We start from the raw sequence: 114790 nt of genomic DNA, 5'->3' as shown, positions 1-114790 counted from the left end.
CGTCCCGACCTTGATCAGCGGGTGGTCGCCGTGCGGCCACACCTTGGTCAGGTCGAAGGGGTTGAACCGGTAGCCGGGCGCCGCGTCGAACGGCATCACCTGGACGAACAGCGTCCAGGACGGGTGGTTGCCGCCCTCGACCGCCTGCCAGAGGTCCTGGCGGTGCAGGTCCGGGTCGGAGCCGGCGAGGCGGTCGGCGTCCTCCTGGGTGAGGAAGTCGACGCCCTGGTCGGTCTTGAAGTGGTACTTGACCCAGAACCGCTCGCCGGACGCGTTGATCCACATGTAGGTGTGCGAGCCGTACCCGTTCATGTGCCGGTACGACTTCGGGATGCCGCGGTCGCCCATCAGCCAGGTGACCATGTGGGCGGACTCCGGCGAGAGCGTCCAGAAGTCCCACTGCATGTCGTGGTCGCGCAGGCCGTTGTCCGGGCGCCGCTTCTGCGAGCGGATGAAGTCCTGGAACTTGATGGTGTCGCGGACGAAGAAGACCGGCGTGTTGTTGCCGACCAGGTCGTAATTGCCGTCCTCGGTGTAGAACTTCAGCGCGAATCCGCGCGGGTCGCGCCAGGTGTCCGGGCTGCCCTGCTCCCCCGCCACGGTCGAGAAGCGGGCCAGCATCTCGGTCCGCTTGCCCGGCTGGAACAGGATCGCCTTCGTGTACCGGCTGACGTCCTCCGTCGTCTCGAAGACGCCGTACGCCCCGGCTCCCTTGGCGTGCACCACCCGCTCGGGCACCCGTTCGCGGTTGAACTGGGCCATCTTCTCGATCAGGTGGTGGTCGTGGAGCAGGATCGGGCCGTCGCGGCCCACCGTGAGCGAGTGCTCGTCGCTCGGCACCGGGATGCCGGCGTTGCTGGTGGTGTGCGGCACCGCTGACCCGGACATGGTGTCCTCCGTTGCGTGCTGAGGCCCCCGGACGACGCTAACCCCGTCCACCGGGGCCCGCACCCCAGGGCCGGGCAGCCCCCGCGCCCCGGCCGGGCCGGCCCGCACACCCTGGTCAGGAGCCTGTCGCGGACCGCCAGGTAGGCTTCCCCGACCACGCCTGCGGACCACTGCCGACCAACGAGGAGCCTCCCGGTGCCCGAGCTGCCACCCCCGATCACCGTCGTCGGGATCGGGGCCGACGGCTGGCCCGGCCTGGCCGGCACCTCCCGGGCGGCGCTGCGCGAGGCCGAGGTGGTGATCGGCGGCCCGCGCCAGCTCGCCCTGCTCCCCACCGACGAGGTCGCCGCCGCGCGCGTGCCGTGGCCGTCCCCGCTGCGCCCGGCCGTCCCCGGGCTGCTCACCGAGCACGCCGACCGCCGGATCGCGGTGCTGGCCAGCGGCGACCCGATGTTCCACGGCATCGGCCGCACCCTCACCGAGATCCTCGCCGGGACGCCCGGTGCCGAGCGGCTGCGCGTGCTCCCGCACCCCTCCTCCGTCTCCTACGCCTGTGCCCGGCTCGGCTGGCCGCTGGAGGCCACCGAGGTGGTCAGCCTGGTCGGCCGCCCCCTCGACACCCTCGCCCCGGCCCTGCACCCTGGCCGCCGGCTGCTCGTCCTCAGCTCCGACGCCACCACCCCCGCCGCCGTCGCCGCCCTGCTCACCGCGCGCGGCTTCGGCGCCGCCCGGCTGCGGGTACTGGAACAGCTCGGCGGCCCGGGCGAGCGGCAGCTGGACGGGCCCGCGGACGGCTGGCCGCACCCGGCCGGCGACCCGCTCAACGTCATCGCGGTCGAACTCGGCCCCGGCCCGCGGACCTCGCTCGTCCCCGGCCTGCCCGACGACGCGTACGAGAGCGACGGCCAGCTGACCAAGCGCCACGTCCGCGCCGCCACCCTCGCCACTCTCGCCCCCGCGCCCGGCGAACTGCTCTGGGACGTCGGCGGCGGCTCCGGCTCGATCGCCATCGAGTGGCTGCGCGCCCACCGCGACAACCGGGCGGTCACGGTCGAGCGCGACCCCGTCCGGGCCGCTCGCATCGCCCGCAACGCCGCCGCGCTCGGCGTGCCCCGGCTGCAGGTGGTCACCGGCGCGGCGCCCGCCGCCCTGGCCGGCCTGGCCGCCCCGGACGCCGTGTTCATCGGCGGCGGCCTCACCGCACCCGGCCTGCTGGACGCCTGCTGGACGGCGCTGCCGCCGGGCGGCCGGCTGGTCGCCAACACCGTGACCCTGGAGTCCGAGGCCCTGCTCACCGAGTGGTACCGGCGGTACGGCGGCGAGCTGCTGCGGCTGGCCGTCGCGCACGCCGTCCCGGTGGGCGGCTTCACCGGCTGGCGCCAGGCGATGCCGGTCACCCAGTGGTCCGCCGTCAAGCCCGACACCCCCCAGGAGAACGCCTCGTGACCGTCCACTTCATCGGAGCCGGCCCGGGCGCCGCCGACCTGATCACCCTGCGCGGCGCGCGCATCCTGGCGCGCGCCGAGGTCTGTCTCTACGCCGGCAGCCTGGTGCCGCGCGAACTACTGGACGAGTGCCCGCCCGGCGCCCGCCTGGTCGACACCGCGCAGCTCAACCTGGACCAGATCGTCGCCGAGCTGGTCGCCGCCCACGAGGCCGGCCAGGACGTGGCCCGGCTGCACTCCGGCGACCCGTCCGTGTTCAGCGCCGTCGCCGAGCAGATGCGCCAGCTGGACGCGGCCGGCGTGCCGTACGAGGTGGTGCCGGGCGTGCCCGCCTTCGCCGCCGCCGCGGCCGCGCTGAAGCGGGAACTGACCGTGCCGACCGTCGGCCAGACCGTCATCCTCACCCGGATCGCCAAGCGCGCCACGCCGATGCCCGAGGGCGAGGACCTCGCCACCCTCGGCCGCAGCGGCGCCCTGCTGGTGCTGCACCTGGCCGCCGGGTACGTGGACGACGTGGTCGAGCAGCTGCTCCCGCACTACGGAGCCGACTGTCCGGCCGCGGTGGTCGCGATGGCCAGCCGCCCGGACGAGCTGGTGCTGCGCGGCACCGTCGGCACCATCGCCGGGCAGCTGAAGGAGGCGGGCGTGGTCCGCACCGCGGTGATCATCGTGGGCCGCACGCTGGCCGCCGAGCAGTTCCGCGACAGCCACCTCTACTCGGCGGACCGCGAGCGCCCGCACGAGCCCTGCGGGGCGTGATGGCACCCGTCCCGCAGCCCTCGGCCTCCCCGGACCGGCACGATCAGGCCCGGCACGTCCCGGCCCGGCACGTCCTGGTCCTCGGCGGGACGACGGAAGCGCGGACCCTGGCCGGCGCCCTGGCCGGCCGGCCCGGCCTGCGGGTCACCAGCTCGCTCGCCGGCCGGGTCGCCGAACCGCGGCTTCCGGCGGGCGAGGTGCGGATCGGCGGCTTCGGCGGGCCCGACGGGCTCGCCGCCTGGCTGCGCGACGAGGCGGTGGACGCGTTCGTGGACGCCACCCACCCGTTCGCGGCCGCCATGTCGCAGAACGCCGCCCTCGCCGCCGCGGCGACCGGTGTGCCGCTGCTGGCGCTGCGCCGCCCCGGCTGGGCGCCGGTCGACGGGGACCACTGGCACCGGGTGGGCTCCCTGGACGAGGCCGCCGCCCTGCTGCCCGCCCTCGGCCGCCGGGTCTTCCTCACCACCGGCCGGCAGGGCATCGGCACCTTCGCCCACCTCGACGGCCTGCACTTCCTCGCGCGCTCGGTCGACCCGCCCGCGCCCCCGGTGCCCGCCGCCCTGGACGTCCTGCTGGACCGGGGCCCGTTCACCCTGGACGGCGAGCGGGCGCTGCTGCGCGACCACCGGATCGACGTCCTGGTCACCAAGGACAGCGGCGGCGCCGCCACCGCCCCCAAACTCACCGCCGCCCGCGAACTGGGCCTGCCAGTGGTGGTCGTGGAGCGCCCGCCGCTCCCGGCCGGCGTTCCGGCGGCCGATTCGGTGCCGGCGGCGCTGGACTGGCTGGCCGGGCGCGGTCTCCCCTCCCGATAGCCCCCGCGGCTTCCGGAACTGCGCCCGCCGCGCCCCGACGCTGCCATCATGGGCGCGATGGACGACGATCAGCGCACCCGGACCTTGCAGACCGCCGACGAACGCGCCACCCTGGCCAGTTTCCTGGACTTCCAGCGCGACACGCTCGCGATGAAGTGCGCCGGTCTGCGCCCCGAACAGCTCCGCGAGCGCGTCCTGCAACCCTCCGGGCTCTCCCTGCTCGGCCTGGTCCGCCACCTCGCCGAGGTCGAGCGCGGCTGGTTCCGCAACACCTTCAACAACGAGGCGCAGCCCGGCATCTGGACGCACCCCGACGGTGGCTTCGCCGAGTTCGACGTCCAGACCGCCGACCCGGAGGAGGCCTTCGCCGCCTGGCGCGGCGAGTGCGACCGCTCCCGGGAACTCGTCGCCGCCGCCGAGTCGTTGGACGTCCTCGGATACCGCGGCGAGGAGGCGTTCTCGCTCCGCTGGATCATCACCCACATGATCGAGGAGTACGCCCGCCACAACGGCCACGCCGACCTGCTCCGCGAACACCTCGACGGCGAGACCGGCGAGTAGCCGCGGGCCGACACCCGGAGAACAGAGGAGAGCCGATGCCGGCCCGCCACAAGGAACGCGACACCCCCGGATCACCGGGGGCGTGGAACGAGATCGTGCCCGGGCTCTGGATGGGCGGGCACTTCACCACCCCGCCCGGACGGGCACTGGAACCAGTCGTCGTGGAGCGGGAGTTCGACCTGGTGGTCAGCCTCTTCACCCGGCCCGGGCACGGCCCGGAGCCGGGGGTGGAGCATCTGGTCAGGGAGGTGCCCGACGGGCCGCTCTCCCCCGGGCAGCTCGGCGCCGTGAGGGAGGCGGCGACGCACGCGGCCGAGGCCGTCCGGCAGGGGCGCACCACCCTGGTCCGCTGCCACTCCGGCTACAACCGCTCCGGTCTGGTGGTGGCCCAGGCCCTGGTCGAACTCGGCCACGAGGCCGACCGCGCCGTGGAGTTGATCCGCGAGCGGCGCTCGCCGTGGGCGCTGAACAACTCGCTGTTCGTGCAGTACCTGACCACCGGGCTAGACACCGCACAGCTGCTGACCGGCCTCAACGAGTGAGGCCGGTCGGCGGGGTGACGTCCGGTCAGATGTCGCGGAAGGTCTCGATCTGGGCGCCGATCGAGTTGAGGCGCTCGGCGAGGTCCTCGTAACCGCGGTTGATGACGTAGACGTTGCGCAGCACCGAGGTGCCCTTGGCGGCGAGCATCGCCAGCAGGATGACGACCGCCGGGCGCAGTGCGGGCGGGCAGACCATCTCGGCGGCGCGCCAGCGGGTCGGGCCCTGGACGAGCACGCGGTGCGGGTCGAGGAGCTTGATGTCCGCGCCGAGCCGGGTGAGTTCGGTGAGGTAGATGGCGCGGTTGTCGTACACCCAGTCGTGGATCATCGTGGTGCCGTGGGCGGCCGCGGCGATCGCGGCGAAGAACGGCACGTTGTCGATGTTGATGCCGGGGAACGGCATCGGGTGGATGGTGTCGACCGGCGCGGTCAGCTTCGAGGGGCGGACGGTGAGGTCGACCAGGCGGGTGTGGCCGTTGTGGGCCCGGTACTCGGGGGTGCGGTCGTAGTCGAGGCCCATGCCCTCCAGCACCGCGAGCTCGATCTCCAGGAACTCGATCGGCACCCGGCGGATCGTCAGCTCGGAGGAGGTGACGACGGCGGCCGCCAGCAGGCTCATCGCCTCGACCGGGTCCTCGGCGGGGGTGTAGTCGACGTCGCAGGTGATCTCGGGCACGCCGTGCACGGTGAGGGTGGTGGTGCCGATGCCCTCGATCTTCACGCCCAGCCGCTCCAGGAAGAAGCAGAGGTCCTGGACCATGTAGTTGGGCGAGGCGTTGCGGATGACGCTGACGCCGTCGTGCCGGGCGGCGGCGAGCAGGGCGTTCTCGGTGACGGTGTCGCCGCGCTCGGTCAGCACGATCGGGCGGTCCATCGGCGCGCCGGGCTGGACGGAGGCGTGGTAGGCGCCGGACGTGGTGGCGACCTCCAGGCCGAAGCGGCGCAGCGCGGTCAGGTGCGGCTGGACGGTGCGGGTGCCGAGGTCGCAGCCGCCGGCGTACGGGATGGCGAAGCGGTCGGCGCGGTGCATCAGCGGGCCGAGGAACATCAGCACGCTGCGGGTGCGGCGGGCGGCCTCGACGTCCATGGCGGCGAGGTCGAGCTCGGCGGGCGGGGTGAGTTCGAGGTCCCGGCCGTCGTTGGTCCAGCGGCTCTTGACGCCGATGCTGGTGAGCACCTCAAGGATGCGGTAGACCTCTTCGATCCGGGCGACCTGGCGGATCGTGGTGCGGCCGGTGGTCAGCAGCGAGGCGCAGAGGATCGCCACGCAGGCGTTCTTGCTGCTGCGGACGTCGATCGCGCCGGAGAGGCGGGTGCCGCCGGCGACCCGCAGGTGCATCGGGCCGGCGTAGCCGAGGGAGACGATCTCGCTGTCGAGGGCTTCGCCGATGCGGGCGATCATCTCAAGGCTGACGTTCTGCTTGCCCTGCTCGATGCGGTTGACCGCGCTCTGGCTGGTGCCGAGGGCCTCGCCGAGCTGAGCCTGGGACCAACCACGGTGCTGACGCGCGGTACGGATGAGGGTGCCGATACGGGTGAGGTAGTCGCCTGTCACCCGGCAGACCATATCTCATGCTTGAGATAGCACCAGAATCGATCCTGCGTGTGGCGCTACTTTTGTCCGTTTCTCACCCCGTATGAGCGTCAGATCTTCACATCATGGCAACGGTTCAGGGGGTCGATGAGGTATCCAGAGGAGCGGGCACCGGCCCAGGGCTCAACGGCCCAGCGGGCTCAAGGGCCCAGCGGGCTCAAGGGCCCAGCGGGCTCAAGGGCCCAGCGGGCTCCGCGCGGCCGACGATGGTGCCGGCCCGGTCGATGCAGATGACGTCCACCGCGACGGGCGAGCCGACCAGCACGCCCAGTGCGGTGGCGCGGGCCGCCTCGGCGACCAGGTCGCCCAGCGGGACACCGGCCGCGCGGCAGAGCTGGATCGCCTCCAGCGCGGTGTTGGCGGCCGCGACCGCGTCGGCCAGCTCCGGGCCCGCGCCGCCCGCGCGCGCCAGCCCGGCAAGGTACCCCTTGTCCACCTGGGAACGCGCCGAGTGCAGGTCGAGGTGGCCGGCGGCGAGCTTGGAGAGCTTGGCGAAGCCGCCCGCGATGGTCAGGCGCGGTACCGGGTGGCGCTTGAGGTACTTGAGCACGGCCCCGGCGAAGTCGCCCATGTCGAGCAGCGCGTCCTCGGGCAGCCCGTGCACGGCGACGGCGACCTTCTCGGACGTCGAGCCGGTGCAGCCCGCGACGTGGGTCCGCCCGGCGGCCCGGGCCACGTCGACCCCGCGCCGGATGGAGTCGATCCAGGCGGAACAGGAGTAGGGGACGACGATCCCGGTCGTCCCGAGGATGGACAGGCCGCCGAGGATGCCCAGCCTGGGGTTCCAGGTGGAGCGGGCGATCTCCTCCCCGTGGTCGACGGAGATCTCCACCACGACGTCCCCGTCGCCGCCGAACCCGGCGGCCACCTCGGCGACCGCGTCGCGGATCATCTGCCGGGGCACCGGGTTGATGGCCGGCTCGCCGACACCGAGCGGCAGCCCGGCCTTGGTGACCGTCCCGACCCCGGGGCCGGCCCGGAACACCACCCCGCTGCCGGGCTCGCCCGCCCACACCGTCGAGCGGATCAGCGCGCCGTGCGTGACGTCCGGATCGTCCCCGGCGTCCTTGACCACCCCGGCCATGGCCCGCCGCCCGCGCGACCCGTCCGGCCCGGCCGGCGCAACCGCGGCCCCGTCGGCCGGCGACCCCCCGACCGGCGACGCCCCGACCGGCACGCCATCGGCCGGCGACTCCCCGGCCACCAACTCCTCCGCCGCCAGAGCGAATCCGGGCTGCTGCCCCTTCGGCAGCGTGATCACCACAGGGTCCGGGAACGCCCCCGTCAGCAGCGCCTGGTACGCCGCCTTGGTCGCCGCCGTGGCGCAGGCGCCGGTCGTCCACCCGTGCCGCAGGCCACTGCTCCTCAGCTGCCCGGCCCGACCACCGACACCGACCTCACCCACGACCGCTCCCTGCTCCGCACACCGGCTCTTGGACGCCCCCATCCTCCCCCGCCCGGCGGCCGGCGGCGCACCCGCCCGGCCGGAGCAGGAAGTCGGCCGGGCCGACTTCCCCCTCCGGGCGCTCACGCCTCCGGGTAGCGGCGGGGGGTCCAGACGACCTCGGCGGCGTTTCCGCGTTCGACGGCCTGGGTCTGGGAGGAGCCGATGAGCAGGATGGTGCGCATGTCGACCTGGGCCGGGTCCAGGTCCGCGAGGCGGACGGTGCGGACGCGCTCGGTCGGGCCGCCGACGTCGCGGGCCATCACCACCGGGGTCTCCGGTGCGCGGTACTCCAGCAGGAGGTCTCGGGCCAGGCCGACCTGGGTGGTTCGGGACTGCGAGCCCGGGTTGTAGAGGGCGAGCACGAGGTCGGCCTCGGCGGCGAGGCGCAGGCGCTTGGCGACCACGTCCCAGGGCTTGAGCCGGTCGGAGAGCGAGACCACGGCGTAGTCGTGGCCGAGCGGGGCGCCGGCGCGGGAGGCGGCCGCGTGCGCGGCGGTCATCCCGGGGACGATCCGCACCGGCACGTCCCGGTAGGCCTCCTCGCAGGCGACCTCCAGCACGGCGGTGGCCATCGCGAAGACGCCCGGGTCGCCGGAGGAGACGACCGCGACCCGGTGGCCGCGACGGGCCAGGTCGAGGGCGAACTCGGCGCGCTCGGACTCCACCTTGTTGTCGGAGCCGTGCCGCTGCTGGCCGGGGCGGGCGGGCACCCGGTCCAGGTAGGTGGTGTAGCCGACCAGGTCGGTGGCGGCGGCGAGGGCGCCGCGCGCCTCGGGGGTGAGCCAGAGCGGACCGGCCGGGCCGGTACCGATCACCGTGACGCTGCCGAGCCCCTCGGAGGGCTTCGCCTCGGGCTCCAGCGGCGCGACCTTGCTCGGCAGCACCGCGACGGAGAAGTACGGGACGGTCTCCGCGTCCACGTCGGCCAGCGGCGCGGTGCGCTCGCCGTCCATGAAGGCGCGCTCGACGTACTGGGCGTCGTCCAGCCGGCCGGCCCGCTCCAGGGCGCGGCGGACGGCCGGGAAGGTGCGGCCCAGCTTCATGATCACGGCGGAGTCGGCGGAGGCGATCCGCGCGGTGAGCTCCTCCTCGGGCAGCGTGCCGGGGATGACGGTGAGCGTCTCCTCGGCCTCGGTGAGCGGCTGCCCGAGCCGGGCGGCGGCGGCACTGACCGAGGTCACGCCGGGGACGACCTCGGCCGGGTAGCGGTGCGCGAGGCGCTTGTGCATGTGCTGGTAGGAGCCGTAGAAGAACGGGTCACCCTCGGCGAGGACGACGACGTCGCGGCCGGCGTCCAGGTGGGCGGCCAGCCGGGCGGCGGCCTCCTCGTAGAAGTCGTCGAGCGCGCCCCGGTAGCCGCCGGGGTGGTCGGTGGTCTCGACCGTGATCGGGTAGACCAGCTTCTCCTCGATCTGACCACCCGTCAGGTACCGCTCGGCGATGGACCGGGCGATCGAGCGGCCGTGCCGGGCGCTGTGGTACGCCACCACGTCGGCCTTGCCGATGAGTTCGGCGGCGCGGACGGTCACCAGGGACGGGTCGCCGGGGCCGAGCCCGACCCCGTAGAGCCGACCGGTCGGAGCCTGGTGCGCCGTCACTCTTCTTCACTCGCAATCGCGTTGATGGCGGCGGCGGCCATCGCACTGCCGCCGCGCCGGCCGCGCACCACCAGGTGCTCCAGGCCGGACGGGTGGACGGCCAGGGCCTCCTTGGACTCGGCCGCGCCGATGAAGCCGACCGGGACGCCGATGACCGCGGCCGGGCGCGGCGCGCCCGCCTCGATCAGCTCCAGCAGGCGGAACAGCGAGGTCGGCGCGTTACCGACGGCGACCACCGCACCCTCCAGCCGGGGCAGCCACAGCTCCATGGCGGCGGCGCTGCGGGTGTTGCCCATCTTCCGGGCCAACTCGGGCACCGAGGGGTCGGTGAGGGTGCAGAGCACCTCGTTGTCGGCGGGCAGCCGCTTGCGGGTGACGCCGCTGGCGACCATGTTGACGTCGCAGAGGATCGGCGCACCGGCGTGCAGCGCAGCGCGTGCGGAGGCGACCACGCCGGGCGAGTACACCAGGTCCTCGACCAGGTCGGTCATCCCGCAGGCGTGGATCATCCGCACCGCGACCTGGGCCACGTCGGCGGGCAGGGCGGCGAGGTCGGCCTCGGCCCGGATGGTGGCAAAGGACTGGCGGTAGATGGACGCGCCGTCCTTCTCGTACTCGATCACTTCGTGGTCCTCCGGGCCTCGGCGACCGCCTCGGCCATCTCCTCGTTCGTCACGTCCACGGTGGCGGCGTCCACCGCCACCCGGTAGCCCTGCCCGGTGGCGAGCACGTCCACCCATGCTCCGGCCGGGTGGCCGCAGCGCCGCTCACACCCGGACCAGTGCACGCGCAGCCCGCCGCCCGGCACCGCCGCGAGATCCAACGCCCGGGCCGCGTCCGTGCGGACGTCGGCCAGGGACTTGGCGCAGCCGGGCAGTCCGGTGCAGGCGCTCGCGCCGTCCCAGGCGGTGCCGGGCTCGGTGCGGAACCCGGCGGCCGCCAGCGCGGGCAGCCGGTCGGCGGACGCCCCGGGCAGGACGGCGCCGCGCCAGGGGGTCAGCCGCAGTTCTCCGGCCGACGCCCCGGCCAGCTCGCGCCACTGGGCGGCGGTGGCCCGGCCGAAGCGCAGGCCGACGGAGAGCCCGCCGGGCAGCGCGCCGAGCGGCGGGGGCGTGCCTGGCAGGGCGGGGAGCGGGACGGTACCGGGCGGCAGCAGGTCGGGCACCTCGCGCAGGTGCCAGGCCTTCCGCCCGCTCTCCCGCAGCGCGTCCAGGAACTCCCGGGCGGCGGCCAGCGCGGCGTCCACCGCGCCGGCCAGGGGGACGGCGCGCGCGGTGGCGGCCCGGCCGAGGCGCAGCAGCGCCGTGCCGTCCGGCCCGTCGTCCGAGCCTGCGATCAATGTCACATCGGCGTCGAGTGCGGCGACGTCGCCCCGCCCGTCGTCCAGTGCGAAGAGGAACTTGCCGGAGAGCCCGGTGGCCCAGCCGCTCGCGCAGAGCCCGGCGTCCAGCTCCCGCGCCCAGGCCCGCACGTCCGCGCGGCCACCCGAGGGGCCGGGTGAGGCGACGATGTTCCGGACCCGCTCGTGGGTCTCGGAGGGCAGCAGCCCGGCGGCGCGCAGCCGCTCGGCCAGCTCCTGCCCGCAGCCCGAAGCCAGGCCGCGCAGCTGGACGTTGCCGCGCGAGGTGGTCTCCACCCCGCCGTCGCCCAGCGCCTCGGCGGCCTCGGCCAGCGCCAGAGCCTGACGGGTCGTCAGCAGACCGCCGGGCAGGCGGACCCGGGCCAGGGCGCCGTCGTCGGCGGTGTGCAGACGAAGGGCCCCCGGACAGGCGTCCGCGCGCCCCCGGTCGGGCGCGGCGGCGCCCGGCGTGGTGGCGTCGGGTGTCGGTGGCATGGCCGCGAGCATACAGATGATCCGATCGGTTGCCTCCGTCCGTTGGGTCACACGTTCGGACGTACTCCCCCAGGTCAGCCGCACCCCGTACGATGCTGCCGGGCGGCCCCCGCGGGCCGCCCACACGCCAGCGACGGCGCAGGGGAGGAAACCGGTGCAAGCCCGGTGCGGTCCCGCCACTGTGACCACGGTTCACCGGAGTTCCGGGAGGCCGTGGGAGCCAGGAACTCCTGCCGTTCTCCACCGGCCCGGGGCGCGGACCCCGAGGAAGGCTTGAAAGCCATGCGCCGCCGCACACCTGTGCCCATGCCCGCCATCGAGGCCGGGAGGGCCTTCGCATGATTCTGCTGCTGTCGACGTCCGACACCGACCTGCTCAGTGCCCGTGCCTCCGAGGGGCCGGTCCGCTACCGCCTCGGCAACCCCGCCCGGCTCTCGCCCGGGGAACTGCCCGCCCTGGTGGAGGGCACCGACCTGGTGGTGGTCCGCCTGCTCGGCGGGCGCCGTGCCTGGCAGGAGGGCCTGGACGCGCTGCTGGCCGGCCCCCGCCCGGTGATCGTGCTGACCGGCGAGCAGGCGCCCGACGCCCAGCTGATGGAGCTGTCCACCGTGCCCGCCGGCATCGCCGCCGAGGCGCACGCCTACCTCGCCCACGGCGGCGCGGCCAACCTGGCCGAGCTGGGCGCCTTCCTCTCCGACACCGTGCTGCTCACCGGCCACGGCTTCGCCCCGCCGGCCTCCGCCCCCGCCTGGGGCCCGCTGGTCCGCGAGGCCCGTACGACCGACGGCCCGACCGTCGCCGTGCTGTACTACCGCGCCCACCACATGAGCGGGAACACCGCCTTCGTCGAGACGCTCTGCCGGGCGATCGAGGACCAGGGCGCGCAGGCCCGGGCCTACTACTGCGCCTCGCTGCGCGGTGCCGAGGCCGACCTGCTGGCCGCGCTCGGCGAGGCCGACGCGATCGTCACCACCGTGCTCGCCGCCGGCGGCACCCGCCCGGCCGACGCGCAGGCCGGCGGCGACGAGGAGGCCTGGGACGCGGGCGCGCTCGCCGCCCTGGACCGGCCGATCCTTCAGGCCCTCTGCCTGACCTGGTCGCGCGCCCAGTGGGAGGCCAGCGACGACGGCCTCTCCCCGCTGGACACCGCCACCCAGATCGCCGTCCCCGAGTTCGACGGCCGGCTGATCTCCGTCCCGTTCTCCTTCAAGGAGCTGGACGAGGACGGCCTCACCGTCTACGCCGCCGACCCCGAGCGCGCCGCCCGGGTGGCCGGCACCGCCGTCCGGCACGCCCGGCTGCGGCACATCCCGGCCGCCGAGCGCCGGCTCGCGCTCGTCCTCTCCGCCTACCCGACCAAGCACGCCCGGGTGGGCAACGCCGTCGGCCTGGACACCCCGGCCAGCGCCATGCGCCTGCTGGAGCGCCTGCGCGCCGAGGGCATGGACCTCGGCACCGACCTGCCCGGCCTGGACACCGTGGCGGAGGACCAGCACGAGGGCGACGCGCTCATCCACGCACTGATCGCGGCCGGCGGCTACGACCAGGACTGGCTCACCGAGGACCAGCTGGCCCGCAACCCGGTCCGCATCCCCGCCGCCGACTACCGCCGCTGGTACGCCACGCTGCCCGAGGCGCTGCGCACGCACGTCGAGGAGCACTGGGGCCCGGCCCCCGGCGAGCTGTACGTCGACCGTTCGCAGAACCCGGACGGCGACATCGTGCTGGCCGCGATCCGTTCCGGGAACCTGCTCGTCCTCATCCAGCCGCCGCGCGGCTTCGGCGAGAACCCGGTCGCGATCTACCACGACCCCGACCTCCCGCCGTCCCACCACTACCTGGCCGCCTACCGCTGGATCGCGGCCGCGCAGGCCGACGGCGGCTTCGGCGCCGACGCGGTGATCCACCTCGGCAAGCACGGCAACCTGGAGTGGCTGCCCGGCAAGACGGCCGCGCTCTCCGCCGAGTGCGGCCCGGACGCCGTCCTCGGGGACCTGCCGCTGGTCTACCCGTTCCTGGTCAACGACCCGGGCGAGGGCACCCAGGCCAAGCGCCGCGCCCACGCCACCCTGGTCGACCACCTGGTGCCGCCGATGGCCCGCGCCGACTCCTACGGCGACATCGCGCGCCTGGAGCAGCTGCTGGACGAGCACTCCAACATCGCCGCGATGGACCCGGCCAAGCTGCCCGCGATCCGCGCCCAGATCTGGACGCTGATCCAGGCCGCCAAGCTGGACCACGACCTCGGCCTGGACGAGCGCCCCGAGGACGACGGCTTCGACGACTTCCTGCTGCACGTCGACGGCTGGCTCTGCGAGATCAAGGACGCGCAGATCCGCGACGGCCTGCACGTCCTCGGCCAGGCGCCGGCCGGCACCGACCGGGTCAACATCGTGCTGGCCATCCTGCGCGCCCGGCAGATCTGGGGCGGCGTCAGCGCCCTGCCCGGCCTGCGCGAGGCGCTCGGCCTGGACGAGGCCGCGCTGACCCTGGGCGCCACCGACGCCGCCGAGGCACAGGCGCGCGCCCTGGTCGAGGCGATGGAGGCCGAGGACTGGGCGGCCGGGGCGGTCGAGAAGGTCGCCGCCGGGCTGCCGGAGGCCGTCCACGAGGTGCTCACCTTCGCCGCGACCCAGGTCGTCCCGCGCCTGGCCGCCACCACCGACGAGCTGGACGCGGTGCTGCACGCCCTCCAGGGCGGCTTCGTCCCCGCCGGGCCGTCCGGCTCGCCGCTGCGCGGCCTGGTCAACGTGCTGCCGACCGGCCGCAACTTCTACTCCGTCGACCCGAAGGCCGTGCCCAGCAAGCTCGCCTGGGAGACCGGCCAGGCGCTCGCCGCCTCGCTGGTCGAGCGCTACACGGCCGACAACGACGGCGCCTTCCCGCCCTCGGTCGGACTGTCGCTCTGGGGCACCAGCGCGATGCGCACCGCCGGCGACGACATCGCCGAGGCCTTCGCCCTGCTCGGCGTCCGCCCCGTCTGGGACGACGCCTCGCGCCGGGTCACCGGCCTGGAGCCGATCTCCCTCGAGGAGCTGGGCCGCCCGCGCATCGACGTCACCCTGCGCATCTCCGGCTTCTTCCGGGACGCCTTCCCCCACGTGGTCGCCCTGCTGGACGACGCGGTGCGCCTGGCCGCCGCCCAGGAGGAGCCCGCCGAGCAGAACCACGTCCGCGCCCACGTCCAGGCCGACCTGGCCGTCCACGGCGACGAGCGCAAGGCCACCGTCCGCGTCTTCGGCTCCCGCCCCGGCACGTACGGCGCCGGCCTGCTCCAGCTGATCGACAGCCGCGACTGGCGCACCGACGCCGACCTCGCCGAGGTGTACACCGTCTGGGGCGGCTACGCGTACGGGCGCGGCCTCGACGGGCGGCCGGCCCGCGAGGAGATGGAGACCGCGTACAAGCGGATCACCGTCGCCGCGAAGAACACCGACACCCGCGAGCACGACATCGCCGACTCGGACGACTACTTCCAGTACCACGGCGGCATGGTCGCCACCGTCCGCGCCCTCACCGGCAAGGCCCCGACCGCCTACATCGGCGACTCGACCCGCCCGGAGACGGTCCGCACCCGCACCCTCACCGAGGAAGCGGCCCGCGTCTTCCGCGCCCGCGTGGTCAACCCGCGCTGGATCGAGGCGATGCGCCGCCACGGCTACAAGGGCGCCTTCGAGATGGCGGCGACCGTCGACTACCTCTTCGGCTACGACGCCACCACCGGGGTCGTCGCCGACTGGATGTACGAGAAGCTCACCCAGGAGTACGTCCTCGACCCGGTCAACCGCGAGTTCCTGGCCGGCGCCAACCCCTGGGCCCTGCACGGCATCAGCGAGCGCCTGCTGGAGGCGGCGAGCCGCGGCCTCTGGGAGCAGCCCGACCCGGAGCTGATCGAGCAGCTCCAGGCCGCCTTCCTGGAGACCGAGGGCGACCTCGAGGGCGACGAGGGCTGACACCCGTCCGCTGCGGCCGCCGCCCCCCGGCCCCGGGGGGCGGCGGCCGCGCGCGTCACCGACGTCAACATCGCGTGCCGAAGCCTGGCAGCAACGGCCTCCCGAGCGGACAATACGGGGCATGTCGCGCCGCCTCACGCTCACCCCGCCCGCCCTGGGGGCGTCCGCCGCCCGGGACCGTGGCCTCCCCGCCCACCGCTACCGCGCCCGGGTGGGGGCGCTGGCGGCCGGGGCGGTGCCGGTACTCGCCTTCCCCGCGCCCGGGCTGGCGTCACTCGCCTGGGTGGCGCTGGTGCCCGGGTTGCTGGTGATGCAGCGGGCACCCGGGGCGCGCGAGGCGGCGGTGCGCGGGTGGTGGTTCGGCGCGGGGTTCATCCTCACCGCGATGTACTGGCTGATCCCCTCCGTCGGGCCGGCCCTGCCGGTGCTCGCGGTGCTGTTCGGGGCGCTGCAGGCGGGGGTGGGGTACGCCGTGTGGCGGCTGCTGCACCCGCCGCTGACCGCACGGCGGGCCCTGCTCGCCCTGGTCGTCGTCCCCTCGGTCTGGCTGACCACCGAGTACGCGCGCTCCTGGCACGCCCTCGGCGGGCCGTGGGCGCTGCTCGGCGCGACCCAGTGGCAGCACCCGGCCGTCCTGGCGCTGGCCTCGGCCGGCGGGATCTGGCTGGTCAGCGCCGCCGTGGTGGCCGTCAACACCGGGGTGCTGATCATGCTGACCGCCACCGGCCGGCGCCCGCGCGCCGTGGCGGCGCTGGCCGCCGTACTGGTGCTGGCGGCCGGTCCCGCGCTGTTCTCGCTGCGCGCCGCGCCCGCCCGGGACGGGGCACTGACCGTCGCACTGGTCCAGCCCGGCATCGTCGAGGACCCGCAGGCCCGGTTCGAGGCCAGTGCCGCCGCCACCACCGCGCTCGACGGGCGGCCGGTGGACCTGGTCGTCTGGGGCGAGTCCAGCACCACCGCCGACCTCGACCGCGACCCGGCGGCGCTGGACCGGCTGCGCCGGCTCGCCGCGGCCGCCGGCGCCGAGATCCTGGCCGGCGAGGACGCCCGCAAGGCGGACGGACGGATCTCCAAGGACGCGGTGCTGGTCTCGCCGGCCGGCACCGTCGACCGCTACCGCAAGATCCGGCTGGTGCCGTTCGGCGAGTACATCCCGCTGCGCCCAGTGCTCGGCTGGATCGCGGGCGTCAGCCGGGCGGCAGGCGAGAACCGGGCGCCGGGGACGGCGTTCCACGTCCTCCCGGCCACCGACCGCGGCGGCGCGCCGCTGCCCGTCGGGGCGCTGATCTGCTTCGAGTCGGCCTTCCCCGACATGTCCCGGACGGCGGCCCGGGACGGCGCCCGGGTGCTGGTCTACCAGTCCTCCACCTCGACGTTCCAGCGCACCTGGGCGCCCGAACAGCACGTCTCGCTGGCCGCGATCCGGGCCGCCGAGACCGGCCGCCCGGCCGTCCAGGCCTCGCTCACCGGGGTCTCGGCCGCCTTCGACGCGCAGGGCCGCGAACTGGCCCGGCTCGGCACCGAGCGCACCGGCGCTCTGACGGTCCGGCTGCCGCTGACCGGGCCGACCGAGCTGACCTGGTACGACCGGGTCGGCGACGTGGTGCCGACGGCGGCCCTGCTGGTCACGGCGGGTGCGGCGACCGTCGTGCTGTGGCGCAGGCGGACCGGCTGATCCGGCGGCCCGGCGCGGCGGGCCAGGCGGTCGTCCGTCCTCGCCGAGCCGGTCGCTCGGCACTCGGCGCCGGGCGAAGCCGGTCAGCCCTCCGGGCCGGGCGAAGCCGCTCGGTACCCGGCGAAGCCGGTCAGCCCTCCTCGCCGGCCAGGTAGACGCCGAACGCCGCTCCCAGAGGGTCGCGCAGCACCGCGATCCGCGGGCCGTCCGGCACGGTGGTCGGCGCCATCAGGACGTCCGCACCGAGGTTCCCGGCCCGGAACGCGCTCACGTCCACGTCCGCGACCGCGAAGTACGGCAGCCAGTGCGGCGGCACCTGCGGCGGGAAGCGGTCGTCCATCGTCAGCATGCCGCCGAAGTCCTCCCCGGCCAGGCCCCACTGGGTGTACCGCTCGGACGGGTGTACCGTCCAGCCGAACACCGCCGGGTAGAACGCCCGGGCGCCCTCCGGGTCCCGGGTCAGCAGCTCCACCCATCCGAGCGCGCCGGGCTCGTTGAGCACCTCGGCACCGGTCAGCCGGCGTGCCTGCCAGAGCCCGAACACCGCGCCGGACGGGTCCGCCGCGATCACGAACCGTCCGAAGTCCAGCGCCTCCATCGGTGCGACGACGATGCTCCCGCCCGCCGCGGTGATCCTTGCCGTGGCGGCGTCGGCGTCCTCGACGGCGAAGGAGACGCTCCAGGCCGTCGGCTGGCCCTCCCCGTAGAGCGGGGTGATGGAGGCGGCGACCGCGCCGTCCAGCTTCATGAAGGTGTAGCCGCCGGCCTCCGGCCGGTCGTCGCGCTCCGGCTGCCAGCCGAACAGTTCGCCGTAGAACCGTTTGGCCGCCTCCGGGTCCGCGCTGCCGTGCTCCACCCAGCAGGGCCCGCCGGTGGTCACCTTGTTCTGCTTCATCTCGCCCTGCTCTCAGCCGATTTCGAGGATCAGTTTGCCGCGCGCGTGCCCCGACTCGACCAGCGCCAGCGCCTCCGCGGCGTGGGCCAGCGGGTGGCGGGCGGTGATGTGCACGTCCAGTTCGCCGGCGGCCACGAGGTCGGCCAGCGCGGCGAGCGTCGCCGGGGTGGTGGAGCGGGTGATGAAGCGGCCTCCCAGCTCCGCCGCGGTGGCCGGGTCGACGGTCGAGACCAGCTTCGACCGGTCGGCCAGCGTCTCGGCCGCGGCCCGCACGTCGTCCCCGCCGACCAGGTCGAGAATGCCGTCCACCCCGTCCGGCACGGCTGCCTTGATCCGCTCGGCCACCCCGTCGCCGTAGCGCACCTGCACCGCGCCCAGCGACTCCACGTAGCCGCGGTTGGCGTCGCTCGCCGTGCCGACCACCCGGATCCCCCGGCTGCGGGCGATCTGCGCGGCCGCGCTGCCCACGCCGCCGGCGATGCCGAGGATCAGCAGTGTCCGGCCCGAGCCCACCCCGACGTCCCGGACCCCGTCGTCGGCCGTCGCCGCGGCCACCGGCAGCGTCGCGGCCTCGGCGAAGCCGAGCCCCTTGGGCTTGACCGCGCTCATCGCCGCCAGCAGCAGCGTCTGCTCGGCGAACGCCCCGGCCGCGGCGACCCCGAACACCTCGTCCCCAGGTGTGAAGCCCGTGACGCCCGGCCCGATCCGCTCGACCACCCCCGCGGCCTCCTGCCCCATGACGGCCGGCAGCTCGCGGTCCTTGCCGAGCCACCCGCGCCGGACCTTCCAGTCCACCGGGTTCACCCCGGCCGCCCGTACCGTGATCCCCAGCTGCCCCGGGCCCGGCTCCAGTACCGGCCGGTCCAGGAACTCCTGATTCTCCGGCCCGCCGTACCCGACGAACCCGAACGCATTGGCCATCCTCGATCCACTCCTCGGTAGGACCCCCTCCCCCCGCCCCAGCATGCGGTCCGGCCGGGGCCGCGGCCCCGGCTGCTGCGCCGAACGGGCGGGTGGCGGGCGGCGGCGGGTGGATGACGGCCGACGGCTGACAGATGTCACCGGCTGTCATCTGTCAGCCGTCGGCCGTCACCCCTCACCCCCGGCTGTGGTCGCCCGTCCGGCCGTCGAGCAGTTCGCGGAGGATGTCCATGTGCCCGGCGTGGCGGGCGGTTTCGGTGGCCATGTGGATGAGGACCCAGCGCAGCGAGACCTCGTCGCCGAACCAGGCCCGGCCGAGGCCGTCCAGCTCCAGCTCCTCCACCACCTGGTTGGCGGCGGCGCGGGCGCGGGCGTAGAAGGTGAGGACGTCGGCGGTGGACTCGTCCGGCCGGATCCGCATGTCGGACTCCGCGTCCTCGTCCAGATCGAAGGGCAGCGGACCGGTCTCACGGCCGAACGCCTCGCAGAACCAGCCGAGTTCGGCGCCCCCGAGGTGCTTCACCAGCCCCAGCAGGCTCGTCCCGGACGGGGTCATCGGCCGCCGGAGCTGCTCGTCGTCGAGCCCTTCGAGCTTCCACAGCACCGCGTCGCGGTGCCTGTCGAGAGCCACGAACAGGCTTTCCTTCTCCGCCCCTTGGTAGGGCACGCGCTTCATCATGCGCGGACCCTAACAGGCCACCGGGCCGGCGGGGGGCTGCCGATGCGGCCAACTCCCCGCCGGCCCAGGCTGGTTCACCGCACCGACCGCTCCACCTGGATCCAGAGCTGCGCCTCGGCCTCGCCCCCCGGCAGGAAGCGGGTGCGCAGGATCTCCGGGCCGGGACGGGTCTCGTACGGGTTGGAGGGGAACCACTGGGTGTAGACGTCCCGCCACATCTCCTGGAGGGCCTTCGGGAAGGTCCCGGTGTTGGAGAAGACGGCCCAGGTGCCGGCCGGCACCTCGCGCACGTCCAGGTCGTCCGGGACGACCGCGTCCGCACCCGCCACCACCGCGTGGTAGTAGTCGAGTTCGACCCCCTCCTCACGGCTGTCCGAGAAGAACTCGGTGACCGAGAGGATGCCGTCCGGCTCCTGGCCCGAGAGGGCGGAGATCCGGTCGATGGTCTCCCGGCCGATCCCCCCGATGAATTCGGCGATGGCCGGGTTCACCCCCTCGTGCACCAACGGGACCCGGGCCCGCCGGCCGACCAGCCGGAAGTCGGGCTTCTCCACGATGCGGTATTCCATGCTGCTGTTCCCTTCGATGACGAGTCGGAAGGACATCCGGGGCTGGGACTGCAGCGCCGCACCCTCGCGCCGGGCCTCCCCCGGCCCGACGCCGTGCATCGCCCGGAACGCCCGGGCGAACGCCTCCCCCGAGGTGTAGCCGTACCGGACCGCCACATCGAGCAACGTCCGTTCCCCGGAGAGCACTTCGGCCCCGGCCAGGGTGAGCCGCCGGCGCCGCACGTACTCCGACAGCGGCAACCCGGCCAGCGCGGAGAACATCCGCCGGAAGTGGTACTCCGACGTCATCGCGATCCGCGCCAGCTCGGCCACGTCGACGGACGCACCCGGGCGCTCCTCGATGTGCCCCTCGATCCGCTCCATCGCCCGGTTCAGGTGTTCCAGCATCCCGGCCCCGTCCTTCCTCTTACTGATCACCACCGTAGGAAGGACCCACCCTGCCGCACCCGACATCCTGTGCCCGCTCCGGTCGGGTACGGCAGGGACTGCTTGGGGAGAGTCAGCTCGTTCTCCCGCAAGCCAGTGAGCCAACGCAGCGGCGGGCGGCGGGAACGGCGAAGTGACCTACCGTCCGGTGCGGCTGCGGAGCCGGCGGGCCGGCCACCCGCAGCGCGTGGCCGGACGGACGGGAGGACCCGGGTGAACCGCACCCGGGGTGCGTCACGGTTCCGTCATGGCCCCCGCCCCGGGGGGCCGGACCATGACGGAACCGGCGACGGCTGTCAGTACGAGGCGCTGGTGGCGCACCGGCCGAGGTCCAGGTTGCACACCACGACGTACGAGGTGATTCCGGCGTCCAGGAGTTCTTGGGTCCTGACCGTGCCGCTGCTGGTCCAGTTGCTGGAGCTTCCGCCGTTCGACTGCGAGAGGGCCACGGAGCAGGAATTGCCCATGGTGGAGGTCACGTAGCCCTGCACGTGGTCGTGCCCGCTGTAGAACCTGACCTGCATGCCCCCGGCACAACCGGGCACGTTGGCCGGGAAGGTGGTATCGGCTGACGCCATCCCGGCGCTGAGGCCCGAGCCGACCGTGGCGACGGCGGCGAGGCGGACGGCGGTGCGCTTCCTGATCATCAGTGTCTCATGGTGTTCGGTGGCTGACTGCCTCGACCCGCTGTGCCCTCGGAGCCCTACGGGATGCCCGTTTCCCGGGCGAGTCCGCACACCGGCTCGGGGGCTCTTGGAGCCGAGATCACTCTTCGGGGACCGGGGGGCGTCGTGGGTGAACCCCCGGAGGTGTCAGACGTTGCCGTTGGACACCGCAGCACGCTTGAGCGAAGTCATGGCTGTTCCCCGTCGAACGGCTCCGGGCACTCGCCGCGGAGCATCCATCCCCATCCGTGCAGATCCGGGTGTGCGCCCATCCCTGACGACCGGTGGGAGGGAGGACGGTCGACGCGATCGGCGTCGTGCCGTCCGTTCCCGAATGAAGAGAACCGGATGACGGGTCTGCCCCTCGAGTGGTTCGATCAGGTTCGAACACTCATGACGCCGGACGCTCGGGCGGCCGGCAGCTCACTTCGGGGGGTTCCGTGCTCTACCTCGACATGGACCGCACCGTCCTCGCGAACACCCGGTTCGCGATCTCGCCGCTCAGCACCGCGATCGGCGCGCTCTGCCTCCTGCGTGACACCAAGCGGCCGGGCGGCGGCAGTTGGCGGGGCAGGATCCAGGAGACAGTCCGCGACCGGAAGCTCGTTCTGCTGGGCTCGCTGTTCAGCGGGTCGTGGGACTACGTGCCGGACTTCCTGACACCGCAGCCTCAGACCCCGGCGACCGGACTGCAGGAGGAACTGCACACGGTCGCAACCACGGATTCCGCCCGTCTGCGCTGGGAGCTGCAGGTCATGGCCCAGGGTGTCAGCGAGGAGCGCCTGGCGGGCCGGGTGGTTCCCGTGGTCCTGCGCGAGGCCCTGGAGCGGGGCGAGCAGGACTTCGCCGAGCGGGTGGCGGCCGAGCTGCACCAGCTGTGGGAGTGGGCCGTCGCCCCGCAGTGGTCGGCCCTGCGTACGCGCACGGAGGTGGACATCGGCCACCGGGCACAGACGATCGCCCGCCACGGCCTGTCCGGCATGCTGGCCACCCTGCATCCCAGAGTGCTCTGGAGCGACGATCAACTGAGTCTGGTCAGCCGCTTCCGAGGCCGGACCTCCGGCAGCACCGGGCTGGTTCTGACTCCCTCCCTGTTCACCACAGACTTACGTGTGGTCATCGACTCGATACCGGGACCCGCCACGCGGCAGCCGATGTTCGCCTACCCCTGCCGGCCCGGGCCGGAGACCCGCACCGGGCCGACGGTCCACGCCCTGCTCGGGGCGACCCGGGCACGCCTGCTGTCCGACCTGCACGCCCCCCGCACCACCGCGGAGCTGAGCGAACGCCACTTCCTCGCCACCAGCACGGTCTCCTACCACCTCGGCATCCTGCACCGCACCGGCCTGATCACCCGCACCCGCACCGGACAACACGTCCTGTACCAGCAGCCCCCTCGCGCCACGGACCTGCTGGCCGTCCCCCGCCCCCGCTGACACCACAGTGGTGAGGCAGTAGCACCGCGCATCCGTGAGATCACCCCTGAACTCCACCACCGGAACAACGACCACACCGTCGGCGCGGACTCCCCTCCCGCGCCCTGTCGCCGGTCCCGGGCGGAGGTGGACGCGGCGCCGCGCTCCCCGACCCGGGGCCGGCCGGCAGCCCTGGGCCGCACCGCCCACACCGTGAGACGGGCGGGCCGGGCGGGAACACCCGCGCATTCCGTGGTGTTGCGAGCCTCCGCCGCCACGACGCCACCGTCGCAGCTCCACCGCCACTGCCAACGCCGCGGCCACCCGAAAGCCAGTTGTTCAAATTGGAACGACCTAGTACGGTCAGGAACGACCACCACACCGCCCACGGAGGCCCCGTCCATGCCGCAGCACGTCACGCCGCAGCCCGGCACCGCCACGGTGCGCTCCCGGGTGCGCATCCCGCTGACCTTCCCGGACGGCTACCGCGCCGAGGCCGAGGTCTTCACCTTCCACGGCCTGGCCGACGGCGCCGAACACCTGGCGCTCGCCTTCGGCAGCACCGCGCAGAGCCGGACCACGAACGGGGAGACCACGAACGGCGGGACGCCGCTGGTGCGGCTGCACTCGGAGTGCCTGACCGGCGACGTCTTCGGCTCGGACCGGTGCGACTGCGGCCCGCAGCTGCGCGAGTCGGTCGAGCGGATCGCCGAGGCCGGCGGCTACCTGCTCTACCTGCGTCAGGAGGGTCGGGGCATCGGCCTCTACAACAAGCTGGACGCCTACGCCCTCCAGGACTCCGGGCTCGACACCTACGACGCCAACACCGCGCTCGGCCTGCCCGAGGACGGCCGCGACTACACCGCCGCCGCCCAGATGCTCGGCGCCCTCGGCGTCACCGGCATCGACCTGCTGAGCAACAACCCGGACAAGGCGGCGCAGCTGACCGCCCTCGGCATCACCGTCGAGCAGCGGGTGCCGACCGGCGTGCACCTGAACGACAGCAACGTGCACTACCTGCGGGCGAAGGTGGAGCGGACCGGACACTCGATCGAGCTCTCCCGGCTCGTGGGCTGAGCCGGCGACGCCCGTCCGGCACACCCGGACACCACCGTCCCGGCACCCACCACGGCCCATCGGCACGTCGGGCGGACACGTCGGCCGGATACGTCGGTCCGGCACCGCGGAGTGGCTCTGCGGTGCCGGACGGACGGTGCCGGACCGGTCGGGTCAGTGCTGCCAGACCCGCACGTAGTCGACCTGCATGTCGGCCGGGGTGGCGGTCGGGCCAGAGGCGTAGACCGCGTTGTTGAGGATCAGGTACATCGGCGAGGAGGTGATTCCGCTGGTGATCTGACCGACCTTCACCCCGTCGTAGTAGTAGGTCACCGAGCCCGGCTGCCAGTCGGCGCCGAAGGTGTGCCAGCCGCTGTAGTTGCCCGAAGCGCAGCCGCCGGGGCCACCGGACGGGGAGTGGAAGTGGTAGCAGGCCTGACCGCTCAGGCCCTCCATCACGTCCAGCTCACCGTCGGCCGGCCAGTTCTGGCCGTCGGTCCAGAAGGCCGGCCAGTTGGCGACCTGCGAACCGGCCGCGGGCAGGTAGATCCGGGACTCGAAGGCGCCGTAGGTGAACTGGGCCTTGCCGTTGGTGTTGACCAGCCCCGAGGTGTACGCGAAGTTCTTGCCGTTCACCGTGGCCGGCTTCTGGGCGGCCGTCAGGTGCAGGCTCCCGCCGCTCTCGGACACCTGGGACGGGGCGTAGGCGGCGGACTCGTCGCCGTTCACCGGAGGCGTCGTGCAGGTGGCGCAGCCGAACCAGTTGGGGTTCCACTTCGAGCTGTCGAGCGAGCTGCCGTTGAACTCGTCGGCGAAGACCGGACGCCAGCTGCCGGGGATGCCGAGCGGAGCGGCCGAGGAACCGGACGGCTGAGAGGGCGACGCGGTGGCCGACGGCGAAGACGGCGAAGCGCTGGCCGACGGGGATGACGGCGAAGCAGTGGCGGACGGCGAGGACGGCGACGCGGTGGCCGACGGCGACGCGGTCGGCGTCGAGGACGGGCTCGGCGCCGGAGTCGGGGCGGTGCCCGAGGTGAAGGCACCGACCGGAGCCAGGTTGTGCCAGCGGTTGTCGATCTTGTACGCCACGAAGTACGTGTACTTGCCCGCCGGGAAGGCCCGGCTCTGCGGCGTGAACGTCCGCTGCGCCGTGGTCAGGGTCGCCGGAGCCGCCCCGCCGAAGTCGTAGTTCGCGCCGTCGGCCGAGCGGACGGCGATGGTCAGGGCCTGCACCGAGGTCCGCTTGGTGGCGTGCAGCTTGGCGGTGGCGGTGACCGGGGCGCCGGCACCGGGAGCGGCCGGCGTGACCGACAGCGAGTCGACCACCACCGGCTCGGCCGGGGCGGCCGGCGCGGCCCATGCGGCCACTCCGGTCCCGCTGGCGGCGAGCGCGAGTGCGAGGACGGCGATCCGGCGTCTGCCGGTGAACGTGCTGCGGCGGTGCTTCGAATGCTTGGGCATGCGTGGGAGGACCTTTCGTTCCCCCCCGGCTGTGGACCCGCAGCAGCCTGAACGAGGACTCGGTCCGTACGCAAGCCCGATGCCGCGGCCGGAACCGCGGCATCGATCGTGCACAATCCTAAAACTCCTGGTGGGACGGCCCCTGGAGGTGTCGGGACCGGCCGTCTGTGATAAGGGGCACAGGGGCCGGTACGGCGGCCGGTCACGGCCGTACGGCCGTGGCGACCGACCGGCTGATCGCCCGGGCCGCGAAGCCGGTGCCGCAGACGAAACGCATCATCGGCCCGAAGGTGTCGGCGGCGGACAGACCGGTGAAGTAGAGCCCGGGTACGGAGGACTCGAAGCCCGGGGACAGCCGGGGAGCGCCCGCGTTCCGGCAGGTCACCGCCCGGCGCAGTCCCGGCGCCAGCAGGTCGAGCCGCTCGACGTCCACCCGGTAGCCGGTGGCCACCAGGACCTGGTCGGCCTCCAGGGTGTCGGTCGGGCCCCGCAGACGGAGCCGCGCCCGGCCGCGGACCTCCTCGGCCGAGACCACCTCGTGCCCGGTGAGCTGCGGGAACCGGCCGAGCGCCCGCTCGCGCAGCCACCACGCTCCGGACGGTCCGAGTATCGTCCGGACCAGGTCGGCCCTGGTGCGGTCCGGCAGGTAACGGAAGGCCTGGGGCGCCCGGCAGAACGCGGTGAACGACCAGCCCGGCCCCAGCGGCGAGGCCGGCTTCGCCACCCGCTGCGGCCACGGCCGGTCGCCCGGCCGGTCGGAGTCGGGCGGGTCGCCGAAGACCAGGTGCGCGGTCCTCGCGACCAGGACGGGTTCGGAGCCCGCCTCGCGCATCAGCGTGGCGCTCTCCAGCGCCGACTGTCCGGCTCCGATCACCGCCACCCGCTGGCCGGCGAACTTCGCCAGGTCCGCGTGCTCCGAGGTGTGCGAGGCGAGGCCGGCCCCGGCCAGCGGCCGAAGTTCGGCGGGAATCCTCGCGTAGGGCGGGAAGCCGTGGGCCAGGACCACCGTCCGGGCGGTGAACGCCTCCCCGGTGTCCAGGGAGAGCCGGAAGCCGCTCGGGGCGGCCTCGACCAGGGTCACGGCGGCACGCTCCACCTCGGGCACGCACCGCTGCTGGAACCAGTCCCCGTAGCGGACGAACTCGTCGAGCGGCACCGCGTACCGGTCGCCCACCCACGCACGGCCTTCGGCTGCGCGGAAGTCGTTCAGAGCGTGGCGGCCCTCGGGGTCGGAGATCGAGGAGGCCCGGGGGGTGGACTTGAGGAACATCCCCACCGGCATCCGCGCGCGCCAGCTGCCCATCGGCACGCCGAGGACGCGCACGGCCACGCCCCTTGCCTTCAGGTGGGCCGCGACGGACAGCCCGTACGGGCCGGCCCCCACGATCGCGACGGGTACCGGACTGGGAGAGATCATGTCGAGCCTCCAGAAGTGAGACGCGCGGCGATCCCGTGCCACACGTAATCGGCCACGCGCTGAGTCCCCTGGCCGCCGAAGCGGACCGCCATGGCGGCGGCGGGTGCGAGGTCGTCGCCGCAGAGCCAGGCGCGCTCGGTCGACCGGCGGGGCCGGAGATCGGGCAACGGCTGCCGTTCGCGCCAGAGCGTGACCGCGGCCGAGAGCACGTCCAAATGCCCGACCCCGTAGAAGCGGTTCAGCTGCGGCCCGGGCGGGACCGGGCGGCCGGTGAGGGACAGGTGCAGGGCGCGGACGACGTCCAGGCCGTTCTCGGTCTCGAACAGCCGGAACTGGGCGCCGGTACGGGGGTTGAAGTCGAGGAGCTTGTACCGTCCGTCACGCAGGTCCAGGCGCCAGTCCAGATCGGCGATGCCGCCGTAACCGATCGCCCGGCACAGGCCGGTGGCCAGCTCTGCCAGCTCGGGGTTGGGCAGTGCGACGGCCCGGGTGGTGAATCCGCCCGCGGGCGGGTAGGAGCGCAGCTTGCGCCCGGTGAAGACGGCGAGTGGTTCGCCTCCGGGGCCGCAGCACAGGTGCGTGATCCAGTCCTCGGAGCGTTCCGGCGGCAGGTACTCCTGGGCCAGGACCGAGAACCGGCCCTCCGGCGGGCAACTGGCCAGCAGTTCCCGCTCGTCGTGCACGATCGTGGTGTTCGGGACGACGGGGCGGCTGAGCCGGGTGAAGGGCTCCAGGTTCTTCAGCACCAGCGGGTAGCCACAGGTCCAGGCGGCCTTCAGCAGCTCGTCGTGGTCGCCCGGGGCGACGGTGACGGGTGCCGGGATGCCGTGCTCCTCGCAGATCGCGTGCATGGCGGCCTTGTTGGCCAGTCGCCGTGGGAGCCCGGCGGGCACCGGGGGCAGGACGAAGTACGGGGCGAGCTCCTCGGCGTGCTCGGCGAGCAGGACGGCGGCCTCGTCGTCGGTGGGCAGGGCGATGCACCGGCGGCCGATCGCCCGGCCGACGCCCCGGACGGCCGAGAGCAGGTGGTCGGTGCTCTCGCACCCGTTGGTGGGCCGGACGAAAGCGCGCGTCAGGTAGCGGGAGAGCGCCGTCGGTGTCAGCCGGTCCTCGACCATCGCGTGGACGGCCACCCCGGCGCGGCCCAGCGACCGCACCACGCCGACCGGGCCGTGCGCCAGCGGATACCTCCCCACCTTGACGAGCAGGACCGCGGTATTCCGGTCCAGGTCCAGCCTGGCCGGGTTGGTGTGATCGTCCCGGTTCATGTGTCGCACCTCCTCTTGATCGTGCGTTCAGTGCTGCCACACGCCGACCCAGTCGACCTGCACCTGCGTCTTGTCGACGCCGGGCGGGGGCGACTGCTGGTAGCCCACGGCAAGGTTGAGGATCAGTTCCATCGGGGTGGTGGGGATCGCGGCCGGGTCGGTGACCTGGAAGACCTGTACACCGTCGACGTACCAGGTGACGGCGTCCGGCTCCCAGTCGAGGCCGAAGACGTGGTAGCCGAGGGAGTAGTCCTGCGGCCCGTGGGCGTAGTGGGCGTCGATGTTGCTGCCGTCGGGGCCCTCGGCGTGCAGGTTGAGGTCGGCGTACTGGTTGCTGTTGATGAACTCGACGGTGTCCAGCTCCGGCAGCCCGCCCCGGGTGTTGGCGGAGAGCAGCCAGAACGCCGGGAACATGCCGACCGGCTGGTCGGTGGTCCTGATCGCGGCCGCGACGTACCCGTAGGTGAAGGTGTGCCGCGGGGTGCCGTCCCAGTGGTCGCGGCCGGTGGAGATCATCCCGGAGGTCCAGGGGTAGGTCTTCCCGTCGCTGCCGGGCGTCGGTTGGCGTTGGGCGGTGAGCGTGAGCGCGCCGTCCGCCACCGCGACCTGGCCCGGGAGGTACCACTCGTCCTCGTGGTTGCCGGTGTTGGTGCAGCCGCGGACGTTCCAGTCGTAGCAGGTGGTCCACTTGGAGCCGTCCAGCACGGTGCCGTTGAAGTCGTCCCGGAATACCTGGTGCCACGGGCCGGGCCCGGGCGGCTGGTCCGCCCCGACCGGCGGCAGGATGGCGGTCGGGCTCGTGGGCGCCGCGATCCCGGGGTGGAGCGCCGCCGCGCCGACGCCCGCGCCGTTGGACGCGCCGCAGGCGGCGGCCAGGAGCAGCACTCCGGTCACCAGCAGCAGCCGCCACCGGGCCTTGGGCCGGGAGGACGGACGGCGCGGGCTCCGGAAACGGCGGACGGGCCCGCCGGACACGGATGCGGGGGCGGCGGGGAGACGGCGCGGGAGCAGCGTCAGGAGGGTGGTGAGCAGGGCGAGCGCCAGGACCGTCCGGCCGACCGTGAAGGCGTGCCTGAAGAACAGCGCCTCCGCCACCAGCATCGTCAGCGCCAGGCTCAGCGTCACGGTCAGCGCGGCGACGCTCAGCCGGCCCGGTCCCCGCTCGCGCCAGGACGGGCCCGGCCGGGCCCAGGCCACGGCCGCAGCTCCCGGACCGACGAGCAGGAAGATGCCGGCGGCGACGGCCCGCAGCGGGTTCCCGGCCGGGAGCAGCAGGGCGGCGAGGGCGATCCAGCCCGACAGTGCGGGCAGGACGCGCGGCAGGGTCCACGGTCGGACGGTCACGGTGTCCTCCCTCCGGCCGGGGCGGTTCCGACGTGTCCGCCACCGGGCGGGACGTACTGGTAGACGACCGCGTCCTCGTTGGAGAACACCAGCCGCAGCTCGGACGAGGTGGCCGCGGCGGCCGCGAAGGCCTTGGTGGCGGTGACCGGCAGCAGCCCGGTCAGCTCGCACTCGGCGATCTGGGCCCGGGTCAGGATCACGTAGCTCGGTCCGCCGGCCACGTTCGGGCGTTCCAGCGCCGTTCTCAGGACGTCGCCGGGGTTGTCCGCCAGACGCTTGAGGTCCTCGCCGGCGGCGTCGCCGAGGACGAGCCGGTCGTGGTCGTCGTAGCGCATCTCGCCTCCCGGCTCGTTGGAGGTCAGCGAGATGACCCGGGAGCCTGGCGGGGTGGTGGCGACGTACCGGAGCGCGGCGGCCTCCTGCGGGGTGAAGTAGTTCATGCTCTCCTTGCCGAAGTAGCCGAACAGCAGGCCGGCGAGCAGGCCGAGCAGGACGACGGCGGTGGCACCGGTCCGCAGCGGGCCGATGGGCCGGGCGACCGGGGGAACGGACGAGGTGTCGGTCGGCGGACCTGACTGCGGATCGGACGGCGCGTCGGGCGACGGGCCGGACGGCCGGACGGCGCGCGGGCTCCAGAGCAGGGTCGCGGCGAGGAAGGCGGCGGCGGGGAGGGCGAACAGGTAGGCCCGGAAGAGCATCTCCCCGTCGTAGGCGTTGGCCAGCAGCAGCACTAGTGGCGCCACCAGCAGGGGCAGCAGGCCGACCCGGCGCACCCAGCGGTGGCGGACCAGGGCGGCCAGGGCGAGCAGGAAGACGGCGAGGGTCAGGGACCGGTCCGCCCAGGAGGTCAGGATCTGGCCGGGGGCGGCCTGCCCCAGGTGGGCGAGGCCGGCCACCGCGTTGTGGTCCGGCGAGCCCAGGGCGGTGACCAGGCTGGTCAGGTGCTCCGACACGAACGGCCGGGCCACGGTGGCGTCCCAGAGCACGGTCAGCCCGACCACGGCGGCCAGTACCGGCAGGACGGTGCGGCGGTTGCGGCGGCCCAGGGCCAGCAGGGCCATGCCCACGGCCAGCATGATCGGGGTCAGCTGGTGCGAGGAGACGATCGCGGCGATCAGCACCAGGACCAGGGCGAACGGCGCCGCCCGCCAACCACCGCGGGCCGATGCCTCGTCGGCCGCCGACAGGGCCCGGGCTCCGGGTGGTCCCGCCCTTCGCTCCCGGGGTTCGCGTGAGTCCGCCGCGAGCGAGCGCGCCACCGCCAGGCGGCGCATGACCAGCGCGATCACGGTGAGGGACAGCACGTAGGCGAAGGCCTGCGGGGAGAAGTAGTCCTGGCCGACCCAGGCGGTCGTGTAGTAGAGCCAGACCCCGCCCCAGACCAGTCGGTGGTCGGTGGTGATGCTCCGGTACAGCATCAGCAGCGGGCCGATCAGCAGGAGGTTGGTGATCACCGGGTACCAGGAGGCGTAGCCCAGAACGGAGTCCAGGCCGGTGGCGCGCAGGATCACCGCATGGAGGTCGAAGAAGCCGGGCCACTGGTTGTAGACGTCGAGCTTGCCCGCTCCCGGCACCGACCCGTCATGGCGCAGCATGGCGTCGACGATCGCGACGTGCTTCCAGGCCCAGGCGTACCGCAGGGTCGGGTAGAGCAGGCTGGGCGTCGCGTGGATCACCAGGATCAGCGCCAGGACGTAGGCGGCGGGCCAGCGGTGACGGATCTGCGGAGCGCGCAGCGCGGTGACGAAGCCGAGGGTGAGCAGGCCAAGTGCGGCGAAGTAGGCCGGCGGCAGGGCCTGGAGCAGGCCGAGGTCGCCCATCCGGGAGAGCTCCACCCGGGAGAGGGCCAGCAGCCAGAGCACCAGCGCGGCCGGCAGCGCGCACCGGACCACCCAGCCGGACCAGCCGGCTCCGGAGAGGGCTGCGTGGAGCCGGCGGGTCCGCCGGCCCTTGTTGCGGGGGGAGGTCGAGCGGTGGGCCGGTGGCCGCGGGTCGGGTCGGACGTCTTCACGTTCCAGGGCGTCGGTCACTGTGATCTCTCCTGACCGCGAGGCCTCGGCGGTCCGCCGACCGGGGTGCGGAGGGCCGCGCGCAGGCGGCGGTAGGCCCGCCACGCCCGGGTGGCGGTGCTCTCGTGGATGGGCGCGGTCGGGGCGCCCCTGCGCTTCGTCCAGTCGTCGAACACCTGCGGCGGTGTGTCGGCGCGGACCATCAGCCGGGCGATCCGCAGCGGGTCGTCGGCCGGGGAGCTGAAGGCGTTGCCGACGGCGGCCGCGGAGGTGTAGCCGGCCTGTGCGACCTTGCGGCGGACCTCCACGCCGGAGTACCCGTGCGGGTAGGAGAAGGAGGCGACCTCGTGGCCGAGGACGTCCTCCAGGACCGTCTTGCAGCCGGCGACCTCGTCGGTCAGCCGCCCGCCGTAGATGGTGTCCATGGGGACGTGGGTCCGGGAGTGGGCGCCGATCTCGACGCCCAGCGCGTCGAGGTTGCCGATCTGGCGCCAGTTCAGCATGGATGCCGGCGGCAGCAGACTTCCGGTGCCCCGCGCGCCGGGCGGGTGGACGGCACCGGTGGTGATGTAGAGGGTGGCGGGAAGGCCCTCGTCCGAGAGGATCGGGGCGACCGTCCAGTAGAAGTCGGCGTAACCGTCGTCGAAGGTCAGGACGGCGGCGCCGGGCGTCAGCGGCGGACCGCCGCGCAGGGCGGCGACCAGCCGGCGCAGCGGCACCAGCGACAGGCCGCTGTCCTTGATCCGGTCCAGCTGCTCGCGGAACACGCGGGGCGTGACGGTGTACGGCGCGAGCCAGGACGGCGGGTCGTCCGAGACCGAGTGGTAGAGGAAGACGGGTATCGCGCTCATGGCCCGTCCCTGGTCGGCCGGACCCCTGCGGGCCGGGCTGTGGTGGGCTCGGCACCGGCGGTCCGGTCACGGGCGGCCGGACGGACCGCGCCGGTCCGACGGGACGCGGTCCGTTCGGCCCAGCCGCCGGCCAACCCGGTGAGGTAGCCGGCGGCGGTCAGGGTGACGCCGGCGCAGAGCGCCGCCGCCGTGGCGGGCCGGCGCCGCCGCAGGCTGTCCAGCAGCGCGGCGGGCACGGTGTGCCGCAGGTAGGCGCGTTCGCTGGCGAGGCCGGCGGCGGCGCCGTCGTAGCGCACCACCGCGGCCTTGGAACGGCCTTCGGCGAAGCAGCGTGCGGCGAAGTAGGAGAGGGTGGTGCGGGCCGGCGGCACCCGGTGGAGGACCGCCGCGGCCGGCTCGTAGCGCAGCACGGCGCCGGGGTGGCGGGCGGCGAGGCGGATGCAGAGCTCCGTCTCCTCGCAGCCGAGCGGACGCCGGCCGACCCGGCCGAGGTCGGTCCGGAAGCCGCCGGCGGCCAGCGCCTCGGCACGCCGGAAGGACATGTTGGCGCCGATGAGGTTACGCACCCCGGCCGGCCGGCTCGGCAGTCCCCGGTAGGAACAGCCGACCACCCAGTCGAACTCGGGCGGGAACCAGTCCGGGCGGCCGCTCTGCCACCAGGGCCGGACGTGGCCGCCGACGCCGAGCACTCCGGGTGTCCGGTAGCCGGCCAGGAGCCGCGCGGTCCAGGCGGGGTCGGCGGTGGCGTCGTCGTCCAGGAAGGCGATCAGCTCGCCGTGGGCCGCGGCCAGGGCGGTGTTGCGGGCGCCCGAGAGACCGCGCCGCTGCCGGTTGGGGAGGATCCGCGCGTCGGCCGACAGGTGTTCCCGGGCGAGGTGCAGCAGCTCGGGGCAGTGGTCGATGACGAGCAGCACCTCGGCGGGCGGGTGGTGCTGGCCGCGCACGGAGGCGACGGCGGCGCACAGATCGTCCCAGCGCTCGACGGTGTAGGCGCAGATCACGACGGTCAGGCTCGGTGCACGGCCGTCGGCGGCGCGCTCGGGAGTCCGGTCGTCGTTCCGGCCGGAGGACTGGTCAGTGGTCATGGTCCTGGTCTCCTTCCATCGCACGCAGCCAGCGCCGGAGGACGAGCAGCAGTGCCGCCGCCATCGTGTACTCGGAGATCACCCAGGCGAGGCCGACGCCGATCAGTCCGTGGCGCGGCAGCAGCAGGACGACCAGGGTGACGATCATCGTGGCGGAGGCCATCCGCACCCCGATCATCCAGGGCAGCGCGCGGCGGACCCGGGCCACCTGGATGACCACGTTGGTCACCGCGATCGGCAGCGCGCACAGGGCGAGCAGACGCAGCACCGCCGTGCCGTGCTCGGCGTACGCGGGGCCGAAGACGCTCAGGATCTGGCGCGCACCGATCTCGATCACGAGTACGGCGCCGACCAGCAGCAGACCGGTGTGGCGCAGCATGCGCCGGGCGTACTCGGCCAGCCGCTTCGGGTCGCGGGCGCCCTCGACCACCAGCGAGTGGCCCATGCTGAACGTCGCGACGAAGAGGGTGGAGGCGATGACGAAGGAGAGCGAGTAGTAGGCGCTGCCCTCCGGTCCGAGCTGGGCTAGCACGATCAGGGGGACTGCGCTGTAGCTCGCGAAGCTGAAGAGGTTGCCGATGTAGTCGGCGCCGGCCCAGTGCAGGACCCGCTGGGGCGGTTCGGCGTCGGCGTCGCCGGCCGCCTCGTGGGCCGGCACGGCCCGGCGGAACAGCACCACGTTGGCCAGCGCGATCGAGACGACCATGGCCACCGCCCAGGCGACCAGGATGCCGGTGCCGACGGCCAGGGCCGCGCATCCGGCGAGCAGCAGTGACTTGGCGACGGCGAAGACGGCGTTCTCGCCGAGGACCCAGCCGGTCCTGCGGGTGCCGGTGAGCGCACCGTCCTGGAGCACGAAGACCGCGTAGCCGGCGGTGGCCGCGACGAACGCGACCGCGAGCACCGGCGAGTCCAGGAAGCCGAGGTTGGGGGCGACCAACGGGACCAGCAGCAGGAAGCCGACCGCGACCGCGGCGCTGAAACCGACGCTGATCGCGTAGCACCGCAGCACCAGGTGCCGGGTGTGCCGGCCCGCGGCCGGGACGAAGCGCACCAGCGCGTCCCCGAGGTTGAGGCTGCCGAGCGTGGCCAGGAACATCGCGGCCGACAGGGCCGCGTAGCTGCGCCCCACGGCCTCGACGCTGTAGTAGCGGGTGGCGAGTATCCAGAAGAACGCGCCGAGTCCGGCTGCGACGATCGAACTCGCCGCCAGTACATGGCCGTTGTGCATCAGGGAGTCCGCGCGCAGGCTCTGGGTGCCCGCCCTGATCCGGGCCCACAGCAGTGCCGGGTAGGAGCACTCGCAGGGCAGCGCCACCGGGCAGGAGCACGGCCGTGCGGCCGCCGTCCGCCGCCTGGAGCGCGTGTGGTCGAGGATGGACATCACGGCCTCGCCGAGGTGTCGGCCCGGCGTTGCAACCGGACGCTGCGCAGGTAGCAGACCGGCCCGTAGAGCAGGCCGAGGAGTTCGAGCCGCCCGAGGTGGACCATCAGCGGGTCGCGGCGGGCGGCGGGCGGGTCACCGCGGTGCAGGGTCTGCCGGACCCCGTGCGGCACCCGGGCGAGCAGGGCTGCGAGCAGGCGCGGCTGCCGGCGGGTGGCTGCGGCCAGATAGGCGCCGAAGCCGACGCCGAAGCCGAAGACCTGGGTGGTCAGCGCCTCCATGGAGCGGCGGTGCGGGTGCCACACCAGTGCGTCCGGCCGGTAGACGACCGTGTGACCGGAGGTCAGGACCTGGAGGAAGGAGAGCAGGTCCTCTCCTCCGCGCGCCGGTGTGCCGGTGCTGGTCGCGGGGTCGAAGCCGCCGATCGAGCGGAGGAGGCCGGTGCGGAAGGCCATGTTGGCCCCGGTGCCGAGCCGGCCGGTGGCGAAGGGGAAGAGCGGGTCGTCGGACGGTTCGCCGAGCGACCAGCTGCGGCTGGTGAAGCCCTTGGCGTAGCCGCAGTACCGTTCCAGCGCGATCTGCGCCCGGGTGTCCAGCTCGGCGGGCAGCACCAGGCCGGTGACGCAGCCCACCTGCGGGTCCGAACGGAAGCCGTCGACCAGGGCGGCCACCCAGCCCTCGTCGATCAGGAGGTCGTCGTCGGCGAAGGCGCAGATCTCTCCGCGCGCGACGGCGAGGCCGCGGTTGCGGGCACGGGCCAGTCCGGGCACCGGCTCGCGCAGGTACCGGACCCGGCCCGGGTAGCGGAGCGCGACGAGCAGCTCGGTGGCCCGGTCGGAGGGGGCGTTGTCGACCACGATGACCTCGACCTGCCGGTAGGTGCCGGCCAGGAGGGCGTCCAGGGAGCGCGGCAGCAGGTCGACGCGGTTGTGGGTGCAGACGATGACGCTCACGAGCGGGGCGTCGGCCGGCGGTTCCGGCCGCACCGCGGCCGGTGCGCGCGGGTCCGGCTCGCGGGCCGCTGCGGCGGCCAGGGCCCGGCGGAGTGCGGCCGGGTCACCGGGCGCGGCCTCGGCGGTCACCAGGCAGAGGGGCTGTCCCCCGCGGCGGATGAGCGCCAGCACCCGGCCGCTCGGGGAGAACACGTCGCCCCGGCCGGGACGGTGCAGTTCGTCCGGGCGTTCGAGATCCAGCTCGGCGACCTCGACGGGCGCGGGCGGCAGCGCGATCGGGGTGGTCATGACAGCCGACCTCCAGACCTGGGATGGTGTTGTTGCCAGACGGTGAACAGGTAGCAGAACGGGCCGTACAGCAGCCCGCGGCGTTCCAGCCTGCGGAGGCCGCGCAGGGTGTCGCCGTCGGCCGGCCCGGTTCGGGTACCGAGCCGGTGGCTGACGTGCCAGCGCCACACGCCGTAGGGCAGCCTCCGGACGAGCTCGGTGAGCAGGCTCGGCCGGTGGGACACGGCCGCCGCCAGGTACGCGCCGAACCCGACCCCGAACCCGCTCACCTGGTGGGCGAGCGCCTTCATAGTCCGCCGGTGCCGGTGCCACACGATCGCGTCGGGCTGGTAGGCCACGGTGTACCCCGCGGTCAGGACCTGCTGGAAGGAGAGCAGGTCCTCCCCGCCCCGCGAGGGCGTCCCGGTGCCGGTGGCCGGGTCGAAGCCGCCGAGGGCCCGGAGCACCGCGGTGCGGAAGGCCATGTTGGCCCCCATCCCGAACCGGCCGACGGAGAACTGGACCAGCGGGTCGTCCAGGGACGCCGGGAGCGACCAGCTGCGGGCCTCGAAGCCCCGGCTGGGAGCGCAGTACTGCTCCACGACGAACTGTGCCTTGGTGTCCAGCTCCGCGGGCAGCACCAGGCCGGTCACACAGGCGATCCGGTCGTCCGACTGGAACGCCTCCACCAGGGCGTTCACCCAGCGGGAGTCGGCGATGGCGTCGTCGTCCGTGAAGGCGCAGAGCTCACCGCGCGCGGCCGCGAGGCCGCGGTTGCGGGCCCGGGACAGGCCGGGCAGGGGCTCCCTCACGTACCGGATCCGGTCTCCGTAGCGCGATCGGACCAGCTTCTCGGTGGCGTCGTTCCTGGGGGCGTTGTCCACCAGGATCACCTCGACGAGGGGATGGCCGATCCGCACCAGGGAGTCCAGGCAGCGCGGCAGCATCTCGTCGCGGTCCCGGGTGCAGACGATCACGGAGACCGTCTGCGGGCCCGCAGGCACCCGGGCGCGGCCGACCCGACCGGGACGCGCCGCGGGTGTCGCGGTGGACAGGGCGGGAACTCGCAGTTCCCGGTGAGCGGCGTCGACCAGCGCCCGGCGCAGCGCGGCACTGTCGCCTGCTGTTCCGGTGGCCGTGACCAAGCCGAGCGGGTGTCCGTGCAGCCGCACCAACGCCAACACGCGGCCGTCCTGGTCGGCGGCACCGAGACCTCCGGGGGAGCGCAGCTCGCCCGGTTCGTCCAGGTCCAGGTCGACGACACGGACGGGGGTGTAGAGCGAGTCGCGGGCGGCGGGGCGCGGGCAGGCAGCTGCGGTGCGCCGGTCGGGGCCATTCATCATCGCTCCTCCGCGGGGGCGGCCGCCGAGGCCCGGGCGCCGGGACGCTCGGAGATCAGGGTCCTCAGCACCCGGCGGCCGTCGGAGATGGCGTGGAGGTGGGAGCGACCGCTGCGGCGGGGGAGTTCCAGGCTCGGCACTTCGGCGATCCGCAGTCCGGAGCGCAGGGCGTGCGCGATCATCTCGGCCTCGATCTCGAAGCCGGTGGAGCGCAGGTCGAGAGCGTCCAGGAAGGAGCGGCGGAAGGCACAGTAGCCGTAGCACAGGTCGGTGAGGCTCGCGTCGTACAGGCGGTTGACGACGGCGAGCAGGGCGCGGTTGCCGAGCGAGCGGACCTTGGTGAAGTCCAGCGAGCCGCCGCCGGCGATGCACCGGGATCCCTTGACCAGGTCGAAGCCGTGGTCGAGGAAGTGCAGGAAGTGCGGGATCTCGCCGGGCCACATGGAGCCGTCGGCGTCCATCATGACGATGTACTCGCCGGTGGCGGCGGCGAAGCCGGTGCGCAGGGCGTTGCCCTTGCCCGGGCCGCACTGCTGGACGCTGCGGACGGTCGGCAGGCAGTGCCGGGCCATCGGGACGGTGGCGTCGTCGGACGAGCCGTCGACCAGGATCACCTCGTCGACGCAGCGCGGGATCTGCTCGAACACCCAGGGGATGTTGCGGGCCTCGTTCTGCGCGGGCACGACCAGCGTGACGCCGTGCTTGCTGGCGACGCCGTCCCCGGCCCGGCGCATCGGCCGCCGGACGGTGACCCGGTCCTCGGCGCGACGTTGTGGCCGGCCGTCATGGTTCGGGTACGGAACGACGTTGGGGGGCAGGGTGGTGCTCATCGAGAACGGCCTCTCGGGGGGAGGCGACGGGCGGGCGCCGGGCACGGCGCGGCCCCTGAAGGAACGGGGCGGGCCCGGTGCGCGACTGATACGCGGGGCGGGCGGGGCCCCGAAAGGGAAGTCCCCGGAGGGGACTGCCGAAAACGTGGAGAGCGACTCGGGCGGCCGGATGGGGGTGCGCGCCGCCGGCTCTCTCGGGCGCCGAAGCGCCGGTCTGTCGAACTGGCCGAATGTGCTTCCCGCACGGAGGTGCGGGGTGTGCCAGGGCCTCATCGTGCCCAGGTGACCGGCGTCACGTCAAGTGGTTTGTCGTAATTGGTTCTTTATGCCCGATTCGACATACGTCCGTTGCCCCCCCGGCACGGGCACCGCACGCCGAGCGGACCTCACTCCCGACCAGTCCTCAGCCCCCGACCGATCCCCGGCCCGACCGGTCCTCGGCTCCACCGGTGCTCAGCCCCCGACCGGCCGGCCCTCCGGCTCCTCGGCGATCCGGCGGGCGATCTCGCCCGGCCGCACCGGCCGCCCGAAGTGCCAGCCCTGCGCCCAGTCGCAGCCGATGGTGCGCAGGCGCTCGGCGTCCCGCAGGGTCTCCACGCCCTCGGCGGTGACGGTCAGGCCCAGCGCGTGCGCCATCGACACCAGGCCGCTGACGATCCGCCAGCCGGTCTCCTCGTCCTTGGCCGGATCGTGCAGGTCACCCACGAAGGAGCCGGCGATCTTCAGCCCCGAGACCGGCAGGTCGCGCAGGTAGGCCAGGTTGGACCAGCCGGTGCCGAAGTCGTCCACGGCGAGCGACACGCCCTGGTCGACCAGCCCGTGCAGGGTGCGCAGCGCCTCGTCCTCCGGGCCGACCACGGTGGACTCGGTGATCTCCAGCTGGAGCCGGGCCGGGTCCAGGCCGGTGGATTCGAGGATCCGGGCGAGGTCGGTCACCAGCGCGGCACTGCGGGCCTGACGGACCGCCAGGTTGACGTTCAGCTGCGGCGCGTCGTCGCCGAACCGCCTGATCCAGTCGGCCGCCTGGCCACACGCCTGCTCCAGCACCCAGCGGCCGAGCGGCATGATCAGGCCGGTCTCCTCGGCGGTGGTGACGAACTCGTCGGGGCCGAGCACCCCCAGCTGCGGGTGGCGCCAGCGCACCAGCGCCTCGACGGCGGCCAGCCGGCCGTCGGCCAGCGCGTACAACGGCTGGTAGTCGATGAAGAACTCGCCGCGGTCGAGCGCGGCCGGCATCCGGACGGACACGGCGTAGCGGCTGACCGCGCGGGCGTTCTCCTTGGGGTCGAAGAGCGTCCAGCGGCCGCGGCCGGCCTCCTTGGCCCGGTACAGCGTCAGGTCCGCCGCGCGGACGGCGGCGCCGGGGGTGGTGGTCGAGACGCGCCGCTCCAGCACGCCCACGCTGGCGCCGACGGCGAGCTTGTGATCGCCGATCAGGACCGGCCCGGCCAGTGCCTTCAGCACGGTCTTGGCGGCGGCGACGGCCTCCTGCTCGCCCCGGCAGTTCTCCAGCAGGACGACGAACTCGTCGCCGCCGAGCCGGGCGACCAGGTGGCCGAGCGGGGTCAGGGCGGCCTTCAGCCGGGCGGCGACGGCGGAGAGCAGCTGGTCCCCGGTGTCGTGGCCGAGGCTGTCGTTGACCACCTTGAAGCCGTCGAGGTCCACGTAGCAGAGGCCGAACCGGGCACCCGGGTCCGGCTCCTCGAAGAGCTTCTCCAGCCGCTCGAAGAAGGCCGCCCGGTTGGGCAGGCCGGTCAGCGGGTCGTGGGTGGCCTGGTGGCGCAGCCGCTCCTGGAGCCGGTAGCGGTCGGTGATGTCCTCCAGCATCGCCACCTGGTACTGCGGGACGCCGTCGTCGTCACGGATCAGCGAGACGGTCAGGTGGGTCCAGACCACCTCGCCGTCCCGCCGGTAGTACGGCTTGTCGAACTGGAAGTAGTCCCGCTTGCCGCTGATCAGGTCCTCGTACGCCTCCCAGACGCCCGGGGCGTCCTCGGGGTGGACGAGGTCGCCGACCCGGCGGCCCTGCATGTCCTCCGGGCCGGCCCCGAACAGCTCCTGGAGAGCCTTGTTGACGGCCAGGATGTTGCCCTCGGTGTCGCCGATGCCGATGCCGATCGCCGCGCTCTCGAAGAGCGCGCGGAACCGCGCCTCGGAGGCGCGCAGCGCCCGCTCGGCCTCCTTGCGGGCCATGTCGGCGGCGGTGCGGATGGCCTCCTGCTCGCGCAGGGTCCGCTCGCGCAGGGCAGCCGCCCAGCCGGCCGCGAAGGCGCCGCAGAGCGCGGGCCCGCGGTCGTCGGTGACCGGCTGCTCCTGGAGCAGCTCCACGGCCCGGGCCAGCACCACCGGGTCGGTGAAGTGCGCGTCCACCAGCTCGGCACCGGCCTGCGCGGCCAGGTGCGGCTCGAACGGTTCGTCCTGCTGGGCACGGTGGAGCAGCGCGGCGGTCCGGGAGACGAGCCGGCCGAGCAGGCCGGGGTGGACCGCCGTGCCGTGGTCACCGGAGAGCAGCCGCGACCAGTCCTCGTGGAACCGTTCGGCACTGCTCGGCACCGGCGCATCACTCACGGGCGGAACCCCACGCCCGCCACCCCGGTCATCCGCTCGGGGTGCTGGCCGACCGCCTCCGGCTGGTCGGGCCGCCACTGCGGCAGGTAGACGACACCGGGCTCGACCAGATCGAATCCGGCGAACATCGCGGTGATCTGCTCGTGGGTGCGCATGGTCAGCGGAGTGGGCGTCATCCTGTACAGCTTCTGGTGGTCCTCGGCCTGGTCCGGGCGGCCCTCCAGGGAGGCGTGCGAGAGGACCAGCGCGCTGCCCGGCGGGAGGGCGTCGCGCAGCACCTCGACCAGCTTCCACGGGTCCTCGGAGTCGCTGACGAAGTGCAGGACGGCCACCAGCAGCACGGCCACCGGCTCGCCGGCCGCCAGCAGGGACCGCACCTCGGGGCGGGCCATCAGGTCGTCGATGTCCCGCAGGTCGGCCTGGACGACGGAGCTCTTCGGGTCGTCCTCCAGCAGCAGCCGGCTGTGCGCGACGGCGACCGGGTCGCGGTCGATGTAGACCACCTCGGCCTCGGGGCGGATCGCCCGGGCGATCTCGTGCACGGCGCCGAAGGTGGGGATGCCGGAACCGATGTCCAGGAAGCGGCTGACGCCCCGTTCGGCGACGAACTGCACGGCGCGGCGCAGGAAGGCCCGGTTGGACCGCATGATCTGGGGCAGCTCCGGCCACAGGGCGATCGCCTTGCGGGCCATCTCCCGGTCCACCTCGAAGTTGTGCGAACCACCGAGATAGTAGTCGTAGACCCGCGCGGCGTTCGGTTTGTCCAGGTCCGTGCCCTCCGGTACCCAGTTCGGTCGCCGCATCCTAGGGACTCCTTCACTCCGGTTCCGGGAAGCCAGCTGTCTGAAGGGACGGCTGCGACTGATGAGACTACAAGCACAAAAGATCCTCCCTTGCACGCCGAACGGGTGCAAGCGGAGCTCTCCCGTCCTGCCGGAGGGTCCGCCTCCGTTCCGGCCCGTGTCCGCCCGTGCCCGCCCGTGAGCCGCCCCGGGCCACCCGGTGCCCGCCCGCGCCCGGGGCCGGCTCCCCGCCCTGCCGGGAAGGCGAGCGGGCCGGACAATGGAGCCGATGGCCGGACGCATCGAGGACTACGCCCTGATCGGCGACCTGCAGACCGCTGCCCTGGTGGGCCGGGACGGATCTGTCGACTGGCTCTGCCTGCCCCGGTTCGACTCCCCCAGCTGCTTCGCCGGCCTCCTCGGCGACCGCGGGCACGGCGCCTGGCGGCTCGCCCCCGTCGGCGGCACGCAGTGTTCCGCCCGCCGCTACCTCGGCGACAGCCTCGTCCTGGAAAGTGAGTGGCGCACACCCGGCGGCTCGGTGCGGATCACCGACTTCATGCCCCAGCGCGGACCGGACAGCCGCACCCCGCAACTCATCCGGATCGTGGAGGGCCTCGGCGGCACCGTCCCGGTCCGCGGCGAGCTGCGGCTGCGGTTCAACTACGGCCGGATCGAGCCCTGGGTACGCCGCACCGGCCGGCACCGGGTCGCCGTCGCCGGGCCGGACTCCGTCTGGTTACGGGTCCCGCCCGGCGTGCACACCTACGGCGTGGACGGCATCACCGCCTCCGACTTCACCGTCACCGCCGGCGACCGCGTCGCCTTCGTGCTCACCTGGCAGCCCTCCCACCTGACCGCCACCCCGCGCACCGACCCCGAGGAGACCCTGCTCGCCACCCTGCGCGACTGGCAGCGGTGGGCGGCCGGCTGCCGGTACCGCGGCGAGTGGCGGGACGCCGTGCTGCGCTCGCTGATCACCCTCAAGGCGCTCACCTACGCCCCCACCGGCGGGATCGTCGCCGCGCCCACCGCCTCCCTGCCCGAACGGATCGGCGGGATGCGCAACTGGGACTACCGGTTCTGCTGGCTGCGCGACTCATCGATGACCCTCGCCGCCCTGCTCCGCGGCGGGTTCCGCGAAGAGGCCGCCGCCTGGCGCCGCTGGCTGCTGCGCGCCATCGCCGGCGACCCGGGCGACCTGCAGACCGTGTACGGGGTCGCCGGGGAACGCGTCCTCGGCGAGACCGTCGCCGACTGGCTGCCCGGCTACGAGGACTCCCGGCCGGTCCGGTTCGGCAACGCCGCCGTCGACCAGCTCCAACTCGACGTCTACGGCGAGGTGGTGGACACCCTGCACCTCGCACTGCTGGCCGGCCTGCCGATGGAACGGCACGTCTGGACCCTGCTGCGGGCCCTGATGGAGTACCTGGAACAGCACTGGCGGGAGCCCGACGAGGGCCTCTGGGAGGTCCGCGGCGGGCGGCGGCACTTCGTCCACTCCAAGGTGATGTCCTGGGTCGCCGCCGACCGCGCCGTCCGGCTCGCCGAGGCCACCGGCCTGCCCGCGCCCGTCGACCGCTGGCGGGCCATGCGCGACGCCGTCCACGCCGACGTCTGCGCGCACGGCTACGACCGGCGGCGCGGCGTCTTCGTCCAGCACTACGGCGGGCAGGGGCTCGACGCGGCCACCCTGTTCGTGGTCAAGAGCGGCTTCCTGCCGCCGGACGACCCGCGGGTGATCAGGACCGTGGACGCCGTCCGGGACGGACTCGACCACGGCGGCCTCGTCCGCCGCTACCAGGCCCACCAGCGCACCGACGGCCTGCCCGGCGGCGAGGGCGCCTTCCTGGCCTGCTCGTTCTGGCTCGCCGACGCGCTCGCCGCGACCGGGCGGCGGGCCGAGGCGCGCGAACTGTTCGCCCGGGTGGTCGGGCTCGCCAACGACCTCGGGCTGCTCTCCGAACAGTGGGAGCCGCGCTCCCGCCGCCAACTCGGCAACACCCCGCAGGCGTTCACCCACGTCGCACTGGTCAACACGGCGTTCACGCTGGCCGAACCGGAGTGACGCGCAGGGGCCCTGCCCGGCGGGCGCACGGGAGTACCGTTCGGCAGGTGGACCCCAACCACTACCGATTCCGCGGCGCCTGGCGACTGCCCGCGCCGCCGGCCGCCGTGTACGCGGCACTGGAGGACGTGCGGAGCTACCCGCTCTGGTGGCCCGAGATCCGCACCGCCCGGGAGACCGGCCCGGACGCCGGCGAGGTGGAGGTGCGCGCGCTGCTGCCGTACCGGCTGGTCATCGGGCTGGAGAGGGTCCGGCGCGACCCGGCCACCGGGGTGCTGGAGGCCGCGATGCACGGCGACCTCACCGGCTGGTCCCGCTGGACCGTCACCCCGGACGGCCCGGGCGCCGCGGACGGCGCGGGCAGCCGCGTGCTCTTCGAGGAGGACACCCGGCCGGCCAAGCCCCTGCTGCGGCGGCTCGCCCTCCCCCTGCACCCCGTCTTCCGCGCCAACCACGCCGCGATGATGTGGCGGGGGCGGCGGGGGCTGGCCGGGTACCTGGGCAGGGGCGCGGCGCGGGCCGCCGACGGCTGACCGCGGTCGGCGGGCGCCCGTCACCCCGCTAGCCGCGGTCGAACAGCCAGCCGCGCAGCAGCCGGGTGACCACCGGCAGCGCCGCGTACGTCATCAGCGCGCTGATGAGCGGCGCCGTGACGAGCGGGCGGACGGCCGTCGGCAGGCCCGCCAGGTGCGGGCTGATCAGCACGCTCGCCGTGACGACGATCGGGGCGATCGCGAGGGTCGAGGCCACCGCCATCTTCCAGCGCACCGGCGGCCGGCCCTTCGCGGCGGCCCGGGTGGTCGCGAACCAGCCCTCCATGCCGAGGATCTCGTGCCGGTGCACCTCGTGGTGGTGCCCGTCCGCCACGGCGAAGCAGGCCGCCCGCGCCGGGGACGCCTGCCAGGAGCGGAACGCCTCGCCGTCGCGGAAGTGCAGCAGCAGGTGCCAGGGGTCGTCCGGCCCGGCGGGCCGCAGCAGCCCGGTGCCGAGGTTGCCCTCGTGCGCGGCGGCCGCGGCCAGGATCCCCTCCGCCCAGACCTCGAACGCCTCCTCGTAGCCGGGCTCCACCCGGCGTGCCACGAAGAGGGTGACCTCCTCGTCCTGCTCGCTCCCGGCCACCGTGCCACGCGCCGTCGTCGCCATTGGTCCTCCCCGTCCTGCCCGTACGCCGTGCCAGGGCCGCAGCGTACGGCGTGCGCCCGGGCCCGTGCGCCGCCGGTCCGCGGCGGCGGCCGAACAGCCGGTCGGCATCCAGGCGGCCACCGGATCCGGGCGGCCCGGTTCGAGTGATCGTCCGATGCGGCTAGCGTGGCTGTGGACGTCTTCGCCCGCCGCCGTACCGGGAGGCCCCTGCCGTGAGCGCTCCGCCCGAGGACTTCGGTTTCGACCGCCCCTTCGACCGCGCCGGCACCGGCAGCAGCAAGTGGGCGCGGGCCGGCGGCGGGGCGGACGGGGTGATCCCGATGGGCCTCGCCGACATGGACCTGCCCGGCCCGGCCGCCGTCGCCCGCGCCCTGGCGGACCGGGCCGGGCACCGCGCGTACGGCTACACGGTGTGCGACCCGGCCGGGCGGGCGCTGGTGGCGCGCTGGTACCGGGAGCGGCACCGGGTGACGGTGGATCCGGCATGGGTGGTGCTGCTGCCGGCCGGCCCGCGGACCGCCGTCCGGCTGCTGCTGGAGGCGGTGCGCCCGGCCGGCCCGGTGCTGTTCCCGGCCCCCGAATGGGGCGGCTTCGCCCAGCTCTGCCGGTCCGCCGCGCTGCCGTACGAGGAGGTGCCGCTGCTCCGGGACGACGCGGGATACCGGCTGCCGGTGGCCGCGTTGGCGGGGCGCCGGGCCGGGGCGGTGCTGCTCAGCAGTCCGCACAACCCGTCCGGGCGGGTCTGGCACGAGGGCGAGATCCGTGCGCTCGCCGGGGCGGCGGCGGAGGCCGGCGCGGTGCTGGTCTCGGACGAGGTGCACGGCGACCTCACCCACCCGGGGCACCGGCACCCGGTGGCCGTCGCCGTGGCGGGCCCGTACCGGGAGCGGACCGTCACGCTCAACTCGGTGGGCAAGACCTTCAACACCTCCGGCATCCCCAGCTGCTTCGCGCTCGTCCCGGACGGCGCACTGCGCGAGCGGCTCACCGACGTGATGGCCGGGTACGGCCTCTGGGAGGGCGGGCTGCTGGAGCAGGAGGTGCAGCAGGCGGCGCTGCGGCACGGCGGCCCGTGGCTGGACGCGTTGCTGGCGCACCTGGCGGCCGCCCGGAACCGGCTGACCGGCCTGCTCGGCGGCGCCGTCGCCTCCGCGCCCGAGGCCTCGTACCTGCTCTGGGTGGACGCCGTCGCGCTGGGCCTGCCGCCGGCCGGGGCGCGGGCGGCACTGCTGGAGCGGTGCGGTCTGGAGGCCTCCGACGGGGCCGACTTCGGGCCGGGCGGGCACGGCGCGCTGCGGCTCAACTACGCGCTGCCGGGCCCTGTCCTGGAGACCGTCCTGGAGCGGCTGGCCCGGCTCCGCTGAGGCCCGCCCGAGGCCCGGCCGAGGGGCTGCCGGGACCCTGGGCGTGGCACCGCCGGGGCCCGGGTGAGACTCCCCCGAAGCCCCGGATCACCCGATTGCACCGCCTCTGACCTGCGACGACATCTCTTCACGAGATGTTTGCGGAGCGCCCCCGCATGGTCCGTAGCAGACTGGGCAGGGTAGACCGGGCCGCAATCGTGATCCCGAGGATGGTGAGTCCGGTGACACCCGTTCGCCCGACCAGCCCGACCGCCCGCCCCAGCACGGACCCGCCCCCGAGCGGGGTGACACCGCTCACCGAATCGGCGGCACGCCGCCACATGGCCGGCGTCTGTTTCAAGATCGGACCGCCCCGGCTGATCGGTGTCGAGGTGGAGTGGTTCGTCCATGACGACCGATGTCCCACCCGCCCCGTCCAACCGGAGCGGCTGCACGCCGCACTGGACGCGCTGCCCCTCGGAGGCCCCGACGGGACGTCGCTCCCCTCCGGAGCCCGCCTCACTCTCGAACCCGGCGGACAGGTCGAGCTCAGCTCCCCGCCCGCCGACGGCCTCACCGCCTGCGTCGACGACACCCGACGCGATCTCGCCGCCCTGCGGGCCGCCTTCGCCGCCCAGGGCCTGCGCCTCACCGGCACCGGCACCGACCCCCTCGCCCGTCCGCGCCAGATGGTGCTGGACCACCCGCGCTACCTGGCGATGGAACGGTTCTTCAACTCGGCCGGCCCCTGGGGCCGGATCATGATGACCGGCACCGCGTCCGTCCAGGTCTGCCTGGACGCCGGCGCCGCGGACGGTCCGCACGCGCTGGACCGGCGCTGGCGCCTCGCCCACCGGCTGGGTCCGGTGCTGGTCGCCGCCTTCGCCAACTCCCCGCTGCTGGACGGCAGGCCCACCGGCCACCGGTCCACCCGGCAGACCGTCTGGTCCCGGATGGACCCCACCCGCACGCTCGCCCCCGCCCCCGACCACGGCGACCCGCGCGAGGCCTGGACCCGGTACGTGCTGGACGCCGAGGTGCTCTGCATCCGCCGCCCCGACGGGCAGCCCTGGACCGCTCCGGCCGGGATGACGTTCGCCGACTGGCTGCGCGGCGCCGGCGAGCGCCCGCCCACCCTGGCCGACCTGGACTACCACCGCACCACGCTGTTCCCGCCGGTCCGCCCGCGCGGCCACCTGGAGCTGCGGATGATCGACGCGCAGCCCGGCGACGGCTGGATCGTCCCCGCCGCCCTGGTCACCGCGCTGCTGGACGACCCGGTGGCCGCCGAGGCCGCACTCGCCGCGCTGGAGCCGCTGGAGTGCGCCGACGGCCCGCGTCCGCCGCGCAGCGACGCCTGGCGCCGGGCCGCCACCCTGGCCGTCGCCGACCCCGAGCTGCGCCGCGCCACCCTCGCCTGCTTCGCCGCCGCCGACGCCGCGCTGGGCCGCCTGCCCGGCGCCGGACGGCTGCGCACCGCCGTCGCCGAGTTCGCCGAGCGCTACCCCGCGCGCGGCCGCTGCCCGGCCGACGACCAGCTGGACGCACTGCGCTCCGGCACCCGACGCACTCCCCCGGAGGAGGCCGCACCATGATCGACGACGCCCGCCCGACCGGCGCCCCCGCCCCGGCAGCCGCGCCGCTGGAGACGCTGTCGCCGGAGGCCCTCCGGGAGACGATCGCCGCCGAGCTGCTGGCCGCCCGCGCCCGCACCGCCGCGCTCACCGACTGCGTCGAGGACCGTGACCTGACCGCCCAGCACTCACCGCTGATGTCCCCGCTGGTCTGGGACCTCGCGCACATCGGCAACCAGGAAGAGCTCTGGCTGCTGCGCAACGTGGGCGGCCGGGATCCGATGCACCCCGAGATCGACCCGCTCTACGACGCCTTCGAGCACCCGCGTGCCGAGCGCCCCAGCCTGCCGCTGCTGCCGCCGCACGAGGCCCGCGCGTACGCGCACGAGGTGCGCGGCCGGGTGCTCGACCTGCTGGGCGAGAGTCCGTTGGAGGGCGCGCCGCTACTGGACGCCGGCTTCGCCTTCGGCATGATCGCCCAGCACGAACAGCAGCACGACGAGACGATGCTGATCACCCATCAGCTCCGCAGGGGAGAGCCCGCCCTGGCCGCTCCCCCGCCGCCGCCCGCCCCCGCGGACGCGGCCACACTGCCCGCCGACGTGGTCATCCCCGCCGGCCCGTTCACCATGGGCACCGACACCGAGCCGTGGGCGCTGGACAACGAACGACCGGCGCACCGGGTCGAGCTGCCGGCCTTCCGGCTGGACACCACGCCCGTCACCAACGGCGCCTACCTGCGGTTCATCGCCGACGGCGGCTACGACGACCCGCACTGGTGGACCGCCGAGGGCTGGGAGCACCGGCAGAAGGCCGGGCTGACCGCCCCGCTGTTCTGGCACCGCGAGGGCGGCCAGTGGCTCCGCCGCCGGTTCGGCCTGCTGGAGCCGGTGCCGGCCGACGAGCCGGTGCTGCACGTCAGCTGGTACGAGGCCGACGCGTACGCCCGGTGGGCCGGCCGGCGGCTGCCGACCGAGGCGGAGTGGGAGAAGGCCGCCCGGCACGACCCGGCCACCGGGCGTTCCCGCCGCTACCCGTGGGGCGACGCGTCGCCCGCGCCCGAGCACGCCAACCTCGGCCAGCGCCACCTCCGCCCGGCCCCGGCCGGAAGCTACCCGGACGGCGAATCGCCCGACGGGGTAAGGCAGTTGATGGGCGACGTGTGGGAGTGGACGGCCAGCGACTTCCACCCCTACCCGGGCTTCCGGGCCTGGCCGTACAAGGAGTACTCGGAGGTCTTCTTCGGGCCCGAGTACAAGGTGCTGCGCGGCGGCTGCTTCGCCGTCGCACCGGTCGCCTGCCGGGGCACCTTCCGCAACTGGGACTACCCGATCCGCCGCCAGATCTTCGCAGGGTTCCGCACCGCCGCCACTGTGGAGACGGACTGATGTGCCGCCACATCGCCTACCTGGGCGAGCCACTGGCACCGAGGGAGCTGCTGGTCGAGCCGCCGTTCGGGCTCTACCGGCAGTCCTGGGCGCCGCGGACGCAGCAGTACGGCACGGTCAACGCGGACGGCTTCGGCCTCGGCTGGTACGCCGACGGCGACGAGGTGCCGGCCCGCCACCGGCGGGCCGGGCCGATCTGGGCGGACTCCTCGTTCGCCGACCTCGCCCGGGTGATCCGCACCCGGGCGCTGCTGGCGGCCGTCCGCTCGGCCACCGAGGGCTGCGCGGCGGGCGAGGAGGCGGCCGCGCCGTTCTCCGGCGGGCGCTGGCTGTTCAGCCACAACGGCGCGGTGGCCGGCTGGCCGGAGAAGCTCGACGCCCTGGCCGGGCTGCTGCCGCCGGCCGAGCTGCTGGAGCTGGTGGCGCGCACCGACTCGGCGCTGCTCTGGGGCCTGGCGCTGCACCGGCTGCGCGCCGGCGCGGGCCTCGGCGAGGCACTGGCCGGCACCGTCGCGGACGTGGCCGCCCACACCACCGGCCGGCTCAACCTGCTGCTCACCGACGGCCGTGCCATCGCCGCGACCAGCTGGGGCGACACCCTGCACCACCGGACCCTGCCCGGGCTCGGGGTGGTGGTGGCCTCCGAGCCGTACGACGACCACCCGGACTGGACGGCCGTCCCGGACCGCTCGTTGCTGCTGGCAGGCCCGGACGGCATCACGGTCGAGCCGCTCGGAGCCGTTCGGGCACTCTGAGCCTCCCCCTCTCCCCTTCACTTTTTGAACCGAGGACCCATCTGTCATGAGCACCTTTGATCTCGCCCGGCTGCTGCCCGCCGACCACTTCAGCACCGCCTTGCGGCACGACGTGCAGCACGGTCTGACCTCCGAACCGAAGTGGCTCCCGCCGAAGTGGTTCTACGACGCCCGGGGCAGCGAGCTGTTCGAGGAGATCACCCGGCTGCCGGAGTACTACCCGACCCGCGCCGAGCGGGCCATCCTGACCGCCCGGGCCGGCGAGATCGCCGCCGCCACCGGCGCCCGCACCCTGGTCGAGCTGGGCTCCGGCTCCTCCGAGAAGACCCGGCTGCTGCTGGACGCCCTGCGCGACCTCGGCACTCTGCACACCTACGTCCCGGTCGACGTCAGCGAGAGCGCGCTGACCTCCGCCGGAGAGGCGCTCGCCGAGGAGTACCAGGGGCTGACGGTGCACGGCGTGCTGGCCGACTTCACCGCCCGGCTCGGGCTGCCCCCGGACGGCGGCCCGCGCCTGGTCGCCTTCCTCGGCGGCACCCTGGGCAACCTGCTCCCCACCGAGCGGGCCGCCTTCCTGCGCGGCCTGCGCGCCGCCCTCGACCCGGGCGACTTCCTGCTGCTCGGCACCGACCTGGTGAAGGACCCGGGCGTCCTGGTCGCCGCCTACGACGACGCGGCCGGGGTGACGGCGGAGTTCAACCGGAACGTGCTCAACGTGCTGAACCGCGAGCTGAACGCCGACTTCGACCCGGACGCGTTCGAGCACGTGGCGCTCTGGGACGAGGAGCAGGAGTGGATCGAGATGCGGCTGCGCTCACTGCGCTCCCAGACCGTGAAGATCCCGGTGCTCGACCTGCCGGTCCACTTCGACGCGGGCGAGGAGCTGCGCACCGAGGTGTCGGCGAAGTTCCGCCGGGAGCGGGTCGCGGAGGAGCTGGCGGCGGCCGGCCTGCGGCTGAGCCACTGGTGGACGGACGACGAGGGACGGTTCGGACTGTCGCTGGCCTCGCCGATGGAAGGCCAGGTTTGACAGTTCACTTTACTAATATCAAAAGGGACTTGATGGGCATCCCACGTACAACACTTGAACATTGACGCGTTACGATCTCGGCACCAAGCTCAGCGCTGAGTACCAGGAGTCAAGATCGTGAGCGTCACCCAGCAGCCCACGGAGCCGACGGAGCCCTCGGCGGCGGAGGCCCGATCCACCGACCGCCTCGGCTTCGTCGTCTTCATCACCGCCGCCGCGGCCCTCGGCGGGTTCCTGTTCGGCTACGACAGCTCCGTGATCAACGGGGCCGTCTCGGGCATCCAGGAGAAGTTCGGCGTCGGCGACGGCGTGACCGGCCTGATCGTCTCCTCGGCGCTGCTCGGCTCGGCGGTCGGCGCCGCGGTGGCCGGCCGGTTCGCCGACCGGTACGGCCGGATCAAGGTCATGAAGGCGGGCGCGCTGCTCTTCGCGGTGAGCGCGGTCGGCTCGATGCTGCCGTTCTCCGCCTGGGACCTCGCCTGCTGGCGGGTCCTCGGCGGAGCGGCCATCGGCATCGCCTCGGTGATCGCCCCGACCTACATCGCCGAGGTGGCGCCGACCAAGTACCGCGGCCGGCTCGCCTCCTTCCAGCAGGCCGCGATCGTGCTCGGCATCGCGATCTCCCAGCTGGTCAACTGGGTGCTGGCGGACGCCGCCGGCGGCGAGACCCGTGGCCACCTGCTCGGCCTGGAGGCCTGGCAGTGGATGCTCGGCATCTGCGTCCTGCCCGCCGCCGTCTACTTCGTGCTCTCCTCGATGATCCCCGAGTCCCCGCGCTACCTGATCTCGGCCGGCCGCCTGGACGAGGCCCGCGCCGTGCTCGCCGAGGTCGAGGGCAGGAACGCCGACACGGACGCCCGGATCGCCGAGATCCAGGGCCTGATCGACTCCGACCACCAGCCGCGCTTCCGCGACCTGCTCGGCGGCCGTTTCGGCCTGCTGCCGATCGTCTGGGTCGGCATCGGCCTCTCGGTGTTCCAGCAGCTGGTCGGCATCAACGTGATCTTCTACTACTCGTCGATCCTCTGGCAGTCGGTCGGCATCGACCAGAGCAACTCACTGCTGATCAGCTTCATCGGCTCGGTCATCAACATCCTCGGCACGGTGGTCGCGATCCTGCTGGTCGACCGGATCGGCCGCAAGCCGCTCGCCCTGATCGGCTCGGCCGGCATGGCCGTCGCTCTGGCCGCCTGCGGCTGGGCGTTCTCCTCCGCCACCGGCAGCGGCGACAACGTCACCCTCCCGGACCTCCAGGGCACCGTCGCCCTGATCGCCGCCAACGCGTTCGTGCTGTTCTTCGCGATGTCCTGGGGCGTCGTGGTCTGGGTGATGCTCGGCGAGATGTTCCCCAACCGGATCCGCGCCGCCGCGCTCTCCGTCGCCGCCTCCGCGCAGTGGATCGCCAACTGGGCGATCACCGTCTCGTTCCCGTCGCTCTCGCGCTGGAACCTCTCGGCGACCTATCTGGTCTACGCGGCCTTCGCGGCCCTGTCGATCCTCTTCGTGGCACGGTTCATGAAGGAGACCAAGGGCATCCGGCTGGAGGACATGGGCTGACGCGAGCCATGGGCTGATCCGACAGTCCGACCTTCGGCCCCCGCACCCTAGCGCCCCCGGCGCGGGTGCGGGGGCCGAATCGTTCACTCTCTGCGGCGGGGCGCACACCTCCGGTACTCCTGGTGGCCAGGAGGGATGAGTCCTTGATCTTCAACCGGCTTCGCACCCGCAGCACCCGCAGACCCGTGGCAGCGCCTGCCGCCGGCTGTCCGTACACCCATGCGCACCCCGCGCCCGAGTCCGCCGGGCCGGCGCCCGCCCAGACGCCCGGGCACCCGGTCGGGCGGCTGACCGACCACGGCACCGGCTCGCTCACCCCCCGCAACCAGGCGCCGGAGGCGGCCCACGTCACCGGCCCCGGCCACTTCACCGGCCCCGGCCACTCCACCGCCCCCGGCCACTCCACCGCCCCCGGTCATTCCACCGGCCCCGGTCATTTCACCGACCCTGCCGAGGCCGAAGCGTTCGTCCGGCAGTTCCACCGCGAGCAGCCCGCGGCCGGGGACCCGTCCGAGCGGGTGCGGGCCGTCCTCGACGAGATCGACCGCACCGGCACCTACGAGCACACACCCGCCGAACTCGCGTACGGCACCAAGCTGGCCTGGCGCAACGCGGCCCGCTGCATCGGCCGGCTGTACTGGCGCAGCCTGGTCGTCCGCGACCTCCGGCACCTCGCCTCGGCCGACGACATCGCCGCCGAGTGCTTCGAGCACCTGCGGGTGGCCGGCAACGGCGGCCGGATCCGCCCGGTGATCTCGGTCTTCGCCCCCGACCGCCCCGGCCGTCCGGCCGCCCGCATCCTCAACCAGCAGCTGATCCGCTACGCCGGCCACCCCGGCGCGGACGGCGGCTGGATCGGCGACCCGGCCGGCGCCCAACTGGCCGCCCGCGCCCGGGACCTCGGGTGGAAGTGCGGCGAGGGCCGGTTCGAGGTCCTGCCGCTGCTGGTCCAGGAGCGGCCCGGTGAGCGCCCCGAGTGGTACGAGCTGCCGGACGACACCACGTTGGAGGTCGAGCTCGTCCACCCCGACCACGACTGGTTCGCCGACCTGGGCCTGCGCTGGTACGCGGTGCCGGCGATCAGCGACATGACGTTGGAGATCGGCGGTGTGCGCTACCCCACCGCGCCGTTCAACGGCTGGTACATGGGCACCGAGATCGGCGCCCGCAACCTCGCCGACGCCGACCGGTACGACATGCTGGCCACCGTCGCCGAGCGGCTCGGGCTGGACACCTCCAGCGACCGCACGCTCTGGCGCGACCGGGCGCTGGTGGAGCTCAACGTCGCGGTGCTGCACTCGTTCCAGGAGGCCGGAGTGACCATGGCCGACCACCACACCGAGTCGGAGCGGTTCCTCAAGCACGTCGCCCAGGAGAAGCGGCTCGGCCGGGCCACACCCGCCGACTGGAGCTGGATCGTGCCGCCGGTCTCCGGCGGGCTGACCCCCGTCTACCACCGGTACTACGACCCGGTGGACCCGTCGCTGCGGCCGGCCTTCGTGGCCCGCGAGCCCTGGTGAGTCGCGCGGACGGGGCGAGGCGGGGGCGCGGCCGGGTGGGGGTCGGCCGGGTGGGTCGGCGAGGGGGCGCTCAGCGGTGCGGGACGGTGCGTTCGTACCGTAGGAGCAGTCCGTCGAGGAGCGCTTCGAGCCCGGTCTCGAACGCGCCCTCGTCGATCGCGCTCCGGTGCTCGGCCAGCCGGTGGGCCTCGCCGAGGTGCGGGTAGTCGGCGGCGTCGTACACCCCGGCGTCCTCGGGGAAACCCGCCGCGAACGAGGCGAGCGCCGAGCCGGCGACGAAGTACCGCATCAGCGCGCCGATCCGGGTGGCCTGCCCACGCGGCCAGCCGGCCTCGACCAGGCAGCCGAAGACGGCGTCGGCCAGCCTCAGCGCGTTCGGCCGCCGCCCGGGGCCCTGGGCCAGCACCGGGACGATGTTGGGATGCGCGGCGAGGGCGGCGCGGTAGGAGCGAGCCCAGTCGCGCAGCGCCTCCGGCCAGGCCGCTTCCCGGCCGAACATCGACAGGTCGACCTCGCCCATCACGCTGTCCACCACCGCGTCCAGCAGTTCGTCCTTGGTGGCGAAGTGGTTGTAGAGCGACGGCCCGCTGACCGACAGCTCGGTGGCCAGGCGGCGGGTGGAGAGCGCGGCCAGGCCCTCGGCGTCGATGAGCTGGAGCGCGGCGGTGACGATGCGCTCGCGGCTGAGCAGGGGGGTGCGCGGGCGGGCCATCGTCGCGGTGCCTCCGGGTCGAGTGGGTTCTGGCGGGGTGGGTGCGGGCGGAGTGGGTGCGGGCGGGGTGGGAGCGCGGGTCGGTCGGTAAGACGGGTCGGTCGGTGCGCGGGTGGGTCGGCCGGTGCGGGCCGGGCTCGGACCGGTGGATGCGTTCGAGTGGGCGGGGACCGATTCTGGCAGGCGCCTCTTCCCAGTGCGCCCCGGTCGGGGCTACAGTCCCCCCATAAAACTTGCAGCGCTAGTTTAACGGGGTCCCGATGAACCTGGAGCTCTCCGAGGAGCAGGCCGCCCTCCGTGACCTGGCGGCCGCCTTCACGGACCGCGAGATCGTCCCGTACGCCGCCGAGTGGGACCGCGCCGAGTCCGTCGACCGCGCGATCATCGGCAAACTCGGCAAACTCGGCCTGCTCGGGCTCACCCTCCCCGAGGAGTACGGCGGCAGCGGCGGCGACCATCTCGCCTACTGCCTCGCCCTGGAGGAGCTCGGCCGGGGTGACTCCGCCGTGCGCGGCATCGTCTCGGTCTCGCTCGGCCTGGTCGCCAAGTCGGTCAACAGCTATGGCAGCGAGGAACAGAAGCGGCACTGGCTGCCCCGGCTCACCTCCGGTGAAGCCCTCGGCTGCTTCGCGCTGACCGAGCCCGGCACCGGCTCGGACGCCGCCAACCTCACCACCCGCGCGGTCCGGGACGACGGGGACACCTCCCGCCCGAAGGGTGGGGGCGACTGGCTGATCAGCGGAACCAAGATGTTCATCACCAACGGGACCTGGGCCGACGTCGCCCTCGTCTTCGCCCGGACGGGCGGGGCGGGACACAAGGGCGTCACCGCCTTCCTCGTCCCCACCGACCTGCCCGGCTTCACCCGCACGGAGATCCACGGCAAGCTCGGCCTGCGCGGCCAGGCCACCGCCGAACTCGCCTTCGACGGCGTCCGGGTGCCCGACTCCGCCCGGCTCGGCGAAGTCGGCAAGGGGTTCGGCGTGGCGATGGCCGCGCTCGCCAAGGGCCGGATGTCGGTCGCCGCCGGCTGCGTCGGGATCGCCCGGGCCTGCCTGGACGCCGCCGTCCGGTACGCGGGCGAGCGCGAGCAGTTCGGCAAGCCGATCGCCTCGCACCAGCTGGTGCAGGAGCTGCTCGCCGACATCGCCGTGGACGTCGAGGCCTCCCGCCTGCTCACCTGGAAGGTCGCCGACCACATCGACCGCGGCCTGCCGTTCGCCACCGAGTCCTCCGTCGCCAAGCTCTACGCGAGCGAGGCCGCCGTCCGGGCCGCCAACAACGCGCTCCAGGTCTTCGGCGGCTACGGGTTCATCGACGAGTACCCGGTCGGCAAGTACCTGCGCGACGCGCGGGTGATGACGCTCTACGAGGGCACCAGCCAGATCCACAAGCTTCTGATCGGACGCGCGCTCACCGGCGTCAACGCCTTCTAGCCCCACTGTTCCCGCTGTTCCTGCTCTCCCCGCTCTTCCGCTCTTCCGCTCTTCCGCTGTTCCCGCTGTTCCCGCTGTTCCCGCTGATAAGGAGCCCGACGACGTGCGTCCTGTCTACTTCGCCGCAGCCCGCCGCACACCCATCGGCCGGCTGCGCGGAGCGCTCGCCACGGTCCGCCCCGACGACCTCTCGGCCACCGTGCTGCGCGCCCTGCTCGCCGACGTGCCCGCCCTCGACCCCGCCCGGATCGACGACGTCTACTGGGGCGCCGCCAACCAGGCCGGCGAGGACAACCGCAACGCCGCCCGGATGGCCGTCCTGCTGGCCGGCCTGCCCGACACCGTCCCCGGCGCCACCGTCAACCGGCTCTGCGCCTCCGGCCTGGAGGCCGTCACCATGGCCGCCCGGGCCATCGGCTCCGGCGAGGCCGACGTGGTGGTGGCCGGCGGCTGCGAGTCGATGACCCGCGCCCCCTTCGTCCTCCCCCGCCCCGACGAGGCGCTGCCGCACAAGATCGAAACCTTTGACACCCGGCTCGGCTGGCGTCTCACCAACCCCCGGATGGCCGACCTGCACGGCATCCTCTCCATGGGCGAGACCGCCGAGGAGGTCGCCACCCGCTACGGCATCACCCGCGAGCGGCAGGACGCCTTCGCGCTCCGAAGCCACCAGCGTGCCGCCGCCGCCCGCAAGGACGGCCACTTCGACGCCGAACTCGTGCCGGTCGAGCGGCCGGACGGGGTGACGGTCGGCCAGGACGAGAGCATCCGCGAGGACACCAGCCTCGAAAAGCTGGCCCGGCTGAAGCCGGCGTTCCGGGCGGGCGGAACGGTGACGGCGGGCAACGCCTCCCCGATGAACGACGGCGCGGCCGGCCTGGTGCTGGTCAGCGAGGAGGCGCTCGGCGAACTGGACCTCCAGCCGCTCGGCCGCTACGTCGCCGGCGCCTCCGCCGGGGTGCACCCGGACGTCATGGGCATCGGGCCGGTGCCGGCCACCCGCAAGGCGCTCGGCCGGGTCGGCTGGTCGGTCGACGCGGTGGAGGAGGCCGAGCTCAACGAGGCCTTCGCGGCCCAGGTACTCGCCTCCGTCGACCAGTTGGGCATCGATCCGGAGCTGGTGAACCCGGCCGGAGGCGCCATCGCACTCGGCCACCCCCTGGGCGGCTCCGGCGCCCGTATCCTCACGACCCTGCTGCACCGGATGCGCCGCAGCGGCGCCCGCCGCGGACTGGCCACCATGTGCGTGGGCGTCGGCCAGGGCACCGCCGTCCTCGTGGAATCGGCCTGAGGGCCGCGAGCCCACGATCGTCCCCCATTTCCCATTGATCGAAGGAGCAGCTGTGACTCGCTTCGCAGGCAAGGTCGCCGTCGTCACCGGCGCGGCGCAGGGTATCGGTGCGGCCACCGCGCGGCTGCTGGCGGAGGAGGGCGCGGCCGTCGCCGTCGTCGACCTCACCGCCGAGCGCGCCGCCGGCACCGTCGAGGAGATCACCGCGAAGGGCGGCACCGCGCGGGCGTACGGCTGCGACGTGGCCGACTACGACGCGGTGGAGGCCGTGTTCGCGCAGGTGGCGCAGGACCTCGGCGGGGTGCACGTCCTGGTGAACAACGCCGGGATCACCCGGGACAACCTGTTCTTCAAGATGCCCAAGTCCGACTGGGACGCGGTGCTGACGGTCAACCTGACCAGCGCCTACAACTGCAGCCACGTCGCGCAGAAGTACATGGTGGCGCAGAAGTACGGCAAGATCGTCTCGCTCAGCTCGCGCTCGGCGCTCGGCAACCGGGGCCAGGCCAACTACGCCGCCGCCAAGGCCGGCATCCAGGGGCTGACCGCCACCCTGGCCATCGAGCTGGGCCCGTTCAACATCAACGTCAACGCCGTCGCCCCCGGCTACATCGCCACCGCGATGACCGCCGCCACCGCCGAGCGGGTGGGCGCCTCGGCCGAGGACCACCAGACCGAGGTCGCCGCCCGGACGCCGCTGCGGCGGGTCGGGCAGCCGGAGGAGATCGCCTCGGTGGTCGCCTTCCTGGCCAGCGAGGACGCCTCGTACGTCAGCGGGCAGACACTGTACGTCAACGGTGGGGCACGCTGACCGGTTCTGACGTTTCGTCAGATAGCCGTCCCCGGTGGTGGGTTACCTTCACCTGGGACGGCCTTTACCTTTTCCGGTGGCCAGGCGTGACCATGCCGGCAGTACGAAATGACTATGGCATGATCATGTGGCGCTCGATGGGATGGCCGGACCGACCCGACCGAAACAGGTCGGGCCCTGCGTACCAAGGAGTCCCATGGGCAGCCCCGCCACCCTCCGCCGCGCCCTGGCCCTGCTCGCCGCCGGGGCCACCGCCCTCACCGCCGGCACGCTCTCCGTTCCGGCCGTGAGCGCCACGGCCTCCGGCAGCCTGGCCGGTGTGCACGTCCGCCCCGCCTCCGCCGGGCACGTCAGCGCCACCGGGCGCACCGCGCCACTGCCCACCTCACAGTGCGTCAGCCAGATCGGCATCCACTGCTACTCCCCGCTCCAGTACCGGACCGCCTACAACCTCGACCCGCTGTACCAGCAGGGAATCACCGGCAAGGGCCGCACCATCGTCATCGTCGACTCCTTCGGCTCGCCGACCATCCAGCACGACCTGGAGGTCTTCGACAAGCAGTGGGGCATCCCCGACACCCAGGTCGAGGTCGTCAAGTGGGGCAACGTCCCGCCGTTCGACCCCACCAACGCCGACCACACCGGCTGGGCGGGTGAGACCACCCTCGACGTCGAGTACGCCCACGCCATCGCGCCCGACGCGCACATCGTCCTGGTCGAGACCGGCGTCGCCGAGACCGAGGGCACCACCGGCCTGCCCGAGATGATGGACGCCGAGAAGGCCATCATCAAGTCCGGCCGCGCCGACGTGATCTCGCAGAGCTTCGGCGCCACCGAGAACACCTTCCCCGGCTTCGACAAGGGCAACTTCAAGTCGCTCACCGACCTGCGCTACGCCTTCAAGGAGGCCGCCGACCGCGACGTCACCGTGCTCGCCGCCTCCGGCGACAACGGCGCGACCGACGCCCAGGAGAACGGCGAGGACCTCTACCCGTACAAGGTCAACTCCTGGCCGTCCAGCGACCCGTTGGTCACCTCCATCGGCGGCACCCAGCTCAGTCTGGACGACGCCGGCAAGCGCACCGCGCCCGACAAGGTCTGGCACGACAACTACGGCGCGGGCGGCGGCGGCGTGTCCGGCGTCTTCGAGCGCCCGTGGTACCAGACCGGCGTGGCCGGGGTCACCGGCAACCACCGCGGCACCCCGGACATCAGCATGAGCGCGGCCGTGGACGGCGGCGCCTGGACGTACGAGTCCTACGACCCGACCTCCGTCGGCTGGCACCTCACCGGCGGCACCAGCGAGGCCACTCCGATCTTCTCGGGCGTCGTCGCCCTCGCCGACCAGCTCGCCGGCCACCGCCTCGGCCAGCTCAACTGGCGCCTCTACGGCCTCAACCTGCTCCCGCAGCAGTGGAGCGGGCTGGTCGACGTGACCGCCGGCGACAACTCCTGGGACAAGGTGACGGGCTACCAGGCCGCCAAGGGCTACGACCTCGCCAGTGGCCTCGGCACCATCGACGGCACCAAGTTCGTCCACGCCCTCGCGGGCCGCTGACCGCACCACCTCTCGGAGGGGGAGCCGGCCGACCGGCTCCCCCTCCGGCACGTCCGGCCGCCCCGCCCGCACAGGAAGTCGGCCCGGCCGACTTCCCACTCCGCTCCCCCGGCTCGGGCGCGGTCCACACGCACGAAAAGCCGGGCCCGCCGACCTCCTGTGCGCGGGGTCAGGCGGGGTCGGTGGCGGCCAGGTGGGCGAGGTGGCGTTCGGCGGCGCGGAGCTTCCGGCCGTCGGGGCCGGGGAGGTAGGCCCGCAGTTCGATGATCTCGGGGGCGATGCGGAGGGCCGCCGCGCGGTCCGGGATCGCCCGCCAGCAGGCTTCGGCGTTGGTGGCGGCCTGCTGGGTCTCCGGATGCTCCGCGCCCTGGGACCGGAGGAGGGTGAGGGCCACCTCGCGGTAGATGTCGGCCGCCTCGATCGTCTTCCCGGCCAGGCGGCACACGTGCGCGCGGACCTGGCGGACCTGGAGGACCGGTTCGGAGACGGCGCCGTGCTCGGCGATCGCCTCCAGTTCGAGGGCGAAGGCGAGGTCGGTGGCGGCGCCGTGGTCCCCGGCGTCGGCGCTGCGGACGATCCGGCCGATCACCTCGCGGTAGTCCTCGCGGGGCTGGGAGGCGTCCGGTCCGGCAACCCCGGGCTCGGGCCCGGTCGGCGCAGCTTCGGGCTCGGTCGGCGCCACCTCGGCCCCGGTCTGCGTCACCTCGGCGGGCGCAGGACCGGCCGGGGCGACGCCGGCCGGAGCAGCCGGCACCACGTCCTCGAGGACGACGCCCTCGGTGACGCCTTCGATGATGCCTTCGGTCGAGGTGACGGCGTCGGTCGGGGTGACGTCCGCCGGCGTGGAGTCCGCCGGGGTGCGCTTGTCGAGGGTGACGACGCCGTCCGAGGTGGGCCGCCAGGCGTAGGCCTTGCGCAGGTCGACGGGGTGGGGCGCGGGCGGCGGTGTGGGCGGGACGCCGGGCTTGAACAGGTTCACCGGGCCGTCGGACGGCGGCACTGGCACGGCGGCGGGCGCGGACCCCGCGAACGCGGCCGCGGCGGGCTTGTCCAGCGTGACGACGGGCCTCGGGACGAACGGGACGGCGTCACGCGGAACGGCGTCCCTCGGAACGGCATCGCGCGGACCGTCGTCGTGCCGGGCCGGCGGGCGGGGCAGCACGGCGGCCGGGCGCGGGCCCTCGTAGGCGGCGGGGTCCACGGCCGGCCCGTCCGTGCGGCGGGCGGTGTTGCGGAAGAACGGACGGTTCGGCGCGTGCGTGGCGAGGATGACGACGTCCGGGCGCAGCACCGAGTACACCTGCTGGCGCAGCTGTTCGGGGGCGAGGACGGCGTCGGCCCCCGGGCGGCCGCCGTGCAGGGCCTCGATCAGCGCGCGGGTGAAGGTGCCGATCTGCTCCGGGTCGGGGCTGACCACCGCCCAGAGCGGGAGGCCGTCGGAGAGCGGGGAGACGGTGCCCTGGAGGAACGGCCAGGCGTTCTGGTCGGCACTCAGGTCCGCGATCACGAGGGTCTGCCACTCGGCGGGCCGGTGCCGCAGTTCGCCGGCGATGGACTGCCAGGCGAGGCCGTCCTGCCGGACGCTGCCGGGCTTGGAGTCGCGCAGGGTGAGGTGCAGTTGGCCGCCGCGCTTGTCGGCGAGCAGGTGGCCGCCGAGGTGGACGAGGAGGGGGCCGGGGTGGCGGGCGGCGGCGCGGAGGTGGGCGAGCACGGTGTGCGGGTCGCTGGCGCCGGGGAGGTGGACGGCGTCCACCGCGTCGGCCGCGAGCAGGACCTGCGGGGAGACGGCGGCGAGCATCGCTGAGAGCACGGGTGCCTGGGTCGGTCCGCCGCGGCCCCAGGTGCGGCGGCCGGAGTTGCCGTAGCCGCCCTCGACGACCAGCATCCGTCCGCGCGGCGCCGCCCCGAGACCTCCCGGGCCGGCCGCGCCGGCCGCCGCGCCGACGGGGACGCCGTGGGCGGGGGTGGTCGCGGGGAGCGGGACGGTGAACGGCAGCGGGGTCGCCGACGGCGGCGGGGCCACGACGGACATGCCGGTGACGGTCCATCCGGTCGGCGGCGTCATCGGCGCGGGCGGCACCTGGGCCGGCGCCGAGGCCGGGACGGGCGGCTCGTACAGGGCGGCCGGGCCCGGCAGGCGCTCCTCGTACGGGTTGCGCGGGGGGCCCGGCGGCACGGCGTCCCAGGGGCCCGCGTCGGCCGCGGGATCGGGACCGCCGGGGACAGCCGTCGTCTCCGCCATCTCTGGTCACCGCCCCGCCCCGCCGTCCAGCGGCGTCTGACTGCCTTGCCCCGTGGTGCCTGCCACCACATCCGTCAGCGCCACCCTACGAGATCCCGGCACGCCCGAGCCAGGCCGGGGCGGTGATCAGGGCCGGGGCGGCGTCGCCCACCTTCCGTCCCGCCCGCCCTCCGGGCGCACAGACCACCCGCCGCCCGCCTGCCGCAGGCTCGCCGGCGCCCCCGGACCGGCGGGCGTCCGCGTCCGGCGCCGGGCCGGGCGGCGCCCGCACCGCCGGCGGCACCGGCCCGCCCCGCCGGCCGAAGGACGAACGGCCCTGCCTCGATGCCCAGTTGCCCGCGACGGCCCGCCGACAGGACGTGGGGCCGAGCAGGGCCCCGTGCGGTGGCCGACCGGAGCGACCGGGGCGACCGGTCCATGCGCGCACGACCTGGCGCCGCGCCCGGGTACGCGGTCCGGGGACGTGGCCCGCGGCCTCCGGGCTGCGCGGGTACGGATCGGCCTCGTATCGGCCGAGGTCGGCGCGGGCCGATCGGGCTCGTATCGGCCGATCCGTACGTCCGGCCGGCATCCGCCGCAGTGCTGGTCCCCCGGCCTGCACCCCCGTGCCAGGCCGTCGTCAACCGTCACTGCACCGCCGGTCGTCGTGCGACAGGGTGTCCACGCCGGCACCCGCACCGCCACCGCCCCCGTTCAGGGACCGCGGCTCCGTGGGCACGGCTTCCCGAGAGAACGTCGGGCTCCGTGCGCGACGATCACCGCCTGCGTCGGCGGATCACCGGCTGCCGTGGTCCGCCTCATCGTGGATCGCCGGGATCCAGGTGCTTCCGCAGGAACGAGACCTCCGCCGTGACGGCCTGTTCGTGCGCTTCGAGGAACGGGGCGTAATGACGACCCGGCAGATGCACCACCTCGGACTCCGGCGCGTTCCGGGCCGCCCGGACGGCGGGGCCGGGGAGCACGCTCTGGTCCTGGTCGCAGACGACCACCAGCAGCGGGCACCGTATCCGGGCGGCATGGCGGCCGGGCCGGTACCCGCCGATCCGCAGGGAGATCCGTGCGGCCACCGTCTGCTCCCAGTTCGTGTGGCGGCCGTCGGGATCGAGGGCCCGGTCGCAGTCCGTCGCATCGGGTGTGGTGAGCGAGGCGACGGCGCCGCGCGGTCCGGAGGTCGGGACGAGGATCGGCGGACGCCCGACGAGGCCCCCGAGTGCGTCCGCGACGCCCCGGCCGAAGAGCCCCAGCAGCGTGAGGGGCGTCATGGAGCGCAGCGCGTGGGGAGCGACCGCGCGGCCGTCGACCAGCGGGGTCTGGGCGATCGCGCAGGCGAGTCGCGGGTGGTCGGCCGCGACCCGGAAGACGTGGCCGCCGGCGAGCGAGAAGCCCCAGAGCGCGATCCTGTCCGGGTCGACGTCGGGCAGGCCGGCCGCGCAGGCGATCGCGGCGTGCCAGTCGGCGACCTGCTCCTCGAAGCGGACGATCTGGCGCGGCGTGCCCCCGCTCTCTCCGAACCGCCGGTGGTCGAACGCGAGGACGGCGAAACCGGCGTCGTTGAACCGTGCGGCGAAGAGGTCGGAGGCCGGTTCCTTCGTCACCGAGGTTCCGCCGGCCATGATCACGCAGCCGCCGTTTGACCCCGGGTAGTGCCAGGCGACGCACGAGGTGTCGCCGCTGGGGAAGCGTACTTTCTTCCGTTGCTCGAGTGCGGGCACGTGGGCCTCCGTGGGGATCCGTGGTTCTCGGGCTGCTGGGAAACCGCGGGCCCGCGGTGTTGTCGCACCGCAGGCCCGCTGCTCCGGGCCGCCGGTCGCGGCGCCGGAGGTGCTGACGGTCGACCGGTCAGCCGGTCAGGCCGGGGAACCAGATGCGCGGGTCGAGGATCATCGGCTGCTCCTTCCGTGTCGCGGGCCCCCGACGTGTGCCGGGGGACGGGGCGGATTGGATGACATCCATGCTTGGGGCGTTGCCGCCGGAACAGGCTCCGCAGGGCGACGGAATGGGCGAAACTTGCCTTCATGGCGCACGCATCGGCGAATTCCGTACTGAGCCTCCCGGATCAGCGGCTGGTGGCCGCGTTGCAGTGCGACGGCCGCCTCACCGCGGAGCGGGCGGCCGACGTGCTGGGGCTCAGCCCCGCGACGGTCCGCCGCCGCCTGCAGGCGCTGGGCGCCGACGGCACCGTGCGCGTGGTGGTCTCACCCGTGGCGCGACCGCGCAACGGGGGCTCGGCCGGGGCCCTGTTCCTGCGTATCCGGGTCCTGCGGGGGAAGCTCGACACCATCGTGGCCGCGCTCGCGGCGCGCGAGGACATCCCCTTCATCGACGTCACCACATCGGGTGACGAGATCTTCGCGGTCGCCCGCACCGAGCCGGGCTCACGCGACCCGCTGGTCTTCCGCCAGCTGCCGTCCACCCAGGCGGTGACGTCCCTGGAGAGCGCCACGATCCTGCACGTCTTCCGGCTCACCTCCGAGTGGCGCCACCAGGTGCTGACCGCGGCCGAACGCACGGCGCTCGGCACGGGCGGGCCCGTCCCCGGGGCGGTCGCCTCCGGCTCCCCGGGCCCGTACGGCGTCGACACCGATGCCCTGGAACAGTCCCTGATCGACGCCCTCACACCCGATGCGCGCCTGCCCGCGGCGGCCCTGGCCGCGCGCACCGGCCGCCCGGAGAGCACGGTGCGCCGGCGCCTGGCCCAGCTGACCGCCCAGGGCCGTCTGATCACGCAGGTCCTGGTCGATCCCCGCCGCCTCGGGCTGCCCATCGAGGCCAAGCTCCTGCTGCACGTGGCCCCCGACCATCTGGCCGCCGCCGGGCAGGCGTTGGCCGACCACCCCGCGGTGCACGGCGCGTTCGCGACGTCGGGCCCCTCCAACCTGCACGCGGCCGCGTACTTCCCGGACCTGACGACCCTCTACGGCTTCCTCTCCCGCGACCTGGTCGGCCTGGGCATCACCCACGTCGAGACGGCCATCGTCAGCCGCGCCGCCAAACGCACGCCCCAGCCGGTCCAACCCGTCCCGTCGAGGTGAGGGCGGAGCCGTTGCTCGAGGTCAGAGAGGGCTGAGGAGGCAGAACTCGTTGCCCTCCGGGTCGGCCAGCACCGTCCAGGAGATCGCCGACCGGTCGATGCCGGGGTCGGTGGCGCCCAGGGCGCGCAGTCGGGCTTCCTCTGCTGCCGGGTCGTCACCCGGGTAGGGGCGGACGTCGAGGTGGACGCGGTTCCACACGCTCTTGGTGTCGGGGGTGCGGATGAACTCCAGGTAGGGGCCGACGCCTTCGGCGGAGCGCATGGTCGCGTGGTCGTCGGTGACCTCGTGCAGCGTCCAGTCCATCGCCTCGCCCCAGAACCGGGCCATCGCTCGTGGGTCGGCGCAGTCGACCACCACCGCGGCGATCGGCCCGGTGCCCTGGTAGACCGGGCGGGGCTCCAGGACGCAGAACTCGTTGCCCTCCGGGTCGGCCATGACCGTCCAGGGGACGTCGCCCTGACCCACGTCGGCGAGCGTCGCGCCGAGGTCCTTCAGGCGTGCGACCAACTCCGCCTGATGGGCGGTCGACGTGGTGGCCAGATCAAGATGCACCCGGTTCTTCACCGTCTTGGGTTCCGGGCGGGCGATGATGTCGATGCAGACGGCCACGGGGTCGGGGTAGGCGAAGCCCACGGGTTCGAGGTTGGTCACACCGGGCCCCTCGCTGTCGAGCCCCCAACCGAGTGCCTCCGCCCAGAACCGGCCGAGCGCGGAGTCGTCCTGGGCCTTCATGTTGATCTGCACGAGTCGTGTCGCCATGCCGCAAATCCTAGGGTCCGCCTTCAAAGATGATCAAGGGATCAGAGGTCATGTCCGTCGCGTGCGTCGTCATGAGCTTTCGGATGCCGAATGGGCTCTGTTGTCGCGGTTCCTGCGATCATCATGCACGAGGACCGATCCGTGGCCGGAACGGCGATCGTCCTGGAGGTTCGACCTCCCACGGTCACGCCCGCCGCATGGAGTGAGCGCGCCCCTTGAGACTGTCCCGCATATGAAGGTGAGCGCGGTCCGGGCCGCACGATGGGTCGACCGGTGCCCCGCGTCACGCCCCCGACAGGAGGTCGCGGAGCAGGGCGATCGTGTCGGCGTCGAGGTCGCGGCCGGTGCGGCGGCTCAGGGCGTCGAGGCGGTTGACGGCGCGCAGGAGCTGGTCGCGGGCGCCGGCGGAGGCGTAGGCGTAGAAGAGGTCGCGGTGCAGCAGTTCGACGTCCGGGGCGACGGCGAGGCCGCGGAAGACGGCGGCCTCGGCGCTGCGGTGGTCGCCGTACTGGAGGCGGCGGGCGGCGAGTTCGTGGGCGGTGTCGACGATCGCGGCGATCATGTCCTGCCGTTCGGCCTCGGCCCAGCCGTAGGCGGCGGGCGGGGCTTCCGCGAAGGGGGCGCCGCGGACCAGGGCGAGGGCGTGGGCGAGGGCCGCGTCGGCGGTGGCGCTGGTGCTGCGCATGCCGCGGCGGTAGAGGCTGCGGAACTCGTCCCAGTCGCAGGTGACGGTCGGAGCGAAGGTGTAGCCGTCGGGGGTGTCGGTGGGCAGGAAGGCCCGGCCCTCGGCCGAGCTGCCGAACCAGGCGGCCAGGTCGGCGAGTTTGGCGGGCAGCGGGCTCTTGGCGTCGGCGGCGGTGGGGTGCGGGTCGAGGTGGGCGGCGCCGGGGTGGAGGTCGTGGTCGAGGGCGTTGTGGTCGGCGCCGGGTCGCAGGGCGAGGTAGGCGGCGAGTTCGGTGAGCCGGGGCAGGACGGCCGGTTCGGCGGTACCGGCGGCGCCGGCCACGTCGACCGGGCCGAGCAGCCGGATCCGGGGGGCGGTGCGCACGGCGTGCGCCTCCGGGGACCGGAGGATGGCGAGCAGGTCGTCGCAGTCGCTGCGGGCCGGGGTGGTACGGGCCGTCGGCGCGGAAGCCGGCTGGGGTGCCGGCTCGGCGGAACGTTCCGCGGACGGCTCGGGGAGCGGCTCAGGGGCCGGCTCGGGGCGGGCGGGGAGGCGCGGGTCGACGCCGGTGGGCGCGGGCGCGGGGTCGTGGGTCGGCACGGGCTCCGGCGCGCGCTCGGGGGCGGGCGCCACCGGCCCGGACGTCACGGGCCCGGACGCGGTGGGCCCGGACGCGGCGGGCTCCGGCGTCACGGGCTCCGGCGTCACGGGCTCCGGCGCCGGCGCGGCGGGCGGTACCGGCTGGACGAGCTGGACGGACTGGACCGGCACCACCACGTCGGCCCCGGCCGGGAGGCGGAGGTTCTGCGTGGTCTCGTCCAGGTCCGCGTCCTCGTCGGCCCCGGCTCCGGCCCCGGCTCCGGACAGGACCACCGAGCCCGCTCCGCTCTGCCGGCCGAGGCCGTTGGCGAGGAAGCGCGCCCCCGGGCCACCCGCGGCACCCGCCGCGAACCCGGCAGGCGCGGCCGGGTCGGTGCCGGCGAACGGGCTGGCGCCCGTACCGATGACCCGGGCGAGCAGACGCGGGCCGGCCGCGTCCGAGCCGCCGCTCTCCTCCCCCGCACCGCCGGCGACACCCGCAGCACCGAGGAACCCGGCACCGACTGCTGCCAGGACCGGTACGGGCGCGGGGAGTTCGGCCGGTTCGAGGTCGATGCCGGGGCCGTCCAGGGTCCAGGCGGGGGCGGGGTGCTGGGTGGTGTCGTCGGCGGCCCGGAGCAGCTCGGAGACCTGCTCGTACTGCGGGCCGGTCAGGCGTTGCAGCTCCAGGGTGAGGTGCAGGCCGGGGATGGTGGCCTGGCCGGTGCTGGGCAGGGTCCAGCGGGCGACCGGGCCGGTGCCACGCTCGGGCGCACGGGTGACCACGGCGACACAGGTGCGGGGTCGGGCGTCGAGCAGGCGGCCGAGCTCGGCGGGGATGTCGCCGTCGGGCTGGTGGGCGCAGAGCACGATCTCCGGGACCCAGGACTCGTCGGCCTGGCCGCGGCTGCGCGCGTCCCGGGGGCTGGCGGCCTCCGCGGCGACCAGGGTCGCGCGGGCCTTGGCGGTGCGCGGGCCGAGGGCGGCGAGCGCCGCCTCCAGGGTGGGGTGGTGGTGGACCCGTTCGGCGGCCGGACCGCTGATCGGCAGCTCCTCGGCGAGGTCGACGAGGTGCAGGTGGAGCCGGTCGGCGAGGGGGCTGTGGGCGAGTTCGACGGCCAGGGTGCGCAGCACGTCGCGGGCGTCGTCCGGGTGGCCGGAGAGGTGGAGCAGCCGGACGGTCTCCAGGTCGGCGAGGACGACCGAACCGTCCGGCGCGGTGCCGAGGGTGACCAGGGCCGGGTAGGGCGCGGCGGACTTGCGGGCCTGGGAGGGCGAGAGCAGCTCGGTGGAGTCGGCCGCGCACCACCACACGTTGGGGGCGTGGGCAGCGTGGAACGGCGCGATCGGAGCGGCCGGGCCGGAGAGGTGGAGTTCGACGGTGTGCCCGGGGGTGACCCGGGCGGCCACGATGGCGGGCAGGCGCTTGCCGCCGCGGACGGTGTTGCGGGCCAGGGTACGCAGGGCACGGTCGAGCAGGTCGAGGCCGCGGTCATCCTGACGGGTCTTCAGCTCGGCCTCGAAGGCGGCGGCGGGCGCGGCCGGCAGGGCGATGCGGTGGCGCGGGCGGCGGGCGCGCAGCTGGGTGCCGCGCTTGCGGGCGACGGTGCCGATCATCATGGCGGCAAGCAGGACGCTGACGGTGGAGGCGGTGAGGGCGACGGTGTAGTCGTCGCTCGGGGCCGCCTGGGCGTGCGCGGCGGGGGCCGGGGCGTGGGTGGGCGGCGGGGTGGGCGCCTGGGTGGCGGGAGCCGGTGTGGCGGGGGGCGAGGCGGGCGGCGCGGGCGTGGTGGACGCCCCGGGTGCCGGTACAGGCGCCGGGGCAGGAGCCGGATCAGGAGCAGGAGCCGGATCCGGCGCGGGAGCAGTAGCCCCCGGAACCGTCAGCACCATCCCCGGCACCACCACGTCCGGGTCGGTCAGCCGCTCCCCGTCCGGCGCCTGGACACCCCTGTTCGCCTCGAACAGCTTCGGCCAGGCCTCGGCGTCCCCCAACTCCCGCTGGGCGATGGCCGACAGGCTGTCCCCGGCCGCCACCGTCACCGTAGCGTGCCCGGCACTCCCGGCAGTCCCCGCCTGCGGCACGCCGGGCGCCGGCGCCTGGGCCGGCGCCGGGGCCTGGGCCGCAGCCGCGTCCGCCTTGGCGTCGCCCGGCATCAGCAGCTCCCAGCCGGGCTGGATCGGCCGCTCGGCGTCGAAGCGGACGCCCGAACCGTCCATCGCCCGGCCGTCGTTGAGCTTGGCGATCTCCACCCACCGCTCTCCCGAACCCAGTTGGCGCTCGGCGATGGACCAGAGGCTGTCGGCGGGCCGGCTGTCCCGGACGGTGTACGTGGGGTGCTGGTCGGCGGCGGGCGCGAGTGCGGGCGCGGCCTGGGCGGCGGGCAGTGCGGCCCGCTGCGCGCCGATGGTCAACTGGGCCGGGGCGGAGGCGGCATGGGCCCGGTCGGGAGTGGCGGCGAAGGACGATCCGGCCACCGGCAGCAGCGCGATCACCGAGCCGACCAGGCCGGCGGCCAGCCGCTGGCTCCAGCCGAAGGCCGGGATCCGCCGGGCGATCCGCCCGCGCAGCTGGGCCGGGATCTCCAGCAGGACGGAGACGGCGAAGCAGAACCAGCCCAGCCAGCCGACCACCACCAGCAGCCAGAGGAAGAGCCGCCCGTCGTCGGGGCCGGTCAGCGCCTGCCCGACGCCGTCCGGCGCGACGTCGCCCATCGCGGCGACGGCCTGGGTGCCGTACAGCAGCAGCGCGGGCACGCCGACGAGCAGGGCGAGCAGGGTGAGCAGCGCCGCGACGGCGGTGAGCAGGGCGCCGCCCCTGCCGCCGCGGCGCGGGGTCAGCGGCGCCGGCGGACGGCCGGACGCCGGCGCTCCGGCCCGGCGAGCGGGCCCGCGGCGGGCCGAACGTCCTTCGCTGGCTTGGTCCTTGGCACGTGGCGCGACCATCAGTCGGTCTCCGCTTTCTCGACTCCGTGGACGAGGGTGGCACTCCCCTTGCCCGTGACCTTCTGCTTGCCGAGCTCGCCCAGCAGGGCCGGCTTGTAGTCGGCCTCCACCGTGACGGTCACGGCCGTTCCGTCCGGTGAGAACGCCACGGCCGCCGCCTTGAGGTGGTACAGGGCGAGGTAGCTGTCGGCGGCGTCCTTGACGTACTGCTCCTTGACCCGGTACCCCTCGCCGCGGAGCACGGCTGCCTCGTCGAGCTGCTGGCCGCCGACCCGGGCGGCCTCCTGGGCATAGGCGTCGGTGCGCTCGGCGACGCGCAACCGGCCTCCGGCGTCCACGACGAGGGCGATGACCAGGACCAGGAAGGCCGCGCAGATCGCCACGAAGATGGCCATCGAGCCCCGGTCGGACCGGCCTCGCGCCCACCCCCGGCCCTCGCGGCCCCGCCGCCGTTCTCCCCCGGGTCTGCGCGCCATCACGCCCCCTCCCGCACGTTCGTCTCCCCACCGGTCCCCACCGGAACCGCTCCGCACTCCTGCCTGCCCGCCCCCGGGAGCCCTCCGCTTGCGTCTCCCCCGCCCGGGGCGTCCCCAATCCCCGCCCGGAAACCTCGTCCGCACCACCCGTCTCACCCACCCCGGTAGCGGTCGACCACCGAGATGAAGGTGCCGACGAGCCGCTTCGTCCCGGGCATGCCGGGCCCGGGCACGAGGTCGCTCAGGCCGACCTCGCACACCACGGTCACCTCCACGGTGGCCATCACGGCCCCGTGGCTCTCCAGTCGGCCGGGCTTCCAGGTGACGCTGCTGCTCCGGCAGTCGACGCCCTGCTGCTGGAGGGTGGCCCTGGCGGTCCGCTCGACCAGCGCGTCCGTCCCGTCGGCGCTGCGCACCAGCGACGCCGTCCGGGCGGCCGAGCGGGCCGCCGCCTCCACCGTGCCGGCCGCGGTCTGCACCCGGCCCGCGGCGACGGTGACCAGGATCAGCGCGACGACGCCCGGGGCGACGATCGCCGCCTCGATCGCCACTCCGCCGCCGTCGCGCCCGCGCGCCGACCGGGCGGCCCGCCACGCCGCGAACCGCCGCCCCGGGCCCCGGAGACCGCCCGCCCGCTTCACGGCACCACCTTCGGCGGCAGGAACCGCTCGCGCGGCGCCTCGGCGTACTGGGTGACGGTCGGCTTGAGGAACGGGACGACGGAGGGCGCCGTCAGCTCCACCGTCACCCTGATCAGCTCGGGTGTGCTGCCGGCCTTCGTCACCCGGTACTCGCGGACGCCCTGCCGGCCGAGGAAGTCCTCGGCCTGCCTCGTCGCCGCTTCGTCCTTGGCCTCGTCGCTGTGGTTGCCCTGCACGCGTCCGGCGTCCACGCCCTCGCGGGCAGCGGTGAGCGCGACCTGGCGGTAGTACCACCACATCGACACCTGGACGACGAGCAGGATCAGCACCAGCACGACCGGGAAGACGATGGCCAGGCTCAGGCTCACCGACCCCCGGTCGCCGCGGCGACGGGGCTGGTGCCTCACGTCGCCGCGCCCCCGCCCGGGAGGTTCGGGTCCTGCTCGACCTTCTTCACGACCTTGTCCTTCAGCGCGTACAGCGCCACCGCGACGGCGCCCGCGACGAAGACCAGCGCGATGATGGCGAGGGCGAGTTCGATGCTGATCGCGCCGCGGTCGCCGCGCGCCCGGGCGGCCTTCACCCGGCCGACGCGGAACTGGAAGAGCAGCAGCGCGAACTGGACGGGTAGCAGCGTGGGCCGGATCAACCGGCCCGCCAGGGACTTGAACTGGTCGTACATCGGGAACTCCCGGGGTTGGGTGTGGTGTCAGCTGCTCGGTCGGTGAGGCACGCCCCGTGCGGCCTGCTCAGGCGAGCATCTGGTGGAGCGCGGGGAAGACGATCAGGACGGTCATCAGCAGGGTCAGGGCGGCCCCGGGCGCGACCATCCGCTCGCTGTCGGCGTTGGCCCGGGCCAGGTCCTCGGCCAGCAGCTCGCCACGCAGGCCCTTGGCCCGGGCCCGCAGGGTGTCGTAGACGGCGGCGCCGTCGGTGCCGGAGAGCCGCATGATGTCGGCGACGTCCTGCAAGGGGGTCAGCCCGAGTTCGACGGCCAGCGCGTCCAGTCCGGCCCACGGCGGCAGCCGGTCGGTGGCGGCGCGGTCCAGGGCGTCCCGGATCCGGCGGAAGACCGGGCCGCGCCCGACCGAGGCGGCGCGGCGCAGCGCCTCGGCGGGCCCGAGGTCGGCGGCCCGCTCCAGCGCGACCAGCTCCAGGTAGGCGGCGATGCCGTGCAGGTACTCGGTGCGCGCCTCCTTGGCCTCGCCGCGCACGATGGCGTCCGGGACGAACCAGAACAGACCGCCCAGCAGCGGCCCGACGACCAGCGGCAGCGCGAACGGCAGGCCCATGTCCAGCAGCAGCGCCATCGCCCCCAGGTAGGCCGGCAGGACGAGGCCGATCACGGCGAACAGCAGCTTGTGCGCCATGAACCGGGCCGGGGTGCGGCCGATCAGCGACAGCTCCCGGTACGGGATGCGCACGCCGCGCAGGCCGGCCGAGCGCTCGCCGATCCGGTCGAACCAGCGCGGCCGCTCGTCCGGGTGGGGTGTCCGGTCGGCGGGCGTGCGGTGCAGCCGGTCCAGGGCCTGGCTCAGGTCGGGCGGGGCGGGCCGGAGTTCGGAGATCAGCAGGGCGACGCCGCCGGCCGCGATCGCGCCGACCAGCACGGACCAGGGCGAGATCATCGGGCCTCCCCGAGAAGTGACTGCTCGTCGGCGGAGCCGTCCGGGCCCGGACCGGCGTCCGCGGGCCTGCCGGAGCGGCCACGGCCACCGGTCCGGCTTCGCCGGTCGGCCTCCAGCAGCCGAGGCACCGGCGGGTGCGAGGCCAGCGCGCGCATCCAGGCGATGATCGCCACGAAGAGCGCGGCGACCACCGCGAGCACGATCTGCCCCAGCACGGTGCTGTACGGCCGGGTGTACTCGGTGTTGAACGAGCCGAGCACCACGACCAGCACGATGATGCCGACCAGCCAGCGGATGGTGGTGCGGTGCTTGGCCCGGTCGGCCTCGATGGTGCGGCGCTGGCGGACCTCCTCGCGGACCGAGTCGGCCATGTCGGAGAGCGCCCGGGCCAGGCCGGGGCCGCTGTCCCCGGCCCGCAGCAGAAGCGCGGCGAGCACCTTGTCGGCGGTGGCGTCGGCCAGGCTGTCGGCGAAGGCGCGCAGCGCCTCCTCCGGCCGCCAGCGGGCCTGGAGCCGGGCGGCCAGCTCCCCGACCTCGTCCTCGATCGCGGCGGGCGCCGTGCGGCGGCTGGTGACGATGGCCTGGTTGAGGCCGACACCGAGCAGCAGCACGTCGGCGATCCGCTGGGTCCACTCGGAGAGCGCCTCCAACCGCTCGATCCGGTGGGTGTCCGGGCGGGTGGTGTCGAACAGCCAGGGCAGGCCGAAGACGGCGCACGGCACCAGCAGCGCGGTCAGTGGGATGCCGGTGAACAGCCAGCCGAGCGGCGCGCCGGCCAGCGCCAGCGGCAGCTGGACCCGGCGCAGCCGCACCACCCGGGCCGGGGCGGTGCCGGGCGCGCCGTACCAGAACACGTGGAGGCGGCCGGCCAGCGGGCTGGGCCCGTCGGCCTCGGTGTCCTCGTCCACGGGCTCGCTGCCGCGCGCCCAGACCACCAGGGCGGCCAGGCCGAGCGCGACCAGCAGGCCGCAGAGGGCGAAGAGCAGCATCACCGGGGGCCACCGCCGATCCGCAGCTGGAGCGGCTCGGCCCAGCTCCCGTACCGGGAGCCGAGCAGCGCGGCGTCGAAGCCGGCCCGGCGCAGGTCGTCCAGGCAGTTCGGCGGGGTGTGCGGGACGGCGCGCGGCTCGCCCAGCTCGGGGCGCGGGCCGAACACGGTGTTGAGGGCGGGCCGGCCGCTCTCGCCGAGGCCGGTCACCTCCAGGACGTGCGAGACGAAGCGGTGGCGCCGGCCGCCGACGGCCGTCTCGTCGACCATCGACACGTGCACGATGAGGTCCACGGCGTTGGCGGTGAGCCGGTAGGCGAGCGCGTCGGTCATGTGCGAGCCGTACTCCAGGCAGAGTTCGGCGATGCGGTCGACCACCATATGCGGGCCGCGGGCGTGCAGCGTGCACATCGAGCCGCCCTCGCCGTTGGTCATGACGCGCAGCATCGGGACGACCTCGCCGGAGCGGACCTCGCCGACGATGATCCGTGACAGCGTCATCCGGAGTGCGGCCGGGATGAGGTCACCGATCGTCAGCTCACCGGCCATCCGGCCCTCGACGCGCTCGCCGTTGCCCTCCCGGGCCTCCATCGGGACGACCTGGCGCAGGTGGCCGAGGGTGTGCAGCCAGAGCTCGAACTCCGACTCCAGGGTGCCGATCCGCTCGTCCGGCGGGATCTCGGCGGCCATCGCGCGCAGCAGGCTGGTCTTGCCGACACCCTGGGTGCCGGTGATCATCACGTTCTTCCGGGCCCGGATCGCCGAGGCCAGGAAGGCGGCAAGGGTGGAGTCCAGGGTGCCCAGCCGGACCATCTCCGGCAGGGTCGCCGAGGCCACCCGGTGGCGGCGGATCGCCACGTACGGACGCGGGGTCACCTCGGTGAGCGCCTGGAGGCGCATGCCGCCCTCCAGGCGCAGCGCGAGAGTCGGGCTCGCGGTGGAGAGGCTGCGCTCGCCGCCGCCGTGCTGGCGGGCGAGGTCCTGGAGCAGCTCGACCAGTTCGGCATCGGTGTCGGCCACCGGCGGGACCTGGCGCAGCGGCTGGTGCACCCGGGAGACCCAGACGTCGTCGCAGCCGTTGATCAGGATGTTCTCGATCTCCGGGTCGTCGAGGTAGGGCTGCAGCCGGCCGGCCCGGAAGAGCAGGTCGAAGACGGCCTCGGCGAGCGCGCGGTCCTGGTCGCGGGTGGGCGGGATGCCGTGGGTCTGCGCGTAGGCGTCGGACCAGCGGGCGACGGCCTCCTCGATCAGGGCCCGGCCGCGCTGACGGCGGGTGGCGCGGTCCGGTTCGGTACCGGAGGCGGCGGTCAACCGGGTGATCTGCTGGTGCAGTTCGGCCGCGACCTGGCGCTTGAGCTCGCGCGCCACCTGCGGGTCGACGGCCGGGCGGGTGCCGGCGCCGCGCCGGTCGAGGGAGGGCAGCTGGGACGGAACGGCGGTGGGGGTCGCGGCGCCGCCCTGCTGGGCGCCCGCGACGGGGCCGGGCGCGACGGGGCCGGGCTGGACGACCGGCTGGGGCGCCGCCCAGGGCAGTGCGGCCGGGTCGGCCGCCGCCGGGTGCTGGTGCAGGGGGCTACCGCGCACGGAGCACCTCCCCGTGGCCGAGGTGGGACTGCTGCGGGCCCTGGCCGTACGGCTGCGCCGACCGGTACTGCTCCGGCTGGACGCGGCCGTACTCCGGCGCGGGCCCCTGGCCGTACTGCCCGCCCTCCGGCGGCCCGTACGGCGGCCCGGCGTGCGACGCGGCCGCGTACGGCGGGCCTGCGAACGGCGGGCCTGCGAACGGCAGGCCTCCGGCGGTCGGCGCCCCGGTGGTCGGCGCTGCCGACGGCGGGCCTGCCGACGACGGGCCCCCGTCCGCCGGGCCCGCGTACGGCGGCCCGGGCTGCTGCGGCTGGACGTGCGCAGGGAAGGGCGCGGGCGCGGCCGGCTGCGGCGCGAACCCGGCCAGCGGCGCCACCGGGCCGGTGGCGATCACCGGCGGCACCGGCGGCGGCACCTGGCCGTACGGCTGCGGCGCCGGAGGAGGAGGCGCATAGGTGAGCGGCTGCGCCCCGGCGTCGGCCGGGGGCGCCGCGGCGAGCTGTGCGGGTGCGGGCGCCGCCGTGGGCGCCAGCCGCTGCCGGCGGCGGCGCACCAGCAGCTGCACCTCGTCCGCCGCCGAGCGGGCCGTCCGCATCAGCTCCGAGCGGATGAACCGGCGGTCGGTGATGTCCCCGCCGTCGGACAGCACCCGGGCGGTGCGCACGGCGTGCGGCAGCAGCCCGAGCACCGGCAGGCCGAACTCCCGCGAGACCTCCGCACCCGAGTACGGTCCCTCGGCGACCAGCAGCAGGCCCAGCGCGTCCGCGCCGGTGCCGGCCGTGGCGAGGTCCTCGGTGAGCGCGGACAGCCGCGGCCGGACGGCACTCAGCCCGCGCAGGGTGCTGCGCACGGTGACCGCGACCACGTCGGCCCGGCGGGCGAGGACGGCGCTGGTCCCGGTGGCGCCGGAGCGGCCGAGGTCGAGGAGCACGTCGTAGCCCTGCTGCTCCAGCCCGTGCAGCACCTCCATCAGCGGCTCCCAGGTGTAGGCGAGCCCGGGCGCCTGGGTCGGGTCGGTCAGGCCGGGCAGCAGCAGCCGTTCGGCGTTCCCCTCGGGCGAGAGGTCGATCAGCTGCTCCCAGAGCGCCTGGGCGAGCAGCCCGCGCCGGTCCGCGACGGCCAGGTTGCGCAGCCCGTAGACCGCCTCGACCCGGCCCTCCAGCGCACCGGCCAGCACCGCGCCGCCGTCCGGGTCGCACTCCACGAGCAGGATGCGGCGCCCCGGCTGCAACGGCCAGGCCAGCAGCAGCGCCAGGGCCGTCGTGGTGGCGCCCGGTGCCCCGGGGCCGCCGACCACCGCGATCACCGCCATCTCAGGCCCCACCCGCCCCGGGCGACGCCGACGCGGCGCCGGTCGCGGTCCCGGAGGGCGCCGCCGTGCCCGAGGGCGTGGGGGCCGCCGGGGGCGCGGGAGACGCCGGGGGCGTGACGCCGGCCGCTCCGCGTGGCGACAGCACCACCTGGATCCGCCCGCTGGCCACCCAGGAGGCCAGCCGGGAGGCGTCCGCCGCCGGCACCGCCACGTCCACCACCTGGCTGCCGTCCGTGTCCACCCGGCCGACGGTGACGACCACCGCGGCCAGCGAGTCCGGCCGGCCGGTGTCCGGCGTGTAGACCACGACGATCGGCAGGCCGGGCTGGAGCCTGGTCGCCGGCAGCTGGGTGCGCTTGGCCGAGACGCCCACGATCAGCTGGCCCGGCTGCACGGCCAGCGCCTGGGCGAGGTCCGCCTTCAGCAGCAGCGAGCCGCGCTTGAGGTCGGTGGTGGCCCGCATCCCGACCGCGTCCTTGCGGTCCTTGGCCGACACCGGCTTGAGCACCGGGTCGCTCGCGATCCGCGCCTCCACCAGGTCCGCTTCGGTCAGCACCTGCCCGTACGGCACGTCATGGGCGAGCGCCAGCACGGCGACCCGCTGCCCGGTGCTGTTGTAGAGCGCCGCGCCGCCGAGCCCGCCGGCGGCTATCAGTGCCACCGCCATCGCCAGCACCGCCGGCCGCCGCCGCCGGGCCCGGAGCGTGCGCCCCGGGGTGTGCGGCGTGGCCGGTCCCTGCTCAGGCACCACCACGGACACCCCCGGCGTCGCTGTCTGTACGGTTCTCCACCGGGTTCCGGCCCCTCCCACGTCGTTCTGGCACGTTGCTGTGTTGCGGCGCTGCCGCCGGGCTCAGTTGAGGACCTGCACCTCGGCCACCCGCATGGCGAGGTTGGCGGAGAGCGGCACCTTGATCGGGGCGATCGGGTTACTGCCGGTGACGGTCACGTCGCCCACCCAGTTGGCCGTGACCGTCCCGGCGAAGGTGCCGCCGGCCTTCGTGGCCGAGCCGGTCGAGAACACGTGGCCGCAGGTGGGCGACTTGGCGGCGCCGTACGTCGGGTCGTACGGGGTGCCGGCCGCGCCCTCCTTGTCACAGGTCTCCTTCGCTCCGTCGCCGAGGTCCCAGACCACCGACTCCAGCCGGGGGGTGACCGTGACGGTGACGATGCCGTTGCTCACCCACTTCGGCGCCGGCGCCTTGGCGTTGGTCAGCCAGAGCCAGACCGGCACGCCGACCACGGCCGTGCCCTCGGGGGCGATGCCCGGCTCGGGGAACGGCAGGGTGATCTGCTCGAACATGAGCTTCTCGGCCTCCGCCACCGGGTCGAACGGCGGCTCGGCGGGCGCCTGGGCGAAGAACTTCGGCGCCGTCGTGCCCATGCTGCCGTCGGTGAAGCGGCAGGTCTCGGCGTAGACGGTGCCCTCGGTGGGCTTGTGCCCGGCCCAGACCGGGTCGTCGGCCGAAGGCTGCGGGGTGACCGTCCGGTAGTAGCAGCCGGTCGCGCTGCTGAACCAGCCCAGCTCCGGGTCTCGGCAGGGCCAGTCCTCGCCGTTCCAGCGGCAGAGCTGCGGACCGCCGGAGCTCCCGTCGCCCGTCCCGCCGGTGCCGCCGGCCGGGGTCGGCGTGCTCCCCGGCGTCTTGGTCCCCTCGCAGATGACGTTCACCGCGCAGTGCGTGACATCACCGGCCGGTGGTTCGTCCGCCATCGCGGGCGCCGCCGGGGCCATCAGTAATCCGGCGGACAACAGCGCGCGGATCACGATTCGCCGTTCGAGTTTCAGCACGATCGGTTCACCTCCCGCTTGAACTCGTTGATCAGCCAACGCGTTTGGAACTTCCGCAGGGAAACGGTCGCGAGGTACCGCGTCAGCCGCTGTTGTGGATCCTTTACCGCGTGCGTGGTGGCGTCGGCCTGGTGCCAGCCCGTCACATCGAGGCAGTCCTCGATCACGGCGGTCTGGGGATCCGACTTCAGGTCGACGGTCTTCACCACCGGGGAATTCCTCGGACTTCCGATCATCACCAGTTTGGCGTCCCGCAGCTGACGGAGATTGACGAGCGAGTCGCGCAACGCCGTCCCGGAGGAGTACGTCTGCAGCCGGGAACCGTCCGAATCGGTACGGCCGAACTCCTCCGTCTGAGCTTGCCACCAGTCCTGATAGGTGCTCAACGCCAGCCGCCCCTGGGCCCCTTCGGGCCCGTCGGTCGGCGCGATCCCGATGTTTGCGGAACCACCCGAAGGAGTTACCGGGTTCACTCCCGCAACAGTGGGCGCACCCGACCCGAGACGATCGACGGAACCGGCGTCACCACTGGCCGCACAGGAGCTCAGCAGCATCGCCAGAACCAGCCCAGCGACCCCAACCGCCCCAGGGCGCAACACATTTCCGCGCCGCCGCATCGCCCCACCTCATCGCGACCGACCCCGTCCGTGGTCCGTGGTCGCCAGAAGAATTCCGCCGTCCCGCCGGTGTTGCTGCGAGGGCATCGATTCTTCGCCAACCCACCCCTTCACGGCAACACCCCGGGCCCCTGACCTTACGCGGAAGGCGGATCCGTCGGGGCACTTTCCCGCCACAGAACGGCCAACAGTTCTTCGGAAAGCGACAATCCGGCCAATGCGCCCCGAACCGCGGCCCGATTTCGCATCAACAGGCGCCCGCCCTGCGGCGGTACGAGCAGGCGTGCGCCCGGCGTGCCAACGCTCGGGGCGGTGGCGGTCCCGGGACCGCCACCGTCGAGCAGCGCGGCGACGGCCGGTTGGAGGTCGAGCGGGGCGACGGCGGCGGGCGCACCGGGGAGCCCCTGCTGGAGCACGGTGGTGAGGGCACGGCTGAACGATCCGTCACCCCCGGGCAGGACGGCGTCCCGGCCCCGTCTACCGGCGGTGTAACGGCCGACCCGGCCCCAGAGCGGCACCCGCGGGTAGCTGAGCAGTTCGCCCGCACCGTCCTCGCCCCCACCGCGTTCGAGCGCGGCCCAGGTGTCCCGGTCGGCGACGGCGTCGACCAGCAGCAGCGCCTCCTCCTGGTCGCCGTGGACCATCGCACTGACCACCCAGTCCCAGGCCAGCCCGCGCCGGTAGGCGTTGTCGGCGGTGGAGCCGCCGGTGACCAGGGCCAGCCGCCGGCCGCGCGGATCGGCGACCAGCTGGCCCACCAGGCAGACCAGCAGCCACCGGCCCGGCCGGGCGGCCGCCTCGCGTACCGCAGTGAGCATGGCGTTGGCGTCCGCCCCCGGGTCCACCACGGCGACCCGGCAGCCGGCCGCGCCGGCGTCGAAGCACATCCCGGGCAGCACGTCGGCGAGCAGCCGGGCCCCGGCCGCGGCGAGCGCGGACCCGCCGAAGCCGCGGTCCGGACCGCCGTCCGCCCCGATCACCACGAGATCGATCCCACTGACCACCCGCACCGCCCCCTCCTCGCCGGCCCCGCCCTACCCGGGGCCGCCCGCCGCACCACCGCACGCTCCGTCCGGCCGTGCGTCCGGTCCTGCCGTCCCCGCGGCCGCCCCGGCCCGCGGCTCCTGCCGTACGGCCGTTCCCCGCCGTACCGCGCTTTCTGTCGTACGGCCACACCTCTCGCGCGGCCGCACGGGTCGGACAGCCGTTCCCGTCGGACAGCCGTTCGTGTCGTACTCGCGGCGGGGCGCCCGTGCCCCCGGCACGTTCCGCACCGCCGCGGACAAGCTACCGCCCCGCGGGCCCGGCGACGGGGCTCCGGGCCCGCCCGCTCCGGGACCATGGGCCCTATCGGCCCGCAGTCCGGCAAGAGGACGATCGGAGGCATGGACCGTGACGAGCGTGTGGAGCCCCTGAGCGAGGCCGAGTGCCTGCGGCTGCTCAGCACCGTGCCCGTCGGGCGCGTGGTGTACACCGAGCACGCGCTGCCGGCCGTCCTGCCGGTCTCCTTCGAGGTCGCCGCGGACGGGCGCCTGCTGCTGGCCGTGCGCCGGGGCAGCACCACCGCGCGCGGGCTCGACGGCACCGTCGTCGCGTTCCAGGCCGACCGCTTGGACCCGGCCACCCGGACCGGGTGGAGCGTGCTGGTGCACGGCCGGGCGGACGTGGTGCGCGAGCCCGAGCAGGTGCGGCAGGCGCTGCGTTCCGGGCTGTGGCCCTGGACCGGCGACCCTGAGCCGTTGTTCGTCGCCCTGGTGCCGGAGCTGGTCAGCGGCCGTCAGCTGCTGCCCGCCGGCCGGACGGCACAGCGCTCCTGACGCCTGCCCGGCCCCGGCCGGGCCCTTGGCGGTCCTGGTCCCTTCCGGCCCCGATCGCTTCCGGCCCCGATCCATTTCCGGCCCTGATCGTTTTCCGGCCGACCCCTGACAGGTGACCGGCGAGTAGGCATACTCTGCCGGAGTCCGCACCCCCACCTGCCACCAGGAGCGTTCCGTGACGACCTTCGCCTCCCTCGCCGACCTCACCGCGGCCGTCGGCACCGAACTGGGCACCAGCCAGTGGCACACCGTCGAACAGGAGCGGATCAACCTGTTCGCCGAGGCCACCGGTGACCACCAGTGGATCCACGTCGACACGGAGCGGGCCAAGGAGAGCCAGTTCGGCTCGACGATCGCGCACGGCTACCTCACGCTGTCGATGATCCCGGTACTGGCCAAGGAGTGCTACGGCGTCGAGGGCGTGCGGATGGCGCTCAACTACGGCTCGGAGAAGGTGCGCTTCCCGGCGCCGGTGCCGGTCGGCACGGCGATCCGGGCCACCGCCGAGCTCGTCTCGGCCACCGAGGTGCCCGGCGGCGTCCAGGCCGTGGTCCGGTTCACCATCACCAGCGCGGAGAGCGCCAAGCCGCACTGCGTCGCGGAGACGATCACCCGCTTCTACGCCTAGCCGGCCGGTCGCGCCCTCGCCGCTCCCCCGTTCTGTACGCCGAACGGCACGCACGGGGCCGCCCACCAGGTCCGGGCGGCCCACTGCGAGTAACCTCCGACGAGATGGTTGTCGTACTGCATCGGCCCTGCTGCCGTGGGTACGCGCCCCGGCGTGCCCGGTAGCCGTAGCCGTCCTTGGAGGTGCCGTGCCCCGCCCTGCCCCGTGGTACTCCCGCGTAGCCGGTCTGACCTCGCAGTTCTCCAGCCCGCCGGCGCTCTCCGGACTGCCCCGCGCGGCCTGGCACCGGGTCCGGACGGACGCCTTCGGCGCCGAGCCCCGGGGCGAGCGGCTCTCCCGGATCCACCGCTCGCCGCAGTTCGCCGACGGCGCCTTCCGCAACCCGCTGCCCACCCGCCGGCTCGTCTACGAGCGCACCCCGCTGGAGATCACCCGCGCCCAGCTGGCGGCCGACAAGACCCGCCGGTTGCCCACCGCCGCCGTGCCGCTGCACCGGCTGCTCCCGGTCGACCTCGCCGCACCGCCCGCCTCCGGCCTGCGGCTCACCTGGCTCGGCCACGCCACCGTACTGGCCGAGATCGACGGCCGCCGGGTGCTGTTCGACCCGGTCTGGGGCGAGCGCTGCTCCCCCTTCGGCTGGACGGGCCCCAAACGACTCCACCCGGTGCCGCTCCCGCTCTCCGAACTCGGCCCGGTCGACGTCGTGGTGGTCTCGCACGACCACTACGACCACCTCGACATGGCCACCATCCGCGCCCTCATCGGCACCGGCACGGTCTTCGCCGTCCCGCTCGGCGTCGGCGCCCATCTGGAGCACTGGGGCGTTCCCGCCGACCGGCTCGTCGAGCTGGACTGGTGGGAGTCGGCCGAGGTCGCCGGGCTCACCCTGACCGCCACTCCTGCCCGGCACTACTGCAGCCGCGGCCCGCGCACCAGCGCGCTCTTCCTCTGGGCGTCCTGGGTGGTGGCCGGCGGCGGGCACCGGGTCTTCCACAGCGGCGACACCGGCTACTTCCCCGGGTTCGCCGAGATCGGCCGCCGGCTCGGTCCGTTCGACGCCACGATGATGCAGGTCGGCGCGTACTGCGACTTCTGGCCCGAGGTCCACATGACCCCGGAGGAGGGCGTCCGGGCCCACCTCGACCTCGGCGGCGAGCTGTTGCTGCCGATCCACTGGTGCACCTTCAACCTGGCGCCGCACCCGTGGGAGGAGCCCGCCGAGCGGGTGATCGCCGCGGCCCAGGCGCTCGGCGCGCGCCTGGCGGTACCCCGCCCCGGCAAGCCCTTCGAACCGGCCGATCCGCCCGCGCTGCGGCTCTGGTGGCGGGCGGTCGCGGCGCTGCCGCAGGACGACGCGACGCTGGTCGTCCCGGACGGCCTCGCCCCGGCGGCCGGAGCGGAGGCGAGCGGCGCGGCGGCGGGCACCGCGCCGGCGGGGGCGGCGGCGGGCGACCCGGCGGCAGGCGGTGCGGCGGCCGCGCCCGCGACCCGGCCCAAGGCGGCGGCCGAGGACGACGGGGTCACCGTCTGACGCGGCCCGACGCATCGGGAGGGCCCGGAGTCCACGCGAACTCCGGGCCCCTCCCCTCGTCCGCCGTTCCGGCGCTCGTCCTCCCCGCGTCCGCCGCTCCCGCGCTCGTCCTTCCCGCACTCACCCTCCGCGCTGCCCGCAGACGGTGCGTCCCTCAGCCGGCCGTCCCCCGGGCCGCCGGCTCCCCCTTCGCCCGGCGGCGGATCCGCCGCCAGGCGCCCTGCTGCACCAGCAGCGTCAGCACCCCGGCCACCACGATGCCCAGCATGTTCAGCAGTAGCTGCAGACTGGAGCCCCAGAACTGCCGGAAGTCGCCGTACCCGAGCGCGACCGCCGCGTTGGCGGCGGCCGGCACGGTGGTCACCGAGATCGCGACGCCGACCAGCATCCCGGCCTTCGAGGAGGTCAGCGAGAGCAGCCCGGCGATCCCCGCGAGGAAGGCCACCACGAACGAGGTCGCGTCCGGCTGCCAGATGAACGACGTGTTCGGCCGGGCCCCGTCGAACTGCCCCTGGCTGAACAGCCCCAGGCCGTCCATCAGCAGCGTGAAGCAGACCGTCAGCGCCATCGCCACCGCGAACCCGGCCACCAGCGCGTTCAGCGAACGCAGCGCCGGCCGCGGCCGGCGCTGGACCACCGCGACGCAGAGACCGGCCAGCGGCCCGAACTCCGGGCCCACCGCCATCGCGCCGACGACCAGGACCGCGCTGTCCAGCACCGCACCGCAGGCGGCCAGCATCGTCGCGACGGTGAGGAAGGCCAGGTAGACCCCGGTGAGGGTGGACTCCTCGTGGGTGATCTCGGAGACCGCCTCCCAGACCAGTGCGTCGGCGCCCTCCCCGGGCGCGAGGCGCTCGGCCTCGTCGGCGGCGGCCGAGAGGGTCAGCTCGATCTCCTCGACGTCGATCGCCCCGCGCTCGGTCAGCCCGGTCTCCCGCAGCGCCCCCAGCACCTCGTCCGCCGACTCCCGCGCCACGTCACAGAGCACCACGTCCCCGGCGGGCCGGACGGCGGCATCCGGCAGCAGCACCACATGGGTCACGCCGACGGAGCCGTCCAGGCAGGTCAACACGGTGTCCCGGAGGTCGGTGGGCACGATGAGGCGCAGGTGCAGCACGGGTGCTCCGGACGGTGCGACGGCTGATGACCCCGCTCACCCTAGACGGCCCTCTCACGCGGACGGGCCGCCCGGCCCGGTGAACCGGCTGGGTGCCGGGTCCGCCGGGCCCGACACCCGGGCCCACCTCGGACCCGGCCGGTCCCTCACCCGGCCGGTCCCTCAGCCGGCGAGCAGGTCGCTGAGCGAGCGTGCCTCCTTCACCAGGCGGCCCGACCCCGCCCGCGCCGCCACCGCGGCCACCTCGGGTATCGGGCCGCGGGCCGCACAGCGGCGGGCGGCGTCCGTGGCCACGGCGAGGAGGTCGGCGGTACCGCGGGCGGGCTCGCCGGCCAGGAGCGCCGGGAGGGCGGGGGCGAGGACGGACCAGACGGTGGCGTAGGCACCGGTGTCGGCGGCGGCGGTGACGGCCGCGGCGAGGCGGTTCGGCTTGACGGTGCCACGGACCACCAGCTCGCCGAGTTCGCGGCCGAGCAGGTCGCCGTCGAGATCGCCGCGGGCAGCGAGGACCAGCAGGGCGTCGACCGCGGCCGTGCGGTCCTCGGGGGAGCGCGCGCCCAGGCCGTAGGCGACGGCGAGGTGGAGGGCGAGGCCGGCCGGGCCGCCGGCCTCGGCGAGGACCGGCAGCAGGGCGGCCGCGCCCCGCCGCTCCCGGTCGGCGGAGTCGGCGAACCAGTCGAGCCAGCGGGCGGCCTGTTCCTCCCGGTGGTGCGGGAGCATGGCGACCCAGTGCACGGTGGGCTGCCAGAGCCACTCGTCCTGCTTCCGGGCCCGCGCCACGCTGGGCTCGGTGCCGTCGAACAGGGCCCGGAACCTCGCGTCCAGGCGCTGCCCGGCCGGGCCCTCCGGTCCGGCGCCGAGACCGGGCTGGGCCACGGCGACCCGCTTGAGCCCCTCCCACCAACGCTCCCAGTACGGCCGGACGCTCTTCGCCCCCCGGCCGGGTTCGAAGACCACCCGCTCCGAGGACTGACCGGGCAGGCCGCCCTCGCCCAGCCACTGCGCCGCCCAGCGCCCGGCCGGCGAGGCGAGCCGCCCGGCCGCGGCGAGCACCGCCTCGTCGGTGGTCGGGGTGAGCCGCAGCAGGGCCGCCTGGAGGTCGACCTGGCCGGGCGTCACTCCCGCCGATTCGTAGCCGGCCAGCCGCGAGACCAGCACGGCCGCGTCCAGCGCGCCGGTGGCGTCGGTCGGGGTGGCGAGCAGGAACGGCGGCCGGGTCGCGGTCACCTGCCAGGCCGCCTCCTCCAGCCGGGCGGCGAGCACATGACCGTGGACGGTGCCGGCCTGACCGCGCAGCGGCGATCTGCCCCCGCCGCCGAGGAAGTCCCGGAGCCGGTGAGGCGGGGTCCGCCCGGCGACGGCGGCCGCGACGTACAGGACCTCGCCGGGCCCGCAGTCCTGCCACCGGCCGACGCCGCTCCACTGGTGCACCCTCAGGACCGGCTCCAGCGCCTCGGCGAGCGCCGCGCGGTCGCGGTGGGCGTGCCGGACCAGGCCGTCCAGGGTGCGTTCGAAGACGGCGACGTCCACCCGGCCGGAGAGCATCAGCACGGACAGCTCCTCGGCGACCTCCTCCGGGGTGGCGAGCGGCTCCCCCAGCGGCCTCGGCTGCGGGACGGGCGGGAGGAGCTCGCTCCACCCGGTGTCCGGGTCGTCGCCGCCGACCGGCGCGCCCAGCAACTCGCCGGCGCGCGCGTGGTGGGCCGGGTTGAGCGCCTCGGCGGCGAACCGCAGATCCGGAAGCACCGCCTCACCGGCCGCCCCGAGGTGACGGGCCACCACGTTGAGCGCCCGCTCCTGGAGGGCGGTGTCGGAGTGCCCGAAGGCCTCGGCCGCCGCCAGCACCGCCGGGCCCGCCCGCTCGGGCGAGCGCCGCGCCGCCTTGTCGAGCCAGCCCAGCTGCGCACGGACGAGCTTCTTCTCCGTCCGGAACAGCACCACCGCCGAGGCCTCCGTCAGCACCTCCGGCCCGACCAGCCCGGCCGCGTCCAGCCCGGCCAGCGTCTGCTGGGCGTGGCCGGCCACCACGGAGAGCCCGTCCAGCAGGGCGACCAGGCTGCGCAGCCGGGCGGTGTACTCCTCCGGGGTGGGCGCGAGGGCGGCCAGGACGGCGAGGAAGGCCCGCTGGTCGGCCGGCTTGCCACCGCGCACCAGCCGGGCGAGGCACCGGTCGAGCAGCTCGGCCCGGTCCAGCTCACCAGCGGCCGCCAGCGCGGCGACCGCCTCCGGCCAGCAGTCCCCGGGCCGCTCGGTGAACCGGTGTTCGAGCCGCCAGCCGATGTCCGCGAGCTCGAACACCCGGGGCACCAGCACCGGCGTGAAGTCGTCCTCGCGCAGGCGCTCCAGCAGCGTCCGGACCCAGCCGCGGTTGTCGTCGCCCCTCGCGAGCTGCTCCAGCCACTCGGCGGTGAAGGCCTCCGTGTCGGGCACCGGGCAGCCCGTCCGCCGGACCACGTCCTCGATCAGCGGGTAGAGGTCCCAGTTCCAGCCCGGCCCGCGGCGCGCCGCCAGCCGGGTGGCCACCTCGACCTGCCACTCGACCGGTTGCGCGCCGACCACCTGGGCGAGTGCCGGGTGGCGGGCGAAGGAGCGGCCGGCGAAGTCCCGCCCGCCGATCCAGGTCGCGGCCCCGGCCGGCCCGGCGTGGCAGCCGGCGCCGGCCACCAGCAGCGCCCCGGCCTGCGCGATCGCCTCCCTCGACCACTCGCCCCGGACCTTCTTGCGCAGCTCCTTGAGCGCGGGCAGACAGGCCCGCCGCTCGGCCGGGCCGAGCCCCGCCACCAGGGCCGGCACCTGCGGCGTCCGCCCCTCGCGGACCGCCGTCACCAGCTGCTCGACGCCATTCATGCGCCCGCTCCCACCGTGCTCGTCGCGTCCGCCGCGTCCGCCGCACTCGCCGCGTTCTCCCGGACCATCCCGACCGCCAGCGCGTGCTTGCACGGCCCGCGCCCGCCCCGGTACTTGGCCCACCAGAGGCAGGTGCAGCTCAGCGCCCCCGCCGCGTCCGTCCGGACCCGCTGGAGGTGGTCGTCCACCGTGACGGTGGCGAGCGCGCCGCCCGCCTCCAGCCGGACGGCGCCCGCCGCGACCAGCGCGTGGGCGGCCCGCAGCCGCGGGTTCCGCGCCTCGGCGCGGCCGGCGTCGTACGGCAGCTGCCGGTGGAAGTACGCGGCCTCGGCGGTGTCGTAGCCGATCTGCCCGGCGGTGCCGAGCCGGGTGAGCGCGGCCCGCACCCGCGCCGGGGTCAGGCCGGACTGCTCGGCCAGCTCGGCGACCTCGACCCGCGGCTCCCAGGCCAGCAGGACGGCGACCAGTTCGGCGTCCTGCTCGGCGGTGCCGGTGGCCAGTGCGCCCAGCACCCCGCCCTCGCCGGAGAAGCCGCGCGAGGCGTCGGGCGACAGGGTGAGGGTGAGCCGCATGCCGGGCAGCACCACCTCCCAGGCCGAGGCGGCCGGGCCGTCGCCCGCCACCGGCCCGTAGACCCGCAGCGCCAGCGCGTGCCTCAGCACCCTCTGCAGGGCGGCCAGCCGCTCCGGGCCGGGCAGGCAGACCGCACCGGGCACCGGCCGGGTGGTCGGGCGCAGCGTGCGGCCGGCCGGGACGACCCAGCCTGCGGCGGCCCGGGTCCGGCCGCCGCCGCGCGGCAGCGAGCGCAGGAAGCGGACGGCCTCGGCGGCGGGCAGCTCGGCGCGCAGGTCGAAGCCGGCGGCCGTCACCTGGGTCTCGGCGAAACCGCGCAGCCAGCGCTCGGGCAGCGGCACCTTCTTCTCGACGACCGGCCCGTCGAAGGTGGTGACCTCCAGGGCGTCCGGGCCGACGGCGAGGTGCAGCGGGTCGCCCGGGGCGATCCGGGTGAGCGCCTCGCGCAGCGGGTTGTTGACGTCGACGTTGGTGGTGCCGTGGCCGATCTCGTCGCCGTCGAGCCCGGCCCCGAGGACGTCGAGCCGGGCGTAGACGCCGCAGCAGCCGGAGAAGGACTCGAACCGCAGCCGGTCGCCGTTGGCGGTCACCACCGGGTCGAGCGAGGCGCGCAGCTGCGGCTGATAGTAGCGGGCGGCGGCGACGTCCGCGACCGCGAGCAGCGCGGCGGCGGCCGGTGCCGGGTCGGCCAGGAAGCCCGCGAAGAAGCGCGGGTTGGCGACCGCCCCGAGCGGGGTGGCGCCGCCGGAGGTCTCCAGGGCGAGGCGCGGGCCGTCGGAGCCGTCGAGGACGGCGGACGGGCGCAGATAGGCGTACGCGTGTGCGGCTTGCGACATGCCGAGCACGCTAGGAGGGGGTACTGACAACGCGTCGGCCGCAGCCTGGTACTGAAACAGGTTCTAGGCCCGGATTAACCCGAAAGGGTTACCCAGGTCACACCGCCGGACCGTTGGCTTCTGCCACTATGGGCCGGTGACCGACGTGACCGAACAGGAAAGACGGGCCACCGATACCGCCGGCCCGTTCGCCGAGCTGCTGCGGATCGAGCGGCTGGACGAGAACACGTTCCGGGGCCGGTGCCATGCCGGCGCCCCGATGCGTGCCTTCGGCGGCCAGGTGGCCGCGCAGGCGCTGACCGCCGCCGGGCTGACCGTCGGGCCGGACCGCCCGGTGCACTCCCTGCACGGCTACTTCCTGCTCGCCGGCGACCCGACCCGCCCGATCCGCTACGAGGTCGACCGGGTCCGCCAGGGCATGTCGTACGCCACCCGCCGGGTGACGGCGGTCCAGGGCGGCGACGCGATCTTCACCCTCTCCGCCTCCTTCAAGCGGCCCGAGGCCTCCGCCGACCGTCACCGCGAGATGCCCGCCCTGCCCGGGCCCGAGGAACTGCCGGACGCGCTCTCGCTCTGGGACGAGGCGGACCGCGCGGCACTCACCCGCACGAGCGGCTTCGGCTCGCTGGAGCTGCGGTTCGTCCCGCCGGACGCGCCCGGCGTGCCCCCGGCCGTGCCCGGCATGCCCCAGCAGTTCGTCTGGCTGCGCACCGGCTCCCCGCTGCCCGACGGCGACCCGCTGCTGCACGTCTGCGCGCTCACCTACCTCTCGGACCTCACGCTGGCCTCGACGGCCGGGCTGCACATCCAGCCGAACTTCTTCCAGCGCACCGAGGCGCCGCGGCTGATCCTGGCCTCGCTGGACCACGCGATGTGGTTCCACCGCCCGTTCCGGGCCGACGAGTGGCTGCTGTTCGCCCAGCGCAGCCCGTCCTCCTCGGACGGGCGCGGGCTGTCGTTCGGCGAGTTCTACGACCGGGACGGCCGGCTGGTGGCCTCGGCGGTGCAGGAGGCGCTGGTCCGCGACCGCTCGGCCCGGCTGCGCTGACCGTCGCCCCCCGCCTGCGCCCCGGTGCACGGCGGGCGAACGAGAGGCGGCCGGTCGGCGTCATACTCCTGGGCGGCCCCGGGCCGTATCATGGTGCGGGTGACCAAGGTTGACCTGTCACCACGGCCGGTGGAGACGATGTCTCCGCGTCAGCTCGAACGCCGCGAGTCCCTGATCGCGGCCGCACTCGCCCTGGTGAACGAGATCGGCGTCGAGCGGCTGCAGATGAAGCAGGTCTGCGAGCGGTCCGGAGTCGCCCTGGGGACGGCATACCGCTACTTCTCCTCCAAGGACCACCTGTTGGCGGCGGCCATCGCGGAGTGGCACCGGCTGCTCCTGGCCGACCTGGTGGCGGAGCTGCGCGGGCCCCGGGCCGGGCTGGGCGCCACCGACCGGGCGGTACGCTTCGTCCGCGGCGGCATGCGCGCCTACCAGCGCCAGCCCGAGCTGGCCCGGCTCCGGGTGGCCGTCGCCGCCTCCACCGACCCCTTCGCCAGCGAGGCCCTGCAGGGAATGGCCCGCGCCGACAGCACCGCGCTCCAAGCGGTGATGGCCGAAGTCCCGGCGGCCGCGAGCGACCTCGTGCGGCACATCGTGGGCCACGCCTGGCAGGGCGAGCTGACCGCCTGGGTGACCGGCCGCACCACGCTCGGCGACGCCCGGCGGCGGCTGGAGGACGTGGTGCGGCTGGTGCTGACCCCGTACGAGACGCCGTACCCGGCCCCGTACGAGGTCCAGCCCACCGGCTAGGGCCTCTCCTTCGGATCCTGTCGGATCAGCGCACGAAACCCGGCCCCCGAGGGCTGGGGGCTCCCCGACGTCGTGCGCCGCCAGGTTCTGAAGGTGAAGGAAGGAAACAGCCTGGCCGGCCCCCGTGCCGGCTATCGCCGCCGGTCCGCCAGCACCTTGGACGACGCTTCCCACTGGTGCGGAACCGCCGGGAGGGACGACGGTTCGCCCGCCCCGTCCTGCTGCAGCGAGACCGTGCGCGTGGGCGCGGGGATCGAGATGCCCTCCGTCCGGTACCGCTGGTGCAGTCGCTTGATGAACTCGTGCTTGATCCGGTACTGGTCGCTGAACTCGCCGACGCCCAGGATCACGGTGAAGTTGATCCTGGAGTCCGCGAAGGTGTGGAAACGGACGGCGGCCTCGTGGTCGGGCACGCCACCGCTGATGTCGGCCATCACGCTGTCGACGACGTCGAGGGTGACCCTCTCCACGTGCTCCAGGTCGCTGTCGTAGCCGACCCCGACCTGGACCAGGATCGACAGCTTCTGCTCGGGCTGGGAGTAGTTCGTCATGTTCGTCCGCGCCAGGCGGCCGTTGGGGATGATCACCAGGTTGTTCGACAGGTTGCGCACCACGCTGTTGCGCCAGTTGATGTCGACGACGTACCCCTCCTCCCCGCTGGTGAGCCGGATGTAGTCACCCGGCTGGACCGTCTTCGAGGCGAGGATGTGCACACCCGCGAAGAGGTTGGCGAGGGTGTCCTGCAACGCCAGCGCGACCGCGAGACCGCCCACCCCGAGGGCGGTGACCAGCGGGGCGATGGACACCCCGAGGGTCTCCAGGGCCACGAGGACGCCCATCGACAGCACCACGATGCGGGTGATGTTGACGAAGATGGTCGCGGACGCCGCGACGCCCGTCCGGGACGCGGCCACCGACTGCACCAGCCCGGCCACCACCCGGGCCGCGCTGAGCGTCGCGATGACGATGAGCACGGCCGTCAGCGACCGGTCGACCAGCACCCCGATCCGCGCGGTGAGCGGCAGGGCCGAAGCGGCCACCGCGGCCCCGGCGATCACGGCAGCCCAGGGGACGATGGTGCGCAGCGCGTCGACGATGATGTCGTCCCCGCTCCACTTGGTCCTGCTCGCGTGCTTGCCCAGCCACTTCATCAGCGCCCGCAGCACCAGACCGGCCACACAGCCGGAGGCCAGCGCGATGCCGGCCACCACCCAGTCGTGCAGGACCAGGTCCCGGGTCACCGTCCCGCCCCCGCAGCGTGGAGGGCGAGGGAACGGGCCGCCGCCGGCCGCCGTACGTGCTGTGTCGTCACCTTGTCGCCTGCCAGGTCGTGTCGTGCGCAGCCGCGTTGGAGCGGACGTACGTATTCCGAACGGACTGCCATCCTGCCCCATGGCCCGGCTGCCGCCACAGCCGGACCCCGGCATTCCGTCCGTGCGACAGCGGGGCCGCCTGTTCCGGGCGGTCGACGCGGCCCCGGCGTTCGGGGGGAGTCCCCCTCCGCACCGCCGACGCACGCTCCCTCCTGCCCGCCGGTCGACGCTCCGGCGCGTCCGGCGGCCGGCCCGCGATCCGGTGTGTCACCTCGGGTTGCTCCGAAGGGAGTTGGACCGGGTTCTTGACCTTCACATCGGTGTGAACACGTACCGTCGTGAGTGACCGAGACACCCACGGCCGCAGAGGAGCCACCTGCCATGTCCGAGAAGCCGACCACCCCCGCCCCGCTTGCCCGGACCGTCCTCGGCTCCGGCCCCGGCCTGCTGCTCGCCCACGGCGCCGGCGGCAGCGGCATCAACAACTGGGGCCCGCTGCTGGAGGACCTCGCCGCCCACCGCACCGTCGTCGCGCCGGACTTCCCCGGCTCCGGTGACTCCCCGTACGAGCCGCAGGCGCCCACCCTGGACGAGCTGGCGGACCGGCTGGTCGCCGCCGCCGTCGAGGAGGGCCTGGAGACCTTCGACCTGGCCGGCTACTCGATGGGCGGCGCCGTGGCCGTCCGCGCCGCCAACCGCCACCCGCAGCGGGTCCGCTCGCTGCTGCTGATAGCCCCGGTGGCCGGCGGTGACCACCGCCTGCGGATGACCGCCGAGCTGGTGGTCGGCCTGAGCGACCACCCGGAGCTGATGGCCCGCTTCATGCTCTCGGTGCTCTTCGGTTCGACCTGGGTCTCCTCGCTGACCCCCGAGGAGCTCGCCGGTCTGTACGACAACCTGCTGACCCCGCTCCCGGACGGCGTCCGGCAGCAGTTCACCCTGGTGGGCGAGGTGAACGTCCGTGGCGATCTGGGCTCCGTCGCGGTGCCGACGCTGGTGATCAGCCCCACCGAGGACATGCTGGTGCAGCCCAGCCAGCACCGCGTCTTCGCCGGGGGCATCCCGGGTGCCCGGCTCGCCGAACTGGCCGCCGGCCACATGGCCTTCGTCGAGCGGCTGCCCGAACTGCGCAAGCTGGTCATGGACTTCCTCACCGGCCTCCCGGAGTAGCCGGAGTAGCCGGCCCGCCGGCGGCGGGCGGGAACAGCGGCGGGCGGGCGGACGTTCCGATGATCATGCGCATCGGAGAACTCGCCCGCCTGACCGGGGTGTCCACCCGCCTTCTGCGGTACTACGAGGAGCAGGGCCTGATCCTCCCGGAGCGGTCGGCCGCCGGCTACCGCGAGTACGGCGACGACGCCCTGGTCCGGGTGCGGCAGGTCCGCGGCCTGCTGGCGGCGGGCCTGTCCACCCGGGTGATCGCCGAGATCCTGCCGTGCGCCAGCGGCCCCCTCCCCGCTCTGGAGGCCTGCCCCGACCTGCTCGCCACCCTGCGCGGCGAGCTCGCCGAACTCGACGCCCGGATCGACGACCTGGCCCGCAGCCGGCAGGCCCTCGCCCACTACCTCGACACCGCCGAGCCGGCGACCCGGGTGAGCCCCGAGCAGGCCGCGCGCCCGACCGCCGAGCCGGCGCGGCGCATGTACGCCGCCGCCTGACGGGCCACCGTCGCGCGGGGCACCCGCGCACCTGGCTGCCTCGTGGCCCGGAGCGGGCTGACCCCGCCGAGGCCCCGCCCGCGCCCCGGCGGGGCCGCTCACCTGCGGCCCTGTCGGCACGAACCGACGCCCGCCCCCCATCCGGACTTCACCCACGCGTAGCGATCGTTCACACCGCCCTGGAACGCTCCCTGACATGAACGCCAACCCTCCGGCGACCCTCCAGGATCCGCGCTTCCCGCTCCCCCAGCGGCACCGCCGCTACCTGGCCTGCGCCGCCGTCCTCGCCTCCATCGCCCTCGGCACCCTCGGCGTCGGCGCCACCGTCGAAACCGTCCAACACGGCCCGGTGACGGCGGCCACGGCCAGACGGTGATGTGACCGGGGACCTATGCACGCACGGTGGGGTGGCCGATATGGCCACGACCAGGAAGTACACCGTGACCCTGCCCGAGAAGCTCGCGGAGCAGATCGGACAAAGGTCGGCCCGGGCGAGTCCAGCCGTCATGTCACGCCCGCTGTTCCTCCCTCGGCCCGGCCGGGGCGGGGACCGTCACCGGCTGGTCCCGGCGGGAGTGGCGGCCGGTGCCCGGGGGCGGGAGGAGGTCGGCGGCGGGGGCGTAGCGGGCGGCGGGGGCGCGGAGGAGCCAGCCCGGCGGGCGGGTGCCGCGGGGGGTGGGGGTGAGCAGGCCCATCCGGTGGAGCAGGTCGAGGGTGTCGCGGCGCAGGGCGGTGCGGTCGGCGAGGTAGTCGCGGCGCCATCCGGCCGGGAGGCCGTACTCGTCGGCGATGTCGCCGAGGACGCCGTCTATCAGGGCGTCGGGGACCGGGACGTCCGCGTCGGTGGTCTCGCCCGGGAGCGGGCGGACCTCCTCGACCAGGCGCTCGACCAGCAGCAGGGCGGCCTGGGCCACGGTGCCGGGGCCCGGCAGCGCGAGGTCGGTGAGTTCGTCGGCGGGGTCGAGCAGGGCGACGCCCTCGGCCCGCACCTCGGCCTCCAGGCCGAGGAAGTCGGCGAGGGCGGCGGGGCCGGTGTGGTGGTGGTCACGGAGCCAGGCGCGCTGGTCCTCGGGCAGGTCGGCGGCGAGCACGGCCGGGGTCTCGGCGAGGCGGCGGCGGACGGCGGTGCCGGGATCGGCCTGGGTGGCGCGGCGGATCAGGTCGGTGGCGTCGGCGGCGAGGGCGGGTGGGCCGGCGGGGACGGCGCGGGCCAGCTCGCGGTCGACCGTCAGGACGGCGCTCTCCTCGGCCAGGTCGGCGGGTATGCCGTCGAGCACCTGCCACTCGGCGAGCGCGGCCAGGGCCGTGGCGAGGTCGGCGGGGGCGGCGCAGCGGTCCGGCCCCGGCGCGGCGGAGCGCATCGCGGCCAGCAGCCGGCCGAGCGGGAGCTGTTCGGGGGCGTCGACCAGCAGGGCCAGGGCGAGGGCGAGTTGGGCGTATCCGCCGGGGGTGAACGGGGCGCCGGTGCCGGGGTGTTCGAGCCGGCGGCCGGTGCCGGGGCCGAGGCCGGCCTTGCAGAGCCGGGCGTGCCAGGGACCGACCACGAGGCGGTAGCCGAGCAGGGTGTCGAACCGCTCGGTGAGCCAGTCACGGTGACGGCGGATCAGCGGGAAGCCCTCGGCGTGCGGCCCGGAGGCGGTGACCAGCGGGTGGGCCAGCAGCAGCCGGGCGGCGATCCGGCGCTCGGCGGCAGCGGAGCGATCCTGCGTCCCGGCGGCGGAGCGGGCGCGCTCGGGTTTGCGGTGCTTGCCGGGCGTACCCGGCTTGGCCCCTGAGAGGACGGCGGACGATGCGCCGGCGTCCCGCCGGGCCCGGCGCGGACCGCGCGCCGGGCGGGCCTCTCGGGCGCGCAGCGCGGCGGGCGCGTGCGCGGTGGGGCCGTGCCACCAGCTGACCTCGGCCTCGGCGGGGCCGGGTGCGGCGCCGGGGGCCGGCTCGGCGGGGACGCCGAAGTGGCGGGCGGGGTAGAGGCCGAAGGAGGCGGTGCAGAGGTCGTCGGCGGCCCCGGGACCGGCCTCGGCGAACCACTGGGCGAGCCGGAGCAGCCCGGGGTCGGGCGAGAGCCCGCCGGCGCCCGCGGCCGGGCCCGGCACCTGCGGAGCGTCAGGACCGGCTTCGCGTACGGCGACGACGGCGACGGTGGTGCTCCGCCCCGCCCCGCCCGTGCGTCCGTCCGACGTGCCGCCGGCCACCTGCGTGGTGTCGGCCGCGTACTCCTGCTGCTCCATGTCGTGGACCAGACTAGACGGTGGGCGCGGCCTCGGTGGCAGCAACCGGACCGGCGGCGGATCGGCCGCCCCACCGCCCGCCGAGCGCCGAGCCCCCGCCCGCCGACCGCCGCGCCCGCCGCCGCGTCACCCCGCGGGCACCGCCGGTGCTACGCGCCGGTAACAAGCTCTTCCCCGGCGCGGGCCCGGTCGCCTAGGGTGCGGACGAACGGGCCGCCGCCCCGGCGCCCGGGCCCCGCCCCACCCGGACCCCCGGAGGACACCGCCGCATGAGCATCCGTACGACCACCCGCGCCGTTCTCGGCGGCCGCGGACCAGGGCGCCTGCGCGCCGCCACCGGGCTGCTCACCGGCTTCGCCGCCACCTCGGCGGCCCACCTGGGCGCGCTCCTCACCGACACGCCCGTGCTGCGGCACGCCACCAAGCCGGCCCTGATGCCGCTGCTGGCCGCGCACAGCGTCACGGCCGCCACCGCGGCCGGCCGGGAGGTGCCGAAGCTGCTGGCGCCCGCGCTGCTGCTGAGCGGGGGCGGCGACGTGCTGCTGCAGCTCGGCGACGACACCGCGTTCCTGGCCGGCATGGGCTCCTTCGCGGCGGCGCACGTCTGCTTCGTGACGATGTTCGTCCGGCAGGGGGCGCTGACCGACCGGCGGCGGGCGCTGGTGGTCGCGGCCGCGTACGCCACGGCCTGGGCGACGATGGTGGGCCGGCTCTGGCCTGACCTCGGCGACCTCCAGGTCCCGGTGGCCGGGTACAGCCTGCTGCTCGCCTCGACGGCCGTCACCTCGGCCGGGCTGGGGTGGCGGACGGGCTTGGGCGGGGCGCTCTTCCTGCTCTCCGACACCCTGATCGCCACCAAGCTCGCGAAGTGGCGGGAGCTGCCGGGGCATCAGTTCTGGATCATGGCCACGTACATCCTGGCCCAGTACCTGCTGGCCACCGGCGCCCTGAGCGCCGAGGAGGACAGCGGATCCCCGCAGGCGCTGCCGGCCATCGCCTGAGCGGCACCCGGGAACACGACGGTGCCGCCGGACGTGACGTCCGGCGGCACCTTCGAAGCCGCACGCGCGGCGGCCCTTCAGGCGGAGTCGGCGCCTCCCCGCCGCCGCAGCAGCCAGAACCCGCCGATGCCGCCGATGACCAGCGCCGCGCCGCCGGCCAGCTCGGCCGGGTTGGCGGCGACCGAACCGCCCAGGCCGGTCTTCACCGCACCGTGCGGGGCGATCTGCTGGCTGCCCGCGCCCGACTGACCGAGCGAGCCGGCCCACTCCCCGGCCGCCTGGCCCCACTCGCCGAGGCTGCCGGCCGGCGACGACGTGGTCGTGGACGTGGTCACGGTGGTGACCGTGACGCTGGTGGAGAAGGCGGCTCCGTCGGGGCAGGTGCCGTCGACCTTGTTGTCGCCGCTGTTCTTGGCCGCCAGCCGGGCGGAGCCGGTGTGCTTGCCGTCCGAGCCGAGCGTGAGGGTGGCCGGGCCGCCCTCGAAGGCCTGGGAGTTGGCGGTGATGGTCTTGGCGTTGGGCTTGTCGGACTTCTCACAGGAGACCGTGACCGTCACGGTCTGGCCCGGTGCGGCCTGGGACGGGCTGACCGTGGCGGCGCCGTCCTTGGCCAGCGCGATGGGGGCCGTCAGGCCGGTCAGCACCGTCGCGCCGATCAGGGCGGCGGCGGCCGTACGCGTGGGGCGCATACCGGAACCTCCGGGATTCTCGGGCGCAGCCGGGGACTCCGATGTCCACGTGATCGAACAACTACACCCAGTCATTCCCCGACGCTAGGCACCCGGCCCCCGCCCGGCCACCGCTCTGGACCGTTCGGGGGACACACGCTACCGGGAGTGACTCAGAGGTCGAGGTCGACCACGACCGGGGCGTGGTCGGAGGTGCCCTTGCCCTTGCGGGCCTCGCGGTCGACGTAGCTGTCCGTCACGGCGTCGGCGAAGGCCTTGTTGGCGAGGGTGAGGTCGATCCGCATGCCCCGGTTCTTCGGGAAGGCCAGCTGGCGGTAGTCCCAGTAGGTGTACGGGCGGTCGTACTTGAGCGGGCGCGGCACGACGTCCTGGAGGCCCGCCTCGGCGAGGGCGGTGAGGGCTGCGCGCTCGGTGGGGGTGACGTGGGTGAGGCCCTCGAAGGCGGCGACGTCGAAGACGTCCTCGTCGGCCGGGGCGATGTTGAAGTCACCGAGGACGGCGAACGGGCGCGGGCCCGCGGCGTCCTCCAGCGAGGCCTGGCGCAGGGCCTCCAGCCACTCCAGCTTGTAGCGGTAGTGGGCGTGGTCGACCTCGCGGCCGTTGGGCACGTAGACCGACCAGACCCGGACCGGGCCGCAGGTGGCGGCGATGGCGCGCGGCTCGACGTCGGGCAGCAGGGCGTCGTCGGCCAGGTAGCCGGGCTGGCCCGGGAGGTCACGCACGACGTCGTCCAGGCCGATCCGGGAGACGATGGCGACGCCGTTCCACCGGCCGGTGCCGTGCGCGGCCGTCTCGTAGCCCAGCTCGCGCACGGGCTCGTACGGGAAGGCGTCCGCGGCGCACTTGAGCTCCTGGAGGCAGAGCACGTCCGGCTTGGCGCTCTCCAGCCATTCGAGGAGCTTGGGCAGCCGCGCGGTGACGGAGTTGATGTTCCAGGTGGCGATGCGGACGGTCACGGCGGGCGGCCTTCCCGGTGGTTCGGACGGGTGCTTCGGACGGAGGTCGGGACGGGTGGTTCGGACGACGGGCGGGCGCCCGGAAGGACGCCCACCCCGAATCTACCGCCGCCCACCGACAAACCGGCCGGCGTCAGGGTGCGGGCCGCACCACCGCCGCGGCGCCGCCGCCCCGGCGGACCGGTTCGGCGGCCGCCACCCAGCGGCCGTCCGGCAGGCGTTCGACGCCGGTCGCGGCGCCGATCTCGGGCGTGCTCGCGAACACGTGGCCGAGCGCCTCCAGCCGGGCCCGCTCGGGCAGGGCGAGGAAGGCCGGCTCGGCCTGGGTAGCGGCCGTGTTGCGCTGGCTGGCGCGCGGCGCGGCGATCGCCTGCTCCAGGCTCAGGCCCCGGTCGAGGCGGCCGAGCAGCACCTGGAGGGTGGTGGTGATGATGGTCGCGCCACCGGGCGAGCCGGCCGCCAGCACGGGCTCGCCGTCGCGCAGCACGATGGTCGGCGAGAGCGAGGAGCGGGGGCGCTTGCCCGGGCCGGGCAGGTTGGGGTCGGGCACCCCGGGGGTGAGCGGGGTGAAGTTGAAGTCGGTCAGCTCGTTGTTGAGCAGGAAGCCGCGGCCGGGGACGGTGATGCCGCTGCCGCCGGTCTGCTCCAGGGTGAGCGTGTAGGAGACGATGTTGCCCCAGCGGTCGGCGACCGTCAGGTGGCTGGTGCTGAGGCCCTCGTAGGGCTCGGCGGCGGGCGCCGGGCCGGCGCTCGCGCAGGCGGCCGGGTGGCGCGGGTCGCCGGGGGCGAGCGGGCTGGTGAGCGCGCGGTCGGGGCTGATCAGGCAGGCCCGGGCGGCCGCGTACCGCGCGGAGAGCAGCTCCTTCGCCGGCACGTCGTTGAAGGCCGGGTCGCCGACCCAGCGGTTGCGGTCGGCGAAGGCGATCCGGGAGGCGTCCAGGAAGTGGTGGTAGTACTGCGTGCCGTCGTACCGGCCGAGCTCGCCGTCCTCCAGGATGCCGAGCGCCTCGCCGACGGTGGTGCCGCCGGAGCTGGACGGGGCGATCGAGTAGAGGTCGTAGTCGCGGTAGGCGACGTGGGTGGGCTGCTGCCGGCGGACCTGGTAGCCGGCCAGGTCGGCGGCGTCCACCTTGCCGGGGCGGGCGTTGCGGCCGGAGGCCGGGTCCACCGGCGGGTGCTGGATGGTCCGGACGATGTCGCCGGCGAGGTCGCCGTGGTAGAGCGCCTTGGTGCCCTCCCTGCCGAGCTGCCGGTAGGTGGCGGCGAGGTCGGGGTTGCGGAAGGTGGAGCCGACGACGGGGAGGCTGCCGCCGGGCAGGAAGAGCTTCGCCGTGTCGGGGAAGTCCTTGAACCGGGCCTGGTTGAGCGCGGTCTGGTCCTGGAAGGTCTGGTCGACGGTGAAGCCCTGGTCGGCGATCCGCTGGGCGGGCCGCAGCGCGTCGGCGAAGGAGCGCTTGCCCCAGAGCCGGACGGCCGTCTCCCAGGTCGCCGGGGATCCGGGCACGCCGACCGAGAGCCCGCTGGTGACGGCGTCGGCGAACGGCAGCGGCGTGCCACCCTCCAGGAACAGCCCCTCGTCGGCCGTCCGGGAGGCGGTCTCCCGGCCGTCGATGGTGGAGACCCGCCCGCTGGCGTGGTCGTAGTAGACGAAGTACCCGCCCCCGCCGATCCCGGCCGAGTACGGCTCGGTGACACCGAGCGCCGCCGCGACGGCGACCGCGGCGTCCACGGCGTTGCCGCCCTTGCGGAGCACCTCGATCCCGGCCGCGGTGGCGTCGGCGTCCACGCTGGCCACGGCGCCGCCCCAGCCCACCGCCTGGGGCACCTTGGGCGGGGACTGCACTGGTGGTCCCGCCGCGCCGGCCGGCCCCGCGGCGGAGCAGACCAGGGCGGTGGCGAGCAGGAGCGGCGGGGCGATGCGGGCCAGAGCTCTCATCCGGAAAGGCCTCCCGAGTCGACGTCAACTCCGTTGTTTCACAGGAGCCATGGCCCCGACAACAGGGCCGCACGGCTACCAACGGGTAGTTGACACCTCGGCACCCGCACAGGGGAGGCCGGACCGGCCGGCCTCCCCGTGCGCGGCCCCGGCGCCGCGCGCCGGGCGGGAACGGTCGGACGCGCCCTACGGCACCGAGCGCTCCACCCGGCGCCGCTTGATGGTGCGGAAGCGGCGGGCGACCTGACGGGCGAGGTCGGCGGCGCCGACCAGGCCGGCCTCGTTGCCGAGGGCGGCGTGGACGATGGCCGCCTCGGGGCGGAAGCCGCGGCCGGTGAGGGTGCGGCGGAAGGCGGCGCGGGCGGGGGCGAGGAGGAGGTCGCCGGCCTCGGAGACGCCTCCGCCGATGACGAAGCGGCCCGGGTCGAGGGCGGCGGCCAGATTGGCGATGCCGACGCCGAGCCAGGTGCCGACCTCGTAGAGGAGTTCGGTGGCGGTCGGGTCGCCGGCCCGGGCGGCCTCGGTGACCAGCGGGCCGGTGATGCCCTCGACGGTGCCGCCGGCCCGGGCCAGCAGCGGCTGGACCACCGGGGACTCCTCGGCGACCAGTTCGCGGGCGTCGCGGACCAGGGCGTTGCCGGAGGAGTACTGCTCCCAGCAGCCCCGGTTGCCGCACGGGCAGCGGTGGCCGCCGGGCACCACCTGCATGTGCCCGAACTCGCCCGCCAGCCCGTACTTGCCGCGGTCGACGTAGCCGTCGCGGACGACGGCGCCGCCGATTCCGGTGCCGAGGGTGAGCATCACCATATGGTCTTCGCCGCGCCCGGCACCGAAGCGCCACTCGGCCCAGGCGGCGGCGTTGGCGTCGTTCTCGACGATCACCGGGAACCGCAGCCGCTCGCTGAGCGCCTCCTGGAGCGGCTCGTTGCGCCAGTTGAGGTGCGGGGCGAAGAGCACCTTGGAGCGGTCCGCGTCGACCCAGCCGGCCGCGCCGATGCCGACGGCGTGGACGTCGTGCCGGTCGGCGAGCCGGAGCACCAGCTCGACGATGACGTCCTCGACGATCTTGGCGCTCTTGCTCTTGTCGGGGGTGTCGGTGCGCAGCTTCTCCAGCACCTTGCCCTCGCCGTCCACCACGCCCGCGACGACCTTGGTGCCGCCGATGTCGACGCCGATGGTGGGCAGCCGCAGGAGGCCTGCGGGCAGGGCGCGGCGGCGGCGCTCGGCGCGCGGGCCGAGGCCGAGCAGGGTGGGCAGGACCGGCGGCCGGGTGGCGGCGTTGGGGCTGGTCACGGCTGCGGGCGCTCCTCTGGGGTGTCGTCGGACTGCGGTCGGGCGAGCTCGTGCGAGAGTTCGGCGAGGTCGGAGCCGCCGGCCATCTCGGTGATGAGCTGTTCGAGGCCGATCTCGGCCCGGGGGTGGCTGCCGGCCATCCGGCCCCGCCGGAGCAGGGTGAAGTGGTCGCCGACCAGGTACGCGTGGTGCGGGTTGTGGGTGATCAGGACGACCCCGAGGCCGGCGTCGCGGGCGGCGGTGACGTACTTGAGCACCACGCCGGACTGCTTGACGCCGAGCGCGGCGGTCGGCTCGTCCAGGATCAGCGCCTCGGCGCCGAAGTGCACGGCGCGGGCGATGGCCACGCACTGGCGCTGGCCGCCGGAGAGGGTGCCGATGGGCCGGTCGACGTCGTGCAGGTCGATGCCCATCCTGGCGAGCGCCTCGCGGGTGGTGGCGCGCATCCCGTCGGCGTCCAGCCGCAGGCCGCCCCAGCGCTTGTACCCCTGCTCGGATCCGAGGAAGAAGTTCCGCCAGACCGGCATCAGCGGGACCACGGCGAGGTCCTGGTAGACGGTGGCGATGCCGCGGTCGAGGGCCTGGCGCGGGGAGTCCAGGCGGACCTCCTCGCCGCCGATGGTGTAGGTGCCCTCGTCGTGCCGGTGCAGCCCGGCGATGATCTTGATCAGGGTGGACTTGCCGGCGCCGTTGTCGCCGAGCACGCAGCTGATCTCGCCGGCCCGCAAGGTGAGCGAGACGTCCTCCAGTGCGCGGACCGTGCCGTACGTCTTGCCGACGCCGACGAGTGAGAGCAGTTCGGTCATCGCGGTCCCCTCTCGGCGCGGCGCTTGACCCAGGAGTTGAGCAGGGCGGCCATCAGCAGCATCGCGCCCAGGAAGAACTTGAACCAGTCGGGGTTCCACTGGGCGTAGATGATGCCCTTGCTGACCATGCCGAAGATCAGCGCGCCGAGCGCGGAGCCGGCCACCGAGCCGTAGCCGCCGGTGATCAGGCAGCCGCCGATGACGGCCGCCACGATGTAGATCAGCTCGTTGCCGACGCCCTCGCCGGACTGCACGGTGTCGAAGGAGAAGAGCAGGTGCTGGCCGAGCACCCAGGCGCAGAAGCCGACGCCGAGGTAGAGCACGGTCTTGGTCCGGGCGACCGGCACACCGACCGCGCGGGCCGCGGCCGCGTCGCCGCCGACCGCGAAGATCCAGTTGCCGAAGCGGGTGCGCAGCAGCACCCAGCTGCCGATCACCAGCAGGCCGAGCCACCACCAGACGGTGGCCTTGATCGTCAGCCCGCCGGCGGTGACCTCGGAGGCGAACAGCCAGCGGCAGGAGGCGAAGCCCTCCATGTCGGAGATCGGCTTGGTGGAGACGGTGCCGGAGATCAGCTTGGTGACGCCGAGGTTGGCGCCGGTGAGCATCAGGAAGGTGCCGAGGGTGACGATGAAGCTGGGCAGCTTCGTCCGGCTGAGCATCCAGCCGTTGAAGCCGCCGACGGACAGCGTGACCGCGAGCGAGACCACCACGCCGACCCAGGTCACGGCGGTGAGCTGGTAGCTGACCATGGACGAGGTGAGCGCGGCGGTGGTGACCAGCACGCCGGCCGAGAGGTCGAACTCGCCGCCGATCATCAGCAGCGAGACCGGTACGGCCATGATTCCGATGGTCGACGCCGCGTAGAGCACGGTGCCCAGCGAGGAGACCCGCAGAAAGGGTTCGGCAACGGCGGCGAAGACCAGGAAGACGGCGGCGGCGGCGATCAGCGCGCCCAGTTCGGGCCGGGCGAGCAGCCGCCGCAGCGCCGCCGGGCGGTCCTGGGCGAGCAGGTCCGTGGTGCTCAACGCGTCCCCCTCGCGACGTACTCGGCGAGCGCGTCGGCGTTGTCCTTGGTGAGGATCTGCGGGCCGGTCAGCACCGGCTTGCCACCGCCGAGCATGTCGAGGTTGGAGCGGTAGAGCCAGAGCAGGTCGACGCCCTCGTACCCCTGGAGGTACGGCTGCTGGTCGACGGCGAAGCCGACGCTGCCGGACTTCAGCCCGGCGACCACCTGCGTGCCCAGGTCGAAGGTGTCCAGCTCGACGGTCCGGCGGGCGTCCTGGATGGCCTGGAGGCCGGTGGCGGCCATCGGGCCGGAGAGGGTCAGCACGGTGTCGACGGCCGGGTCGGCCTGGAGCTTGGCGGCGACGGCGGCCCGGGCGTCGGGCATGTTGACGCCGTCCACGTAGAGCACCTGGAAGGCGGCGCCGGCCAGTCCGGCGCCAGACCGGGCGCCGGAGCAGCGCTGCTCCTGGCCGACGTTGCCCTGCTCGTGGATCACGCAGAGCACGTTCTTGCGCCCGCGGGCGGCCAGCTCGGCGCCGGCGGCCTGGCCGGCGGTGGACTCCTCCTGGCCGATGTGGGTGAGCGCGCCGAACCTGGCGGAGTACTCCTGGCCCGAGTTGATGGTGATCACCGGGATGCCGGCGGCCTTGGCCTTGCCGAGGACGTCGCCGAGCGCGTCGCCCTTGGCGAGCGTGACCAGCAGGCCGTCGACCTTCTGGTCGATGGCGGCCTGGACGAGCTGGACCTGGTTCTGGGTCTGCGCGTCGTTGGAGTACAGGAAGGTGATGTTGTCCTTGGCCGCAGCCTGCTCGGCACCCTTGCGCACGGTGTCCCAGAAGGCGTCGCCGGCGCCCGCGTGGGTCACCATGGCGACCTTCCAGCGCGGGGTCGTGACGGCGCCGCCGGCGGCGGCCGAGGCCTTGGCTCTGGCCTGCTCGGCGCGGAGGCCTCCGGTACTGCTGCATCCGGCGACGGCCGCGAGCAGGGCCAGGGCGGCGCAGACGGGCCAGATCCGGCGGGATGCGCGAAAACGGGTTGTGCTCATGACCATAGTCTCGCTGCCCGCTCGTGGGGCGATTGCACCGCCTCGCCCGCCGGCCGGCTCCGTACGGGCGGTATCGTGCCCTGGCGGGGGGCGATCCTGGGAGCCGGCTGGGCGCATCGTCCGGGCGCGGGCCGTCAGGGTGGCAGACTAGGGCGGACCTGAAAAGGGATCATCACGGAAACGTGATGTTCCTCTCAGGTTCCGCACAGATTCGGATGGCAACCGATCCCCGTTCCAGGCCGTCCGATGCCATTGGAGCGAGTTCCGGGCGAGTGGGGCCCGGGACGGCTTTGAACCCGGATACGAGAACTTGATGCAACTGACAGGCACGCCATTCTTCCTCTGCACGGTCATTCTCGTGCCGATCTCCATCGCAGCGGCCCTGCTGCTCTGGGGCAAGGTGCGCGGACCCCGGCCGCTGCAGATCCTGTCCCGGCTGGCGATGATCGTCTTCTGCCAGGTCACGGCCGTGCTGATGGTTTTCGTCATGGTCAACAACGCCAACCTGATCTACGGCAGCTGGGACGACCTGCTCGGCACCGGCAAGCACGTCCGGGCGGTGCCCTCGGTGCCGCCGGCCGACCCGGGCACCGGCGGCACGGCCGGCCAGGCCGGTGGCCAGGCCGGCAGCGGGGACGCCAAGCAGCCGCCCAAGGTGACGCAGCAGTTCCGGGGCGTGGACGACCCGAAGGTTCCGAACGACGTCCAGAAGACCGACCTCAAGGGCCAGGTGTCCGGCGTCGACGGCGAGGTGCTGGTCTGGCTGCCGCCGCAGTACCACGACCCCGCGTTCAAGGACAAGAAGTTCCCGGTCGTCGAGCTGATCCCGGGCTTCCCGGGCTCCTCCTCCACCTGGTACGGCACCCTCAAGGTCTCCGAGCAGCTCAAGCCGCTGATGCAGCAGGGCAAGGTCGCCCCGTTCATCCTCGTCTCCCCGCGCACCCTGCTGCTGGGCAACAGCACCGACGCCGGCTGCACCGACGTGCCCGGCAAGGTCAACGCGGACACCTGGCTGACCCGGGACGTCCCGCAGATGGTGCTGGACAACTTCCGTGCCGACGCGGCCCCGGACCGCTGGGCGGTCGCCGGGTACTCGGCCGGGGCCCACTGCGCCACCAAGCTCGCCCTCGCCCACCCCAACCGCTACCGGGCCGGCGTCAGCCTCTCCGGCTACAACGACCCCGCGACCGAGAAGGACTCGCTGGTCGGCAAGGACCAGAAGCTGCGCGAGGCGAACAACCCGGTCAACATCGTCAAGAACGCCGCCCAGCCGCCGAAGGTGGCGCTCTACATCTCCGGCAACAAGGGCGACGGCTACGAGGACGGCCAGGCCATCGCCGCGGTCGCGAAGGCGCCGACCACCGTGCAGGTCCAGGAGACCACCGGGCCGCACTCCAGCGACGTCTGGAAGAACATGGTGCCGGGCGTCTTCGAGTGGATCACCGGTCTGATCCCCGCCCAGCCCTGACGGAGTGTGACGAAGGGCCCGCCGCGATCGTCATCGGCGGGCCCTTCGGCGTCAACGCCCCACGGGATCAGGCCAGTTCGAGGGCCAGGTAGAAGTCCACCCGGTCCTCCAGCCGGGAGAGGTCCCGGCCGGTCAGCTCCTCGATCCGGCCGATCCGGTAGCGCAGCGTGTTGACGTGGACGTGCAGTTGGGCGGCGCACCTCGTCCACGAGCCGTCCGAACGCAGGAACGCCTCCAGGGTGCGGACGAGGTCCGCCTGGTGCTCGATGTCGTAGGCGATCACCTTGTCCAGCAGCCGGCTGCGGAACGCCCGGCGGACCTCGTCCGGGACGGCGGCCAGCAGCAGCACGTGCGAGGCCAGCTCCTCCGGACCCGCCACACAGACCCGGCCGACCCGGGCGGCGGCGATCCGGCGGGCGTGCCGGGCCTCCTCCAGGGCGCCGCGCAGGCCGCCCGCCTCGGACGCGGGGGCGGAGACGCCGAGGGTGATCCGGCCCTCCGAGCCGAGGCCGGCCTCCAGCGGGGAGAGCAGCTCGCGCAGCGTGTCGGCGGGCACCGTGCTGTCCAGCGCGGGCAGCACCACGACGGCGCCGGTGCCGGCCCCGGCGATCAGCGCGCGGTCGGTCGTCCCGCCCAGCGCCTCCTCCAGGACGGACCGCACCGTCCCCTCCGGCAGGCCCGTCCCCTCGGCACTGAGCACCAGCCAGGAGCCGTCCTGCGCCTGGGGCTTGGGCTCGGCGTTCTCGTAGCGGGCGGCCATCGCCGAGGAGGCGTACAGCGTGCGGCTGATCTCGGCCGGGTCCGCGTCGCGGTGGAGCAGGGTGAGCACCTCGTCGGCGAGGCGGCGGCGCAGCCGGCGGCCCTCGTCACGGCGCTGCCGCTCGGCGGCGACCAGCCGGGCCAGGTTCTCGGCGAGCTGCTGGCGCTTGCCGGTCCACTCGGTGACGTCGCCGGCCACCGCGAGCATCCAGTCGGCGAGCGGGGACTCGGCGTCGGGGGTGGCGGAGGCGGGTAGCAGCGAGTACGAGCCGGTGAGCAGCCGGGCCCGGTGCGGAGGGCGGCGGCGCTGGCGCTGGGCGCCGAGGTGGGCGCGGACCAGCTGGTCGCGGTCCTCGGCGGAGAGCCGGTCGGCCGGGCCGGCGATCACCGCGCCGGTGGGGGTGAGCACCCAGCAATCGAGGTCGAGGTCGCCGCCGAGCAGGTCGAGGACGGCGTCCAGGCCGCCGCCGCCGGCCGCGGAGACCAGCAGGCGGTGCCGGTCGACCAGGGCCGCGAGGTCGGCGGCGCGGTCGGCGGAGACCTGCCGGCCGATGAACTCGGTGACGGTGCCGAAAGCGATGTCGTCGGGTACCGCCAACAGGGGCATGCGGTGGCGCCGGCAGGCCTCGACGAGGTCCTCGGGGACGGGGCCGACCTCGGCCTCCCCGGCCGCGAGGGCGACCGCGCCACCGGCCACGATGGTCCGCACGAACCGCTCGGAGTCGGCCGGCCCGGTGCGCCAGAGCATGCCGGTGAGCACCAGCTCGCCGCCGTGCAGGTAGCGGCCGGGGTCGTGCAGGTCCGTGGTCATGACGCCGCTGACCTGGCGGTCCAGCTCTTCCTCGGCCGCGAGCAGGCGCAGTCGCGGGGCTCCGGGGGCGAGCAGGTCACGGACACGCATCCGGGACTCCTATCGGGCTGGGGGGTGAGGTGGTGGGGGCCCGAGCGCTCGGTCCGGGGAGACAGTGTGCCCGAACATCTGTGCTCGGCGTTACGTACCGACCGGCGCCGGGATCACGGGGCCGTAGCTTGGAAATCACGGCCGGATTACGGTCGTAGGTAGCACCCGGTGAACGGCTGGGCTGCGAGATTGTCCGCCTTAGAGGAACGTACAGGATGCCGGGCGGGACCACAGCCGGGGCTTCATGCCATCGGTGACTGCCAGTGGGCCCCGTCACAGAGGTTCACTGGCCACACGCCGCCGGACACATCCCGGTGACCAGGATCCGACGCCGAGGCAACGAAGCGGTTTGCGAGGTCCGAACACCGAGTTCCGGGCACTGTGCCCACCCGTCCGGCCGGCGACGACTTGAGGAGACACCCGCATGGAGTTCCTTCGGCCCGCTACCTGGGACGAGGCACTCGCGGCGAAGGCTGAGTACCCGACCGCGCTGCCCATCTCGGGCGGTACGGACGTCATGGTCGAGATGAACTTCGACGTGCACCGGCCATCCGCGATTCTCGACCTGAACCGCATCACCGAGCTCACCGAATGGTCGAACGACGGCGACGTCGTCAAGCTCGGCGCCTCGGTCCCCTACACCCGGATCATCGACGAGCTGTCCGGGCCGCTGCCCGGCCTGGCCCTGGCGGCCCACACCGTCGGCTCGCCGCAGATCCGCAACCGCGGCGGCGTCGGCGGCAACCTCGGCGGCGCCTCCCCGGCCGGCGACGCGCACCCCGCGCTGCTGGCGGCCGGCCGTGACGTGTTCGTCGAGGCGGCCTCGGTGCGCGGTACCCGGCTGATCCCGATCGACGAGTTCTACGTCGGTGTGAAGCGCAACAGCCTGGAGCCCGACGAGCTGATCCGGGCCGTGCGCATCCCCGTCGCGGACGGCCCCCAGCAGTTCTCCAAGATCGGCACCCGCAACGCCATGGTGATCGCGGTCTGCGCCTTCGGTTTCGCCCTTCACCCGAAGAACGGCACCGTCGGCACCGGTATCGGTTCGGCTGCCCCCACGCCGCGCCGCGCCGTGGAGGCCGAGGAGTACCTGCAGGGTGTGCTCGCCGAGCGCGGTCTCTGGGAGTCCGGCGACCTGCTGGGCGCCGAGGTGATCCAGCAGTTCGGCGAGCTGGTGAAGGCGGCGGCCTCGCCCATCGACGACGTCCGCGGCACCGCCGACTACCGGCGCCACTCGCTGGCCGTGATGGCCCGCCGCACCCTCACCTGGTGTTGGAACGACTACAGCAAGCAGATCAGGAGCGCGGCATGAGGGTCACTTTCACCGCCAACGGCAAGCCGGTCGAGGCCGACGACGTGTGGGAGGGCGAGAGCCTGCTCTACGTGCTGCGCGAGCGGGTCGGCCTCCCGGGCTCGAAGAACGCCTGTGAGCAGGGCGAGTGCGGCTCCTGCACGGTCTACCTCGACGGGGTTCCGGTCTGTTCCTGTCTGGTCGCCGCCGGCCAGGTGCAGGACCGCGAGGTCCGCACCGTCGAGGGCCTGACCGACGAGAACGGCGAGCTGGGCCTGGTCCAGCAGGCGTTCATCGACGCCGGGGCCGTCCAGTGCGGCTTCTGCACCCCCGGCCTGCTGGTGCAGACCGACGCCCTGCTGGAGAACGACGCCCAGCCGAGCGACAACGACATCCGCGAGGCGCTGTCGGGCAACCTCTGCCGCTGCACGGGCTACGAGAAGATCATGGACGCGGTGCGGCTGGCTTCCGCCCGCAAGTGCGCCGGTAAGGGGACTTCCGCATGAGCGAGCGACGCGAGCGAATCACGAAGGGCGGCGCGCTGTGCGAAGCGCCCGCCGAGCGCAGCGAGGTGGCCGCATGAGCACTCGTACCATCCAGGGGCAGAAGAACCTCCAGAACATCAACCAGGCGTCCAAGGACGGCATCGGCGGCTCGCCGCTGCGCCCGGACGGCAATCTGAAGGTCAAGGGCGAGTTCGCGTACTCGTCCGACATGTGGCACGAGGACATGCTCTGGGGTATGGCGCTGCGCTCGCCGCACCCCCGCGCCAACCTCCTCTCGGTCGACATCTCCGAGGCGCTCAAGGTGCCGGGCGTATACGCCGTCCTCACCCACGACGACATCCCGGGCTCGAAGTACTACGGCCTGGAGATCCAGGACCAGCCGGCCCTGGCCATCGACAAGGTCCGCTGCCACGGTGAGGCGATCGCGCTGGTCGCGGCCGACCACCCGGAGACGGCCCGCCGCGCGGTGAAGAAGATCAAGGTCGAGTACGAGGTGCTCACCCCGATCACCACCGAGGAGCAGTGCCTCGACCCCGAGACCCACGGCTACGTGCACGAGCCGCACGAGTACAAGTCGCACGGGTACGGCAACATCTGCCACGAGCAGAAGCTGGTCTCCGGTCTCGGCGTGACCGACGAGGTCCGGGCGATGGCGGACGTCATCGTCAAGGGCACCTACGAGGTCGGCATGCAGGACCAGGCCTTCCTCGGCCCGGAGTCCGGCCTGGCCGTGCCGGCCGAGGACGGTGGCATCGACCTCTACATCGCCACCCAGTGGCTGCACGTGGACCGCCAGCAGATGGCCCCCGTGCTGGGCCTGCCGGAGGAGAAGGTCCGCCTCACGCTGGCCGGCGTCGGCGGCGCCTTCGGCGGCCGCGAGGACCTCTCGATGCAGATCCACGCCTGCCTGCTCGCCCAGCACACCGGCAAGCCGGTCAAGATCGTCTACTCCCGCGACGAGTCCTTCTTCGGCCACGTGCACCGCCACCCGGCGAGGATGACCTACGAGCACGGCGCCACCCGCGACGGCAAGCTGGTCTTCGCCGACGCCCGGATCGTGCTGGACGGCGGCGCCTACGCCTCCGCCTCGCCCGCCGTGGTCGGAAACGCCGCCTCGCTCGGACACGGCCCGTACGTGATCCCGAACGTCAAGATGCACGCCATCGCGCTGTACAGCAACAACCCCTCCTGCGGCGCGATGCGCGGCTTCGGCGCCGTCCAGGCCGCGTTCGGCTACGAGACGCAGATGGACCGCCTCGCCGCCGAGCTGGGCATGGACCCGGTCGAGCTGCGCCAGCTGAACGCGATGGCCGAGGGCGACCACATGCCCACCGGCCAGCAGATCGACTCGCCGGCCCCGGTCGCCGACCTGCTCCAGCGGGTCAAGGACATGCCGCTCCCGCCGCCGCTGGACACGGAGCACCTGGACGTCCGGCAGATCCCCGGCGCACTGTCCAACACCTCGCACGGCGAGGGCATCGTGCGCGGCGTCGGCTACTCGGTCGGCATCAAGAACGTCGGCTTCTCCGAGGGCTTCGACGACTACTCCACCGCCCGGGTCCGCCTGGAGGTCATCGGCGGCGAGCCGGTCGCCATGGTGCACACCGCGATGGCCGAGGTCGGCCAGGGCGGCGTCACCGTGCACGCCCAGATCGCCCGCACCGAGCTCGGCGTCGAACAGGTCACCATCCACCCGGCCAACACCGAGGTCGGATCCGCCGGTTCGACCTCCGCGTCGCGCCAGACCTACATGACCGGCGGCGCCGTGAAGCTGGCGGCCGAGGCGGTCAAGCAGGCGCTGATCGAGAAGGGCCGGCGGCGCTACGGCTGGTCCCAGAACGACCTGTCGCTGGTCGGCGGCAAGGTCGTCTCCGAGTCGGCCGGCCCGCTGGTCTCCATGGTGGACCTGCTCGGTGACGAGGCGATCGACCTCACCCGCGAGCACCACCACCGCCCGACCGTCCCCTTCGACAAGGAGACCGGGCAGGGCTTCGGCCACGTCCAGTACACCTTCTGCGCCAACCGCGCGGTGGTCGACGTGGACGTCGAGCTGGGCCTCGTGAAGGTGGTCGAGCTGACCGCCGTCCAGGACGTCGGCAAGGCGCTCAACCCGCTCTCCGTCGTCGGGCAGATCCAGGGCGGCTGCACCCAGGCGCTCGGCCTGGCCGTGATGGAGGAGATCGTGGTCAAGGACGGGAAGGTGCGCAACGCCTCCTTCACCGACTACCTGATCCCCACCATCCTGGACACCCCGCCGATCCCGGTGGAGATCCTCGAACTGCCCGACCCCAACGCCCCGTACGGGCTGCGCGGGGTCGGCGAGGCCCCGACCGTGTCGGCGACGCCGTCGATCGTGGCCGCCATCCGCAACGCCACCGGCCTGGCGCTCGACCGGATCCCCGTCCGGCCCGAGCACCTGACCACCGAGACCCCCGGCTCCCTCTAGCCCCGGATCTCCGCACACCTCCCCGGGGCGGCGACAGTCTTCCCCGCCGCCCCGGGGCAGCACCACCCGAGCAGTGAAGAGCACCACCGATGCACCACCGGAAGCAACGCGAACGCACCATCCCGCTGCCTCTCCCACGCCGGGGTTCCGCAGCGGTGCGCACCACCTTCCCCCAGCCTTCGGCAGGGGGTGCCCCCAGCACCGCAGCACTGCCACAGAGTGCGCCCAGTGAGTCGAATCGTCCCCCTCTGCCAACTTCGTTGACTGGCTGTCAGGTCGGCTCGCCCACCCCAACCCCCTTTGACACTTGGGAGTGGACATGACCAGGATCCCCACGGAGCCCGGCACCACTGAAGACAGACCCGCCGAGGACGACACCCCCACGTCGGTCCCGGCACCGCAGCCGAAGAACGCCCTCGACGCGTACTTCAAGATCTCCGCCCGAGGCTCGACCATCGGCAACGAGATCCGCGGCGGCCTCACCACCTTCATGGCGATGGCCTACATCGTGCTGCTCAACCCGATCATCCTGAGCGGCGCCGACGTCAACGGTCTCAAGCTGGACCACGCGCAGCTCACCACCGCGACGGCGCTCGCCGCCGCGGTCACCACGATCCTGATGGGCGTGGTGGGCAACGTCCCCCTCGCGGTCGCCGCCGGCCTCTCCGTCTCCGGCGTGATATCCGCGCTGGTCGTGCCGCACACCACCTGGCCCCAGGCCATGGGTCTCTGTGTGGTCTACGGCCTGCTGATCGTGCTCCTGGTCGTGTCCGGGCTGCGCGAGAAGATCATGAACGGCATCCCACTGCCGCTCAAGCACGCCATCACCATCGGCATCGGCCTCTTCGTGGCGCTGATCGGCCTGGTCAAGGCCGGCTTCGTGCACACCGGCGGTCCCACCCCGCTGGCGCTCGGCCCCTTCGGTGAACTGGCCGGCTGGCCCGTGCTGGTCTTCTGCCTCACCGTGCTGACGATCTTCGTGCTGCTGGCCCGCAACGTCCGCGGCGCCATCCTGATCGGCATCGCCGGCGGCACCGTGCTGGCCTTCGTCATCAACGCGGTCGCCGACCTCCCGGCGAAGACCTGGGTCAGCTCCGCCCCGGTGTGGCCCGGCAGCCCGGTCTCCTCGCCCGACTTCAGCCTCTTCGGCGACGTCGACGTGTTCGGCGCCTTCGGCGGCAAGGGCCTCGGCGCGATCAGCGCCTCGGTCGCGGTCTTCACCCTCGTGCTGGCCGGCTTCTTCGACGCGATGGCGACCATCATCGGCGTCGGCACCGAGGCGGGCCTGGCCGACAACAAGGGCCGGATGCCCGGTCTCTCCAAGGCCCTGTTCATCGACGGCGCAGGCGGCGCCATCGGCGGCCTGTCGGGAGCGTCCGGCCAGACCGTGTTCGTCGAGTCGGCCACCGGTGTCGGTGACGGCGCCCGCACCGGCCTCGCCTCGACGGTCACCGGCGGCGTGTTCGCCCTCATGCTCTTCTTCTCACCCCTCGCGGCGATCGTCCCGACCGAGGTCGCCTCCGCCGCCCTCGTCGTCATCGGCTCGATGATGATGAGCCAGGCCCGGCACATCGACTGGTCGGACCGCGAGGTCGCCATCCCGGCCTTCCTCACCTGCACCCTGATGCCGTTCACCTACAGCATCACTGCGGGTGTCGCCGCGGGTGTCATCTCCTACACGGTCATCAAGGCGGGCACCGGCAAGTGGCGCGAGCCCGGCCCGCTGATGTGGATCCTCACCGTGGTCTTCGTGGTCTACTTCGCGCTCACCCCGATCAAGTCCTGGCTGGGCGTCCACTAGCAGCACCGCCGCCGTACGGGAATCGTTTCCCGTACGGCGGCACCTCCCGTTCCCCCGCACCCCGTAAGGAGCTCCCCGACATGCAGGACATCGCCGAGCAGCTGCAGGCCTGGCACGCGTCCGGGCGCTCCTTCGCCGTGGCCACCGTGGTCGGGGTCTCCGGCAGCGCCCCGCGCGACCCGGGCGCCGCGCTCGCCGTCGACGCGGCCGGCGAGGCGATCGGCAGCGTCTCCGGCGGCTGCGTCGAGGGCGCGGTGTACGAGCTCTGCCAGGCCGCCATCGAGTCCGGCGAACCCGTCCTGGAACGTTTCGGCTACAGCGACGAGGACGCCTTCGCCGTCGGCCTGACCTGCGGCGGCATCCTGGACGTCTTCGTGCAGCCGGTCGTCCCCGGCGCCGACCCGGCGCTCGACGCCGGCATCGCCTACATCGCCTCCGGCACCCCCGTCGCGCTCGCCCGGGTCATCGCCGGCCCCGGCGGACTGGTCGGCTCCACCGTCGCCGTCACCGCCGACACCCACCACGGCGCCCTCTCCCCCTCGCCGACGACCGCCCTCGCGTCGCCCGCGACCGGCCTTCCGGCGACGCTCCCCCGGACTCCGGCCGGGGAGACCCCCGTCGCGCGGCGCCTGCTCGTCGGGCTGGAGCGCGCGATCGTCGCCGAGGCGCGGGCCATGCTGGACGCCGGGCGCACCGGCCGGGTCGTGCTCGGCCTGGACGGCCGCCCCTGTGACGAGCGGGAACAGGGCACCGTCACCTTCTTCGTCGAGGCCTACGTGCCCGCGCCGCGGATGCTGGTGTTCGGCGCCATCGACTTCGCCGCCGCCGTGGTGCGGATCGGCAGGTTCCTCGGCTACCACGTCACCGTCTGCGACGCCCGGCCGGTCTTCGCCACCGAGCGGCGCTTCCCCGAGGCCGACCAGGTCGTCGTCGACTGGCCGCACCGCTACCTGGACTCGCAGCTCGACAGGATCGACGGCCGTACGGTGCTCTGCGTGCTCACCCACGACGCCAAGTTCGACATCCCGCTGCTGGAGCGCGCCCTGCGGCTGCCCGTCGGCTACATCGGCGCGATGGGCTCGCGCCGCACCCACCGCGACCGCGAGGCCCGGCTGCGCGAGGTCGGCCTCACCGAGGCGGAGATCGGCCGGCTCCGCTCGCCCATCGGCCTGGACCTCGGCGCCCGCACGCCCGAGGAGACCGCCGTCTCGGTCGCCGCGGAGATCGTCGCCCACCGGCGCGGCGGCAGCTGCCTGCCGCTGAGCGCCGGCAACGGGCCGATCCACCACGACCTGGCCCGCGCCGAGGACGCTCCGGCGGACGCCCGCGAGGACGCTCCCGCGGAGCGGAGCGCCGAGACCCCGCAGCCGCACGCGGCCTGAGCGCCGGGCCGGCCGCACGGCCCGGGGCGCGGTTCCGGGCCGGTACCGGGGCGCGGTTCCGGGCGTGGTACCGGGGCCCGGCTCAGCTCACCACGTTGTAGGCCTCGCAGATCAGCGGCGGGGTGGTCGGGATGCCGACCTCCTGCAGGATCGGCATCAGCACCGCCGCGAAGTGCTCGAACGCCTCCCGGGACTCCCAGACGTCCGTGACGTGCCACCCGCCGTCCGGCGTCGGGCCCGTCGCGTGCAGCAGCAGCCCGCGCACCGGCCAGTCGGACGGCTTGTTCAGCCCGGCGCCGCCGGTCAGCCGGTCCGTCGCCTCGTCGTACTGGGCCCGGGTGACGCCGGGGAACTCGAACGTCGCGATGATCGCCATGGGGGTGCTCCTGCCTGGTGGGCTCCGGTGTGGGGGTTGCC

Annotated in this window: 94 protein-coding genes and 1 riboswitch (1 of these 95 cut by a window edge); of the genes, 38 read left to right on the top strand and 56 right to left on the bottom strand. The window is 74.2% G+C overall.

Annotated elements, in window-relative coordinates; translation table 11 throughout:
- On the bottom strand, positions 1-888 hold the 5' portion of the coding sequence (locus ACZ3YO_RS07650; RefSeq protein WP_465566144.1) for a catalase. It extends 573 nt beyond the left edge of the window; the window shows 888 of its 1461 coding nt (coding positions 1-888); it begins with the start codon at positions 886-888; the stop codon falls past the left edge of the window.
- Between the two features lie 195 nt (positions 889-1083).
- On the opposite strand from ACZ3YO_RS07650, the gene cbiE reads away from it, so the two are divergent.
- The 5 genes from cbiE to ACZ3YO_RS07625 are packed head-to-tail and all read left to right on the top strand — an operon-like array spanning position 1084 to position 5010.
- On the top strand, positions 1084-2334 hold the full coding sequence (gene cbiE / locus ACZ3YO_RS07645; RefSeq protein ID WP_465566141.1) for a precorrin-6y C5,15-methyltransferase (decarboxylating) subunit CbiE: 1251 nt from the start codon (positions 1084-1086) through the stop codon (positions 2332-2334).
- Entirely contained in the window at positions 2331-3092 is a 762-nt protein-coding gene (gene cobM / locus ACZ3YO_RS07640) for a precorrin-4 C(11)-methyltransferase (protein ID WP_465566138.1), read from the top strand. The genes cbiE and cobM overlap by 4 nt, the downstream gene beginning before the upstream one ends.
- Positions 3092-3907 (top strand): cobalt-precorrin-6A reductase, encoded by an 816-nt coding sequence (locus tag ACZ3YO_RS07635; protein ID WP_465566309.1) that lies wholly within the window; start codon positions 3092-3094, stop codon positions 3905-3907. Before cobM ends, ACZ3YO_RS07635 begins: the two co-directional genes overlap by 1 nt.
- A gap of 57 nt (positions 3908-3964) precedes the next feature.
- Positions 3965-4468: a DinB family protein gene (locus tag ACZ3YO_RS07630; protein WP_465566136.1), complete on the top strand. Its 504-nt coding sequence runs from the start codon at positions 3965-3967 to the stop codon at positions 4466-4468.
- Between the two features lie 35 nt (positions 4469-4503).
- The gene (locus ACZ3YO_RS07625; protein WP_465566133.1) at positions 4504-5010 is read left to right on the top strand and encodes a protein-tyrosine phosphatase family protein; all 507 of its coding nucleotides are present in this window, start codon (positions 4504-4506) and stop codon (positions 5008-5010) included.
- A 25-nt stretch (positions 5011-5035) separates the two neighbouring features.
- Here the strand turns inward: ACZ3YO_RS07625 and ACZ3YO_RS07620 are convergent, their stop codons facing one another.
- The 5 genes from ACZ3YO_RS07620 to ACZ3YO_RS07600 form a co-directional block, all read right to left on the bottom strand.
- A complete protein-coding gene (locus ACZ3YO_RS07620; RefSeq protein ID WP_396320055.1) occupies positions 5036-6565 on the bottom strand; it encodes a UDP-N-acetylglucosamine 1-carboxyvinyltransferase in 1530 nt (509 codons plus the stop codon).
- A gap of 196 nt (positions 6566-6761) precedes the next feature.
- Entirely contained in the window at positions 6762-8051 is a 1290-nt protein-coding gene (locus tag ACZ3YO_RS07615) for a cobalt-precorrin-5B (C(1))-methyltransferase (protein ID WP_465566130.1), read from the bottom strand.
- 80 nt (positions 8052-8131) lie between these two features.
- Positions 8132-9649, bottom strand: a complete 1518-nt coding sequence (locus ACZ3YO_RS07610; protein WP_465566128.1) for a precorrin-2 C(20)-methyltransferase — start codon at positions 9647-9649, stop codon at positions 8132-8134.
- Entirely contained in the window at positions 9646-10272 is a 627-nt protein-coding gene (locus ACZ3YO_RS07605) for a precorrin-8X methylmutase (RefSeq protein ID WP_465545031.1), read from the bottom strand. The genes ACZ3YO_RS07610 and ACZ3YO_RS07605 overlap by 4 nt, the downstream gene beginning before the upstream one ends.
- A complete protein-coding gene (locus ACZ3YO_RS07600) occupies positions 10269-11495 on the bottom strand; it encodes a cobalamin biosynthesis protein CobG (protein ID WP_465566124.1) in 1227 nt (408 codons plus the stop codon). Before ACZ3YO_RS07600 ends, ACZ3YO_RS07605 begins: the two co-directional genes overlap by 4 nt.
- Before the next feature lie 132 nt (positions 11496-11627).
- A riboswitch (cobalamin riboswitch) is annotated at positions 11628-11713 on the top strand.
- Between the two features lie 108 nt (positions 11714-11821).
- On the opposite strand from ACZ3YO_RS07600, the gene cobN reads away from it, so the two are divergent.
- Positions 11822-15436, top strand: coding sequence for a cobaltochelatase subunit CobN (cobN, locus tag ACZ3YO_RS07595; RefSeq protein ID WP_465566121.1), 3615 nt, complete (start codon positions 11822-11824; stop codon positions 15434-15436).
- Positions 15437-15557: 121 nt separating this feature from the next.
- A complete protein-coding gene (lnt, locus tag ACZ3YO_RS07590) occupies positions 15558-17111 on the top strand; it encodes an apolipoprotein N-acyltransferase (RefSeq protein ID WP_465566119.1) in 1554 nt (517 codons plus the stop codon).
- A gap of 130 nt (positions 17112-17241) precedes the next feature.
- Here lnt and ACZ3YO_RS07585 read toward each other — a convergent pair whose 3' ends face one another.
- From ACZ3YO_RS07585 to ACZ3YO_RS07565, 5 genes are all read right to left on the bottom strand, one after another.
- Positions 17242-18006: a VOC family protein gene (locus tag ACZ3YO_RS07585; RefSeq protein WP_465566116.1), complete on the bottom strand. Its 765-nt coding sequence runs from the start codon at positions 18004-18006 to the stop codon at positions 17242-17244.
- Between the two features lie 12 nt (positions 18007-18018).
- Positions 18019-18927: an NADP-dependent oxidoreductase gene (locus ACZ3YO_RS07580; RefSeq protein WP_465566113.1), complete on the bottom strand. Its 909-nt coding sequence runs from the start codon at positions 18925-18927 to the stop codon at positions 18019-18021.
- A gap of 175 nt (positions 18928-19102) precedes the next feature.
- Positions 19103-19606, bottom strand: coding sequence for a DinB family protein (locus tag ACZ3YO_RS07575; protein ID WP_465566110.1), 504 nt, complete (start codon positions 19604-19606; stop codon positions 19103-19105).
- Between the two features lie 74 nt (positions 19607-19680).
- Positions 19681-20562, bottom strand: a complete 882-nt coding sequence (locus ACZ3YO_RS07570) for an AraC family transcriptional regulator (protein WP_465566107.1) — start codon at positions 20560-20562, stop codon at positions 19681-19683.
- A gap of 335 nt (positions 20563-20897) precedes the next feature.
- Positions 20898-21248 (bottom strand): hypothetical protein, encoded by a 351-nt coding sequence (locus ACZ3YO_RS07565; RefSeq protein ID WP_465566105.1) that lies wholly within the window; start codon positions 21246-21248, stop codon positions 20898-20900.
- Between the two features lie 458 nt (positions 21249-21706).
- Here ACZ3YO_RS07565 and ACZ3YO_RS07560 point away from each other — a divergent pair, with 458 nt between their 5' ends.
- Both ACZ3YO_RS07560 and ACZ3YO_RS07555 read left to right on the top strand, forming a co-directional pair.
- Entirely contained in the window at positions 21707-22702 is a 996-nt protein-coding gene (locus tag ACZ3YO_RS07560) for an ArsR/SmtB family transcription factor (RefSeq protein WP_465566102.1), read from the top strand.
- 381 nt (positions 22703-23083) lie between these two features.
- Positions 23084-23758 (top strand): GTP cyclohydrolase II, encoded by a 675-nt coding sequence (locus ACZ3YO_RS07555; protein WP_465566100.1) that lies wholly within the window; start codon positions 23084-23086, stop codon positions 23756-23758.
- Between the two features lie 153 nt (positions 23759-23911).
- Here the strand turns inward: ACZ3YO_RS07555 and ACZ3YO_RS07550 are convergent, their stop codons facing one another.
- The 13 genes from ACZ3YO_RS07550 to ACZ3YO_RS07490 all read right to left on the bottom strand — a co-directional run bounded on the left by ACZ3YO_RS07550 (position 23912) and on the right by ACZ3YO_RS07490 (position 41317).
- Positions 23912-25198, bottom strand: coding sequence for a glycoside hydrolase family 16 protein (locus ACZ3YO_RS07550; protein WP_465566097.1), 1287 nt, complete (start codon positions 25196-25198; stop codon positions 23912-23914).
- Between the two features lie 202 nt (positions 25199-25400).
- Positions 25401-26615: an FAD-dependent oxidoreductase gene (locus ACZ3YO_RS07545; RefSeq protein WP_465566094.1), complete on the bottom strand. Its 1215-nt coding sequence runs from the start codon at positions 26613-26615 to the stop codon at positions 25401-25403.
- A complete protein-coding gene (locus ACZ3YO_RS07540) occupies positions 26612-27883 on the bottom strand; it encodes a carboxylate--amine ligase (RefSeq protein WP_465566091.1) in 1272 nt (423 codons plus the stop codon). The genes ACZ3YO_RS07545 and ACZ3YO_RS07540 overlap by 4 nt, the downstream gene beginning before the upstream one ends.
- A 27-nt stretch (positions 27884-27910) precedes the next feature.
- Positions 27911-29227 (bottom strand): glycoside hydrolase family 16 protein, encoded by a 1317-nt coding sequence (locus tag ACZ3YO_RS07535; RefSeq protein ID WP_465566088.1) that lies wholly within the window; start codon positions 29225-29227, stop codon positions 27911-27913.
- On the bottom strand, positions 29224-31257 hold the full coding sequence (locus ACZ3YO_RS07530; protein WP_465566085.1) for a glycosyltransferase: 2034 nt from the start codon (positions 31255-31257) through the stop codon (positions 29224-29226). The genes ACZ3YO_RS07535 and ACZ3YO_RS07530 overlap by 4 nt, the downstream gene beginning before the upstream one ends.
- Positions 31254-32087 carry a polysaccharide deacetylase family protein gene (locus ACZ3YO_RS07525; RefSeq protein ID WP_465566082.1) on the bottom strand — a complete coding sequence of 278 codons (834 nt, stop codon included), beginning with the start codon at positions 32085-32087 and terminating at the stop codon, positions 31254-31256. Before ACZ3YO_RS07525 ends, ACZ3YO_RS07530 begins: the two co-directional genes overlap by 4 nt.
- Positions 32084-33172 carry a glycosyltransferase family 2 protein gene (locus tag ACZ3YO_RS07520; protein ID WP_465566080.1) on the bottom strand — a complete coding sequence of 363 codons (1089 nt, stop codon included), beginning with the start codon at positions 33170-33172 and terminating at the stop codon, positions 32084-32086. Before ACZ3YO_RS07520 ends, ACZ3YO_RS07525 begins: the two co-directional genes overlap by 4 nt.
- Positions 33162-34556, bottom strand: a complete 1395-nt coding sequence (locus tag ACZ3YO_RS07515) for a lipopolysaccharide biosynthesis protein (protein ID WP_465566077.1) — start codon at positions 34554-34556, stop codon at positions 33162-33164. The genes ACZ3YO_RS07520 and ACZ3YO_RS07515 overlap by 11 nt, the downstream gene beginning before the upstream one ends.
- Positions 34556-35797: a glycosyltransferase family 2 protein gene (locus ACZ3YO_RS07510; protein WP_465566074.1), complete on the bottom strand. Its 1242-nt coding sequence runs from the start codon at positions 35795-35797 to the stop codon at positions 34556-34558. Before ACZ3YO_RS07510 ends, ACZ3YO_RS07515 begins: the two co-directional genes overlap by 1 nt.
- Entirely contained in the window at positions 35794-37119 is a 1326-nt protein-coding gene (locus tag ACZ3YO_RS07505; protein ID WP_465566072.1) for a glycosyltransferase family 2 protein, read from the bottom strand. Before ACZ3YO_RS07505 ends, ACZ3YO_RS07510 begins: the two co-directional genes overlap by 4 nt.
- Positions 37116-37946 (bottom strand): glycosyltransferase family 2 protein, encoded by an 831-nt coding sequence (locus tag ACZ3YO_RS07500; protein WP_465566070.1) that lies wholly within the window; start codon positions 37944-37946, stop codon positions 37116-37118. The genes ACZ3YO_RS07505 and ACZ3YO_RS07500 overlap by 4 nt, the downstream gene beginning before the upstream one ends.
- A gap of 453 nt (positions 37947-38399) precedes the next feature.
- The gene (locus ACZ3YO_RS07495; RefSeq protein WP_465566067.1) at positions 38400-40514 is read right to left on the bottom strand and encodes a putative bifunctional diguanylate cyclase/phosphodiesterase; all 2115 of its coding nucleotides are present in this window, start codon (positions 40512-40514) and stop codon (positions 38400-38402) included.
- The gene (locus ACZ3YO_RS07490; protein ID WP_465566064.1) at positions 40511-41317 is read right to left on the bottom strand and encodes an SAM-dependent methyltransferase; all 807 of its coding nucleotides are present in this window, start codon (positions 41315-41317) and stop codon (positions 40511-40513) included. The genes ACZ3YO_RS07495 and ACZ3YO_RS07490 overlap by 4 nt, the downstream gene beginning before the upstream one ends.
- 268 nt (positions 41318-41585) lie before the next feature.
- Between ACZ3YO_RS07490 and ACZ3YO_RS07485 the strand changes: the two genes are divergently transcribed.
- Positions 41586-43364, top strand: coding sequence for a glycoside hydrolase family 15 protein (locus ACZ3YO_RS07485; protein ID WP_465566061.1), 1779 nt, complete (start codon positions 41586-41588; stop codon positions 43362-43364).
- A 47-nt stretch (positions 43365-43411) separates the two neighbouring features.
- Positions 43412-43897 (top strand): SRPBCC family protein, encoded by a 486-nt coding sequence (locus ACZ3YO_RS07480; RefSeq protein WP_465566058.1) that lies wholly within the window; start codon positions 43412-43414, stop codon positions 43895-43897.
- A 28-nt stretch (positions 43898-43925) separates the two neighbouring features.
- On the opposite strand, the gene ACZ3YO_RS07475 is transcribed toward ACZ3YO_RS07480, so the two are convergent.
- On the bottom strand, positions 43926-44507 hold the full coding sequence (locus ACZ3YO_RS07475; RefSeq protein WP_465566056.1) for an antibiotic biosynthesis monooxygenase: 582 nt from the start codon (positions 44505-44507) through the stop codon (positions 43926-43928).
- 212 nt (positions 44508-44719) lie between these two features.
- Between ACZ3YO_RS07475 and ACZ3YO_RS07470 the strand changes: the two genes are divergently transcribed.
- From ACZ3YO_RS07470 to ACZ3YO_RS07440, 7 genes are all read left to right on the top strand, one after another.
- Entirely contained in the window at positions 44720-45871 is a 1152-nt protein-coding gene (locus ACZ3YO_RS07470) for an aminotransferase class I/II-fold pyridoxal phosphate-dependent enzyme (protein ID WP_465566053.1), read from the top strand.
- Positions 45872-46092: 221 nt separating this feature from the next.
- Complete coding sequence (gene egtA, locus ACZ3YO_RS07465) at positions 46093-47445, top strand: ergothioneine biosynthesis glutamate--cysteine ligase EgtA (protein ID WP_465566050.1); 1353 nt, start codon at positions 46093-46095, stop codon at positions 47443-47445.
- Positions 47442-48812 carry an ergothioneine biosynthesis protein EgtB gene (gene egtB / locus ACZ3YO_RS07460; protein ID WP_465566047.1) on the top strand — a complete coding sequence of 457 codons (1371 nt, stop codon included), beginning with the start codon at positions 47442-47444 and terminating at the stop codon, positions 48810-48812. The genes egtA and egtB overlap by 4 nt, the downstream gene beginning before the upstream one ends.
- The gene (egtC, locus tag ACZ3YO_RS07455; RefSeq protein ID WP_465566045.1) at positions 48812-49567 is read left to right on the top strand and encodes an ergothioneine biosynthesis protein EgtC; all 756 of its coding nucleotides are present in this window, start codon (positions 48812-48814) and stop codon (positions 49565-49567) included. Before egtB ends, egtC begins: the two co-directional genes overlap by 1 nt.
- Before the next feature lie 46 nt (positions 49568-49613).
- Positions 49614-50597, top strand: a complete 984-nt coding sequence (gene egtD / locus ACZ3YO_RS07450; protein WP_465566042.1) for an L-histidine N(alpha)-methyltransferase — start codon at positions 49614-49616, stop codon at positions 50595-50597.
- Positions 50598-50711: 114 nt separating this feature from the next.
- The gene (locus tag ACZ3YO_RS07445; RefSeq protein ID WP_465566307.1) at positions 50712-52154 is read left to right on the top strand and encodes a sugar porter family MFS transporter; all 1443 of its coding nucleotides are present in this window, start codon (positions 50712-50714) and stop codon (positions 52152-52154) included.
- Between the two features lie 185 nt (positions 52155-52339).
- A complete protein-coding gene (locus ACZ3YO_RS07440) occupies positions 52340-53674 on the top strand; it encodes a nitric oxide synthase oxygenase (protein WP_465566039.1) in 1335 nt (444 codons plus the stop codon).
- 70 nt (positions 53675-53744) lie between these two features.
- Here the strand turns inward: ACZ3YO_RS07440 and ACZ3YO_RS07435 are convergent, their stop codons facing one another.
- Complete coding sequence (locus ACZ3YO_RS07435; RefSeq protein ID WP_465566036.1) at positions 53745-54386, bottom strand: TetR/AcrR family transcriptional regulator; 642 nt, start codon at positions 54384-54386, stop codon at positions 53745-53747.
- Between the two features lie 260 nt (positions 54387-54646).
- Between ACZ3YO_RS07435 and ACZ3YO_RS07430 the strand changes: the two genes are divergently transcribed.
- From ACZ3YO_RS07430 to ACZ3YO_RS07415, 4 genes are all read left to right on the top strand, one after another.
- On the top strand, positions 54647-55822 hold the full coding sequence (locus tag ACZ3YO_RS07430; RefSeq protein ID WP_465566033.1) for an acyl-CoA dehydrogenase family protein: 1176 nt from the start codon (positions 54647-54649) through the stop codon (positions 55820-55822).
- Positions 55823-55925: 103 nt separating this feature from the next.
- Positions 55926-57113 carry a thiolase family protein gene (locus ACZ3YO_RS07425; protein WP_465566030.1) on the top strand — a complete coding sequence of 396 codons (1188 nt, stop codon included), beginning with the start codon at positions 55926-55928 and terminating at the stop codon, positions 57111-57113.
- A gap of 52 nt (positions 57114-57165) precedes the next feature.
- Positions 57166-57924: a 3-oxoacyl-ACP reductase FabG gene (fabG, locus tag ACZ3YO_RS07420; protein WP_396320018.1), complete on the top strand. Its 759-nt coding sequence runs from the start codon at positions 57166-57168 to the stop codon at positions 57922-57924.
- Positions 57925-58120: 196 nt separating this feature from the next.
- Complete coding sequence (locus ACZ3YO_RS07415; RefSeq protein WP_465566027.1) at positions 58121-59482, top strand: S53 family peptidase; 1362 nt, start codon at positions 58121-58123, stop codon at positions 59480-59482.
- A gap of 169 nt (positions 59483-59651) precedes the next feature.
- Here the strand turns inward: ACZ3YO_RS07415 and ACZ3YO_RS07410 are convergent, their stop codons facing one another.
- Both ACZ3YO_RS07410 and ACZ3YO_RS07405 read right to left on the bottom strand, forming a co-directional pair.
- Positions 59652-61724 carry a hypothetical protein gene (locus tag ACZ3YO_RS07410; RefSeq protein ID WP_465566025.1) on the bottom strand — a complete coding sequence of 691 codons (2073 nt, stop codon included), beginning with the start codon at positions 61722-61724 and terminating at the stop codon, positions 59652-59654.
- A 797-nt stretch (positions 61725-62521) separates the two neighbouring features.
- A complete protein-coding gene (locus ACZ3YO_RS07405; RefSeq protein ID WP_465566022.1) occupies positions 62522-63319 on the bottom strand; it encodes an alpha/beta hydrolase in 798 nt (265 codons plus the stop codon).
- Between the two features lie 420 nt (positions 63320-63739).
- On the opposite strand from ACZ3YO_RS07405, the gene ACZ3YO_RS07400 reads away from it, so the two are divergent.
- On the top strand, positions 63740-64756 hold the full coding sequence (locus ACZ3YO_RS07400) for an Lrp/AsnC family transcriptional regulator (RefSeq protein ID WP_465566018.1): 1017 nt from the start codon (positions 63740-63742) through the stop codon (positions 64754-64756).
- A gap of 21 nt (positions 64757-64777) precedes the next feature.
- On the opposite strand, the gene ACZ3YO_RS07395 is transcribed toward ACZ3YO_RS07400, so the two are convergent.
- The 14 genes from ACZ3YO_RS07395 to ACZ3YO_RS07330 form a co-directional block, all read right to left on the bottom strand.
- Positions 64778-65515 (bottom strand): VOC family protein, encoded by a 738-nt coding sequence (locus tag ACZ3YO_RS07395; protein WP_465566015.1) that lies wholly within the window; start codon positions 65513-65515, stop codon positions 64778-64780.
- Between the two features lie 283 nt (positions 65516-65798).
- A complete protein-coding gene (locus ACZ3YO_RS07390; protein WP_465566012.1) occupies positions 65799-69704 on the bottom strand; it encodes a BTAD domain-containing putative transcriptional regulator in 3906 nt (1301 codons plus the stop codon).
- Entirely contained in the window at positions 69704-70099 is a 396-nt protein-coding gene (locus ACZ3YO_RS07385; protein WP_396320010.1) for a hypothetical protein, read from the bottom strand. Before ACZ3YO_RS07385 ends, ACZ3YO_RS07390 begins: the two co-directional genes overlap by 1 nt.
- A gap of 233 nt (positions 70100-70332) precedes the next feature.
- Positions 70333-70821: a TadE/TadG family type IV pilus assembly protein gene (locus ACZ3YO_RS07380; protein WP_465566009.1), complete on the bottom strand. Its 489-nt coding sequence runs from the start codon at positions 70819-70821 to the stop codon at positions 70333-70335.
- Entirely contained in the window at positions 70818-71189 is a 372-nt protein-coding gene (locus tag ACZ3YO_RS07375; RefSeq protein WP_465566006.1) for a TadE/TadG family type IV pilus assembly protein, read from the bottom strand. Before ACZ3YO_RS07375 ends, ACZ3YO_RS07380 begins: the two co-directional genes overlap by 4 nt.
- A 35-nt stretch (positions 71190-71224) precedes the next feature.
- Positions 71225-71503: a hypothetical protein gene (locus ACZ3YO_RS07370; protein ID WP_465544947.1), complete on the bottom strand. Its 279-nt coding sequence runs from the start codon at positions 71501-71503 to the stop codon at positions 71225-71227.
- Positions 71504-71570: 67 nt separating this feature from the next.
- Positions 71571-72449, bottom strand: a complete 879-nt coding sequence (locus ACZ3YO_RS07365; protein ID WP_465566003.1) for a type II secretion system F family protein — start codon at positions 72447-72449, stop codon at positions 71571-71573.
- A complete protein-coding gene (locus ACZ3YO_RS07360) occupies positions 72446-73438 on the bottom strand; it encodes a type II secretion system F family protein (protein WP_465566000.1) in 993 nt (330 codons plus the stop codon). The genes ACZ3YO_RS07365 and ACZ3YO_RS07360 overlap by 4 nt, the downstream gene beginning before the upstream one ends.
- Positions 73438-75021 carry a CpaF family protein gene (locus ACZ3YO_RS07355; RefSeq protein ID WP_465565997.1) on the bottom strand — a complete coding sequence of 528 codons (1584 nt, stop codon included), beginning with the start codon at positions 75019-75021 and terminating at the stop codon, positions 73438-73440. The genes ACZ3YO_RS07360 and ACZ3YO_RS07355 overlap by 1 nt, the downstream gene beginning before the upstream one ends.
- Positions 75011-76333 carry a CpaE-like family protein gene (locus ACZ3YO_RS07350; RefSeq protein WP_465565994.1) on the bottom strand — a complete coding sequence of 441 codons (1323 nt, stop codon included), beginning with the start codon at positions 76331-76333 and terminating at the stop codon, positions 75011-75013. The genes ACZ3YO_RS07355 and ACZ3YO_RS07350 overlap by 11 nt, the downstream gene beginning before the upstream one ends.
- Before the next feature lies 1 nt (position 76334).
- On the bottom strand, positions 76335-77081 hold the full coding sequence (locus ACZ3YO_RS07345) for an SAF domain-containing protein (protein ID WP_465565992.1): 747 nt from the start codon (positions 77079-77081) through the stop codon (positions 76335-76337).
- Positions 77082-77186: 105 nt separating this feature from the next.
- Complete coding sequence (locus ACZ3YO_RS07340) at positions 77187-78122, bottom strand: hypothetical protein (RefSeq protein WP_465565990.1); 936 nt, start codon at positions 78120-78122, stop codon at positions 77187-77189.
- A complete protein-coding gene (locus ACZ3YO_RS07335) occupies positions 78116-78676 on the bottom strand; it encodes a hypothetical protein (protein WP_465544933.1) in 561 nt (186 codons plus the stop codon). The genes ACZ3YO_RS07340 and ACZ3YO_RS07335 overlap by 7 nt, the downstream gene beginning before the upstream one ends.
- Before the next feature lie 200 nt (positions 78677-78876).
- Positions 78877-79749: a hypothetical protein gene (locus tag ACZ3YO_RS07330; protein ID WP_465565987.1), complete on the bottom strand. Its 873-nt coding sequence runs from the start codon at positions 79747-79749 to the stop codon at positions 78877-78879.
- 375 nt (positions 79750-80124) lie between these two features.
- Here ACZ3YO_RS07330 and ACZ3YO_RS07325 point away from each other — a divergent pair, with 375 nt between their 5' ends.
- The 3 genes from ACZ3YO_RS07325 (at position 80125) to ACZ3YO_RS07315 (ending at position 82715) form a co-directional block, all read left to right on the top strand.
- Positions 80125-80556: a pyridoxamine 5'-phosphate oxidase family protein gene (locus tag ACZ3YO_RS07325; RefSeq protein ID WP_465565985.1), complete on the top strand. Its 432-nt coding sequence runs from the start codon at positions 80125-80127 to the stop codon at positions 80554-80556.
- 175 nt (positions 80557-80731) lie between these two features.
- On the top strand, positions 80732-81184 hold the full coding sequence (locus ACZ3YO_RS07320) for a MaoC family dehydratase (RefSeq protein WP_465565982.1): 453 nt from the start codon (positions 80732-80734) through the stop codon (positions 81182-81184).
- A gap of 265 nt (positions 81185-81449) precedes the next feature.
- Entirely contained in the window at positions 81450-82715 is a 1266-nt protein-coding gene (locus ACZ3YO_RS07315) for an MBL fold metallo-hydrolase (RefSeq protein ID WP_465566304.1), read from the top strand.
- A 154-nt stretch (positions 82716-82869) separates the two neighbouring features.
- On the opposite strand, the gene ACZ3YO_RS07310 is transcribed toward ACZ3YO_RS07315, so the two are convergent.
- From ACZ3YO_RS07310 to ACZ3YO_RS07300, 3 genes are all read right to left on the bottom strand, one after another.
- Positions 82870-83832 (bottom strand): DUF389 domain-containing protein, encoded by a 963-nt coding sequence (locus tag ACZ3YO_RS07310; protein ID WP_465565980.1) that lies wholly within the window; start codon positions 83830-83832, stop codon positions 82870-82872.
- 162 nt (positions 83833-83994) lie between these two features.
- Entirely contained in the window at positions 83995-86679 is a 2685-nt protein-coding gene (locus tag ACZ3YO_RS07305; RefSeq protein ID WP_465565977.1) for a DUF7824 domain-containing protein, read from the bottom strand.
- The gene (locus tag ACZ3YO_RS07300; RefSeq protein WP_465565974.1) at positions 86676-88088 is read right to left on the bottom strand and encodes an SWIM zinc finger family protein; all 1413 of its coding nucleotides are present in this window, start codon (positions 88086-88088) and stop codon (positions 86676-86678) included. The genes ACZ3YO_RS07305 and ACZ3YO_RS07300 overlap by 4 nt, the downstream gene beginning before the upstream one ends.
- Before the next feature lie 136 nt (positions 88089-88224).
- Here ACZ3YO_RS07300 and ACZ3YO_RS07295 point away from each other — a divergent pair, with 136 nt between their 5' ends.
- Positions 88225-89136 carry an acyl-CoA thioesterase gene (locus ACZ3YO_RS07295; protein ID WP_465565972.1) on the top strand — a complete coding sequence of 304 codons (912 nt, stop codon included), beginning with the start codon at positions 88225-88227 and terminating at the stop codon, positions 89134-89136.
- A 99-nt stretch (positions 89137-89235) separates the two neighbouring features.
- A complete protein-coding gene (locus ACZ3YO_RS07290) occupies positions 89236-89886 on the top strand; it encodes a TetR/AcrR family transcriptional regulator (protein ID WP_465565970.1) in 651 nt (216 codons plus the stop codon).
- Positions 89887-90017: 131 nt separating this feature from the next.
- Here ACZ3YO_RS07290 and ACZ3YO_RS07285 read toward each other — a convergent pair whose 3' ends face one another.
- Positions 90018-91127, bottom strand: coding sequence for a mechanosensitive ion channel family protein (locus ACZ3YO_RS07285; protein WP_465565967.1), 1110 nt, complete (start codon positions 91125-91127; stop codon positions 90018-90020).
- A 453-nt stretch (positions 91128-91580) separates the two neighbouring features.
- Here ACZ3YO_RS07285 and ACZ3YO_RS07280 point away from each other — a divergent pair, with 453 nt between their 5' ends.
- The 3 genes from ACZ3YO_RS07280 to ACZ3YO_RS07270 all read left to right on the top strand — a co-directional run bounded on the left by ACZ3YO_RS07280 (position 91581) and on the right by ACZ3YO_RS07270 (position 93233).
- Positions 91581-92369 carry an alpha/beta fold hydrolase gene (locus ACZ3YO_RS07280; protein WP_465565964.1) on the top strand — a complete coding sequence of 263 codons (789 nt, stop codon included), beginning with the start codon at positions 91581-91583 and terminating at the stop codon, positions 92367-92369.
- Between the two features lie 59 nt (positions 92370-92428).
- The gene (locus ACZ3YO_RS07275) at positions 92429-92857 is read left to right on the top strand and encodes a MerR family transcriptional regulator (RefSeq protein WP_465565961.1); all 429 of its coding nucleotides are present in this window, start codon (positions 92429-92431) and stop codon (positions 92855-92857) included.
- Between the two features lie 196 nt (positions 92858-93053).
- Positions 93054-93233, top strand: a complete 180-nt coding sequence (locus ACZ3YO_RS07270) for a hypothetical protein (RefSeq protein ID WP_465565959.1) — start codon at positions 93054-93056, stop codon at positions 93231-93233.
- Between the two features lie 133 nt (positions 93234-93366).
- Here ACZ3YO_RS07270 and ACZ3YO_RS07265 read toward each other — a convergent pair whose 3' ends face one another.
- A complete protein-coding gene (locus tag ACZ3YO_RS07265) occupies positions 93367-95085 on the bottom strand; it encodes a DUF2398 family protein (RefSeq protein WP_465565956.1) in 1719 nt (572 codons plus the stop codon).
- A 269-nt stretch (positions 95086-95354) separates the two neighbouring features.
- On the opposite strand from ACZ3YO_RS07265, the gene ACZ3YO_RS07260 reads away from it, so the two are divergent.
- Positions 95355-96086, top strand: a complete 732-nt coding sequence (locus ACZ3YO_RS07260; RefSeq protein ID WP_465565953.1) for a lysoplasmalogenase — start codon at positions 95355-95357, stop codon at positions 96084-96086.
- 77 nt (positions 96087-96163) lie between these two features.
- On the opposite strand, the gene ACZ3YO_RS07255 is transcribed toward ACZ3YO_RS07260, so the two are convergent.
- The 7 genes from ACZ3YO_RS07255 to ACZ3YO_RS07225 all read right to left on the bottom strand — a co-directional run bounded on the left by ACZ3YO_RS07255 (position 96164) and on the right by ACZ3YO_RS07225 (position 103819).
- A complete protein-coding gene (locus tag ACZ3YO_RS07255) occupies positions 96164-96775 on the bottom strand; it encodes a hypothetical protein (protein WP_465544906.1) in 612 nt (203 codons plus the stop codon).
- A 152-nt stretch (positions 96776-96927) separates the two neighbouring features.
- The gene (locus ACZ3YO_RS07250) at positions 96928-97731 is read right to left on the bottom strand and encodes an exodeoxyribonuclease III (protein WP_465565950.1); all 804 of its coding nucleotides are present in this window, start codon (positions 97729-97731) and stop codon (positions 96928-96930) included.
- Between the two features lie 133 nt (positions 97732-97864).
- A complete protein-coding gene (gene ggt / locus ACZ3YO_RS07245) occupies positions 97865-99667 on the bottom strand; it encodes a gamma-glutamyltransferase (protein WP_465565947.1) in 1803 nt (600 codons plus the stop codon).
- A 186-nt stretch (positions 99668-99853) separates the two neighbouring features.
- Positions 99854-100960 carry an ROK family glucokinase gene (locus ACZ3YO_RS07240; RefSeq protein ID WP_465565944.1) on the bottom strand — a complete coding sequence of 369 codons (1107 nt, stop codon included), beginning with the start codon at positions 100958-100960 and terminating at the stop codon, positions 99854-99856.
- A complete protein-coding gene (locus ACZ3YO_RS07235; RefSeq protein WP_465565941.1) occupies positions 100957-101766 on the bottom strand; it encodes an ATP-binding cassette domain-containing protein in 810 nt (269 codons plus the stop codon). The genes ACZ3YO_RS07240 and ACZ3YO_RS07235 overlap by 4 nt, the downstream gene beginning before the upstream one ends.
- Positions 101763-102794, bottom strand: a complete 1032-nt coding sequence (locus ACZ3YO_RS07230) for an ABC transporter permease (RefSeq protein WP_465565938.1) — start codon at positions 102792-102794, stop codon at positions 101763-101765. Before ACZ3YO_RS07230 ends, ACZ3YO_RS07235 begins: the two co-directional genes overlap by 4 nt.
- A complete protein-coding gene (locus ACZ3YO_RS07225) occupies positions 102791-103819 on the bottom strand; it encodes a sugar ABC transporter substrate-binding protein (RefSeq protein ID WP_465565935.1) in 1029 nt (342 codons plus the stop codon). The genes ACZ3YO_RS07230 and ACZ3YO_RS07225 overlap by 4 nt, the downstream gene beginning before the upstream one ends.
- Before the next feature lie 358 nt (positions 103820-104177).
- On the opposite strand from ACZ3YO_RS07225, the gene ACZ3YO_RS07220 reads away from it, so the two are divergent.
- Positions 104178-105287, top strand: a complete 1110-nt coding sequence (locus tag ACZ3YO_RS07220) for an alpha/beta hydrolase (RefSeq protein ID WP_465565932.1) — start codon at positions 104178-104180, stop codon at positions 105285-105287.
- Between the two features lie 67 nt (positions 105288-105354).
- On the opposite strand, the gene ACZ3YO_RS07215 is transcribed toward ACZ3YO_RS07220, so the two are convergent.
- A complete protein-coding gene (locus ACZ3YO_RS07215; protein WP_465565929.1) occupies positions 105355-106947 on the bottom strand; it encodes a PucR family transcriptional regulator in 1593 nt (530 codons plus the stop codon).
- A 424-nt stretch (positions 106948-107371) separates the two neighbouring features.
- On the opposite strand from ACZ3YO_RS07215, the gene ACZ3YO_RS07210 reads away from it, so the two are divergent.
- The 5 genes from ACZ3YO_RS07210 (at position 107372) to ACZ3YO_RS07190 (ending at position 114373) form a co-directional block, all read left to right on the top strand.
- Complete coding sequence (locus ACZ3YO_RS07210; RefSeq protein WP_465565926.1) at positions 107372-108259, top strand: FAD binding domain-containing protein; 888 nt, start codon at positions 107372-107374, stop codon at positions 108257-108259.
- Positions 108256-108744: a (2Fe-2S)-binding protein gene (locus ACZ3YO_RS07205; protein WP_396319974.1), complete on the top strand. Its 489-nt coding sequence runs from the start codon at positions 108256-108258 to the stop codon at positions 108742-108744. Before ACZ3YO_RS07210 ends, ACZ3YO_RS07205 begins: the two co-directional genes overlap by 4 nt.
- A 73-nt stretch (positions 108745-108817) precedes the next feature.
- On the top strand, positions 108818-111190 hold the full coding sequence (gene pucD / locus ACZ3YO_RS07200; RefSeq protein WP_465565923.1) for a xanthine dehydrogenase subunit D: 2373 nt from the start codon (positions 108818-108820) through the stop codon (positions 111188-111190).
- Between the two features lie 319 nt (positions 111191-111509).
- Positions 111510-112991, top strand: coding sequence for an NCS2 family permease (locus ACZ3YO_RS07195; protein WP_465565920.1), 1482 nt, complete (start codon positions 111510-111512; stop codon positions 112989-112991).
- 80 nt (positions 112992-113071) lie between these two features.
- Complete coding sequence (locus ACZ3YO_RS07190) at positions 113072-114373, top strand: XdhC family protein (protein ID WP_465565917.1); 1302 nt, start codon at positions 113072-113074, stop codon at positions 114371-114373.
- A gap of 82 nt (positions 114374-114455) precedes the next feature.
- On the opposite strand, the gene ACZ3YO_RS07185 is transcribed toward ACZ3YO_RS07190, so the two are convergent.
- Positions 114456-114749, bottom strand: a complete 294-nt coding sequence (locus tag ACZ3YO_RS07185) for a hypothetical protein (RefSeq protein ID WP_396319970.1) — start codon at positions 114747-114749, stop codon at positions 114456-114458.
- Between the last annotated feature and the right edge of the window lie 41 nt (positions 114750-114790).

The sequence above is a fragment of the Kitasatospora sp. NPDC022785 genome, assembly GCF_055561295.1.
This window is presented reverse-complemented; position numbering and strand designations above follow the sequence as displayed.

Bases quoted from the DNA above. Each gene is read 5' to 3' on its own strand.
- ACZ3YO_RS07225 (WP_465565935.1), bottom strand. From the start codon at position 103,819: ATGAGCACAACCCGTTTTCGCGCATCCCGCCGGATCTGGCCCGTCTGC.
- ACZ3YO_RS07185 (WP_396319970.1), bottom strand. From the start codon at position 114,749: ATGGCGATCATCGCGACGTTCGAGTTCCCCGGCGTCACCCGGGCCCAG.
- ACZ3YO_RS07580 (WP_465566113.1), bottom strand. From the start codon at position 18,927: ATGGCCAATGCGTTCGGGTTCGTCGGGTACGGCGGGCCGGAGAATCAG.
- ACZ3YO_RS07215 (WP_465565929.1), bottom strand. From the start codon at position 106,947: ATGCGTGTCCGTGACCTGCTCGCCCCCGGAGCCCCGCGACTGCGCCTG.
- ACZ3YO_RS07275 (WP_465565961.1), top strand. From the start codon at position 92,429: ATGATCATGCGCATCGGAGAACTCGCCCGCCTGACCGGGGTGTCCACC.
- ACZ3YO_RS07490 (WP_465566064.1), bottom strand. From the start codon at position 41,317: ATGCGGCGACCGAACTGGGTACCGGAGGGCACGGACCTGGACAAACCG.
- ACZ3YO_RS07585 (WP_465566116.1), bottom strand. From the start codon at position 18,006: ATGAAGCAGAACAAGGTGACCACCGGCGGGCCCTGCTGGGTGGAGCAC.
- ACZ3YO_RS07485 (WP_465566061.1), top strand. From the start codon at position 41,586: ATGGCCGGACGCATCGAGGACTACGCCCTGATCGGCGACCTGCAGACC.
- ACZ3YO_RS07510 (WP_465566074.1), bottom strand. From the start codon at position 35,797: ATGACCACCCCGATCGCGCTGCCGCCCGCGCCCGTCGAGGTCGCCGAG.
- ACZ3YO_RS07195 (WP_465565920.1), top strand. From the start codon at position 111,510: ATGACCAGGATCCCCACGGAGCCCGGCACCACTGAAGACAGACCCGCC.
- ACZ3YO_RS07255 (WP_465544906.1), bottom strand. From the start codon at position 96,775: ATGCGCCCCACGCGTACGGCCGCCGCCGCCCTGATCGGCGCGACGGTG.
- ACZ3YO_RS07210 (WP_465565926.1), top strand. From the start codon at position 107,372: ATGGAGTTCCTTCGGCCCGCTACCTGGGACGAGGCACTCGCGGCGAAG.
- ACZ3YO_RS07565 (WP_465566105.1), bottom strand. From the start codon at position 21,248: ATGATCAGGAAGCGCACCGCCGTCCGCCTCGCCGCCGTCGCCACGGTC.
- ACZ3YO_RS07570 (WP_465566107.1), bottom strand. From the start codon at position 20,562: ATGCTGGAACACCTGAACCGGGCGATGGAGCGGATCGAGGGGCACATC.
- ACZ3YO_RS07550 (WP_465566097.1), bottom strand. From the start codon at position 25,198: ATGCCCAAGCATTCGAAGCACCGCCGCAGCACGTTCACCGGCAGACGC.
- ACZ3YO_RS07335 (WP_465544933.1), bottom strand. From the start codon at position 78,676: ATGCTGCTGAGCTCCTGTGCGGCCAGTGGTGACGCCGGTTCCGTCGAT.
- ACZ3YO_RS07555 (WP_465566100.1), top strand. From the start codon at position 23,084: ATGCCGCAGCACGTCACGCCGCAGCCCGGCACCGCCACGGTGCGCTCC.
- ACZ3YO_RS07430 (WP_465566033.1), top strand. From the start codon at position 54,647: ATGAACCTGGAGCTCTCCGAGGAGCAGGCCGCCCTCCGTGACCTGGCG.
- ACZ3YO_RS07435 (WP_465566036.1), bottom strand. From the start codon at position 54,386: ATGGCCCGCCCGCGCACCCCCCTGCTCAGCCGCGAGCGCATCGTCACC.
- ACZ3YO_RS07205 (WP_396319974.1), top strand. From the start codon at position 108,256: ATGAGGGTCACTTTCACCGCCAACGGCAAGCCGGTCGAGGCCGACGAC.
- ACZ3YO_RS07190 (WP_465565917.1), top strand. From the start codon at position 113,072: ATGCAGGACATCGCCGAGCAGCTGCAGGCCTGGCACGCGTCCGGGCGC.
- lnt (WP_465566119.1), top strand. From the start codon at position 15,558: ATGTCGCGCCGCCTCACGCTCACCCCGCCCGCCCTGGGGGCGTCCGCC.
- ACZ3YO_RS07410 (WP_465566025.1), bottom strand. From the start codon at position 61,724: ATGGCGGAGACGACGGCTGTCCCCGGCGGTCCCGATCCCGCGGCCGAC.
- ACZ3YO_RS07365 (WP_465566003.1), bottom strand. From the start codon at position 72,449: ATGATCTCGCCCTGGTCCGTGCTGGTCGGCGCGATCGCGGCCGGCGGC.
- ACZ3YO_RS07350 (WP_465565994.1), bottom strand. From the start codon at position 76,333: ATGGCGGTGATCGCGGTGGTCGGCGGCCCCGGGGCACCGGGCGCCACC.
- ACZ3YO_RS07260 (WP_465565953.1), top strand. From the start codon at position 95,355: ATGAGCATCCGTACGACCACCCGCGCCGTTCTCGGCGGCCGCGGACCA.
- ACZ3YO_RS07575 (WP_465566110.1), bottom strand. From the start codon at position 19,606: ATGATGAAGCGCGTGCCCTACCAAGGGGCGGAGAAGGAAAGCCTGTTC.
- ACZ3YO_RS07325 (WP_465565985.1), top strand. From the start codon at position 80,125: ATGGACCGTGACGAGCGTGTGGAGCCCCTGAGCGAGGCCGAGTGCCTG.
- ACZ3YO_RS07635 (WP_465566309.1), top strand. From the start codon at position 3,092: ATGGCACCCGTCCCGCAGCCCTCGGCCTCCCCGGACCGGCACGATCAG.
- egtC (WP_465566045.1), top strand. From the start codon at position 48,812: ATGTGCCGCCACATCGCCTACCTGGGCGAGCCACTGGCACCGAGGGAG.
- egtD (WP_465566042.1), top strand. From the start codon at position 49,614: ATGAGCACCTTTGATCTCGCCCGGCTGCTGCCCGCCGACCACTTCAGC.
- ACZ3YO_RS07300 (WP_465565974.1), bottom strand. From the start codon at position 88,088: ATGTCGCAAGCCGCACACGCGTACGCCTATCTGCGCCCGTCCGCCGTC.
- ACZ3YO_RS07500 (WP_465566070.1), bottom strand. From the start codon at position 37,946: ATGAGCACCACCCTGCCCCCCAACGTCGTTCCGTACCCGAACCATGAC.
- ACZ3YO_RS07625 (WP_465566133.1), top strand. From the start codon at position 4,504: ATGCCGGCCCGCCACAAGGAACGCGACACCCCCGGATCACCGGGGGCG.
- ACZ3YO_RS07370 (WP_465544947.1), bottom strand. From the start codon at position 71,503: ATGTACGACCAGTTCAAGTCCCTGGCGGGCCGGTTGATCCGGCCCACG.
- ACZ3YO_RS07540 (WP_465566091.1), bottom strand. From the start codon at position 27,883: ATGAACCGGGACGATCACACCAACCCGGCCAGGCTGGACCTGGACCGG.
- ACZ3YO_RS07545 (WP_465566094.1), bottom strand. From the start codon at position 26,615: ATGATCTCTCCCAGTCCGGTACCCGTCGCGATCGTGGGGGCCGGCCCG.
- ACZ3YO_RS07385 (WP_396320010.1), bottom strand. From the start codon at position 70,099: ATGGCCATCTTCGTGGCGATCTGCGCGGCCTTCCTGGTCCTGGTCATC.
- ACZ3YO_RS07305 (WP_465565977.1), bottom strand. From the start codon at position 86,679: ATGAATGGCGTCGAGCAGCTGGTGACGGCGGTCCGCGAGGGGCGGACG.
- ggt (WP_465565947.1), bottom strand. From the start codon at position 99,667: ATGAGAGCTCTGGCCCGCATCGCCCCGCCGCTCCTGCTCGCCACCGCC.
- ACZ3YO_RS07360 (WP_465566000.1), bottom strand. From the start codon at position 73,438: ATGCTGCTCTTCGCCCTCTGCGGCCTGCTGGTCGCGCTCGGCCTGGCC.
- ACZ3YO_RS07390 (WP_465566012.1), bottom strand. From the start codon at position 69,704: ATGGTCGCGCCACGTGCCAAGGACCAAGCCAGCGAAGGACGTTCGGCC.
- ACZ3YO_RS07630 (WP_465566136.1), top strand. From the start codon at position 3,965: ATGGACGACGATCAGCGCACCCGGACCTTGCAGACCGCCGACGAACGC.
- ACZ3YO_RS07270 (WP_465565959.1), top strand. From the start codon at position 93,054: ATGAACGCCAACCCTCCGGCGACCCTCCAGGATCCGCGCTTCCCGCTC.
- cobN (WP_465566121.1), top strand. From the start codon at position 11,822: ATGATTCTGCTGCTGTCGACGTCCGACACCGACCTGCTCAGTGCCCGT.
- ACZ3YO_RS07505 (WP_465566072.1), bottom strand. From the start codon at position 37,119: ATGATGAATGGCCCCGACCGGCGCACCGCAGCTGCCTGCCCGCGCCCC.
- ACZ3YO_RS07280 (WP_465565964.1), top strand. From the start codon at position 91,581: ATGTCCGAGAAGCCGACCACCCCCGCCCCGCTTGCCCGGACCGTCCTC.
- ACZ3YO_RS07395 (WP_465566015.1), bottom strand. From the start codon at position 65,515: ATGGCGACACGACTCGTGCAGATCAACATGAAGGCCCAGGACGACTCC.
- ACZ3YO_RS07265 (WP_465565956.1), bottom strand. From the start codon at position 95,085: ATGGAGCAGCAGGAGTACGCGGCCGACACCACGCAGGTGGCCGGCGGC.
- ACZ3YO_RS07525 (WP_465566082.1), bottom strand. From the start codon at position 32,087: ATGAGCGCGATACCCGTCTTCCTCTACCACTCGGTCTCGGACGACCCG.
- ACZ3YO_RS07415 (WP_465566027.1), top strand. From the start codon at position 58,121: ATGGGCAGCCCCGCCACCCTCCGCCGCGCCCTGGCCCTGCTCGCCGCC.
- ACZ3YO_RS07235 (WP_465565941.1), bottom strand. From the start codon at position 101,766: ATGACCGAACTGCTCTCACTCGTCGGCGTCGGCAAGACGTACGGCACG.
- pucD (WP_465565923.1), top strand. From the start codon at position 108,818: ATGAGCACTCGTACCATCCAGGGGCAGAAGAACCTCCAGAACATCAAC.
- ACZ3YO_RS07400 (WP_465566018.1), top strand. From the start codon at position 63,740: ATGGCGCACGCATCGGCGAATTCCGTACTGAGCCTCCCGGATCAGCGG.
- ACZ3YO_RS07475 (WP_465566056.1), bottom strand. From the start codon at position 44,507: ATGGCGACGACGGCGCGTGGCACGGTGGCCGGGAGCGAGCAGGACGAG.
- ACZ3YO_RS07520 (WP_465566080.1), bottom strand. From the start codon at position 33,172: ATGACCACTGACCAGTCCTCCGGCCGGAACGACGACCGGACTCCCGAG.
- egtB (WP_465566047.1), top strand. From the start codon at position 47,442: ATGATCGACGACGCCCGCCCGACCGGCGCCCCCGCCCCGGCAGCCGCG.
- ACZ3YO_RS07600 (WP_465566124.1), bottom strand. From the start codon at position 11,495: ATGCTCGCGGCCATGCCACCGACACCCGACGCCACCACGCCGGGCGCC.
- ACZ3YO_RS07515 (WP_465566077.1), bottom strand. From the start codon at position 34,556: ATGTCCATCCTCGACCACACGCGCTCCAGGCGGCGGACGGCGGCCGCA.
- ACZ3YO_RS07615 (WP_465566130.1), bottom strand. From the start codon at position 8,051: ATGGGGGCGTCCAAGAGCCGGTGTGCGGAGCAGGGAGCGGTCGTGGGT.